This window comes from Corynebacterium mycetoides (assembly GCF_900103625.1).
GTDB classification, from domain to species: Bacteria; Actinomycetota; Actinomycetes; order Mycobacteriales; family Mycobacteriaceae; genus Corynebacterium; species Corynebacterium mycetoides.
Genome location: NZ_LT629700.1, coordinates 1,367,404 through 1,481,730 on the forward strand (window position 1 = coordinate 1,367,404; position 114,327 = coordinate 1,481,730).

Consider the following 114,327-nt stretch of genomic DNA (forward strand, 5'->3'; position numbering starts at 1 on the left):
ACCGCAGCGATGACGTGGTTGAGCGCGACGTGGAGGATCGCGCCATCGCCGCGCGGCCGGTCACCGCAGCCGCGCAGCCGGACCACGACGCCTCCGATGACCCCGAAACCGGCCGCGCCAGTGCGCTGGGTGACGAGTTCGGCCCCCGCTCCTTCGAAGAACCCGTAACGGAGGCCGACGATGACCGCTGAGCTCTTTGACTTCGCCGGCTTGGTCCTGCCCTACGTCTCCTACCTCATTCCGCTGCCCATTTTGCTGCCCGCCATCGCGGCGGCACTCATCTTCCTCACCGGACGCCACCTGGCGACGCAGCGCACGATCGCCTTCATCACCCTGGTCGCGCTCGCCGTCATCGCGGCGACCTTGCTGATCGTCGCCGACATCTACGGCATTCAGACGGTGCAGATCGGCGGCTGGGAAGCGCCTATCGGCATCACGCTCGTCGCGGACCGGCTGGCCACGATCATGCTGCTGGTCTCCGCCATCGTGCTGGTCGCCGTCATGTGGTACGGCATCTCGCAGGGGCTTCGCGACGGCGACGAGGATGACCCCGTGGCCGTCTTCCTGCCCGTGTACATGTTGCTGACCATGGGTGTGAACCTGGCGTTCCTCGCCGGGGACCTGTTCAACCTGTACGTCGGGTTCGAGATCTTCCTTGTCGCCTCCTACGTGTTGCTCACCCTCGGCGCCTCCCCGGCGCGCGTGAGCTCGGGCATCGGCTACGTCATGGTGTCCATGGCGTCGTCCATGATCTTCCTGTTCGCCCTGGCGGCGATCTACGCCTCCGTGGGCACCATCAACATGGCCCACGCCGGCGAGCGCATGGAGGCGCTGCCCGAGGGCACCCGCACGGCCATCTTTGCCACCCTGCTCGTGGCGTTTGCCATCAAGGCGGCCGCTGTCCCCCTCGACGCCTGGCTGCCCGACTCCTACCCCACCGCGGCGTCGCTCGTCACCGCCGTGTTCGCCGGCCTGTTGACCAAGGTCGGCGTCTACGCGATCATCCGCATGCGCTCCACCGTGTTCACCGACGGCTCCCTCGACGGGCTGCTCATGTGGGTGGCGCTGGCCACCATGATCGTCGGCATCATGGGCGCCCTGGCGCAAAACGAAATCAAGCGTCTGCTCTCGTTCACCCTGGTCAGCCACATCGGCTACATGATCTTCGGCGTTGCCCTGGGCACCATGGAAGGCCTCTCCGGGGCCATCTTCTACGCCGTCCACCACGTGCTCGTGCAGACCTCTCTGTTCCTCGTCGTCGGGCTCATCGAGCGCCAGGCCGGCACCTCCCAGCTGCGCCGCCTCGGCTCGCTGCTCTATACCGCGCCCGTGATCGCGCTGCTCTACTTCATCCCCGCCCTCAACCTGGGCGGCATTCCCCCGTTCTCCGGTTTCCTGGGCAAGATCATGCTTTTGGAGGCCGGCGCGGCCGAGGGATCGTGGCTGTCCTGGGTCCTCATCGGTGGCGCAGTGGTCACCTCGCTGCTGACGCTCTACGCCATGATCCTGGTCTGGTCGAAAGGCTTCGTGCGCGACCGCGCCGACGCCCCCGAGGGCCACATCGCCATCGACCGGCCGTCGGCGCTGTCGGACCGCCAGTCCACCGTGGCCATCGAGGAGCGTTCCGACGTCGGCCGCGTCCCGCCCGGCATGCTGCTCTCAACCTCGCTGCTCATTGCCGCGTCCTTGGCCATCACGCTGCTGGCCGGCCCCATGGCGGCCGTGACCGACCGCGCCGCCGAATCCGCCCAGGACCGCTCCATCTACCGGGATGCCGTGCTGCGGCCCGGATACACCGACCCGACCCGCAACCTCGATCAGCCCACGATGCAGGAAGGGAGCGACGCCCTGGACATGCGCACCACCGCCCCGGGTCCAACCTCTGTCCCGCCCGAGGGGGAGAGCACCGCGCCCGTCGCCGAGCCCGCGACGCAGGGCAACCCTGGCGACGGCTCACTTCAGTCGGAAGCGGAAGGAGAATAGGCCATGAAAGGTTTTGCAGCCCGTCTCCGCCCCCTCTTCGTACTGTGGCTCACGGCGATGTGGGTCATCCTCATGGACGAGCTCAGCTGGGGCAACGTGCTCGGCGGCCTCGCGCTCGCCCTGCTCATCGTGCTAGCGCTGCCCCTGCCGAAGGTGCCGCGCGACCACCACCGCGTCCGCTGGAGCAAACTCGCCGTATTCGTGATCGTGTGGTTCGGCGACCTCATCGTCGCCTCCGCCAAGGTCGCGTGGCTCGCGCTGCGGCCCGCCGCCCCGCCGCGCAGCGCCATCCTCAAAGTGCCCATGCGGGTTTCCAACGAGCTCGTGCTCTACCTGGCCACCTGCGCCTACAACCTGCAGCCCGGCGGCTCCGTCACCGACTTGGACATCGCCAACCGTGAATGGACCATCCACGTCCTCAACGCCGAGACCGAAGAGGATATCGCGCGGGAACGCCGCAGCGTGGCAAAGCTAGAGCGCCAAATGATCGACATCTTCGAAAGCAGGGGCTAAGCCATGGACCCGAACCTGTACAACATCTTCCTCGGCATCGCCGCCGCCTTTCTCGTGGCCGGCCTGTTCATCATCGGCTGGCGTATTGTCGTCGGCCCCAACTCGCTCGACCGCGTGCTTGGCAACGACGCCTTCACCGCCTCACTGCAGTGCGTGCTCGCCCTCTACATCTGCTGGACCATCGACACCACCGTGGTCAACGCGATGATTGTCATCGCGCTGCTCGGATTCATCGCCTCGCTGTCCGTGGCCCGCTTCCGCCGAAGGGACGACATCTCATGATCACCGACATCATCTCCCTCATCTTCATCCTCCCCGGCGCATTCATGGTGTTCTCCGCCGCCGTCGGATCCGTGCGTTTTAAATCCACCCTCGCGCGCATCCACGCAATCACCAAACCCCAGACCACCGGCCTGGTGCTCATGGTCGTGGGCACCATCATCCGCGTCATCGGCTCCCCCGACTTCGGTGTCCACGAACGCGGCGACATCGGCATGCTCGTCCTGCTCGTCATCTTCGCGCTCATGACCAACCCCGTCACCGCCCAGCGCCTCGGGCGCGTCTCGCGCCTCGAAGGCCTTTACGGCGGCGAAGACGCCCTCACCGTCAACGAACGCCCCGCCCCGAAGCGCTAAGCGGGATCAGCCCCAGGTCAGGGAGGTCAGCTCGTCGCAGGCCAGATCGACGGCCGGTTTCCAGTCACGGTGGACGTCGAAAAGCCTGCGCTGGCGCTGATACCCCGCGCCGCGTTCGAGGATTTCCAGCACCAGGTTCAACTCCTCCACGCAGCCGAGATCGGCGGCGACGCCCTGGAGGCTGTCGACCAAGTCGACCAGCTCCTCGGTGACCCAGCGCTCGTCCGTCGCGCGGCTGGTAATCACGAGAGCCTCCATGCCGTAGCGCGCGCCACGCCACTTGTTTTCCGCCACATGCCACGGCTGCAGCGTGGGAAATTCTTTGCCCTCGTCGATCATCCGGTCGTAGTGCACCACCAGGCAGTGCGTCAGCGCCGCAATCGCCGCCAGCTCGCGCAGGTTCGACGTCGCGTCCGAGATGCGCACCTCGATGGTGCCCCACTTCGCGGCCGGGCGGACGTCGAAATGCATGCTGCCCGTGTGGTTGATCACCCCCGATGTCTGCTGGTCCCGCATGAACTGCACCCACTCGTCCCACGACTGGAACTGGTACGGCATGCCCGCGGTGGGAAGCTGCTGGTAGAGCATCGTGCGGTTCGAGGCGTACCCCGTGTCCAGGCCGTCCCACCCCGGGCTCGACGCCGAGATGGCCAGCAGGTGCGGGTACTTGGTCATCACCGCGTTGATGATCGGCCACACGCGGTCCTCATGCCGGATGCCGATGTGGCAGTGGATGCCCCACAGCATCATCTGCTGGCCCCAGTACTGGGTGCGGTTGATGATCTCCTTGTAGGTAATTTTCGGGCTCAGCGGCTGCTTGCGGAAATCCGAGAACGGGTGCCCGCCCGACGCCCACAGCCGCAGGTTCTCCTCCTCCGCTACCGCGCGCACCTTCTCGGTGGCGTCGGTGAGGAACCGCACCGCCTCGCCCGCGTTCGTGCATACCGGGGTGACCAGCTCGATGGTGTTTTGCAGGAACTCGCGCTCCAAGTGCAGCTCGGGGTGGCGGGCGGTGACCTCGTCGATCACCTCCGCGGCGCGGGGCACCAGATCACGGGTCTGCGGGTCGACGAGGCAGATCTCCCACTCGACGCCCAGCGTCTGATTCGGGGACCTGGCGAAATCACGGAACGGATCCATGAGGCAATGTTACCCGGCGAGCACCACGGAGATAGCCTCGCGGTTGCCGCGGACCTGGTCGGGCAGCGTCGCACCCTCGGGCACGTCGGTGACCGGCGTGGCAACTCCATCGACCTGGCGTGCCACATCGGCCGCCACCTGCTCCGCCCCGCTTACCGACGGATCGAAGAACACCGTCGTGCGCGGGAAAATACCGTAGCGCTGCTCGGGGAGGTTCATTGACGTCGAATCCGCCGTCCGGTTCTCCACCGTGAACTCCGCAGACAGCCGGTCCGCCGTCGCACCGGCCAGGCCCTGGTTGGGCGAGTTGTTGAACACGTACACCTGCGCGTTCTCCCTCGTCAACGCCGGGCCCTGGTTGGGGGCGGGTGCCGGGTTCTGGGGCTGCGCGGGGTTCTGCGCCGGGTCCTGGGCCTGGTTTTGCGCTGAGTTCTCGCTTTGGTTGGCGCTCGTGTTGTCCGCAGGTGCCGGGCTCTGCTGGCCCTGCTGGCCCTGCTGGCCGTGCTGCTGGTTCTGCCCCTGCGCGGGCGCCGAGCTCGTCGCCGGGCCCGTCACGTTTGCGCTGTCGTTGTCGTTCTGCGTCAGCGCGTACAGGCCCCAGAGCAGCAGAATTGCGGCGACGGCGATGAGGATCATCGCCAAGCCCCGCTTCGGGATACCCCCTGCAGCCGCGGCTGTGCTGCCGGCGGCGTCGTTCTCGTCGTCGCGGCGGTGCGAGCCGCGGTACTCATCGACCTCACCGGCGTAGTCGTCGGGGTTTCCGTTACCAGGATTCACAGTACTCACACCCGTAACACTATTACCCCGGATTCAACTGCGGGCGCTGCGACGCGCCGCCGGCAGGCGGGTACCCTGCAGCATCGCCAGCACCTCCGCAACGAACAATTCGGGCTTTTCTCGCAGCTCTTGCGGACGGTACCGCAGAAAGACGTATCCCATATTGCCCAGCTTTTTCTGCCGGGCGTACTCCTCGCGGATCGTCAGCCCGGGATCGTCGGCGTACTTGACGTCCCCGTCGACCTCGATTGCCAGCCAGTCGTCAACCAGCAGATCCATACGATAGCGCCCGGCCCTTCCCTGCACCACGACGCCCTCGACGCCTTCCTCAATGAGCAACGCGCGCGCGAGCGATTCGTAGGGGGACTCCGATAGCGCGGTAGCGAATTGTATGCAGCGGCGCACCACCCGCACGTTGCCGAAGCTGCCCATCCGCCCCACCTCCCGGTAGAGATCGTCGCGGTCGTACCCGTTCGCCAGCAGCCAATCTGCCGCGATTAGCCCCTCGGCAAAGCCGTGGGTGCGCGCGATCTCGATAAACGTGCGCACCGGAACCGTCGCGCGCGCCCCGAAGACCTCGGTGAACGGACCCGGGGGCCGGCGGCGGCACACCACGGACCTCTCGCGCCGGTACGTCGGGGGCGCCTCCCCGCTGGGCAGCGCCAACTCCACCGGCTCGGGAGTCAGCGACACCACCCACATCCCCAGAACACGCGCCGCCGACCGGCCGGTCAACACCGCTTCATACGCATTGCGGCCCCGCGCAACGGCCTCCACGAAGCGCAGCGCGGGGAAGCCCAGCTCCGCCAGAACGTCGGCGGGGATAGCGATCTGGTTGGTGAGTCTGACCAAGCCACTGGCGGCGGGATCGCGCCTGACATCGTCAAGGGGAAGGGCCCGCAGGTCGACCAGGGTCTCTGCCAGCCGGTCGCGCCAGTCTGGGTGCCCGTAGATATTGTCCATGGCTGATTAGACTGGCCCGGCCCCGGCGTCGTTCCCTCGGGGCCACATGTCACGGTCGGCGAAATCAGGCAAGCAAAACCGCAGGTGGGGCGCCACCCAACTCCCCTACCGTGACATTTGAGATGTCACACCGGGCGCGCCTCGCACGTCAAAAACCCAGGCGGTCACAGTCGAGGATCGCCCGACAGTGACATCTCACCCCGCGGACCGGTCCCGCAGGCGCTGCAGGCGCCGCACCAGCTGGGGTCTCATGGCCAGAGCCTCCGAGGAATCCAGCAAAACGTTGAGCCGCTGGTAGTAGCGGATCGGGCTGAGTCCCAGATCCGACCTGATCGCGTCCTCCTTCGCGCCCACGGACCGGGGAGCGGTGGCTTCGAAGTCGAGGAGAGTGAGGTCGGCATCGCTAAGCATGCCTAATATATTAAGCATGACAATTCGACCCATCGTGATCTACGGCGACCCGGTGTTGCACGAGCCCACGAAACCCGTGGAGCAGCCCGTTGCGGAGCTGAAGGAACTGATCGCGGACATGCACGAGACCATGGACGCCGCCTTCGGCGTGGGGTTGGCGGCCAACCAGGTCGGCGTGCCACTGCGCCTGTTCGTCTACCACTGCCCCGACGGCGACGTGATGCGCCGCGGCACGGTGATCAACCCGGTGCTGGAGACGTCCGAGATTCCCAAGACGATGCCGCGTGACGACGGCGAGGACGACGAAGGCTGCCTCTCAGTGCCCGGCGAGTCGTGGCCGACGGGCCGCGCATCCTGGGCGAAGGTGACCGGCCTGGATGAGAACGGCAACGAGGTCAGCGTCGAGGGCGAGGGCTTTTTCGCGCGCTGCCTGCAGCACGAGGTCGGCCACCTGGACGGTTTCGTGTACACGGACGTGCTCACGGGCCGCTACAAGCGCGAGGCGAAGCGGGTGATCCGTGACAAGGGCTGGAACGTCGCCGGCAACACGTGGCTGCCGGGCACGGACGACGACCCGTTCGGCCACTGATGCCGCGGCTTTTCCGGTCGGACGTGGTCAGCCCGGGTGACCGGGTGGTGGTCCGCCAGCGCGTGGGCGAGCACGCCAGCGACGTCATCGGGCACGTGATTTCGGTGGATCCGCTGGTTATCCGCCCGCAGGAGGTCGGCGGCTTCCCCTCGTTCAAGGACGCGATCACGATCGAGAGCGCCCACATCATCAAGAAGCTCTCGCCGCGCACGGTGCGCAACAGCGACATCCGCGCGGTCGAGGTCGCCGCAGCGAAGGCGTTCCCGGGCCAGGAGCAGCTCCTTGTCGACGGCTGGTTGGCGCGCGCCGGTGTCGAAATCGCGGAACGGTCCAATTCGGCGACCCCGATCGGTTACTCGGCGGGGTTTAACCCGGTGCCGTTGGAGGAGATTTCGGAGTTCTACCGGCAGCGGGGGATGCCGGTGCAGCTGCTGATTCCGGAGCGCATTGGCAAGCCGGCGCTCAAGGTGCTCACCGACGAGTGGGAGCTGGGCGAGGAGATTGTGGTGATGACCCGCCCGCTCGAAGGTGGGGCCGTGTCGCCGAATGTCGAGGTGCTGGACACCCCGGATGACGAGTGGCTGGCGATGTACCGTTTCCGGGGCCAGCCGCTGCCGGCAGAGGCGATCCGCCCGATTGACGGCCGCATCGCCTACGCGCGCCTGCTGCGCGACGGCCGGACGGTGGCGGTGACGCGGGCGACGCTGACGGAGTCGGAGGACGGCCGGCGCTGGCTGGGGTACTCGGCGGTGGAGGTCGCGCCCGAGTTCCGGCGCATGGGGCTCGGCACGGAGCTGGGGGCCTCGCTGCTGGCGTGGGGCGCCACCGAGGGCGCCGATGAGGCCTACCTGCACGTGCGGCAGGACAACGTTGCGGCGCTGGGCCTGTACGACAAGCTGGGTTTCACGGAGCATCACCGGCACCGCTACGCGCGTCTGGGTTAGGGTGTATGACATGCGCATAGCTACGTGGAACGTCAACTCGGTGCGCAGCCGCGCCGAGCGTATCGCCGCTTTCTTGGAGCGCAACGACGTCGATGTGTTAGCTATGCAGGAGACGAAGACGGCGGACGCGAAGTTCCCCTACGCGGTGTTCGATGCGGCCGGCTACGAGGTGGCGCACGTGGGCACCAACCAGTGGAACGGGGTGGCAATCGCTTCGCGCGTCGGCCTAGAAGATGTGCAGACGGCGTTCGACCACCAGCCGGCCTACGAGGGCACGGTGGAGGCCCGCGCGGTGGGCGCGACGTGCGGCGGGGTGGAGGTGTGGTCGCTCTACGTGCCCAACGGCCGCGAGATCGGCCACCCGCACTACGACTACAAGCTGCAGTTCCTCTATTCTTTGCAGCTCGCGGTGGACACGAATGCGCCGCAGCTGTTCGTGGGGGACTTCAACATCGCCCCGCGGGACGAGAACGTGTGGGACATCTCCTGGTTCGAGGGGAAAACGCACGTGACCGAGCCGGAGCGCGCGGCGTTCCAGATGCTTCAAGAGGCGGGGCTGACGGAGATCCGGCACGGCGACGACTACTCGTTTTGGGACTACAAGTCCATGCGTTTCCAGAAGAACCAGGGCATGCTGATTGATTTTCTGCTGGCCACGGAGCCGATCGCCCGCAAGCTGGACCGCGCGTGGGTGGACGTCGACGAGCGCCGCGGCAAGGGCGCTTCCGACCACGCCCCCGTCATCGCCGATTTCGACACGCGGCCCCTGGCGTACGACGAGGTGCGGTAGCGCCGCATGACGCTGAACCTGGATGTGAGCTACTGGCAGCTCGCGGCGATGGTGATTGATTACGCGATCAAGTTCGTCATGATCGGCATCGTCCCGTCCAACCGGCGCCCGTCGTCGGCGAACGCATGGCTGCTGCTCATTCTCCTGCTGCCCATTATCGGCCTGCCCCTGTACCTGCTGATGGGATCAACGTTCTTCTACCGCCGCCGCCACCGCATCCAGGCCCGCGCGCACGCGGAGATCCAAAACGTCCACGTAGACATCCCGGACTTCCCGCCCGAGGCGCGGCTGCCGGAGGATCTGCAGGCCGCCGTGCGGCTCCACCGCCGGCTAACGGGTTTCCCGGCCGTCAACGCAAACGTGCGCCGCCTGTGGGCCGACTATGAGCTTGCCATCCGCCGGATCGCCGAGCTTGTCGACGCCTCCGAGCACTACGTGGACCTCGAAATCTACGCCGTGGCCTGGGATAACACGACGGCGCCGGTGTTCGAGGCCTTAGAGCGCGCTGTGGCGCGCGGGGTCCACGTGCGCCTGCTGTTCGATCACATCGGCTCGCTCAAGTACCCCGGTTTCCGGCGCATGAAGCGCAGGCTGACCGAGGCGGGGATTGACTGGAACCTCATGCTGCCTCTGCAGCCCTGGAAGGGGCGCTTTCGCCGCCCGGACCTGCGCAACCACCGCAAGGTGGTCATCGTCGACGGGCATAGGGCTCTGGTGGGCTCGCTCAACCTCATCGACCGGGGCTACCTCACGCGCGCCCACCGGCGGGCGGGCCGGCAGTGGATTGATGTGATGGTGGAGCTGGAGGGGCCGATCGTCACCTCGCTGGAATCCATGTTCGCCGTGGACTGGTTCACGGAGTCCGGGGAGGCGATCGAGCTCCTGCCGCCGCGCCGCCTCAGCGTGGATTCCCCCGGTGAGCACGTGGTGCAGCTCGTCCCCTCCGGGCCCGGGTACCACACGGAGCCGAACCTGCGGATGTTTAACACCCTGATCAACCAGGCGCACGAGCGCCTCATCCTGTGCTCGCCCTACTTCGTGCCCGAGGCCTCCCTGCTGGAGGCGGTGACCACGGCGTGCTACCGCGGCGTGCGTGTGGACCTGCTCGTGGGCGAGAAAGCGGACCAGTTCATCGTCAACCACGCCCAGTCGTCTTACTACGAGCAGCTGCTGAGCGCCGGGGTGCACATCTGGGAGTTTCCCGCCCCCTACGTCCTGCACACGAAGTTCGCGCTGGCCGATCCGGGCAGTGAGACCACCATTGCCGTGGTCGGCTCATCCAACATGGACATGCGGTCGTTTTCGTTGAACTACGAGAACTCGCTATTCGTCGCGTCGGGGTCGCTCCTGGGCGAGCTCGAGCGCCTCGCGGGCACCTACATGGGTGTCTCTCGCGAACTCACGCTGGAGGAGTGGAACCGCAGGCCGTGGCACCGGCGCTACATCGACAACGTGATGCGGCTGACCTCGGCGCTGCAGTAGCCACGCTGCAGTAGCCACGCCCTAGGCGGCGCGGCGGTGCAGCAGCACCACGCCGACGACCCACACCGCAAGCGCCCACGCCGCGAAGATGCCCAGGGACGCCCCCACCCCGTGGCTCTGCGTCGGGGAGTTAAACATGAAGGCGAACAGGTTGGAAAACGGCATGTACTGCACAATGTCGCGGCCGACGCGGGGGATGAACCCGATGATGGTTTCGGCGACGAACTGCAGCGCGAACATCAAGGTGACGGTGCCCGCAGTGTTGCGCACGATCCAGCCGACGCCCTGGGTGAACATCACCAAAAGAGCGATGCCGGCCGGCAGGGCCCACAGGGCGCGGGTGGTCGCCGGGTTCGTGGTCCAGTTCGCGGGGACGTCGGCGAAGGCGTCGCCAAGCGCAAAGGCGATAACGGCGGCGGCGAACGCGGCCGCGGCGGCGAGCACGGCGTAGAGCACAAGCTTGGCCACCGCGACCCGCCAGCGCTGCGGGGTGAGGCGGAAGTTCGTGGCCGGCAGCCCGAAGCGGTACTCCGTGGTCACCACCATCGCGGCCTGGACGATGACGATGATGGAGGTGATCATGCCCACGGTCATGATCACCGTAATCGGCAGGTACATCGCGCCCGGTGGCCCGGCGAAAATTGCGGCGAAGCCCGCGGCGATGGCGAGGACGAGCCCGGTTGTCCAGTAGAAGGAGGCGGTGGAACGCAGCTTCGTCCACTCCGCACGCAAGAGGTTAAGCACGGTGTTTTCCCTTCGACGTTGCCTGATCCGTTGCCTGATCCGTGGCCCGATCCGTGGCCCGATCCGTGGCCCGATCCGTTGCCTGGTACTGGACGTGGCCCTCGGTGGAGTGGATGTAGGCGTCCTCCAGCGAGGCGCTGCGCTGGGACAGCTCCGCGAGCTGGACACCGGCGTTGAACGCCAGCGCGCCGATCTCGTCGGACGAGCGGCCGTCCACGGTGATGACCGGCCGACCGTCGGCGTCGCGGCCGCGGTCAAAGGGCACCTCGGCCGCCGCCAGCGCGGCCTCCATCGCGGACGTGTCCACCGGGCGGACCACAGTCACCGCCGCTGTGTTGCCCTTGATGAACTCGTGCACCGACGTGTCGGCCACCAGCTTGCCGCGGCCGATCACGATGAGGTGGTCCGCGGTCTGCGCCATCTCCGCCAGCAGGTGCGAGGAGATAAACACGGTGCGCCCCTCGTCCGCTAGCGTGCGCAGCAGCTGGCGCACCCAGCGGATGCCCTCGGGGTCGAGCCCGTTGACCGGCTCGTCCAAAATCAGGTACTCCGGGTCCCCCAGCAGCGCGGACGCGATGCCGAGGCGCTGGCCCATGCCGAGGGAGAACCCGCCGGCGCGCTTGCCCGCCACCTCGGTAAGGCCGACGAGGTCGAGCACCTCGTCCACACGCGCGGCGGGCAGCCCGGACGCCTGGGCCTGCCAGAGCAGCGAGGCGCGGGCGCTGCGGTTGGGGTGCACGCCCTTGGCGTCCAAAAGCGCGCCGACACGGCGCGCGGGTGTGGACAACTGGGCGTAGCGGGAGCCGTCGATAAGCGCCGTGCCCGCCGTGGGGGTGTCGAGGCCAAGGATCATCCGCATGGTCGTCGACTTCCCGGCGCCGTTGGGGCCGAGGAAGCCGGTAACCACGCCGGGTTTGACGGTGAAGGTGATGTCGTCCACCGCGCGCACGGGCCCGTACTGCTTGGTCAGGCCTTTAACTTCAATCATGCGGTTTAGTATGCCCTAGAAGCGTGTCCAGCGAGGCCGCAAAACCCGGGTGCAGCGGCAGCTCGCGGATCTCGCCCACGGGAACCCAGCGCAGCTCCGCCGACTCCTCGTTCGCCACCACCGGGATCGGCGCGCCCGATCGGGTGCGCGCGAGCACCGTCGTGTAGCTCCAGCCGGACTCGAACGGCCCGGCCGTCACCAGCGCGCCGTCCACGGCCACCAGGGACGTGTCAATCGCGCACTCCTCCACCGTCTCGCGCAGCGCCGTCTCCGCCACGGTCTCGTGCGAGTCGCGGGCGCCGCCGGGCAGGCCCCACGTGCCTCCCTGCGCCGTCCACATCGCCCGGTGCTGCAGCAGCACCCGGTCGCCCGCCCGCAAAAAGAGACCGGCCGCGCCGAAGCGCCCCCACAGTTTGCTGCCGCCGGGCCCATCGACCCAGCCGTTGCCGTCACCTTCCATATCCCCCACTTTAGGCACACCTTCCGCCCCGCGGTTGCCCGGCGTGCCAAACGTATGGCGCGGGGGCCTTTTGGCGGGTTATGGTGGAGCAATGCGGCAGGAGCGGAGCGTGATCGACGACGCCTGGGTCGACGGCGCCTCGCTTGACGACGCCTGGGTCGACGAGCTCGAAGCCCTGCCCGAAAACCGATCGACCCGGGTGCTGATGGCCGAAACGTTCACCGGCCCCCTGCGCTGGGTGCGCCGCGTGTTCGATTTCCTCACCACCACCCCGGGCCAAATCGTCACGATGATGCTGGTGCTCACCCTCGCGCTCATCGCGGCCGGGGTGTCCATGAGCCAGACGATGGCCGCGCGCCAGCAGTCGATGGACGTGCTGGTCAACTCCACCGAGCCGATGAGCAACGCCGCGCACACGCTGATCACGTCGCTGTCCCAGGCCGACACCATTGCCACCGGCACCTTCGTGCAGCCGGGCATTTCCACCGAGTACGACTTAAACCGGTTCATGGCGTCGGTGGACACCGCCGTGGTGGCGGCCAACCAGGTGCTCGAGGGCGCTGTGGAATCGGGCGCGCGGGACGAGGACATCCGCCGCCTGGTCCAGCAGATTCAGCGAGACCTCCCCGTCTACGCCGGTCTGATGGAGCGCGCGAAGACCAACCAGCGGATGGGCAACCCGGTGAGCGTGGCCTACATGTCCTCCAGCTCGGACATCATGCGCACGCGCATGCTGGGCAACGCCACGCAGCTGTTCGACCTGACCCGCCAGCAGGTCGCCGATGAGATGGAGCGGCTGTCGCGGCCCCAGTGGGTGCCGCTGTCGGGCCTGGTCGCCGCCCTCATCTTCCTGGCCCTGGCCCAGCTGTGGCTGTGGAGAGTGTTCCGGCGCCGGCTGAACAAGGGGTTCCTCGCCGCCACGGTGATGATGGTGGCGGCGATTGGGTGGGCGGGGGGCGCCAACTACGCGGTGTGGCGGTCCGGCCAGCTGGAGTTTGAAAAGGCCGCCCAGCCGTGGGAGGAGCTGACCACGGCGCGGATCATGGCCCAGGAGACCCGCACGGACGAGATTTTCGCGCTGCTGCGCCGCCAGTCCGTCTCCGCGACGGACAGCACGTTCGACACCACGTACGCCCAGGTCAGCACCGCGCTGGACGCCGCGGAGGCGTCCGAGACCGACACCCGCGTCGTGGAGTCCGCCCGCCAGGCGCTGGACCAGTGGCGCGGGGCGCACGAGGAGCTGGTGGGCACGCTTGCCGACGGCCAGTTCGACCACGCCGTCGAGGTACTCACGGCGCCGAACCCGTCCCCGGGCGTGCCGTCGTCGGCGCGCGCCTACACCCAGCTGGACAGCGCGCTGGCGGACCTTATCGGGCAGTCGCGCCAGAACATGCGCGAATTTATCGGGGTGTCGCTCGACGCCATGAAGGCGGTCGCCGGCGCCGTGCTGGCACTCACGGCGCTGTCCGTGGTGGCGATCTGGCTGGGCATCCGCCGGCGTCTGGGGGAATACCTGTGAGGAAAGCAGCACTCGTCCTTCTCTCCTGCGCGGCGGTGGCCGGCGCGTCGCTGTCGGCGTGCGCTCCCGCCCCCGGGCCCGGCCCGCAGCCGCACACCGCGCAGGCGCCGCGCTACCAAGGCGTGCCGCTGCCCCCCGGAGCCGTCGTGGACAGGCCGGGTGTCGCACCCGAATCCGAGTTCGTCGGCGACGAGGACTGGCCGGGCTCGGTGCGCCCGGACGACGCCCCGCCCGAGCAGCGCGTACCCGAGGTGGTGGCGCGCGGGCGCATCGTCGTCGGCGTCGACCAGTCCCAGTACCTGTTGTCGTACCGCGACGTCACCGCGGGCGACCTGCGAGGATTCGAGGTCGACCTCGCCCGCGAGGTGGCCAGGGACATCTTCGGCGATCCCAACAAAGTGGATTTCCGTTTCATCGGTCCCCAGACACGCGCGCAGGCACTCGAGGACGGCGACGTCGACGTTGTCATCCGCACCATGACGATCACCCCGGAGCGGGTGCAGCGCGTGGACTTCTCCACCCCGTACCTGACCTCCTACGTCCGCCTCCTGACCCCGCTCGACCGGGGAATTTCCGGGGAGGATGACCTGCCGGGCAAGACGCTGTGCGTGGTGGACGGGTCCAACCTTCTGCAGATGGCGCGCGCCATCGCACCCGAGTCCCCCATCTTGCGCACCCGCACGTGGGCCGACTGCCTCATGGCCACCCAGCAATTCCACGCGGACGCCGTGCTCGCCGACGACGCGATCCTCGCCGGCATGGCCGCGCAGGACCCGTACACCACCATCCTGCCGCGCCGCTTCGAGGTGCAGCACTACGCGGTAGGCGTGCCCAGGGACCACGACGGGATGACCATGCAGGTCAACTCCACGATTGAGCGGCTGCGTGACGACGGCACGTGGAACGCGATGTACCAGCGCTGGCTCGCCGGGAGCTTGACCAGCCCGACGCCGCCGGAGCCCCGGTACGCCCGAGAAGGAAGGGAGCAGCAATGAGCGGCCAAGGTGATCCCCGAGACGCCCACAACGCCGCCGACGCCCCGACGGAGGCTGTGGCATACGACCCATTCGCTGACGGAGAGCACGCCACCGAGGCGGTCGCGTTCGACCCTTTCGCCCTCGACGATGACGACGGCGACGGCGACGGCGCCTATCAGGACCTGGACAGCCTGGACGGCTTGGACGATATGGACGATATGGCGCTTTTGCTCAAGGATCTCGACGCGCTGCGGGAAGGATCGCGCAAGGAGGATACGTTGACACGCGCGCGCCGCGAAGCCCTGGACACGTTCCGCGAACTGCGGGGCGCGAAACGCGCCGCGCGCCCGGTGGCCGACGGCATGGTGGAGCTGCCGTGGATCGCGCCGACGGAGGCGAAGGACGCCGTGAAGGACCCCACCTCCGCCGTCGTGCAGAAGGGGCTGCCCGAACCGCAGCTGCACCCCGGCAACGTCGTGGCCGGGCAGTACGAGATCATGGGGGTGATCGCGCACGGCGGCATGGGGTGGATCTACGTTGCGCGGGACCACAACGTGGCGGACAGGGTGGTGGTGCTCAAGGGCCTGCAGTCGACGAAGAACGCCGACGAGACCGCGGCGGCCGCGGCGGAGCGGGAGTTCCTCGCGGAGATCACGCACCCGGGGATCGTGAAGATTTTCAACTTCATCGATGATCCCCGCGTTCCCGGCGGGTTCATCGTCATGGAGTTCGTCGGCGGCCCGAGCCTGCGGCAGCGCCGCAACGAGCAGCCCAATCACCTGCTGCCCGTGGACCTGGCCATCGCCTACATCTTGGAGGTTCTGCCCGCGCTGACCTATCTCCATTCGCGCGGGGTGGTGTACAACGACCTGAAACCGGACAACATCATTGTCGCCGAGGACCAGGTCAAACTCATCGATCTCGGCGCAGTCAGCGGGATCGGCGCCTACGGCTACATTTACGGCACCAAGGGGTACCAGGCGCCCGAAGTCGCCACCGAGGGCCCGTCCATCGCCTCCGACATCTACACCATCGGCCGCACCCTCGCGGCGCTGGTGGTGGACCTGCCGCGCACCGACGGCGTCTACGACCCCGGCGTCCCCTCGCCGTCCGAGGACCCGACGCTGCGCCGCTACCTGTCGCTGTACCGCTTCATCCGGCGCTGCTGCCACACGGATCCGAAGAAGCGTTTCGGCAGCATCGCGGAGCTCGAGGCCCAGCTCTACGGCGTCCTGCGCGAATGCATCGCCATCCGCGACGGCCGCACCTTCCCCGCCCAGCACTCGCTGTTCTCCCCGCAGCGCACCACCTTTGGCACGAAGCACCTGGTGTTTCGCACCGACCAACTCATCGACGGCATCAGCCGCACCGTGGAAATCACCCCCCAGGAGGTCGTCGCCGCGCTCCCCGCCCCGCTGATCGACCGCCACGACGTCGGCGCCGCCATGATCCAGGGCACCTCGTACCAGGAGCCGCAGGAAACCCTGGAGAACCTGCGCCAGGCGATGCAGACGCCGCAGTACGCCGAGTCCTCCGAGATCCCGTTCGGCGTGGTGCGCGCCATGCTGGACCTCGGCTTGACGTACCAGGCGCGCACATGGCTGGAGTCCCTCAAAGACCGCCTCAGCTCCAACTGGCGTTTCCACTGGTACTCGGGTGTGACCAGCACGCTCATCGGTGACTTCCACGCGGCGCAGGCCGACTTTACCCGCGTCCTCGTGGCGGTTCCGGGCGAGGCCGCCCCCAAGCTCGCCATCGCCGCGATCGACGAGCTCATGCTGCAGAGCAAAGGACACCTCACGGGCCATTTGCTTGACGACGCCCTCGCGCGCGCCGCCGCAGGCATCCGCACGAACCTGGGGGAGCTCCCGGATGAGGCGTTCGACCCCTGGCAGGATCGCGGCCTGCTCACGGACGATTGGACCATGGTGTCCGACATCCCGGCGGTGCTGCGCTTTAACGCGCTACGGCTGTACTCCCTGGTGTGGCTCACCAACCCCACGACGGTGTCGTCCGCGTTCGGCCTCGCGCGCCTGCTCATGGCGGAGCGCGAGGTGGAGTTGGCGGTTGCCGCGCTGGACAAGGTGCCGGTGTCCTCGCGCCACCACCGCATGGCGCAGCTGACCACGATTTTGGATCTGGTCTCGGACGAGCTGACGGAGTCCCGCATCCGCCGCGCCGCCCGCAGGTTGGAGCAGATCCCGAACAACGAGCCGCGCTTTTTGCAGATCAAGGTGTACGTCCTGCGCGCGGCGCTGACGTTCCTGCGCGACGCGCGCGTGCCCCGGGCCGCTTCCGATCACGCCCTGTTCGAGTACGAATTCACCACCCGGGACCTCCGGCGCGGGCTCGCGATCACCCTGCGCGAACAGGCGCGCATCGCCCCCTACGCGCGCCACCGCTACGCGCTGGTGGACATGGCGAACAAGGTTCGCCCCACCACCTGGTTCTAGCGGGGTTCTAGCGGGGTTCTAGCGGGGTTCTAGCGGGCCGCCACCTCAGCGGACTTCTGGGCGATGGCGAGCTCCTCGTTGGTGGGAACGACGAGCACGGTCACCGTCGAGTCGTCGGTGGTGATGACGCGGGGGCCGTCGTTAGGGGCCGCGTTGCGCTCGGGGTCGAGCGTGATGCCGTAGGTCTCCAGCCCGGCCAGCGCCGCGGCGCGGGTGGCCGCGTCGTTCTCCCCCACACCCGCGGTGAAGGTGATGGCGTCGACGCGCCCGAGGGTGATCATGTAGGCGCCGATGTAGCGGCGCAGCTGGGTGATGTAGACGTCGAACGCCAGCTTCGCCAGCTCGTCGCCCTTGGAGATCTTCTTGTGCAGGTCGCGGAAGTCATTGACCCCGGACAGGCCCTTGATGCCGGAGGAGCGGTTGAACAGAGTGTCGATCTCGTCGATGCTCATTCCCGCGTGGCGGTACAGGTGGAAGATGATGCCCGGGTCGATGTCGCCGGTGCGGGTGCCCATGACCAGGCCCGCGAGCGGGGTAAGCCCCATCGAGGTGTCGATCGGGGCGCCGGCCTTGACCGCGGAGCAGGACGCGCCGTTGCCCAGGTGCAGGACAATCTGGTTCACCTCCGCGGCGTCGCGCCCCAGGATGCCGGGCACCTGGCCGGAGACGAACTCGTGGGAGGTGCCGTGGAAACCGTAGCGGCGGATCTGGTTCGCCTCGGCCACCTCGCGATTGACGGCGTAAGTGGCGGCGGCCGCCGGCAGATCGCCGAAAAAGCCGGTGTCGAACACCGCGACGTGCGGGATGTCCGGCAGCAGGTCGCGTGCCACCTGGATGCCGTCGATGTTGGCCGGGTTGTGCAGCGGAGCGAGCGGGATGAGGTCGCGGATCTGCTCCACCACCTCGTCGGTGATCAGCGCGGGCCCGGAGAACGTCTGGCCGCCGTGCACGACGCGGTGGCCCACGGCCACCACGTCGAGCTGGGTCGGGCCGGCGTCGAGCGAGTCCAGCATTGCCACCGCCAGCTGCAGCCCGCCGCGGTGGTCGCGGATCGGCTGGTTGGAGGTGTGCTTCTCCCCGCGGTACGTGACGGTGATCTTGCCGCCGCGCTCCCCGATCTTTTCCACGAGCCCGGACACGAAAGCGGTGTCGCCGGCGGTGGAGGACGGGTCGACGATCTGGAACTTGATGGAGGACGAGCCGGAATTGATGACGAGAACGTAGGACATTACTTCGAAGCTCCTGCCTGGATAGCGGTGATGGCGACAGTGTTGACGATGTCGGGCACGGTGGCGCCGCGCGAGAGGTCGTTGACGGGCTTGTTCAGCCCCTGGAGCACTGGGCCGATGGCCAGAGCGTCACCCGTGCGCTGGGCGATCTTGTAGCCTGCGTTGCCCGCCTCGAGGTCGGGGAAGATGTAGACGGTCGCCTCGCCCGCCACGGGGGACTCGGGCGCCTTCTTCTTGCCCACGCCCGGGTCGCACGCCGCATCGAACTGCAACGGCCCGTCCACCACGAGCTCGGGATCCGCCTTCTTCGCCACCTCAACCGCTTCGACCGCGCGGTCGACGTCGGGGCCGGAACCGGAGGTGCCGGTGGAGTACGACAGAATAGCCACCTTCGGGTCGATGCCGAACTGGGCGGCCGTCTTGGCGGACACCGCGGCGATCTCGCCGAGCTGCTGGGCCGTCGGGTTCGGGTTGACGGCGCAGTCCCCGAACGCCCACAGGCGGTCGCGCATGACCATGAGGAAGATGGAGGAGACCACGGACGCGCCCGGGGCGGTCTTGATGATCTGGAAGGACGGCTTAATCGTGTGCGCGGTGGTGTGCGCCGCGCCGGAGACCATGCCGTCCGCAAGCCCCTTGTGCACCATCATGGTGCCGAAGTAGGAAATGTCTTTGACGGTCTCACGGGCGTTGTCAAGCGAGATGCCCTTGCTCTTGCGCAGCTCGGCGAAATCTGCGGCGAACTCCTCGAGCAGCTCGGATTCGAGGTGGTTGAGGATGTTCGCGCGGCCCAAATCAACCCCGAGGCCCGCGGCGCGGCGGTTGATGTCCTCGGGCTCGCCCAGGATGGTGAGGTCCGCGACGTCGTCCTCGAGCAGCTGGCCGGCGGCCTGCAGAATGCGGTCGTCCTCGCCCTCCGGCAGCACGATGTGGGCGCGCTTCTCCTTCGCACGCGAGATGAGCCAGGATTCGAACACCGTCGGGGACATCACCTGTCGGGCCTCCACATCCGCCACTTCCGCCCCCGGGAGCTCCTCGGCGGTGAACACGCCGGCGACGACCGCGCCCAGCTCATCGATCTGCCGCTGCGCGAGCTCGGTGTTCGCCTGCTCGTCGCGCACGATCACGACGGGGACGCCGAGCGCGGAGGCGAGCTCGGCGTCGAAGCGTAGGTCTCCCGTGCCCACCACGAGCGAGGGGCCCTCGGAGAGGAGGCGGGCGTCGTACATTTCCTGCAGGTCGGTGCCGTAGGAATCGAGCCGGACGACGCGCAACCCGCGCTGCGAGGCGAAGCCCTCTACGTCGATGCCGTCGAAATTGCGGTTGGCGAGAGTGATGAGCAGGGATTGCTCCGACATGTGTTCACCTTTCGTAGCCTGGTGTTCATGGGATGTTTTGGTAAGAAACAAACATCCCCCAGTGTACCGACGAAGGTGGTGGCGGTTTGGGGAATTGAACCCCCGCCGCGCTAGAGTTCCGCCACAGCTCGCCCGGCCCGCTCGCGCGCTTCGTCCACGGTGTCCCCCGTCGAGCGCACCAGGGCCATGTCCGGGAGGACTTGCACCCCGGTTTCCTCCACCGCCAGCACCCTGGCCATTGATTCCCGGTCAATCGCGGCAGCCGGGACAAAGCGGGTCGCGCCCGGCGTGACCAGGGTGACGTCGATAGGCAGGCCCGCAACGGCGCGGGCGTGCAGGTCGAACTGGTCCACGCGCTGGGTTGCCCGGGTGATCATCCCGTCCAGGCTGGGGCGCGGGTTGACGTCGGAGAAATACACGTCGTCGCCGGCCACGAACAGCTCGACGGAGTAGACGCCCTGCGCGCCGATCTTGCCGGTGATGCGCGCGGCGATGGAGCGCGCGTTGTCCATGGCGGCCTCGCTCAACGGCGCCGGTTGCCACGCCTCGACCAGGCGGCCGGCCTCGTGGCGGGTGCCGATCGGCTCGCAGAACCACGTCGCCAGCTGGCCGGTCGCCGGGTCGATGGAGCGCGCGGTGATGATGGTGACCTCGTAGTCGAAGTCCACGTAGCGCTCCACCGCCACCGCCCCCTCGGGGTTGACCTCGCGGGCGCTGCGCCACGCCTGGGCCAGGTCCGCAGGAGCGTGGACGACGGTCTGGCCCTTGCCGCCCGAGCTCACCGGGGGTTTGACCACGCAAGGGAAACCGACGGCTTCGGCGCAGCGCGCGAGCTCGTCGGGCGTGCGGGCGAACTCGTACGCCATCGTCGGCAAGCCGAGCTCCTCCGCGGCCGTGCGGCGCACCCCCTCCCGGTCGCGGGTGATGCGGCAGGCGTCGAGCGACGGCACGAGCTGGGTGCCGGTGGCCTCCTGCAACTCTGCGAGCTCGTCCAAGTCGAAGTCGGAGTTCTCGCAGACGACGGTGAGCACGGGACGCAGGTCGTCCGGCAGTTGGTTGGTCAGCGTGCCTACCCAGGCGTCGAACCCGAGGTCGACAAACGCGGTGGCCGTGGACTGCGCGACCGGACCCGTGCCCAGGACGAGAACCTGCTCAGTGCCCTGCTCAGTGCCTCCTTGTGTCACGTGTTGCCCCTAACGCTGCAGGACGTCGTTGCGCACGATGGTCTGGTCGCGCCCGGGACCCACGCCGATGTAGCTGATCGGCGCGCCGGAGAGCTCCTCGAGGCGCAGCACGTAGTCCTTGGCCTTTTGCGGCAGGTCGGCGAACTCGGTGATCCCGGTGATGTCCTCGTCCCACGCCGGCATCGTCTCGTAGATCGGCTCGGCGTGGTGGAACTGGGTTTGCGTGAGCGGCATTTCGTCGAAACGCTGGCCGTCGACGTCGTAGGCCACGCAGATCGGGATTTCCCCGATGCCCGTCAGGACGTCGAGCTTGGTCAGGAAGTAGTCGGTAAAACCGTTGACGCGGGAGGCGTAGCGCGCGATCACGGAGTCGTACCAGCCGCAGCGGCGCTTGCGGCCGGTGTTAACGCCCACCTCGCCGCCGACGGTCTGCAGGTAGTCGCCCCACTTGTCAAACAATTCGGTGGGGAATGGGCCGGCACCCACTCGGGTGGTGTAGGCCTTGATAATGCCGAGCGACGCGGTGATGCGCGTCGGCCCGATACCGGTGCCCACGCACGCGCCGCCGGCGGTGGGGTTGGAGGAGGTGACGAAGGGGTACGTGCCGTGGTCAACGTCGAGCATGGTGGCCTGGCCGCCTTCCATGAGCACGTGCTTGCCCTCGTCGAGGGCCTTGTTCAGCGTGTACTCCGCGTCGATGACCATGGGTTTGAGGCGCTCGGCGTAGCCCATGAAGTAATCCATGATCTCGTCGACGTCGATGGCCCGGCGGTTGTACATCTTCACCAACATCTGGTTTTTCACGTCGAGCGCGGACTCGATCTTCTGCCGCAGGATGGATTCGTCGAAAATGTCCTGCACCCGCAGGCCCACGCGCGCGACCTTGTCGGCGTAGGTGGGCCCGATGCCGCGGCCGGTGGTGCCGATGGCGCGCTTGCCCAGGAAGCGCTCCTGCACTCGGTCGAGCGTCTGGTGGTACGGGGCCACCATGTGGGCGTTGCTGGAGACGCGCAGGCGCGAGGCATCCGCGCCACGGGCGATAAGGCCGTCGATTTCCTCGAACAGCGCCTCGAGGTTGATCACCACGCCGTTGCCGAGGATGGGCACGGCGTTTTCAGAAAGCACACCGGCCGGCAGCAGCTTGAGCTCGTACTTTTCGCCGCCGACAACCACGGTGTGTCCCGCGTTGTTGCCGCCGTTGGGCTTGACCACGTAGTCGACCATGCCGCCGAGAATGTCCGTGGCTTTGCCCTTGCCTTCGTCGCCCCACTGGGCGCCGACGATCACGATGGCGGACATGCTTACTCCTTATACGGGGGAATTACGCGCGTTATTGCCGTTATTGTAGCGTGAGCCCATGCGGCTCATTCATTGCCAGTGTGGAGCGGGCACCGAGCTTATCGACGCCCCTCCGGCGGCGTCCCCGACAGCCTTGACGCTCACGTTGCCCGCCGTTCCCTCCCGCGCAGACTTGCGCCCGCTCGACGAGATTGCGGCGCAGCTGCTCCCGCACGACGACACCCCGTCTCTGGAGGAGATCCAGGCGTCCCCGTCCGTGCCGCACATGGGGCAGCCGCAGTTCGCGCCGCAGCGCCCCCGGGAGCGCATGCGCGTGGTGGTCTCCGGCGGCGACGCGGCCCTGGGCGCGGTGCTCACCCGCATGATGCGGGGGGACTACCTCTGGGCCGAGGTGGCGTATGTGCCGGCGGATCCGACCTCGCCCGCGGCCGTGGCGTGGGGGGCGCCCACGTTCGCGGAAGCCGCCGAGGCCCCGGTTGTGCCCGCGCCGTGCATCCGCAACGACTTCGGCCAGGTGGTCGCCGGGTCCGCCACCGTGTCCCACGCCGATCCTGCTTCCGAGTTCGTCGGCGAGATCGTCGTGGACTCCTCCGTCCTCGTCTTCCGCGACGGGGGCGAGCCCTCGGCCCGGTTCTACGGTTCGTTCGGCGCCAAGCTGGTTCCCACCGCCGCGGCGCCGGGGCTCGCGGCCACCCCGCTGGTCACTCCCCTTGCGTCCCTGGTGTCCGCGGACAGGGTCTCGCGGCTCTCTGCCCCGGCCTTAGAACGACTCAACCGCGCGCCCGGGGGCCGGTGGCTCACCCGGAATACGGCGGTGCCCCCTGCGCTTACGGATGGCTCTCGGGTGCTGACGGGGCGGGCGCTCCAGGTCGGCGGCCGCGACGTGCGGGTGACGGTGGACGGGGTCGCCCGGAAGAGACCCGTGGAGAAGGTGACGTTTTACCGCCACTTGCGCGACATCCAAAGCGTCAAAACCGCGCCCAGCGAAAGAATGTGATTCTTATCACATATGCCATCCCTTAAGCTTTTGAGCAGCGAATCTTTACCGTTCCGATACTCCGGCGCGGAACCGGCTGTCGCCGCAGGGGAGCGTCGCTGCTGGTCAGGACAATAAGCCCCATGATTGTACCGGCACTTCCCGCTTCCCACCTCCAACTTTCGATTGAGGAGCGGGATTGGCCGGCGGCCGGCAACCGGGCCCGGCAAACGTCGCTACATTCGGGATTGTTCAAGCGAACGAATAAACCGCGTCGCCGTCTCGACGGGAATTATCCCCCGGGTTGGCGCCGGAAACAAATTACTTAAGGAGAATAAGACGACATGGCTGACTACAACCGTATTGAGGACCTGGCAAACGCGACCGCATTCGATGTCGATGGCGACAAGGTAGGCGGCGTCAAGGACGTTTACGTTAACGACACCACCGGCCAGCCGGACTTCGTCTCCGTCAACCACGGCCTGTTCGGTGGCGGCGACTCCATCGTCCCGCTGCGTGGCCACACCCTGCGTGACGGCGAGCTGCACCTCGCATTCCCGAAGGAGCGCATCGACAACGCTCCGGATCTTGATGAGGACGGCCACCTCACCAACGAGGACCAGGAGGCGTTCTACCGCCACTACGGTCTCGAGGGCACCCAGGATGTCACCACCTACGAGACCGATGCCCGCCACGCCGCGCCTGTCGCAGATGTGGACCGCCGAGAGGTCGACGTTGACCGCAACGCTGACAACGACACGCTCGTTCGCTCCGAGGAGCAGCTCAACGTGAACAAGGAGCGCGTCGACGCCGGCCAGGTGCGCCTGCGCAAGTACGTGGTCAACGAGACTGAGACCGTCGAGGTCCCGGTTCAGCGCGAGGAAGTCCGCGTCGTCCGCGAGCCCATCACCGACGCCGACCGCACCAACTACGACGGCAACCTCTCCGACGATGAGGCGTCCCTGACCCTGACCGAGGAGCGCGTCAGCGTGAACAAGGAGACCGTCCCGGTGGAGAAGGTGTCCCTGGACAAGGAGACCGTCCAGTCCACCGAGCGTGTGTCCGAGGAGCTCCAGAAGGAGCGCATCGAGACCGACGGCGTCGTCGTTGACGAGACCCGCGACGTTCGTCCGGACGCCCGCCCGGACGCTCGCCCGGACACCGACTTCGGCGCAAACCGCTAAACTCTCCGTCGCCCTCGTGGCAGAGCACATCCCCGGCCCCGGCCGGGGATTTTTTTCACGTCGCGGGCCCGACAGGCGCGGTAGTATACGTCCATGACCGCACCGACCGCACCGACCGCACCCTCCACGCCCAGCCTGCGCCCACTCGACTCGCCGCTGACCGCGCACCTGAACTATGAGAACGGAACGTGGGGCGGGATCACGCCCGATGCCGCCTGGGCCAGCGAGATCCGCCGGCTGAAAGAGCTGCGCCGCGCCGTGATCCTGGCCCACAACTACCAGATCCCCGAGATCCAGGACATCGCCGACTACACCGGGGACTCCCTCGCCCTGTCGCGCATTGCGGCGCGCACCGACGCCGAGGTCATTGTGTTCTGCGGGGTGCACTTCATGGCCGAGAGCGCCAAGATCCTCTCCCCCGACAAGACGGTGCTCATCCCCGACCGCGCCGCCGGATGCTCGCTGGCCGATTCCATCACGGCGGACCAGCTGCGCGCGTGGCGGGCGGAGCACCCGGGGGCCGTCGTCGTCTCCTACGTCAACACCACCGCCGAGGTCAAGGCGCTGACGGACATCTGCTGCACCTCCTCCAACGCCGTCGACGTCGTCGCCTCCATCGACCCGGAGCGCGAGATCCTGTTCTGCCCCGATCAGTTCCTCGGCGCCCACGTCAAGCGCGAGACCGGCAGGGACAACATCCACATCTGGGCCGGCGAGTGCCACGTCCACGCCGGCATCAACGGCGCGAAGCTCGCCGAGCAGGCCGCATCCCAGCCCGAGGCCGACCTCTACATCCACCCCGAGTGCGGGTGCGCCAACTCCGCCATCTACCTCGCGGGCGAAGGTGTCATCGCCCCAGAGCGTGTGCACATGCTCTCCACGGGCGGGATGCTCGACCTCGCCTCGGCCGGCCCGTCGACACGCCGCGTCCTCGTCGCCACCGAGGTCGGGATGCTCCACCAGCTGCGCAAGGCTGCCCCGAACGTGGATTTCCAGCCCGTCAACGAGCGCGCGTCGTGCACCTACATGAAGATGATCACCCCGGCTGCGCTGCTGCGCTGTCTGGCAACAGGGGCGGACGAGGTCGACGTCGCCCCGGGCGTCGCCACGGCCGCCCGCGCCTCCCTCGAAGCGATGATCGCGATCGGACAGCCGGGGGGCGGAGAGTGAACGCGCCCGACTTCGTGCGCCTCGCACGCTTAGCGCTGCTCGAGGATTTAGCCGACGGCCCCGACGTGACCACCGATTCCACCATCTCCGCGGACGACGTCTCCACCGCCCGCCTCGTCTCACGCGAGCCCGGCATCATCGCGGGCCTCGACGCCATCGCCGCCACCTTCACCGCACTGCGCGAGCCCGACATCGCCGCCGTCGCGGGGTGCGCGGCCGCGCCCACAGTCGAGCTTTTGCTTGCCGACGGCTCCGCCAGCGCACCCGGAGACACCCTGGCAACCGTGACCGCGCCCACCCGCGCCCTCCTCGTGGCCGAGCGCACCATGCTCAACATCCTCAGCCACGCCAGCGGCATCGCCACCGCGACGCGCGCCTGGGTCGACGCCGTCGAGGGCACGGGCGCACGTATCCGGGACACCCGCAAGACCCTGCCCGGGCTGCGCGACGTGCAGAAGTACGCCGTGCGCATCGGCGGCGGGACCAACCACCGCATGGGGCTGGGCGACGCCGCGCTGATCAAGGACAACCACATCGCCGTCGCGGGAATCGTCGACGCGCTCGCCGCGGTGCGCGAGCACTCGCCGCGGGTGAGTTGCGAGGTGGAGGTGGACACGCTGGACCAGCTGCAGCTCCTGCTAGACCTGCCCGCACCGCCGGAGCTGGTGCTGCTGGACAACTTCAGCGTCGCCGACACCGCCGAGGCCGTGCGCCGACGCGACGGCCTGCACAGAAGCGGCGGCGCCCGCGTCGAGCTGGAGTCCTCCGGGGGCTTGAGCCTCGACGTGGCCCGCGCCTACGCCCTGGCGGGAGTCGACTACCTCGCGGTCGGCGCCTTGACCCACTCCGTTTCCGCACTCGACATCGGGCTGGACTACTAACTCCCCGCTAGCCGTACATCTCCGGCGGGAACTGCGGGGTATCCGATGTCGGGGCCAGCACCGCCGCCGCGGACTCGCGCGACAGGCCGCACACCTGCAGCAGGTCCACGATGAGCGAGCGCGTCTGCGCGAGGATGACGTACGCGGAGAGCACACCGTCCTCCGGGATGACGTCCATCCCGGCGCGGCTACCGAGAACCCGCAGATCGTTGACGATGCGGGGAATCGCCACCGCCTGGCGCTTGCGCGAGTCGACCTCGTACACGTCGGAGATTTCCAGGCACGCGCTGGCGAGGGCGTCGATAAGCGCAATCTGCTCTGGCGTCACCTTGTCGCCGTCCCCGCAGAGGATGAGGGCGCGGCGGGCTAGGACGCGGGTCGTGCGGATCGCGGTGTCCACGGGCGGAATGACCAGCTCCAGCGAGTGCACGAAGCGGCGCGAACCCCACAAAAACGGCGACAACCGCGCCGACTCCGCACCGGAGGCGATCGCGGACGACATGGAGTCGATGTCGGTCTGGGAGGCGCGGATGGACTCGAGCGCGTCGTCGATAACCGCGGAGTCCCCGGCGCGAAGGCCGTCGGCGACGTCGTCGAGCACCGAGGACATCAGCTCCATCACCTTCGCGATCTCCTGTCGCGCCCTGCCCACCGGGCCCTGCGGGATCAGCGCCAAGGTGAGCAGGGCCACCACCGCGCCCACGAACGCGTCGACGGTGCGGTCAATTCCCGTGACCTCCCCGCCCGGCGGCATGATCGTGGCAATGAGCACCGAGCCGATGGCCACCTGGTTGTTCACCAGCTGGGAGCGGGAGAAGAACGACGCAATGAGCAGCGCCCCACCCACAATCACCGCGATCTGCCATCCGCCCTCCCCGAGGCGGTAGAACAGCAGGTCGCCCACCAGCACGCCGAGCACGCAGCCCAGCGAGATGTCCATCGCCTTGGTGATGCGCTCCCCGCCGGTCATGCCGATGATGATGATCACCGAGATCGGCGCGAAGAACGGCCGCGCGTGGCCGAAGACCGTGGACGCGACCCAGTACGCGAAGCCGGCCGCAATCGCCGTCTGCGCGATCGGCAGGAGGCGCTTGCGCACGCGCGCCAAGCGCGCTTTGAGGGTGAGGTCGACGGCTTGCAGCCTCTCCCGCGTGCTCATCCGCTCCTTCGCCATGAGGTGTACTCTAGCGCGGCGGGCCCGACAGATCCGGCGGGGCGGCGGGCGCGTTACAGCGCCCGCACGGTCTTACTTGGACAGGGACTTACCCACGGAGTGCAGGTCCTCGCACGCCTCGATGACGCGCTCGGACATGGACTGCTCGGCCTTCTTCATGTAGGAGCGCGGGTCGTAGACCTTCTTGTTGCCCACCTCGCCGTCGACCTTCAGCACGCCGTCGTAGTTGGAGAACATGTGGCCGGCGATCGGGCGGGTGAACGCGTACTGGGTGTCGGTGTCCACGTTCATCTTCACCACGCCGTAGGACAGGGCCTCCTCGATCTTCTCCTTCTCGCTGCCGGAGCCGCCGTGGAAGACGAAGTCGAACGGCTTGGAGCCCTCCTCGAGACCGAGCTTCGCAATCGCGGTCTTCTGGCCCATGTCCAGCACATCCGGGCGCAGCTTCACGTTGCCCGGCTTGTACACGCCGTGCACGTTGCCGAAGGTCGCGGCCAGCAGGTAGCGGCCGTGATCGCCGATCGTGAGAGCGTCGATGGTCTTCTCGAAGTCCTCGGCGGTGGTGTAGAGGTTCGCGCCGGCCTTCGCCTCGACGCCGTCCTCCTCGCCGCCGACGACGCCGATCTCCACCTCGAGGATGATGTTCGCCGCGCGGGCCTTCTCCAGCAGCTCCTTGGCAATCTCCAGGTTCTCATCGATCGGGATGGCGGAGCCGTCCCACATGTGCGATTGGAACAGCGGCAGCTCGCCGCGGTCGACGCGCTCCCGGGAGATGGCGATGAGCGGGCGGACGTACTCGTCGAGCACCTCCTTCTGGCAGTGGTCGGTGTGCAGCGCGATGTTGACGTCGTAATGCTTGGCAACCTCGTGCGCGAAGGCGGCCAGCGCGGTGGCGCCGGCAACCTTGTTTTTCACGCCCAAGCCGGAGCCGAACTCCGCGCCGCCGGTGGAGAACTGGATGATGCCGTCGGACTCGGCCTCGGCGAAACCCTTGATGGCGGCGTTGATGGTCTCGGACGAGGTGCAGTTGATGGCCGGGAAGGCGAAGCCGTTCGCCTTCGCCCGGTCGAACATCTCGTTATAGACCTCGGGGGTTGCGATGGGCATGGATTAAACCTCCAGGATGCGTTGAACGTGTTCGACCCCAGTATGCCTGTTTTACCCCGCCCCTGCAGCCGAAATGCGCGCCGCGGCCTCGAGCAGCATCCAGCCGGAGAGCTGGACGGAGAGGTCTCGTTCGTCGATACGCACGAGCCCCACGGCCTCGGTGATCGACGCCGGTCCCAGCCCGTAGTTGTGCGGCAGGCGCGCGTCCTCCGTCCACTCGGAGGCGAAGATGGGCAGGCCGTCCACTTCCAGGCGGTGGTTCCACAGCGACTCCGCCGACGCCATCACCATGCGGGCGGCGACCTTGCGCGTGGCGATGTTCTCGCGGGAATCCTCCGGCAGGCGCAGCGCAACGTCGGCGAGGTAGCGGGCGAGGATGCCCTTGAACAGGCCGCCGTCGCCGTCGCGGGTCTCGTGCGGGGGGCACAGGATCACCCCTTGCGGGGTGCTCAGGTGCAAAGCGATCGCTTTGACCAGCTCGCGGATGTGGGTGATGTAAAACACCGAGGCGTCGGCGCGGTGGGAGTGGTCGAAGGAGTCGATGGGATCGGTGGTACCCAGGCCGACATCGTCGCGCAGGGCGAGGGCGATTTCCAGCGACGCCCCGAGCACGGTGCCCTGGTTGTAGGTGTAGATCTTGTCCACCACCTCGGGGCCGTGCATGCGCATGCGGATGCCGTCGTTGACCAGGCCGGAATCCGCGCTCAGGTTGTCGTAAATCCAGTCCGTCATCGCGCGCGCCTTGTCCAGGCGGCCGGTGCGGGCGAACAGGATCGCGGCGGGCCCGTTCGAGGGGACGTTGTAGAACGTCTCCCCCGCCCTCCACGGCAGTACGCCTGTGACGGGGTCGATGCCGGCGAGGATGTCGAACTCCAAGGCGTCCAAGGCCTTCGTGCGCTCGATACCTTCCAGCTCGAGCGCGCGGTTCCACGCCAGCGCAAGCCAGGACTTGTCGTCGTAGTACTTGTTGCTGGCCACATCCCCCCGGCTGCGGATGCGCATGGCCCGCAGGGAGTCCTGGATGCGCTTGCGGCGCGTCTTGGTGGGGCGCCGCAGGGCGGCGTCGACCTGGCAGTCGATGTAGTGCGCCTGCCACCAGTAGTGCCAGTGCACGAAACTCCGCTCGGGGGAACGCGGCGGCCAGGCGACGACGGCGAGGTTGGTGCCGGGCATGCGCCACAGGCGCGACGCGTGGCGCTCGTTGATGGCCGATTCCGCCAGGTCAGCGCGATGCGACCATTTTTCCGGCAACGCTGTTACCTCGTTTCACTTGTCCTGACCCGTCTATCGATGAATCTACCAGGAGTGTTTCAGGTCGCCGTGCTGCCGAATCCAGGCGTGCATGGCGATGCCCGCGGCCACCCCGGCGTTGATGGAGCGCGTCGAGCCGAACTGGGCGATGGAGCAGGTCATCGCCGCCGCGGCGGCGGTGTCGCGGGTGATTCCCGGGCCCTCCTGGCCGAACACGAGCACGCATTCGCGCGGCAGCTGCGCCCTTTCCAAGGGCACCGAGCCGGGTGTGTTGTCGATGGCCACGACAGCGAGGTCGCGCTCGCCCGCCCACGCCATAAGGTCCGCCACGGTGTCGTGGTGGATGATGTGCTGGTAGCGGTCGGTGACCATCGCCCCGCGCCGGTTCCACCGCCTGCGCCCCACGATGTGGACGGCCTGCGCCAAAAAGGCGTTAGCGGTGCGCACAACGGTGCCGATGTTCATGTCGTTCTCGAAGTTCTCTATCGCCACGTGGAACGGGTGCCGGCGCGAGTCCAGGTCGGCGCGGATCGCCTCAAGCGACCAGTACCGGTAGGCGTCAACCACATTGCGGGTGTCGCCGTGGGCGAGCAGCTCCGGGTCGAAGCGCGGGTCCTGCGGCCACGGCTCCTCCCACGGGCCGACGCCGTGCCGGCCCTCGCCCCACTCGGTCGGCCCTTTAAGCGAGTCCAAGATCTTCGAGGCCGAGCAGGTAGCGGTACTCCAGGCCGGCCTCGTGCAGCGCCTCGGCGGCGCCGGTGGCGCGGTCGACCACAGTGGCGACGGCCACGACGTCGGCGCCCTCGGCCCGGCACGCCTCCACGGCGGTCAGCGGCGAGTTGCCCGTGGTCGTCGTATCTTCGACTACCAGCACGCGCTTGCCGCTAATCGACGGCCCCTCGACCCGCCGCTGCATCCCGTGCTTCTTGGCCTCCTTGCGCACCACGAACGCGTCGATGTCCCGCCCAGCGGCGTGCATCACGGCCGTGGCCACGGGGTCCGCCCCCAGCGTCAGGCCGCCGACGGCGTCGAACTCCAGGTCCGCGGTGAGCTCGCGCAGAAGCTCACCGATCAGCGCCGAGGCACGGTGGTGCAGTGTCGCGCGGCGCAGGTCCACGTAGTAGTCGGCCTCGCGCCCGGAGGAGAGGGTCACCTTGCCGTGCACGACGGCGAGTTCCTTGACCAGCTCGGCCAGTTCGGTCTTTTGTTCGTTCATGTGCTCAACCTTAGTGTTTGGAGTGTTTCGTCTTGCGCCGCTACTGGTCGCCGAAAATGGACGGCGGGGCCTGTTCGCGCCGCACCCTCGTGAGGTCGTGGGGACGCTCGGCCACGGAGCCGTCGGCAATGGCGTCGACCTCGTCCGCACCGATCGCGCGCTTTTGCACGCTGCCGCGCACCGTGCCGGTGACGCGCGTGGGCATCTGCCGCGGCTCCTCCGGGCGCTTCACCGGGGCCTCGGGCTCGGGCGCCTGCTCCCGCTTATCGACGCTTTCCCCGACGCCCTGCTCAATCTCCACGCCACTCATCTCTCGCGTCGGGTACGCGAACTCGAGCGGGCTGGAGGTGCGCGGGGGCAGGACCCGCGCGGCGTCGGCAAGCAATGCGAGCGGCGCGAGCATGGCGTCCCAGTCGTCGGCGGAGGAGTCCCTCGGCGTCTGGGCGAGCACCCACTCCGACTCGCACCACACGGCAGTGACGGCGGCGGGCAGCTGTTCCAACGCGGTGCGCACGCGGATGTCCAGGAACCGCTGGACGGGCCCCGTCTCGGTGCCGAAGACCGTGAACCCCTCGAGGTGCCCGATTTCCACCAGGTCCGGTGAGGAGTCGGCCACGAAACCGTCGCGGCGGAAATCCACCACGACGTCGCTGACCTCGCCCGTGCGCATCGCCATGACAGTGACCTCGCCGATATCCATTACATGGGTGTCGTGGGCGAACGCGGTTCCGGAAGCGATGTCTCTCGGCTGTACGCCCGACGCCGCGGCGCCGCGCTGCCACTCCCCCGCCAACAACTCGTCGGTGCGGGCGAAGTCGAAGCCGTTGGCCTGCGCCCATGCGCGCCGCTCCCGACGGCCGCGGCGGCCGGACCCCGGCAGCTGAAGCCCGGAAGAGCGGTGCGGCGTGCGGGCAGGGGCTGGCTCGGGTTCCGGCTCGGGCTCGGGCTCGGGTTCGGGCGTCGGCTCTGGCTCCGGTTCGGGATCAGGTTCCGGCTCGGGCTCTTGTTCTGGCTCAGGTTCGGGCGCCGGCGCTGGTTCGGGTACCGGCTCGGGTTCCCGATCGGGTATGGGAGCGGTCCGCTCCCGCGAATCGGCGAACCACAGGTAGCCGGCGGCGGCGAGAGCGAGCACAGCGAGGAAAATGAGTACGTAGGCCATCGCTGACGATGTTACTTCGCGGCGGCGCGTTTCAGACGTTGCGGGCCACCGGGTTCCGCGGGTCAGCGCTCCACTGGGACCAGCCCGCGACGTAGTGAGCGGCCACCGGCAGACCCGCGTGCGCCAGCGCCGCGAGCAGCAGGGAGGAATGGTTGCCGGAGCCCGAGTACACGAACACGTCAGCCGGTTCGGTGTTCTGCGTCAGCCCGACAGCCGCGAAGCGGTCCCGCAGCGCGTCGATCTCCAGCACGGTGCGCGACTCCTCGTTGAACAGGTCGAAGGCGGGGATGTTTACCGCGCCGGGGATGTGGCCCGCTTTGAGGTCCATCAGCTCGCGGCGGCCGTGGAAGCGGCTGGTCTCGCGAGCGTCGACAAGCAGGCCCGAGAACTCCCTGACCTGGTCGATTTCCACCATCGGTAGGGCACCCGGCGAGGATTCCAGCGGTGCATGGACGTTGACGTTGCCCGGGCCCGCGACGGTGTCGAAACCCTTGGAATCCCAGGCGCGGAAGCCGCCGTCGACGATAAAGACGTCCTCGATCCCCAGCCAGCGCAGCGTCCACCAGGCACGCCCGGCGAACAGGCCCACGCCGGTGTCGTAAATGTAGACGGGACGGCCCTCCTGCAACCCCCACTGCGCGACGTGAGCGCTGAGCACGTCCACAGGCGGGTGCGGATTACGCCCATAGGCACGACCCGGCATCCCCGCCAGCGCCGTGGCGGGGTCGCAGAACATGGCGGTGGGAATGTGCTCTGACTGGAATTTCGACCACGCCTTGCCCTCCTGCGGCTCCCACAGGGCGGCGAGGATGGTTTGCTTTTGACCAGAGTGGATGCGCTCGTTGAGCTCGTCGGCGGAGACAAAAACCGTCATGGGCCCAAGTGTAGGCAACCGCGGCGGGTTACGCCGTGTAGCCGGGAGCCTGCTCAATGACCCCTTCCGCCTCGAGCCCGTCGAGCCACTCCGCGATACCCTCGCGCGGGGCGTCGGGCCCGATGCTCGCGGCAAGCATCCCGCCGGGCCCGAGCTCGACCCGGCACCCCAGGGCGAGCAAAGTCTCGGCGATATCGTCGTGCGAATACTCTTGTGTCGGCAGAATCCGCACGGTGGACGCGCCGCCGCGCACAATCACCCGGTCCACGTGCTGCTGCCGGTTGACGCTCACGCATTCCACAATGTCGCCCAGCGCAAGGGTGGTGTCCACAAAAGGAACGCTGGCCACAACGAAAGTATGCGGCCCCAGCTGGTGCGCAGCCAAGTGCTCATTTTCAACTCCGGGCACTGCCACGCGGGTAACAATCGTCGTCGTCGGCTGCATGAGGGGCAGTCTAGTGCCTTGCGCGTGCGGTTGCGTTTTGCAGTGACGTGGGAGCGCGCCGTTTCGCTGCCGTGGGATGCGGGCATGGGCACGATACGTAAACGATAATGGCACCATTGTCATCCACAGCTACTAACACCACAGGATTGTCGCTACGCCTTATTTCATGACGTTCGAGGGCAGGCGGGTGACGAACTTGAGGGTGTCAGATGGTTTGTGTGTGAGGGGAATCCCTCAAGGAGATGAACCAGAATGACTACCGTGGCACGACGAAACCCAGAGGACTCCGCAAAGATCAAAGCGATCGAGGAAAAGCTCCTCGCCAATCCTGAGATGGCGAAGCTGATCGACGAGCTCGGCACCTCCACCACGGATGCCAACGATCTCGTCCGGGGCCTGCTCCAGGCCTCGATCAACCGGGGCCTCAACGCCGAGATGGATGCCCACCTCGGCTACCAGCACGGCGACCGGAACAGCAAGGAAGCCGCTGGTCAGAACAATTCCCGTAACGGTTCCTACCCCAAGCGGGTCGATTCGAACTACGGACCGGTCGATGTCGCTGTTCCCCGGGACCGTGACGGATCCTTCCTGCCGACAATGGTGCCCAAAGGATCCCGCCGGCTGACCGACGTCGACGACATGATCATCAGTCTCTATGCCGGTGGCATGACCGTCCGAGACATCCAGCACCACATGGCCACCGCCATGGGCGTGGACATCTCCCATGAAACAATCTCCGCGATCACCGATGCGGTCCTCGAGGAGGTCATGATCTGGCAGAACCGCCAACTTGATGAGTTCTACCCCGTGGTCTTCCTCGATGCGTTACGGATCAAAGTCCGTGACGGGGGCCGGGTGGTCAACAAATCCGCGTACCTGGCTATCGGGGTGGACATGGAGGGGATCAAACACATCCTGGGTATCTGGCTGGCTAAAGAGGAAGGAGCCTCGTTCTGGGCGCAGGTGTGTGCCAACCTCGCTACCCGCGGAGTGCACGATGTGTTCATCGTGTGCTGTGACGGGCTCAAGGGTCTGCCGGAGGCTGTGGAAGCCACCTGGCCGGATTCGATGGTCCAGACCTGTGTCGTCCACCTGATCAGGGCAGCAAACCGGTGGGTGGCCTATGGAGATCGTAAGGCGGTGTCCGCCGAGTTGAAGAAGATCTACACCGCCCCCACCGAGCAAACCGCTCTGGCGGCGTTGACGGAGTTCGAGGCCTCCGAGCTGGGGGAAAAGTATCCGCAGTCAGTCAAGGTGTGGCGCGATGCGTGGGACCGGTTCATCCCGTTCCTGGAGTTCCCACCGATGGCTAGGAAGGTGATCTACACCACGAACTCGATTGAGTCGATGAACAACGAGCTGCGTAAAGCCACCCGGAATCGGGTGCAGTTCACCAACGATGAGTCTGCGATCAAAACCTTGTGGTTGATGATCTGCAACATTGAGGACAAACGGGCCGCCAAGCGTGCTAAGCAGGGCAAACGGGTCGCGGCGACCAGCGGCCGGCTGATCGAGGGCAAGCGGGTGACGAACTGGAAGCAGGCCATCAACCAGATGTCTGTGGCTTACCCTGACCGCTTCGAGCCCTACCTCTAATAATCACGCCCCACACACAAACAACTTGACACGCTCATCTGACACCCTCTGTGCGCCGAGACGCCGAGCTTCTCGCCGATCTCCTCCGCCGCCGCCCACTTCGAGCACCCCTCAAGCTCAACGAGCTCCTCGGCTAACCGCACCGCCTTGTCCTTGAACTCGTCACTGAACTTCCTAGGCATGGTCCAATCCTCCTCTAGAAACGATCGGAACTAAACCCAGGACACTTCACACCCACACCACCACACCCCGACCCCGAAGGCCAAGGCACCACCTTCACCGGAGACCACAACACCATCACAACACTTCACACCACCCTAACCAACCTAACCAACAACACCGAAGAACTCACCGCACTCATCCACCACGGCGACACCAACAACTACGACTTCGATGACTAACCACCACACACCAAGACACCTGGTGGCCGCACACTTCCCCGGGAGCACAGAAACGCGGTGGCGGACTCGTTCGTCCGCCACCGCGTTAAGGTTCGGGCACCGGCTACGCGGCGTCGACGCTCAAGCCCTCGCCGCCTTCGGCAACGTCGACCGCCACCGTGTCGCCGTCGCGCACGTAGCCGGCCAGCAGCTCCTTGGCCAGGCGGTCGCCGATCGCCTGCTGGATCAGCCGGCGCAGCGGGCGCGCGCCGTAGGCCGGGTCATAGCCGCGCTCTGCCAGCCACGCCTTCGCGGCATCGGAGACCTGCAACGTCAGGCGCCTGGAAGCGAGCCGCTCGGCGAGCTGACCCAGCTGGATGTCGACGATGCCGACCAGCTGCTCGGTGCTCAGCGGCTCGAACACCACCACGTCATCGAGACGGTTGATGAACTCCGGCTTGAAATGGTGCCTGACCGCGTCCATGATCTGCTCGCGGGACCCGCCCGCGCCCAGGTTGGACGTGAGGATCACGACCGTGTTGCGGAAGTCCACGGTGCGTCCCTGGCCGTCGGTCAGCCGGCCCTCGTCGAGGACCTGCAGCAACACGTCGAAGACGTCCTGGTGCGCCTTCTCCACCTCGTCGAAAAGCACGAGCGAGTATGGCCTGCGGCGGACGGCCTCGGTGAGCTGGCCGCCGGCGTCGTAGCCGACATACCCCGGAGGGGCACCGACGAGGCGGGCCACGGAGTGCTTCTCGCCGTACTCGGACATGTCGATGCGCACCATCGCCGTCTCGTCGTCGAAGAGGAACTCGGAAAGCGCCTTCGCCAGCTCCGTCTTGCCCACGCCCGTGGGGCCGAGGAAGAGGAACGAACCGATCGGCCGGTTCGGGTCCGCCACCCCGGCGCGGGAGCGGCGCACCGCATCCGACACGGCGGCGACGGCGTCGTGCTGGCCGACGACGCGGGCGCCCAGCACCGACTCCATGTTGAGCAGCTTCTCCGTCTCCCCCTGCATCATCTTGCCGGCCGGGATACCCGTCCAGCTGGAGACCACCTCGGCGATGACGTCGGGGGTGACCTCCTCGGTGAGCATGGTCCGGGAGGAATCGTTGGCCTGCGCCTCCGCCTCGGCCACCTGCTGCTCCAGCTCGGGGATGCGACCGTAGCGCAGCTCGGAGACGCGGGCGTAGTCGCCGTCGCGCTCCGCGATCTCGGACTCGTTGCGCAGGCGCTCCAGCTCCTCCTTCGCGGCCTGGACGCGGTCGATGTCGCTCTTCTCGTTCGCCCATCGCGCCTGCATCTCGCCGAGGGTCTCGCGCTGGTCGGCCAGCTCCTGGCGCAGCGCCACGAGGCGCTCCTGGGAGGCGGCGTCGGACTCCTTGGCCAGGGCGATCTCCTCGATTTCCAGGCGGCGCACGACGCGCTCGAGCTCGTCGATTTCCTGCGGGGAGGAGTCGATCTCCATGCGCAGGCGCGAACCGGCTTCGTCGACAAGGTCAATGGCCTTGTCCGGCAGGAAGCGGTTGGTGATGTAGCGGTTGGAGAGCTCCGCGGCGGCGACCAGGGCGGAATCCTGGATGCGCACGCCGTGGTGGACCTCGTAGCGCTCCTTGAGCCCGCGCAGGATGCCGATGGTGTCTTCCACCGTCGGCTCGCCCACGTACACCTGCTGGAAGCGGCGCTCCAAAGCGGCGTCCTTCTCGATGTACTTGCGGTACTCATCCAGCGTGGTCGCGCCGACGAGGCGCAGCTCGCCGCGGGCCAGCATCGGCTTGATCATGTTGCCCGCGTCCATCGCGCCATCGCCGGAGGCGCCGGCGCCCACAATGGTGTGCAGCTCATCAATGAAGGTAATGATCTCGCCCTCCGAGGAGGTGATCTCATCGAGCACCGCCTTCAGCCGCTCCTCGAACTCACCGCGGAACTTCGCGCCGGCGACCATCGAGCTCAGATCCAGCGAAATCAGGGTCTTGCCCTTGAGCGACTCCGGCACGTCGCCGGCGACGATTCGGCGCGCCAGGCCCTCGACAATCGCCGTCTTGCCCACGCCCGGCTCACCGATGAGCACCGGGTTGTTCTTCGTCCGGCGGCTGAGCACCTGCACCACGCGGCGAATCTCGGCGTCGCGGCCGATCACCGGATCAATCTTGCCCTCGCGGGCGCGCTTGGTCAGGTCGGTCGAGTACTTCTCCAGCGCCTGGAACTGGTCCTCCGGCGACTCCGTGGTGACCTTCTTATTGCCGCGCACGGACGGGAAAGCACCCTTGAGCACCTCGTAGGTGGCGCCGCGCTTCTTTAACAGCTCCGCGGCCTCGTCCGAACCGCGGGCGATTCCGGCAAGTAGCACCTCTGTGGAGACGTACTCGTCCCCCAGCTCACCGGCGAGCTCCTGGGCGGTGTTAATCGCGTTGAGCGCATCCCGGTTGAAGTTCGGGTTGGCCATGTTCTGGCCCTCCGCCTTCGGGTAACCGGCCACGAGCTCCCCGGCTTCCCGGGCTACCGTCACCGGGTCCACGCCGGTGGCCTGCAGCACCGGTGCGGCGATGCCGTCTTCCTGGGTAAGAATCGCCTCGAGCAGGTGCGCGGGGCGGATATCCGGGTTGCCGCGCGCCGAGGCCTTTTGCAGCGCCTGCTGGATGGCCTCCTGCGTCTTGGTGGTGGGGTTGAACGATGCCATGCATCTTCCTTTCGCTAAGTACGTTTTATTGTCTACCTTACACAACGCACGCGGAGTTGAGTCTGTTCCACTCAACGTTTGTCAGATGTCACGGTCGGCGCGGCCGTCTCCGCGAAACCCCAGGTCGCTTCCGCCTCGAAATGCCCCGGCGTGACATCTCGGATGTCACGGTCGGCGCCGGCGGCGGTGCAAAACCCCAGGTCGCAGCGGCCCTAAAATGCTCCGGTGTGACATCTATCCCCAGAAGTCCTAGTCGGCCTTCGTCACCGTCTGTATCCGCGTAGACCCGCCCCCCGGCGCCGGAGCGCCGGTGCCGTACTTCGACGCGGGCACCCACTTCAGCGCGTAGGAGAGGATCAACACCGCGACCGCGATAGCGAAGACGATCCAGCCGAATCCGGTGGTAAATCCCGCGATCACGGCGATGGGCGCAAGAATCGTCATACCGATCTCGAAGGGCGCGAAGCCGACGTAGGCCACGCCGTACTCGTTGAGCGTGCCGGACTTCAGCTTCGGGTCGACCATCTTCAGCAGCGCGATACCGGTGGCCACGGCGGCGGTCGCCCAGCCCCAGCCGAAGATGCCGCGCTCGAGCCAGTACTCGCCGAAGAACTGCGGGCCGGCCCACAGCATCCACGCCACGCAGAACACGGTGCCCAGCACGAACATGAGAATGAGCGCCTGCCAGTAGTCGGCCAGCGCGGCGGGGATGATGGAGGCGATGCCGAAGGCAATCATGTAGTCGGTGGCCGCGCCCGAGATGGAGCCAATCGTGTCGCGGTCCAGATAGTTCGGCCGCTGGAGCACGCGCAGCAGCGTGCGGCCGAGCAGGCCGATGACGAACGCCATGGCGAACAGCGGGATGGACACACTCGGCCACTGGTTAATGATGGCGTCGTTGACCAGGTAAGCGATGAGCACGGTGAACACGACGAACCCGCCGTGGAGGGCGAGCGGCTCGATGGACGACGGGTTCGTGGTGGCCCTGCCGATGGAGGGCCGGTCCACCTCATTTTCGATGTAGCCGGTGCGCAGATCCTCCGGCAGCGCACCCTGCAGCTCCGTGGCCTTGCCTTTGCGGATGCCCCAGTTGGCCACGATCACGCCGCCCACGATGGCCACGAGCGTGCCGACGGTGGCGGATGTGAACCCGAGCGAGGACGCCTCGGCGATGCCGATGCCCTCGAGCGACGAGCCCACCGCGGCCGCGGTGCCGAATCCCCCGACGAAACCGACCGGCAGCATCATGCCGAACCACGGCTCGGTGCCGAACAGCGGCGCGAACAGATACAACCCGAGCAGGATAAACAGGCCCCACTGCCCCATGAACATGGCGGTCGAGTAGGCCCACATGTTGCGCGCCCCGGATGCCACAGACCCGCCGAGGTCCATGGAGTACGCCATGGAGGCGAACACCACCGCGATGAGCAGCGTGGTGTAGGTGCCCACTTGATCGGACCAGTTGATCAGCCCGAGCACCTCGGGGCCGAGAAGCAGGCCGATGAGCCCGGCGGTAATCGGCGCGGGCAGCAGCAGCGCTTGGAGGACTTTGAGCCTGTTGCGCAGCACGTTGCCAACAATGAGGAGGATGGAAATCCATCCGATATCCGTAAGCAGAGAATAAGGGGTGTAGTCCACAGGCGTGACCATAATCGACACCGCGGGGCTTCACTGAATTAGTACTCTGGGGCGCATGGATCGATTCTCCGGCGAGTTGGCCATTCTCCGCGAGGAGCGCGAGCGCGTCCGCGAGCAGCTCTTCGCAGGCATCACGTCGGCTCTCCCGCAGGGGGAGGGCTTGTTCCCTGCAGGCGCCCGCCAGGTTTCGCCCGAGCTTGTCGACGCTATGACGTACGTGTTCCTCGTCTCCCGCGACACCGCGTCCCTGCCGGAGGTGGCCCAGCGCAAGCTGCGCGCGTGGGCGCTGGATTTGCGCCGTTTCGGGTTCCCGCCGACGGCGTACGAGGTTGTTGCCCGCGTTGTCCGCGAGGTTGTGGGGGCGGGGATTGAGGCGCGCTTCGTGCTTGAGGACGCCGCCGCCGTGATGGCGGGAGCGGCCGCGGCCGCCGACGTGGAGGGGGTTCCGGCCGCCGCGGCCGCGCGGGTCTTATCTGTGACAAGCGACGGGGGCGCGATCACGGTCGTGCGTGTGGAGGCGGGCATGCCTGTCAGTTACGCCCCGGGGCAGTACCTTCCGGTGATGCAGGTGGGGCGCCAGGGCGTGTGGCGCAACCTGGCGCCGGCGCTGCCGTCGAACCCGTTCGGGCAGTTGGAGTTCCACGTCCGCGACGAACTCACCCCGGAGGTCGGCGGCTACATCACCATGGGCGCGGCGCGCGGGGACTCGCCGGAGCTGGCCGGGGAGGAGCTCAGCATCACGGCGGTGGGCACCGGCTCCGCCGCGGCGAAGGCGATCGTATTTTCCGCCCTCGAGCTGGATGACCCTCCGCGCACCCGGGTGCACCTCGCGGGCCACTGCCCGCAGCGCGACGTGTTCGAGCGCCTGGCCGCGTCCGTGGCGTGGCTCACCATGGAGGATTCCCCCGCCCTGGCGGGGCGGGTCGTGCTGTGCGGGCCGCACCGGGCGATCGGCGCGTTGGGGCTGCCGGAGGGCGCGGCCACGCGCGCGCTAAGGATCAGCCCCGACGCCCCCGCCGACTGGTCCTACCAGCCCTAACCCGCGGGCCAGGACAGGACATCGAGGGTGGCGCGGGCGTTTTCCACCTCGCGCACGTCGATCTCGGCGTAGACGATGTCCGGTTCGTAGCCGGCCTCCGCGACGCGGCGCCCGTCGGGGGCGACGACCACGGAATGCCCGATGCCGGTGGGCCCGCTCGCCTGCCCGGCGCGGGCGCGCCCGCCGGGGCGCGCCTGGCCCGCGGCGGCGATGAACACCCCGGCGTCCAACGCGCGCGCGACCGTCAGCGCCCGCCACTGCAGCAGTTTGTTGGCCCCGTCTGCCCAGCTGGTGGGCACGACGATGAGATCGGCGCCGAGGCGCGCGAGCGCCTTGAACTGCTCGGGGAAGCGGATGTCGAAACAGGTGGCCAGGCCCACCACCGCGTCTTCGTGGACGAAGGTGACCAGGTCGCGGCCCGGTTTGACCGTGGCGGATTCCTTGTAGGAGGCGACGTCGTAGGTGTGGATCTTGTCGTAGCCCTTGTGCACGCCCCGCCCGGTGATAAGCGCTGTGTTGTACACGCGGTTGAGGTCCCCGTTGGTGTCGGCCGGGCGGAACATGCCGGCGACCACGGTCACCCCGAGCTCGTCGGCCACGTCCCGCAGGCCTACGGAAAACGGCCCGTCGAGGTCTTCGGCTTGCGTGTCCAGCCGTCCTTGGTCGAAGGCCTGGCTGGTGGCCTCCGGAAGCACGATGAGCGTGGCACCGCTCGCCGCCGCCTCGCGGATGCCGTCCGACGCACGGGCCACATTTTCGCCTTTATCAGGCCCGCTGATGATTTGCAAGAGCGCGATCTTCATGGGCACCACAGTATGTGGACAACCCCGGGTTATCCACAGAAAATTCGGCGCCCCTTGCCCCCGGCGCGTGTCTCGGCCATTCTGCGCCCATGAACTCATCTCAGGACTTTATCCAGCTCAGCACCGATACCGCCCCCGCCGCGCGCGGCGCCCTGCCCATTTTCCCGCCGCCACCGCGCGCCCGTCTCCCCCGCGGAGCCACGGCCGCGGCCCTGCGGGGTTTCCAGGACCACGCGCTTTCGCGTGTCGACGCCCACACCAACGCCGCACAAGCCCGCTGCGCATCCATCGCCGCGTTCGTCGAGGCGGTCTGCGCCATAGACGCCGACCTCGGCGCGGCGCTTGAGGGGGTCGGCGATGTATAACCCGCGCCTGGATCCGGAAGAACTACGTGCCGCCTCCGCGGTGCTGTCGCAGGCCGCCGCGGCGAGCCGGACGCGGGCGTCGGCGGTGGACACCACCCCGGAGGTGATCTCGGCCGCGGGCTTCGCGGGGGCAGCGGCGGCCATGGCCTTGGCCGGCTTCCCCGTGTGGAGCAACAAGCTCGTCTCCGCGGCGGCGCTTCTGGAGCACGCGGCGCACATCTTGGCCGGGACGGCGAGCACGCAGGAAAAGCTCGACGAGCTGGCGTACGTCGCGCTCAACCTGAAGCTGGCTGAGGTGGTCTACCAGCTCAACCTCATCGCCTGGCTGCTGGACCTCAACACGGCGCGTGCCCTGCGCGAGTTGGTGGCGGGAAGCCCGGAGCGCGGCGACAGGCTGGCGGACCACCCCGGCGAGACCCTCGAGGCGATCGACGCGCGCCTGATCTCGACCCTGCCCGCCTCCACCGCCGGCGACATCCGTGCCGCCGGCGGCTTGGTGCTGGAGACGGGACCCGGCGGGACCACCGTAATGGTGGGGGATCCCAACAAACTGGCGGACCCGGCGCGGGTGACCACGATGGTCGCCGGCGTTTCCACAGGTCACCCCGACAAGCTGGCGGGCGAGCTGGACAAGGCGCGCCGCATCGCCGCGGCCACCGGCGGGCCGGTTGTGGTGTGGCAGGGCTACGTCCCGCCGCCGAGTGTCATCCACGGCATCGACCCGGCCGCCGCCCGCGCCGGCGGGGTGGAGCTCGCCCAGTTCCAGGCCGCGCTGCACGAGCGCTACCCCGGCGCGCGGCAGTCGATCCTCGCGCACAGTTACGGGACCGTGGTGGCGGCGCGGGCCGCGGAGGACCCGGGGCTCTACGTCGACGATCTCTGGTTGCTGGGCTCTCCCGGGGTCGCTGCCCCGAGCGTCGACAAGCTTGAGCTCTTGGGGGCAGACCCGCAGGTCTTCGTCGCCGACGCCGACCGCGACCCGATCACCGCCACGCGGTTTCGGCACGACGCGGCGCACGGGTACTCGCCGTCCGCCGAGTCCTTCGGCGCCACGGGTGTCGACGGCGTGCGTGGCGGCCACAGCTCGTACTTCACCGACCCCGTGCTGCTCGACGCCTTCGCGCGCGCAGGGGATAAGTGATCCCACGTACTATCGGGCCCATGGCCAACTCTTTTGCTCAGCAACTTGTCACTACCTTGGAAAGCCTCGGCGTGAAGCGCATCTACGGCCTCGTCGGGGACTCGCTCAACCCGCTGTCGGACGCCGTGCGCACCTCCGGCATCGAATGGATCCACGTCCGCAACGAGGAAGCCGCCGCCTTCGCCGCGGGCGCGGACTCGCTGTCCACCGGGGAACTCGCGGTGTGCGGCGCGTCGTGCGGCCCGGGTAACACCCACCTCATCCAGGGCCTGTACGAGGCGCACCGCGACGGCGCCAAGGTCCTCGCGATCGCCTCCCACATCCCCTCCGGCGAGATCGGGTCCGACTTCTTCCAGGCCACCCACCCCGAATACATCTTCCAGGAGTGCTCCGGCTACCGCGAGGTCGTGCACTCCGCGGCACAGGGCGCGCGCGTGCTGCACAACGCCGTGCAGTCCACGTTGTCCGGAAACGGGGTGTCCGTCATGGTCGTGCCGGGCGACGTGTTCGCGGACACCGCCACCGACACGCCGGAGACGACGCTGGGCTCCGCCTACGCCCGCGGCGAGGGCAAGCGCGTCTTCCCCGACCCCACGGAGGCGGCGGCGCTGGTGCAGGCCATCAACGAGGCCGACACCGTGACCATGTTCTGCGGCTACGGCGCCCGCGATGCCCGCGAGGAGGTCTTCGCCCTGGCGGAGAAGATCAAGTCGCCCATCGGGCACTCCTTCCGCGGCAAGATGTTCATCGAGTACGACAACCCCTTTGACGTGGGAATGTCGGGGCTCCTCGGCTATGGCGCCTGCTACGAGGCGTCGCAGCAGGCCGACCTGTTCATCATGGTGGGCACCGATTTCCCGTACACCGACTGGCTCCCCGGCGACAACGTCGCCCAGATCGACATCGACGGCGCCCACATCGGCCGCCGCACCCCGGTCGCCTACCCCGTGGTCGGCGACGTGAAGAGCGTCATCGCCAACATCCTGCCCCACGTGGAGGAAAAGACGGATCGCTCGTTCCTCGACCGGATGCTCGCCCGCCACGCCCAGCTTCTCGAGGACGTGGTGCACACCTACACCGAGCCCGCCCGCGAGTCGCGCACGCCCATCCACCCCGAGCTCGCCGCGTCCGTTCTCGACGAGCTCGCCGCCGACGACGCCTACGTCACCGTCGACACCGGCATGTGCAACGTCTGGTCGTCGCGCTACCTCACCCCCAACGGCTCGCGCCGAGAAATGGCGTCCTACCTGCACGGCACCATGGCCAACGCGTTGCCGATGGCAATCGGCATTCAGGCCGCCAACCCCGGCCGGCAGGTGATCTCCTGGTCCGGCGACGGCGGCCTGAGCATGCTCATGGGCGAGCTGCTGACGGTGAAGCTGCACAACCTGCCCGTGAAGACGATCGTGTTCAACAACTCCTCACTGGGCATGGTCAAGCTCGAGATGATCGTCGAGGGCTTCCCCGATTTCCAGACCGACCACGCCGCCGTCAACTACGCCGCCATCGCCGAGGCGATCGGCATCACGGCCTTCCGCGTCGAGGACCCGGCCGACCTCGAGCGGGCGCTTGCCGACGCCCTTGCGCACGACGGCCCCGCCCTCGTGGACATCGTCACCGACCCCGACGCTCTGTCCCTTCCGCCGGACATCAGCTTCGGCATGCTCAAGGGGTTCACCACCGCGGGCGTGAAGGAGGTTCTCGACGGCGGCATCGGCCGCATGGTGAACCTGGCGCGGCGCAACATCCGGCACCTGGGATCGGTGGCGTCGATTGAACTGAAGTGAGCGGACTGAAGTGAGCCGAGACAAAATAGCATTACTGCCATATGCGGATATTGTTATCGAATCGGAACAGTGTGCTGTGAGAACCGTCGGTACGGTGGGTGGCGGGCCAATCGGTTCACAAATGAAAGGTTCTGAGAAAACATGACTAACCCGCAGAACGCAGGCGATACCGGCCGCGTCGCACGTGTCCGCCAGACCACCACCCGCCGCGCTGCCGGGAACGCTCCGGCAGGCTCCGAGTCCTACGCCTATGAGACTGACGCGACCGTGGCTGACGGCGATCACACCGGCCAGGAAGCCTGGATCGGCACCGACTCCACCGACGTATCCAACGGGAACGTCTCCTGGGGAGCCATCTTCGCAGGTGTCGTCACGTTCCTCGGCATCATGATTCTTCTCGGCGTCGGCGCCGCCGCGATGGGCCTGCAGGGCTTGTCGGCGACCGCGACCGGCATCTTCGCCCTGATCTCCCTGGCTCTCGCGTTCGCCGCAGCCGGCTACGTCTCCGGCGCGCTCGGCGTGCGCGCGGGCCTCTTCCACGGCTTCGCCACATGGGCGACGTCCCTGATCGCCGCCCTGGTTCTCACCGGATGGCTCGGCGCATCCATCATCGGTGGCCTCGGCTCCGCGCTCGGCACCGTGGCCCAGTCCGCCGGCAACGCCGTGAACGTCACCTCCCAGGACGCGCAGGCTGCTCAGAACAACGTTGACCAGCAGGATGCGCAGAACGCCCAGCAGCAGGCTGGCCAGACGGCCGACCAGGTCGCCCAGCAGGCCCAGGAGACCTATAACGAGGTCGCACCGCAGGCGGCAGAAGGCACGTGGTGGACGTTCGCCGGCCTCATCATCGGCGCGCTCATCTCCGCGCTCGCCGGCGCAGCCGGTGCACGCTCCGTGCTCAACCGCGAGGAGCAGCAGGTTGTGCGCCGCGCACGCCGCTGACAGCTAGCAGCGCTCACACTGCGCACGCAGTGATCTGAGAGACGCTCAACGCAAATACCCTGCACCAGCTTTGGCCCGGTGCAGGGTATTCGCTTTTACTCTGGCGAGCTCTCACCCGCTTAGCGCCTGCGGCGCCAAGGCGCCGGATCCCACGCCACCACCGCCGTCGACCGCGGGACGTGGACGAGTTCGCCGCCGCGCCGTGGCGCGGAGTTCACGCTCTTGCGCAGCCGGTCGTTTTCTTCCTGCAACTCCTCAATCTGGCTGGTGAGCTCAATGATGGTCTTGATCCCGGCCAGGTTGACTCCCTCCTCCTGCGAGAGGTGCTGGATGCGCCGCAGGAGCGAAATGTCGCGGCGCGAGTACCGGCGCCCTCCCCCGCTCGTGCGCATCGGGCTGACCAGCCCCATGCGGTCGTAGGTGCGGAGGGTTTGAGCGTGCATGCCTGTCAACTCGGCGGCAACGGAGATGACGAAGTACTCCTCGTTGTCGGTGCGGGAAGACACGTGGGGTTCACCTCCCTAGCTCAATCCGGCCCAGTCCGCGCGGGGGTCGAACCCGGAGTCCTTCTCAGCCTGGGCGTAGGCCCGCAGCGCGGACGTCGCCGCCGCGTCCAGGGAGCTCGGAACAACCACCTGCACGGTAACTAGCAAGTCTCCCGCCGTGCCGGACCTCCTCGGCACGCCACGGCCTTTCACCCTCAGGGTCCTCCCGTCGGGGGTGTTGGCGGGCACCTTGACCTTGACCGGGTTATCCAGCGTGGGCACAGTCACTGTCCCTCCCAGGGCAAGCTCCCCGAACGACACGGGGATGGTGACCTCGAGGTCATCGCCCGAGCGCGTGAACACCGTGTCCGGCTCCACATGGACGGAGACGAACAGGTCGCCGGCGGGCGTGCCGTTGGGTCCGGCCTCACCCTGGCCGGCCAGGCGCACTTTCTGCCCGTCGATGACACCGGCCGGGATGCGCACGGTAATCGACCGCGCGCGCCGCACCGTACCAGTGCCCGAGCAGGTTGGGCACGGGTCCTCAATAATCTCCCCGGTGGCGCCGCAGTACGGGCAGGGCCGCGCCATCCCGAACGCCCCGCTGTTCTCCCGCAGAAAGCCGGAGCCGGAGCAGTGGGGGCACGTCGTCGTCTTTCCGCTAAGCGAGCCCGAGCCGTGGCACGTGGTGCACGGCGCATCGCCCGTGAGCTCGAGCGGGATCGTGGTGCCCTGTACCGCTTCGCGGAAGCTCAACGTTATTTCGGTTTCGACGTCGGCCCCCCGCGACGGCCGAGCATTCCTGCCAGCAGCGCCGCCGCGGTTAAAGATGCCACCGAAGATATCACTAAAGCCGCTGTCTCCAGCCTGTCCGCCAGGTGCGGCGGATCCGAAAATGTCTCCGAGGTCGAAGTCCTGCGTCGACGTGGAGCGAAACCCTCCCGGGAATCCCGAGCCTCCTGCCCCTCCGAAACGGCCGAATCCGCCGCCGGAGTTCACCATCGATTTGAGCTCGTCGTATTCCTTGCGCTTCGCCTCGTCGCCGATCACGTCGTATGCTTCGGCGACCCGCTTGAACTTTTCCTCGGCCGCCTTGTTGTCGGGGTTGTTGTCCGGGTGATTCTCGCGCGCGAGCTTGCGGTACGCCTTCTTAATGTCGGCTGCACTCGCGGTGGAGCTCACCCCGAGGTCGCCGTAGTAGTCCTTGTTCACCCACTCCTGCTGCATCGCCATGATTCACCCTCCTTTCGGTATGTGTCATTGTCTTTGTAGTGCCTGTGGTGATTTCGTGGAAAGTCTTTTGCTTAAGTTTTATGTGAGTCTAAGTACGTAAAAACGAAGGCCGGGGCGGAAACAGCGCCTGCGCGTATCTCCGGTCCCGGCTTCACCATGGTGGCTTTATGGTGGCTTTAGGCGTCGGCCCCGTCGGCCCCGTGAGCGGAGTCGGCCTGCGGATCGCCGATGAGCACCATCGCGTTGCGCACGAGGCGCCCGCTTACCCGGTAGCCCTTGCGCAGCACCGTTCCCACGACCTTGTTGTCACCCTGGGAGAGGTCCTGCACAGCCTCGTGGATCTCCGGGTCGAAGGCGTCGCCTTCCGCGCCGAATGCTTCCACGTTCTGCCCGTCGAGCACCGCGCGAAACTTGTCCGAGAATGCCTTCAGGGGGCCCTCGTTCAGGTCGCCGTGCTGGGCGGCGAGGTCCAGATCGTCGAGCAGCGGGATCATCTCCGTGAGAACGCGGGCTTTCGCCTGCTCCGCGATCTGAGTGCGTTCGCGCTCTGTGCGGCGGCGGTAGTTCGCGTACTCCGCGGACAGGCGCTGCAGGTCTTCCGTGCGCTCGGCAAGCTGCAGCTCCGCCTCCGAAACCACCCCGTCGCCGTCGGCGTCGGGGCTGATCTCGGATGCGGGCGTATCGGTGGCCAGCACGTCTTCGATCTCGGCGTCGGAGAAGTCTCCGATGGGCTCGTCGTCGGCGTCCAGGGCGGCGGTCTCCGCCGCCTCCTCCGCCAGGGCTTCGGCCTGGTCGGGAGAGACGTACTGCTCGTCGGTGTTCTCCGGCGCGCCCGGGTCGTCCGGCATAGAAGAGTTGGTCGGGTTCGTCATCTCATCCGTCCTTACTTGTTGTCGGAGTTGGCGGTGCCGGCCTCGCCGGCGGTGTCATCGTCCTCAACCACCTCGGCGTCGACCACGTTGTCGTCTGCCGGGACGTCGGCCTGCGTCGCGCCGGTGTTGGCCTCGGCCTCGTAGAGCACCTTGCCCAGCTCCTGGGACTCGGTGGTGAGCTTCTCCACGGAGGACTTGATGGCCTCGAGGTCGTCGCCCTTGAGCGCTTCGTCGACCGCGTCCGCGGCGGCGCCGACGCGGGTCTTGAGGTCCTCGGGCAGCTTGTCGGAGTTCTCGTCCATGAACTTGCGGGTCTGGTACGCCATGGTCTCCGCGTTGTTGAGGGTCTCCTGCTCCTCGCGGCGCTTGCGGTCCTCGTCGGCGTGCGCCTCGGCGTCCTTGATCATCCGGTCGATGTCCTCCTGGGACAGCTTGGAGCCATCCTGGATGGTGATGGTGTTCTCCTTGCCGGTGCCCTTGTCCTTGGCGGACACGGAGACGATGCCGTTGGCATCGATGTCGAAGGTGACCTCGATCTGCGGCACGCCGCGCGGGGCGGGCGCGATGCCGCCGAGCTCGAAGGAGCCGAGCAGTGTGTTGGCGGACGCGATCTCGCGCTCGCCCTGGAAGACCTGGATCTGCACCGACGGCTGGTTGTCCTCAGCGGTGGTGAAGGTCTCGGAGCGCTTCGTCGGGATCGTGGTGTTGCGCTCGATGAGCTTTGTCATCACGCCGCCCTTGGTCTCGATGCCGAGCGAGAGCGGGGTGACGTCGAGAAGCAGCACGTCCTTGACGTCGCCACGCAGCACGCCGGCCTGGAGCGCGGCGCCGACGGCGACGACCTCGTCCGGGTTCACGCCCTTGTTGGCGTCCTTGCCCGAGAGCTCCTTGACCAGCTCGGAGACGGCCGGCATACGGGTCGAGCCGCCGACCAGGACAACCTGGTCGATGTCGCCGACGGACATTCCGGCGTCCTTGATCACCTGGTTGAACGGCGCCTTGGTGCGGTCCAGGAGGTCGGAGGTGATCTTCTGGAACTCGGTGCGGGTCAGGGTCTCGTCGAGGAACAGCGGGTTCTTGTCCGCGTCCACCGTGATGTACGGCAGGTTGATGGAGGTCTGCTGCTGGGAGGACAACTCGATCTTCGCCTTCTCCGCGGCCTCACGCAGGCGCTGCAGCGCCATCTTGTCCTTGGTCAGGTCGATGCCGTTCTGCGCCTTGAACTTGTCCACCAGCCAATCGACGATGCGCTGGTCCCAGTCATCGCCGCCGAGCTCGTTGTCGCCGGCGGTGGCGAGCACCTCGACCACGCCGTCGCCGATCTCGAGGAGGGAGACGTCGAAGGTGCCGCCGCCGAGGTCGAACACCAGGATGGTCTGCTCCTTGTCGGCCTTCTCTAGGCCGTACGCGAGAGCCGCCGCGGTGGGCTCGTTGACAATGCGCAGCACGTTCAGGCCCGCGATCTGGCCGGCCTCCTTGGTTGCCTGGCGCTGGGCGTCCTCGAAGTACGCGGGGACGGTGATCACGGCGTCGACGACCTCGTCACCGAGGTAGGCTTCAGCGTCGCGCTTCAGCTTCATCAGGATGCGGGCGGAAATCTCCTGCGGGGTGTACTTCTTGTCGTCGATGTCCACAGTCCAGTCCTCGCCCATGTGGCGCTTGACGGAGCGGATGGTGCGGTCGACGTTGGTCACCGCCTGGTTCTTCGCGGACTGGCCGACGAGCACCTCGCCGTTCTTGGCGAATGCGACGACCGACGGGGTCGTGCGCGAGCCCTCCGAGTTGGCGATAACGACAGGGTCGCCGCCTTCGAGGACAGCAACCACCGAGTTCGTGGTACCAAGGTCAATGCCTACTGCACGTGCCATGTGTGAAACTCCTTTAACGCTGTTGTTTGTCTGTGTTGTTTGTTCAAGTTGAATGCATCCGACTCAACTTCTGCCACCCCACTATACACGCCGGGACGCCGCCTTGAGCCGTTCACACTCAACTTACACAACTCGCCTGTGGCCAAAGTTGTTCCACACAATCCATGCTTCATTCTTTTCGCCTGCTTATCGACGCCAAAACGCACGCCCCGGACATCGTCGAGGCGTGCTGGTGCGGCGGAATCAGAACAGGCCGGTCGGGTTGTTGGAGTAGCTCACCAGTAGGGCCTTCGTTTGCTGGTAGTGAGCCAGCATCATGAGGTGGTTTTCGCGCCCGATGCCGGACTGCTTGTAGCCGCCGAAGGCCGCGTGCGCCGGGTAGCTGTGGTACTGGTTCACCCACACGCGACCGGCCTGGATGGCCCGACCCGCGCGGTAGGCGGTGGTGCCGTTGCGCGACCACACGCCGGCGCCGAGGCCGTAGATCGTGTCGTTGGCGATGGAGATCGCTTCGTCGAAATCCTTGAACGTGGCCACGGACAGCACAGGGCCGAAGATCTCCTCCTGGAAAATCCTCATGTCGTTGGTGCCCTTGAACACGGTCGGTTCGATGTAGAAGCCGCCGTCGAGGCCGTCGATGCGGTTCACGCCGCCGCCGGTGAGCACCTCCGCGCCTTCCTTCGGGCCGATATCGAGGTAGCCGGTGATCTTGTCCATCTGCTCGCGCGAGGCCTGCGCGCCCATCTGCACAGTGGTATCGAGCGGGTTGCCGGTGGTGATTTGCTTGACACGCTGCACGCCCAGCTCGAGGAACTCCTCTGCGATGGACTCGTGCACCAGCGCGCGCGACGGGCAGGTGCACACCTCGCCCTGGTTGAGCGCGAACATGGCGAAGCCTTCGACGGCCTTGGCCCGGAACTCGTCGTCGGCATCCATGATGTCGGCGAAATACAGGGCGGGAGACTTGCCGCCGAGTTCGAGGGTAACCGGGATGATTTTGTCCGCGGCGGCCTTGTTGATGATCTTGCCCACCTCAGTCGAGCCGGTGAAGGCGATCTTGGCGATGCGGTCCGACCCGGACAGCGCCGCGCCTGCCTCGTCTCCGTACCCGTTGACGATGTTGATCACGCCGGCCGGGATGAGGTCGCCGATGATGTCCATCAGGTAGAGGATGGAGGCAGGCGTCTGCTCCGCCGGCTTCATCACCACCACGTTGCCGGCCGCCAACGCGGGCGCGAGTTTCCACGCCGCCATCAGCAGCGGGAAGTTCCAGGGGATGATTTGGCCCACCACGCCGAGTGGCTCGTTGAAGTGGTACGCCACCATGTCCTCGTCGATCTGCGACAGGCGCCCCTCCTGAGCGCGAATCGCCCCGGCGAAATAGCGGAAGTGGTCGATGGCCAGGGGAATGTCGGCCGCAAGGGTCTCGCGCACGGCCTTCCCGTTCTCCCACGTCTCAGCCACGGCGATGTCTTCGAGGCGCTCCTCCATGCGGTCGGCAATTTTGAGGAGCAAGCCCGCCCGCTCCGCGGGAGAGGTGCGGCCGAACGCGTCCGCGGCTTTGTGGGCGGCGTCGAGCGCTTTCTCGATGTCCGCAGCCTTGCCCCGGGCAACCTCACAAAAAACCTCGCCGGTGACGGGCGTGACGTTCTCGAAGTACTCGCCGTCGGCAGGGGCGACCCACTCGCCGCCGATGTAGTTGTCGTAGCGCTTCCTGAATGTGACGGAGGAGCCGTCGGTTCCGGGGTTGGGGTAGACAGTCACTAAGATTCCTTTCCTAGGGAAAACAACGTGGTGTGACAGAGGTTACACATCTGCGGCATCAGGCGACTGGTTTTCTGCAAAAAAGTCCGAACTGCGAGGTCAACCGCGCGATGTCGTCAATGAACCCGAGACCCACGGTGAAATCACCCCGGAAAACGCGAGCTGCTCGCGCGACGGTGGTGGCGCCATGTCGGGGAATGTCCCTCCGTAAACGTTCTGCACAGCCGTCCCGCCCATCTGGCAAGATAAGTCAATGTGAGCAAAGACAACGGACGCACCGAACGGCCCGGCACCGAGCGGGGCCGGGCCTCGGGCAATCAGGACGACAGGGACAGCAGGGATTTCGTGGGCGCCCTCGACACGACGGTCGAGGAGCCGACGATGTTCCCCACTCCGGCGGACGCCGCCCAGGAACTCTCGGGCGCGCCCGTCGACAAGGGCGACATCATCGCCTCCGACGGTCGAACAGCCGCCGCGTGGGCTCTGCGTTTCATCATTCTCGTCGCTGCCACCGCACTACTGCTCTACCTGCTGCGCTACGTGTGGTTCGGGGTCTTGCCGGTGCTGCTCGCCCTGATTGTGTGCACGGTGCTGTGGCCGCCCGTGCGTTTCCTGCGCAGCAAAGGTTTTCCCGCCGCGCTCGCCGTCCTCCTGGTCATCGTCGGCGCTTTCGCCATCTTCGGCGCCATCATCGCGGCCATGGCACCGATAGTCCGCGATCAGGGCGGACAGCTTGTGACCCAGGCGCAGGCGGGCATCAACCAGATCATCGCGTGGGCCGAAGAGAACCTCACGTTCGTCGAAGGTGATCAAATCCAGCAGGGCATTTCGCAGGCGGCGGACTTTGTGCGCAGCCAGGCGTCGAATATCGCCTCCGGCGTCTTCACCGGCCTGGGCGCGGTAGCGAGTATCGGAACCACCTTGGTTCTCACGCTGATTCTGACCTTCTTCTTCCTCAAGGACGGAGACTCCTTCCTCCCCTTCCTGCGCAAGTACATGGGCGTGAAGACAGGCTGGCACCTGACGGAAGTGCTCATGCGATCCTGGAACACTCTCGCCGGATTCATCCGCACCCAGGCCCTCGTGTCAGCCGTGGACGCGTTCTTCATCGGCGTCGGCTTGATCATCCTCGGTGTTCCGCTGTGGCCGGTTCTTGCTGTGATCACGTTCTTCGCAGGCTTCATCCCGATCATCGGCGCCTTCACCGCTGGCGCGCTCGCTGTGATCGTCGCTCTGGTCTCCAACGGGCTGACCAACGCCATCCTCGTCCTCATCCTCGTCGTCGCGGTTCAGCAGATAGAGGGCAACATCTTGCAGCCTGTCTTGCAGTCGCGCGCGATGGGCCTGCACGCGGCAGTCGTCCTCCTCGCAGTCGCCCTCGGGGGAACCCTGTTCGGCATCGTCGGCGCTTTCCTGGCGGTGCCTGTTGCCGCGGTTGCCGCCGTCTTCCTCGGTTACTGGGCGGAAATGGTCTCGCTGCGCGCCGGTGAGATCACAGCCGATGACATCAAGATCGCGACTCAGCAAAGCCAGACCTTGGACTCCAAGGAGGCGTTCGTGGCTGTACGCGAGCGGATGCGCGCGATCGGACGCAGCAGGGAAGGACAGTCACCCACACCGGTGAGCCAGAAGAGAGGTTCAACCCGCGTGCCCTCCTCTCAGGAAGCTCCCCCCCACCGCTACGACCGAGAGGTCCCCGGACGCACCCGCGCGATCGAAGACGACGCGAAGGACGCGTAGCGTTCCTGCCCGGTGGCCTGCACTTTCTGCAGACCACCGGGTTTTTCTCTACCGTGGATCGTGTAGTTACAACAATCAACACTGTGGAAGGAGATCGCCACAATGGCTGACCTCGCAGGAAAGAAAATCGCTATTATCTCCACCGACCGGTTCGAGGATTCGGAGCTGACCTCCCCGAAGGAGGCCGTGGAAGCGGCCGGCGCCACCACGGACGTGATTTCCACGGAGTCCGGGGAAATCGAGGGCAAGAACGGCACGAAGGTCCCGGTTAGCCTCACCACCGCCGAGGCGAAGGCCGAGGATTACGACGCCCTTATCCTGCCGGGCGGCACCGGCAACGCCGACACCATCCGCACCGACGATGAGGCCGTGCGGTTGGTCAAGGAGTTCCGTGACGCGGATAAGCCGGTCGGTGTTATCTGCCACGGCGGATGGATTCTCACCGAGGCAGACGTCATTAAGAACGTTAAGCTCACCTCCTACAAGTCCCTCAAGACGGACCTGAGCAACGCCGGCGCCAATTGGGTGGACGAGGAAGTCGTCGTTGACGGCGGCTTCATCTCCTCGCGCACCCCGGAGGATCTGCCTGCCTTCAACAAGGCGATCGTGACGGAGTTCGCGAAGTAGCACTACCGCGCCAGTTCTACAGAAGCTCCCCCCGGTTTCATACCGGGGGGAGCTTTTTTCGTCGCTTAGCGCGGCGTCGTGGCTAGAACGAGGAACCGAGGGTGGTCGTGGAGCTGCCCACCAGACCACTGCCCACGGTGCTGGACGCCTCGGCGAGGCGAGCGCTGGAGCCTTCCGCGATGCCGCCGTGTTCATGCGGGTCAACGACATCGCCCCGCGCGTAGCTCGGCAGCTCGGGCTCGGAGAGGTAGCGAGGCTCGCCCAGTGCCGCCAAGTACTCCGGTGCCGCGTGAAGCACCGAAACCAGGTTGAGCAGGTTGGTATGCGGAGCGAGGAGGCGCCCGCAGTCCGCCGGCGCGATACGCGCCGGGTTCGCCGGGCCATCGTTGTTCAAGGCGTCGAACGCCAGCTGGTAGGCGGTGTTGTTGAGCAGCAGGGTGATGTGGCCCGCGTACTGGTTGGGGCAGACGTCCTGGACCGGAATGTTCGTGCCGCCGAGGATGGAACTGGCCAAGTGAGCCGGCTGGATGCCCGGATCGGTTTTGCTGAAGATGCTGGTGGCATCGATGTTCTCCGGCAGGGGAGCTGCGTTGAGCGCCTGCAGGAACTTCGAACGCGGGTGCATCTGCCAGGCGATGACGGGACAAGTAACCACCACTTCGCACACCGGCTCAATCAACGTCGTGCCGCGCACGGCGCCGGCGAGTGAGATGAAATCGTCCACCAGGGCCGCGGCGCTGGCGTCGTAACGCATGGCCCACATCGCGGCGGGCGTGCCCGCGCTATGCCCGATGACGCTGACGTCTCGTCCGAGGCGTGCCTGGGCGAGCTTGATGCCCTGGGCGACGTACAGCGCGGTCTGAGTGAGGTCACCCCGGCCACTGTGCGGAGGCTGCACCCAGCACACGTCGAAGCCCTGCTCGGTGAGCTGCGGGATGAAGTTGGAACCGAACGTTTGGAAGATGTCGGCGGCGACCCCGGAGACGAGCACGACGGTCTTCGTTGCGGCGGGATCCGCCGTGGGCTCGGCGCAGCCGAACGCGGAGTTAAGCTCCTCAACCGGTGGGACATAGTCGCCCATGGCGTAGGCGTCCAATCCGTGCGCCGTCGACGAACCGACGAGGAGAGAGCTTCCGTTTGGCACTTCCTGCGCTCCGGCGGGGGCCACCACCCCGCCGAGGGCCACCACCACGGCGCCTATAGCGGCGAGAATCCACTTAAATCTGAACACTATAAATGCTCCATCTAGCTTGCTCGCCGCAAAAACATTGCGGCGAGGTATCGAAAAAGATAACAATTGACTAATAGATGGTGCTCCACATGTTGTTACATCACCGAAATCGCCCCAGCTCCGTCACCTGTTCCGCGGTGCCGCCGGTACAGGGCACTTCTTGTTACGCCCGGCGCGTGGTTTACCCTTGCTCTGTGACGCAACCGAGCACTCTTCCCCGCCTGTCTTTCCTCGACAGGTTTCTCCCCGTGTGGATCCTGCTGGCCATGGGCGCCGGCCTGGCCATCGGCCGATTCATCCCCGCCGTCCCCGGCGCCCTCGGCGCGATGGAGGTCGGGGGAATTTCCCTGCCCATCGCACTCGGTCTGCTGGTAATGATGTACCCGCCGCTGGCCAAAGTCCGCTACGACAAAGCCGGCGCGATCGCCTCCGACACACGGTTAATGGCGGTGTCTCTCACCCTGAACTGGGTCGTCGGCCCGGCCGTGATGTTCACCCTGGCGTGGATCTTCCTGCCGGATCAGCCCGAGTTGCGCACCGGCCTCATCATCGTCGGCCTGGCGCGCTGCATCGCGATGGTCCTAGTGTGGTCGGATCTCGCCTGCGCCGACCGCGAGGCCACCGCAGTGCTCGTGGCCATCAACTCCGTGTTCCAGGTCCTCATGTTCGGAATCCTGGGGTGGTTCTACCTGCAGGTCCTCCCCTCCTGGCTGGGGCTTGACACCGCATCCGCGCAGTTTTCCCTGACCGCCATCGTCGGCTCCGTCGCCGTCTTCTTGGGCGTCCCGCTTGCCGCCGGGGCGCTCTCCCGCATCATCGGCGAGGCGACGCGCGGCCGGGCGTGGTACGAAAACACGTTCCTGCCCGCGGTGTCGCCGCTGGCGCTCATCGGACTGCTCTACACCATCGTCCTGCTGTTCTCGCTGCAGGGAGACAAGATCGTCGCCCAGCCGTGGACGGTCGCGCGAGTCGGCGTGCCCCTGCTGCTCTACTTCATCGGCATGTTCGCCATCGCGCTCGCCGCGTCCAAGGCAACCGGGATGGGCTACGCCCAGTCGGCCTCGGTGAGCTTCACCGCGGCGGGCAACAACTTCGAGCTCGCCATCGCCGTGTCCATCGGCACCTTCGGCGCGACCTCCGCCGAGGCCCTGGCGGGCACGATCGGACCGCTGATCGAGATCCCGGTTCTCGTCGGACTCGTATATTTCATGGTGTGGGCCGGCACGAAACTCTTCCCCTCCGACCCCACTCTTCCCCCGCGCTGAAAGGAAACCCGCGATGACCCACACCCCGTCCGTCCTCTTCGTCTGCGTCAGCAACGGCGGAAAATCCCAGATGGCCGCGGCACTCGCGCGCAAGCGCGCGGGCGACCGCCTCGAGGTGCACTCCGCAGGCACCGCCCCGGGCACGACGCTCAACGCCGAATCCGTCGAGGCCATCGCCGAGGCGGGCGCCGACATGTCCGGCGGCCGCCCCACCGCCGTCGACCCCGAGCTGCTGCGCCGGGTGGACCGCACCATCATCCTCGGCACCGACGCCCAGCTCGAGCTGCCCGCCGACGCCCGCGGCACCCTCGAACGCTGGGAGACCGACGAGCCTTCGCTGCGCGGCATCGGGGGCATGGAGCGCATGCGACTGCTTCGCGACGACATCGACGCCCGGGTCGCCACGCTCGTAGATGAGCTGACCCAGAAGTAACTACCGCTTCAGGGCGGCCCTGACCAACCGCGCCGCGAAGCGCGGCAGGTCGTCGCTCACGGCCGCCAGCTCGCGCGGGTCCTCCGGCAGGCCGAGGATCCGAGCGCCCTGCAGCGCCTTCGCGTCAAACACCGGCGCCAGCTCCGGCCACACCCCCTGCGCCTCGCGCGCGAACATGCGCGCGCACGCTGGGCCCACCCCGTCGAAAAGCTGCAGTGACGACGGCGCGCCGGCGCGCAGAGCGCGCAGGTCCCCGTCGTAGTCCCGCATCAGTTGCTCGCTCATGGCTTTCAGGCGCGCGGTCGTGGAGACGTCGTAACGCGCATAGCCCGCCCGGCCGAAAACCTGGATGAAGGTGGAGCTCGGCGTGTCCACCATGGCGCGCGGGGAGGTCAAGCCCGCGGCAAACAACCCGCGCGCGGCGGCCACGGCGACGGACGAGGTGATCGGCTTCGCCTGCAGCATGCACAGGGTGAGCAGCTGGAACAACGGGCCGGCGGCGTTGTCGAGCTCGATGCCCGCCTCCTCGGCGAAAGTCAGTGTCACGTCATCTTCCATATCAGCCGGTTATAGTCGCGTACATGAACAAGCACCACTTTGCACTCAAGGTCACCGGCGGCAAACTCGTCGTGGCCGACATCACCGACGACGGCGACACAATCACCGCCGCCACCATCTCGGGGGACTTCTTCCTCGAGCCGGAGGAAGCGTACGACGCCATCAACAACGCGCTGGTCGGTGCGAGCGTCAGCGACGTCACCGACATCCTCGAGGAGCGCGTGGAACGGGCACTCGCCGACATCGACGGGGTCGACCTCCACGGGTTCTCCCCGCGCGACGTTGCGGTGGTCACGCGCCGCGCGCTTGTCGACGCCAAGGACATCACCGATTACGAATGGACTGTAATCCACTCCCCCGTGCTGCCCACCCCGCTGAACGTGGCGCTCGACGAGTACCTGCTCGAGGAGGTCCGCGCCGGCCGCAAGGGCCCCATGCTGCGGTTTTGGGAGTGGGAGGACAGGGCCGTGGTGTTCGGCTCGTACCAGTCCTACCGCAACGAACTCGACCCGGAGGGGGTGCAGCGCCACGGCATCGTCCCGGTGCGGCGCATCTCCGGCGGCGGGGCGATGTTTATGGAGGGCGGCAACTGCGTGACGTACTCGCTCTACATGCCCGACGACATTGTGCGGGGGCTCAGTTACGTCGATTCGTACCAGTACCTCGACGCGTGGGTCCTCGCCGGGTTGAAGCAGCTCGGCGTCAACGCGTGGTACGTGCCCATCAACGACATCACCTCCGACGGCGGCAAGATCGGCGGCGCCGCGCAGAAGCGCGTCCCGGGCGCCGTGTTGCACCACACCACGATGAGCTACGACATCGACGCCGACAAGATGGCGGAGGTGCTGCGCCCGGCCAAGGTCAAGCTGGCCGACAGGGGGGTGCGGTCCGCCAAGAAGCGCGTCGACCCGCTGCGCCGGCAGACCGGCGTCTCGCGCTCGGAGGTGATCGAGACGCTGATCTCCACGTTCATGTCCCGCTACCCCGCCACGCGCGGCGAGCTTACCGACGCCGACCTCGCCGCGGGCCAGGAGCTGGTGGACGCGAAGTTCTCCAGCGATGAGTGGACCCGACGCATCTCGTAGGGAAAACGCCGGGTACAACCCCCAAAGACCCCCCGAAGACCCCCCGAAGACCTTAGCGGGATCGAGCGTGGTTTTCCGCGCCTTCTGCCGCGCCGAGGTCTTCTTTCAGCTGCTCCCTTTCTGACGCGGCACGCGAGTTGGCCCGGGCTTTGACGGCGCCGCGGTAGCACAGCACCGCGCCGATCGCGATCACGAGCACGCGCACGACCCACAGGTTGTCGTCCAGGCCGATGGCCTTGAGCACCGTCGGCAAGTTGAGCGCCACGATGAGCGTGCCCACGAACCCGCCGAGGAGGATCGGGTTGAGGCGGGTGACCAGCCACGCCGCGAGCGGGGCCGCGATGACGCCGCCGATGAGGAGTGCGACAACCGCGGCGAGGTTGGCCACCAGATCCTGCCACATACTGATGAGGAAGCCCGCCGTGGCCGCGAAGGTGACAAAGAACTCCGCCGTGTTGACGGTGCCCACAATGCGGCGCGGCTCGGAGCGCCCTGCCGCCAGCAGCGTGGAGGTGGTAACAGGGCCCCACCCGCCGCCGCCGGTGGCGTCGACGAACCCGCCGAACAAGCCGAGCCCGCCCAGGAAACCGCGGGAGTGGGGCTTTGAGGTCGACCTGCGCTGCGTCAGCCCGCGGGAGAAACGCAGCATCAGGTTCGCGCCGATGAGCGCGAGAATCAGCGCCATGATCGGCTTGGCCACCTCGGTGGACAGGTTGGACAACACGGTGGCGCCCGCAAAGGCGCCGATGGAGCCCGGGATGCCGATGGCGGCAACGACCTTCCAGTCGACGTTGCCGAATCGCCAGTGCGAGAGGCCGGAGACGAAAGTGGTGCCCAGCTCAGCGGTGTGCACGACGGCCGAGGCCTGCGCCGGCCCGAGGCCGGCGAGCATAACCAAAATGGTGGTGGAGGTGACGCCGAACCCCATGCCGAGGCCGCCGTCGACAAGCTGGGCCGCCAGCCCAGCCACAGCGATGAGAATCAGCGTAGTGAGGTTGTTCATGTTAGGTCTCGTGCCTTCCGGTGTTTCGGTGCAGGGCCTCGCGGTAGCGCGAGGCGACGATGTCCGACAGATCTGTGGTCAGAGGTGCCGAGTGGGTAAAGGTCGCGCCCGTCGCGTCCTGGATGTGGCCCAGGGCGCCGGTGACGCGGTCGAGCAGGAGTCCGTCCGTGACGAACAGCGGCAGCAGGTGCATTCGCTCCCGCGACCGCGCGGCCGCTGTGATGCCGCTGTTGCCGATCAGATCGCCGGTGCCCGTGGCGGGGACCACCGTGACCTCGTGTCCGCTGACGCGCGCGAGCTCCTCCCCCAGCGCCACGGTGGCCGCGGCGGCGGCTGCGTTGGAGGTGCCCACGGGGTAAAGGATGACGGGTGCGCCGGAGGGGGCGTCGAGAAGCAGGCGGTGGGCGAGCACGTCCACCACGTCCGCGCCCTGGCCGAGGCCGTCGGCGAGCACGAGGTCGAGCCCCGTGGCCTCGCGCGCCGCCGCGAACGCCGCGGGGACGTCCTTGGTTGCGTGGAAGGCGCGGGTAAAAAGCAGCGGCACGACGACCGCGCTGGTGTACCCGGCGTCGGCAGCGGCGCGGGCCGCCCCGGTCAGATCCGGGGACGTGAACTCGAGGTGTGCATCAACCGCGTCCACCCCGAGGGAGATCGCCGCCGCCGCCGTTAAGCGTTCGACCCCGCGCTGGGCGCAGTCGTGCCGCGAACCGTGCGACAGCGTGATCAGGGCGTGCACCGGATCTACCTCAGCCGGGTTCCCACGAGACCCGCGGCGAGGGTGGAGCCGCTTGCCTGGTCGACGAGCAGGAAGTTGCCCATGGCGCCGCGCGCGGCGTACTCCTGGACGGGCAGCTCGCGCGCGACCTGGATGGTCACGTGCGCGATGTCGTTGAGGCCGAAGGACTCGGCCTGGTCGATGTCATTCGCGCTCGAATCGATGTCAATGAGCTTGTCGACGCCCACCACACGCCCCCTCTCCAGGGCCGTGCCGTAGCGGACCTTGACGGCCTGGCCAGCACCGACAGACTTGTCCGTCAGGCCCACCACGGTGGCGCGGAACTCGCGCACCGGCTCCGGGGTGGTGCCGGCGGAGATGAGGTCGCCGCGCACGAGGTCGATCTCGTCCGCCAACCGCAGCGCGACGGAATCCCCCGCGCGGGCGGAATCCAGCTCCCCGTCGGCGGTGTCGATGTGGGTCACCGTCGTGGTGCGCCCGCCCGCCGTGACGGTGTCGCCGACGCGGATCTCGCCGGCGTTGACCCGGCCCGCGTAGGCGCGGTAGTCGCTAGCGTGCTCGCGCAGCACGTACTGGATGTTGAAGCGGAAGTCCAGCTCGAGGGCGCGTCCCGAGTTCACCGGGATCTCCTCCAGCAGCTCCAGCACGGTCGGGCCGGTGTACCAGTCCATGTGGGTGGAGCGCTCGACCACGTTGTCGCCCTTGAGGGCGGAAATGGGCACGACGTGCGGGTCCTCGATCCCCAGCTCGGCGGCCTTTGCCTCGAACGTGTCGCGGATCGCGGTGAAGGTCTCTTCCGAGTAGTCGACCAGGTCGATCTTGTTCACGCCGAGGATCACGGTTTTCACGCCCAGCAGCGCGGCGACGGTGAGGTGGCGCACTGTCTGCTCGACGACGCCGTTGCGGGCGTCGACCAGCAGCACCACCACCTGGGAGGTGGACATCCCGGTGACCGTGTTGCGGGTGTACTGCACGTGGCCCGGGGTGTCGGCCAGTATGAAGGTGCGCTTGTCGGTGGCGAAGTAGCGGTAGGCCACGTCGATGGTGATGCCCTGCTCGCGCTCGGCGCGCAGGCCGTCGACAAGCAAGGAAAGGTCGAGGCCGTCGAAACCACGGTCGGCGGAGGTGCGCTCGACGGAGGCGAGCTGGTCCGCCAGCACGCTCTTGGTGTCGTGCAGGAGGCGGCCCACGAAGGTGGACTTGCCGTCATCGACGGAGCCGGCGGTGCACAGGCGCAGCGTCTGGCGCTGGGAGAGGATGTCAGTGACAGGAGCGCTCATCAGAAGTAGCCCTCTTTCTTGCGGTCTTCCATGGAGGACTCGCTGAGTCGGTCGTCTGCGCGGGTCGCGCCACGCTCGGTGAGTGTGGAGTTGGCGATCTCCGCCAGGACGGCGTCGATCGTCGTCGCGTCGGAGTCGACGGCGCCGGTGCACGACATGTCGCCCACCGTGCGGTAGCGCACCTGGCGCACCTCGAGCGTTTCGCCCTCGCGCGGCCCGCCCCACTCACCGGCCGTCAGCCACATGCCGTCGCGGTTGAACACCTCGCGCTCGTGCGCGAAGTAGATCTCCGGCAGGCGGATGCCGCGGGCGCCGATGTACTCCCACACGTCGGCCTCCGTCCAGTTGGAGATGGGGAACACGCGCACATTCTCGCCGGGCAGCTTCTCGCCGTTGTAGAGGTCCCACAGCTCGGGGCGCTGGCGGCGCGGATCCCAGCCACCGAAGGTGTCGCGGATGGAAAAGACGCGCTCCTTGGCGCGGGCGCGCTCTTCGTCGCGGCGCGCGCCGCCGAGCACGGCGTCGTAGCCCACCTCGGCGATGGTCTCCACCAGCGGCACCGTCTGCAACGGGTTGCGGGTGCCGTCGGGGCGCTCCACGAGGTCGCCGCGGTCGATCCAGTCCTGGACCTCGGCCACCCGCAGGCGCACGCCGTACTCGGCCACGATCTCGTCGCGGAACTGGATCACCTCCGGGAAGTTGTGCCCGGTGTCCACGTGCAACAGCTCGATCGGCATCGCGGCCGGCGCGAACGCGCGGCGCGCCAGCTCGAGGACCACGCAGGAGTCCTTGCCGCCGGAAAACAGAAGCCCGACCTTGTCAAACTGTCCCGCCACCTCGCGCAGGATATGGATGGACTCGTTCTCCAAGTCCTTGAGGTGGGGCGAAATGCCGCCCGCCGCATTCGTCGTCGTGTTATTCATAGCAACAGTCATCTTTAGCCCTTATTCGTGGAGTCCGCATTCTGTCTTGGCGCTAAACGCCCAGCGGCCCGCCCGCGGGTCGTCGCCCTCCGCAACCGGCAGCGTGCAAGTGGCGCACCCGATGGAGGGGTAACCCTGCCTGGTCAGCGGGTGGATGATGAGGTTGTTGCGCTCCTCGAAGGCGTCGGTGTCCTCCAGCGTCCACGTCACCAGCGGCGAAATCTTCAACCGGCCCGTCGCGTCGAGCGAGAGGGCGGGCGCCTTCGCGCGGGTCGGGCCGTCGGCACGCCGCAGGCCGGTGACCCAGCCCACGTACGGGCTCATGTGCACCGCCAGCGGCTCCACCTTGCGCATGCGGCAGCACGCCGTCGGGTTGGAGCGGTACAGGTTCGGCCCGTAGGTCGCGTCCTGCTGCTCGCGCGACAGGATTGCCTTCGCGCGCACCAGCTTGTGGGAGGGGTAGCGGCGCTCCACCTGGTCGGCCACCTCGAGGGTCTCCGGGAAGTGGTACTCGGTGTCCAGGAAGAGGAAGTCCGCGTCGGGCAGGTGCTTTTCCGCCAGCTCCGCCAGCACCGTGTTCTCCATCGACAGGGTGACCACGAGCGGACCCGGGGCGTACTCATGGGCCCAGCCGAGGATGACGTCGGCGGGGGCGTTGTAAAGCTCGCGGGCATGCTTGTCGACGAGCTCTTCATTGCGCGCCCGGATCTCCGGATCCAGCGGCGCCGTCTCGCGGGGTCCTTCAGGGCTGACCTCGGGATCCGCGAAATTGCCGGAGGGGCCTGTAAGCAGGTTAATCATCGTTTCTCACCTTTCGTACGTTCCCTTCAGTGTGGCTGACTTCGCGCAGCACCGCATCATGACCGTGTCTGCGCAGCGATTCCTGCAGGGCGTCTTCGGTGGATTTAGCTGGCGCCGCCGCGACGACCGGATCGTCCTGACCAAAGAACTTCACCTCGAAAACACGCAGGCACTCCCCGCACTTCCAGGCGAAGTCCGTCTCCTCGTTGGGGTAGAGCTCCTCGCCCGCGCAGTAGGGGCAGTACGTGGGGAAGTTCCGGTTCGGATTCGGCGCGCGGCGCAGGCTCACCGGAGGGCCTCCTCGTCGGCGCGCTGCAGCCAGTCGCGGAAGATCTCGCCCTCTTCGCGCTGGTCGACATAGTTCTGCACCACGCGGGTGACGTAGTCCGTCAGCTCGGAGGAGAGCACCTTGTGGCCCCGCAGCTTGCGGCCGAAGTTCGCCCCGTCGCCGATGGTGCCGCCCAGGTGGACCTGGAAGCCCTCCACCTTCTCGCCCTCGGAGTTGACCACCATCTGGCCCTTCAGGCCGATATCGGAGATGTGGTGGCGGGCGCACGCGTTCGGGCAGCCGTTGAGCGAGATGGACACGGGCGAGTCGAGGTCTCCGAAGCGCTCCTCCAGCTCGTCGGCAAGCTCGATGGCCCGGGACTTGGTGGTCACGTGCGCGAGCTTGCAGTACTCCAGGCCGGTGCAGGAGAGCAGGCCGCGGCGGAACTCGCTGGGCTTGGAGTACAGGCCCATGTTCCCCAGGTCCGCGGTGAGCTGTACCACGTCCTCCTCGCGCACGTCCAAGAACAGCAGCTCCTTGAAGGGGGTGAAGCGCAGGCTGGTGAGCCCGTAGGACTCGGCAAGCTCGGCGGCGGCGATGAGCTGTTCGCCGGACATGTGGCCGAGCGTGGGCTTGACGCCGATGTAGAAGTTGCCGTCCTTCTGCTCGTGCACGCCGATGTGGTCGCGGTCGACGAGGTTGCTGGGCGCCTTCGGGCCGTCGGGAAGTTTGTATCCCAGGTATTCCTTTTCCAGGATCTCGCGGAACTTCTGCACGCCCCACTCGGCGACGAGGAACTTCAGGCGCGCGCGGTTGCGCAGCCGGCGGTAGCCGTAGTCGCGGAAGATGCGCACGACGTTGGCCCACACCTCAGGCACCTGCTCGAGGGTGACAAACGCGCCGAGGGACTGCGCGAGCATCGGGTTGGTTGACAGCCCGCCGCCCACGAAGCACTCGAAGCCGGGGCCGAGCTCGGGGTGCTCGACGCCGATGAAGGCGAGGTCGTTGATCTCGTGGACGACGTCCTGGCGCGCGTTGCCGGAGATGGCGGTCTTGAACTTGCGCGGCAGGTTCTGGAACTCGTCGTCGGTGACGATCTCATGGATGCGGCGGATCGCCGGCGTGGCGTCGATGATCTCGTCCTTGGCGATGCCGGCCACGGGGGACCCCAGCACCACGCGCGGCACGTCGCCGCAGGCGTCCCAGGTGTTGAGCCCGACGCTTTCGAGCCTGTCCCAGATCGCGGGGACGTCCTCGATGGCCACCCAGTGCAGCTGGATGTTCTGCCGGTCCGTCAAGTCCACGGTGGAGCGCGCCCAGTCGCGCGAGATTTCGCCGACGACCTTGGCCTGCTCCGTGGTGCACTGTCCGCCGTCGAAGCGGATGCGCATCATGAAGTACTCGTCCTGGAGCACCGAGTTGTCTTGGCCCGTGAATTCGCCGCCGAGGTTCTGCTTGCGCTGGGTGTACATGCCCAGCCACTTGAAGCGCGGCGCGAGGTCCTCGGGCGGGATGGACGCGAAGCCCTGCTTGGAGTAGATGTCAATGACGCGCTGCTTGACGGCCATCACCGGCTCGAGTTGCTTGAGCTCCTCGTCGTGGTTGAGCGGGGCGGTGCCGTCGATAAGCCATTGGCCCTCGGGCTTTTTCGACCGGGCCTTGACTTCGCGCGTCTTGGCGGTAGCGGATGTCATAACACTCCTTCGGTATAGACCGTGCGGTCTATTTTTCTGCCGAATTTCGGCTATTCGCACGCAGTCTGCCGTACAACTTTGTCTATGGCAATAGCGGGCGTATCGACGGGGCGTTTATCCAGGCTTTATAGCCCTGAATGAAAATTCAGGCGGCGGGATTCTGAATGTATTTGCGCCGGGAAACTTGACACCGGGCCTGCGTTGGGTAGATTTTCAGACCAAGCGGTCTATGGGCTACCATGGATGAATATAAAAACCGTACCCGAAAGGATCTCCCCCTTATGAGTCTGCGCGTCGCCGTCATCGGCGCCGGCCCAGCCGGTATCTACGCCTCCGACCTGCTCATCCGCAACGAAGACCTCGACATCTCCGTCGACCTCTTCGAGCAGATGCCCGCACCCTTCGGGCTGATCCGCTACGGCGTGGCGCCGGACCACCCGCGCATCAAGGGCATCGTCAAATCCCTCCACAACGTGCTGGACAAGCCGCACCTGCGCCTGCTGGGCAACATCGAGGTGGGCAAGGACATCACTATCGATGAGCTGCGCGACTACTACGACGCCATCGTCATCTCCACCGGCGCCGTCCGCGACCGCGAGCTGCTCATCCCCGGCGGCGACAAGTCCATCGGCGCCGGCTGGTTCGTCGGCTTCTACGACGGCAACCCCCGCTTCAACCGCGACTGGGACCTCTCCGCGCGCGAAGTAGCCGTCATCGGCGTGGGCAACGTCGCCCTCGACGTCTCCCGCATCCTGGCCAAGACGGGCGACGAGCTGCTGGTCACGGAGATCCCCGACAACGTCTACAACTCGCTGAAGGACAACAAGGCCGAGGTCGTGCACATGTTCGGCCGCCGCGGCCCCGCGCAGGCGAAGTTCACGCCGAAGGAGCTGCGCGAGCTCGACGACTCCGAGACCATCCAGGTCCTCGTCGACCCGGAGGACATCGACTACGACCAGCTCTCCGAGGAGCTACGCCGCGCCGATAAGTCCATCGACCTCAACTGCCAGGTGCTCGAGCAGTACGCGATGCGCGAGCCGGACGACGCCCCGCACAAGATCCACATCCACTTCTTCGAGGAGCCGGTGGAGGTGCTTACCGACGGCGACGCGATCGTCGGCGTGCGCACCGAGCGCCAGGAGCTCGACGGCGAGGGCGGTATCCGCGGCACCGGGAAGTTCACCGACTGGCCCGTCCAGCAGGTCTACCACGCCATCGGCTACCGCTCCGAGCCCGTCGACGGGGTGCCCTTCGACTTTGACCGCAACGTCATCCCCAACGACGGCGGACACGTGCTGGGCGAGACCGGGCTGGAGGACTCCCTCTACGTCACCGGCTGGATCAAGCGCGGGCCCATCGGGCTGATCGGCAACACCAAGTCGGACGCGAAGGAAACCACGGACATGCTGTTCGAGGACGCCGCCGCCGGCAAGCTCTCCGCCCCGAAGTTCACCGACCCGGACGCCATCATCGAACTGCTTCAGCAGCGGGGCATTACCTACACCACCTGGGACGGCTGGTACCGCCTCGACGGCGAGGAGCGCAGGCTGGGCGAGAACGACGCGCTGCTGCCGCGCGAGCGCAAGAAGATTGTCGAGTGGGAGGACATGGTCGCGCACGCGCGCGCCGTGCCGCAGGTGCCGTAGCGCCCGAGCTGTTGCGTGAGCTGGTGTACGTGAAGACCTCAGCGCGTTGTGGACGCATTTTTCGCCCCGAAAACGCGCTGAGGTCTTCCGCGTGCGGGGATCTGGCGACACCTGCCTAAGTTGGGTTAGACTTCGAGGCTTCCAACATCATTATTAGGAAGGCCCCGCGTGGACCTCATCAAGATTCTCGCCCGCGGCTCGAAGCCGTACGCGGCGCATATAACCCTCGTGGTGGTGCTCCAGCTCATCACCACGTTGGCCACCCTGTACCTGCCCGACCTCAACGCCAAGATCATCGACAACGGCGTCGCCCGGGCCGACGTCGGCTACATCTGGCGCGTCGGCGGCGTCATGCTCGTCGTCGCGCTCGTCCAGGTGGCCGCGGCCGTCGTCGCCGTCTACTTCGCCTCCCGCACGGCGATGGGCGTGGGGCGCGACGTGCGCCGGGACGTGTTCCGCCACGTCAGCTCGTTCTCCGCGGAGGACATGGGCCACTTCGGCACCCCGACGCTGATCACCCGCGGCACCAACGACGTGCAGCAGGTGCAGATGGTGTACCTGCTGTTTCTCAACTTCATGGTGGCGGCCCCGATCATGGCCGTCGGCGGCATCATCATGGCCGTGCGCCAGGATCCGGGGATGAGCTGGCTCGTGGTGGCCGCCGTCGGAGCCCTGGCGGTTGTCGTGGGCGTGCTGATTTCCCTGCTCATGCCGCTGTTCCGGGTGATGCAGGACAAGCTAGACAACGTCAACGGCGTGCTGCGCGAGCAGATCACGGGCATCAGGGTTGTGCGCGCGTTCGGCCGCGAGGAGCACGAAGCGCAGCGCTTCACCGACGCCAACGCCGACATTACCCGCGTCTCGCTCAACATCGGCCGGATCTTTGTCCTGCTGTTCCCGGTGATCATGATCATTCTCAACGTCGCCACCGCGGCGGTGCTGTGGTTCGGCGGGCACAGGGTCGATTCCGGGGAGGTCGAGGTCGGCGCGCTGACCGCGTTCATGCAGTACCTTATGCAGATCCTCATGGCCGTCATGATGGGCACGTTCATGGCAATGATGCTGCCGCGCGCCGTCATCTGCGCGCGCCGCATCAACGAGCTGCTTGCGCGCACGCCGTCCATCGAGGAACCCGCGAACCCGATCCGTCCGCAGGCGGCTGAGGGCGTTGTCCGGCTGGACAACGTCTCCTACACCTACCCCGGCGCGGAGGAGCCGGTGCTCAAGAACGTCTCGCTTGAGGCGGTGCCGGGCACGACGACCGCGATCATCGGCGCGACGGGCTCGGGCAAGACCACGTTGCTCTCGCTCATCCCCAAACTGCACGCCTCCACCTCGGGCAGGGTGCTTCTCGACGGCGTCGACGTGGCCGACATGGAACGCGCCGACATCGTGGAGCGCGTCAGCATGGTGCCGCAGAAGCCGTACCTGTTCTCCGGCACCGTCGAATCGAATCTGCGCATGGCCAAATCCGACGCCACCGCCGAGGAGATGTGGGACGCGCTGCGCACCGCCCAGGCTCACTTCGTCGACGACCTGGACATGCCGATTTCCCAGGGTGGCACGAACGTCTCGGGCGGGCAGCGCCAGCGCCTGTCCATCGCCCGGATGCTGCTGAGCCGGCCCAAGGTCTACCTTTTCGACGACTCGTTTTCCGCCCTCGACGCCATCACGGACGTCAAGGTGCGCGAGGCGATGCGCAGCTACACCGCCGAGGCGACGACGATCATCGTCGCGCAGCGCGTGGCGTCAATCGAAAACGCCGACCAGATTCTCGTTATGGAGGCCGGGGAGATCGTCGCCCGCGGCACCCACGAAAGTTTGCTGGACAGCTCCCCCACGTACCGCGAAATCGTTGAATCCCAAAGGACGGTGGACGCCTGATGTCTACGACACACGAATCCCGCTTGTCCGACGAGGAGCTCGCCGCGCTCGAAGAGCAGGTAGGCGGGGACTCGTTTTCCGGACACGCGCCGCGCCAGGCGAAGCAGTTCTGGCCCAGCGCGAAGCGGCTCATTGGCCTGCTCCTGCCGCATCGCCTCAAGCTCGCCGCGGTGGTGGCGATGAATGTCGTCTCTGTTGTGCTGGCCGTCTACGCGCCGCGTGTGCTCGGCCACGCGATGGACGTGATCTTCTCCGGGGTCGTCTCCCGCCAGATGCCCGAGGGCGCCAGCAAGCAGCAGGTGATCGACGGCCTGCGCGCCTCCGGCGAGAACCGCTTCGCCGACATGGCCGAGGCGATGGAACTGCGCCCCGGTTTCGGGATCGACTTCGAGCGGCTGGCACAGCTGATCGCCGTGGTCATCGCGCTCTACGCGGTCTCCTCGCTGCTCATGTGGGCGCAGGGTGCGATTTTGAACCGCCTCACCATGGCCACGGTCTTTGACCTGCGCCAGAGTATCGAGCGCAAGATCAACCGGCTGCCGCTGAACTACTTCGACTCCCGTCAGCGCGGGGATTTGCTCTCGCGCACGACGAACGACGTGGACAACGTGCAGCAGGCGCTCCAGCAGGCGATGTCGCAGATGCTCAACGCCATCATGATGCTGCTGGGCATTATCGTGATGATGTTCTGGATCTCCTGGCAGCTCGCCCTGCTGGCCCTTCTGGCGATCCCGTTGACGGGCCTGGTCATCGGGCTGATTGGAACCCGCTCGCAGAAGCAGTTCGCGGCGCAGTGGAAGTCCACCGGCGAGCTCAACGGGCATGTCGAGGAATCCTTCTCCGGCCACGAGCTGGCGCTGATTTTCGGCCGCACCGACGAGCTGAGCCGCACCTTCGACGAACGCAACGCCGCGTTGTATGACTCCGCGGCGCGCGCCCAGTTCCTGGCCAACTCGATGCACCCGATCATGCAGTTCATCTCGTATCTGTCCTACGTGGCTATCGCCGTATTCGGCGGGCTGCGCGTGGCCGCCGGACAGATGACGCTGGGCGACGCCACGGCGTTCATCCAGTACTCGCGCCAGTTCAACCAGCCCCTCGGGGAGATCGCGGGCATGGCGCAGATGGTGCAGTCCGGCGTGGCGTCTGCGGAGCGTATCTTCGAGTTCCTCGACGCGGAGGAGGAAACCCCCGACACCGGGGGTGCGACGGAGCGGGGCTGGCGCGCACGCGGCCTGGTCGAGTTCGACCACGTCGATTTTTCATACTCCCCCGACACCCCGCTGATTCAGGACCTCTCCTTGCGTGTGGAGCCAGGCGAGACCGCCGCCATCGTCGGCCCGACGGGCGCGGGCAAGACCACGCTGGTCAATCTCATCATGCGCTTCTACGACATCGACGCGGGCAGCATCCGTATCGACGGCGTGGACACGCGCGAGATGACACGCGAGCACCTGCGCTCCAACATCGGCATGGTGCTCCAAGACGCGGTGCTGTTCAAGGGCACGATCATGGAAAACATCCGCTACGGCCGTTTGGACGCCACCGACGAGGAGGTCATCGCGGCGGCGCGGGCGACATACGTGGACAGGTTCGTCCACGCGCTGCCCGAGGGGTATGACACCGTTGTGGACCAGGACTCCGGGTCCATCTCCGCCGGCGAGCGGCAGCTGATCACCATTGCTCGGGCGTTTCTGTCGCGGCCGGCGATCCTGATTCTGGACGAGGCGACCTCCAGCGTGGACACCCGCACCGAGGTGCTCGTGCAGGAGGCGATGAACGCGCTGCGCTCCCAGCGCACGTCGTTTGTCATCGCGCACCGCTTGTCCACCATCCGCAACGCGGACCTGATCATCGTCATGGAGAACGGCCGGATTGCGGAGCAGGGCTCGCACGACGACCTGCTCGCGGCGCGCGGCGCTTACTGGCGGTTGAACCAGTCCCAGTTCGCCGAGGAAGGCTAGAATCAACCCCGTGAGCACCCCCTACGGCAGGTACCGGTTGAGCGACGCGGAGCGCAACGACGCCATGAGCGCGCTCAGCACCGCACTCGGCGAGGGCCGCCTGACCATGGACGAGTTCGACCGGCGCTGCACCATGATCGCCCAGGCCGAGTTCCAGGGAGATCTCGAGCCTGTGTTCACCGATATCCCGCAGCACCCGGTGCTGCGCGCCACGCCCACCACCGCGGTCGAGGTCTACAGCGCCGACGAGATCGTCGCCGCGCGCCGCGACGGCCAGAAGACCCGCGCGGGGGTGTTCTGGCTGGGCACCCTCGGCTCCGTCGCGGGCACCGCCATCGTTGCCTCCGCCACGGGCGGCAGCGGGCTCGCCGCACTGATCCTGCTGCTCATACCCACCCTGTTCATCCTGCTCTACGTGATGAAGGTGGGCCCCGAATCCTGGTACACCCCCAGCCTGCGCCAGCTCGAGCGCAAGCGCCGGCAGCTGGTGCGCATGCGGCAGCTGGAGATCGAGTCCGCGAACGCGCACGAGGAAGCGTTGCGACGCGCCCAGCGCAAGGCCCAGGTAAGCCAGCTGACGGACGACGCTCTCGATGTCGCGCAGCGGACGGTCAAACGTTTCAAGGGCAAGTAGTATTGACCCATGAGCAAGAAGCAGGCACACGACGAGAACTCCTACCCCGCTAACGACGTTGTCGAGGACGTTGTCGAGGAAGCGGTGACGGGGGCGTCGGCAAGCGGAAAGCCGTTGAAGAAGCACCGCCACTTTGACGAGGCGGAGAAGCTGAAGAACGTGTTTTACGACATTCGCGGGCCGGTGAGCACCACCGCGGAGGAGATGGAGCGCGACGGGCACACCATCCTCAAGCTGAACACGGGCAACCCGGCGCTCTTCGGCTTCGACGCGCCGGACGTGATCATGCGCGACATGATCGCCGCGCTGCCCACCTCGCAGGGCTACACCACGTCGAAAGGCATCGTGCCGGCGCGCCGCGCAATTGTCACCCGCTACGAGGTGATCGAGGACTTCCCCGAGTTCGACATCGACGACGTCTTCCTCGGCAACGGCGTTTCAGAGCTGATCAGCATGGTCACCCAGGCCCTGCTTAACGACGGCGACGAGATCCTCGTCCCCGCCCCCGATTACCCGCTGTGGACGGCCGCCTCGACGTTGGCCGGCGGTAAAGTCGTGCACTACCTGTGCGACGAGGAGGACGGGTGGAACCCCTCGCTCGAGGACATCCGCTCGAAGGTGACCGAACGCACCAAGGCGATCGTGGTGATCAACCCGAACAACCCGACGGGCGCGGTCTACTCCCGCGAGATCCTGGAGGGCATCGCCGACATCGCCCGCGAGCACGAGCTCATGGTGCTTGCCGACGAGATCTACGACCGCATCCTCTACGACGACGCCAAGCACATCTCCATGGCGGAGGTCGCCCCCGACCTGATCACGGTGACCTTCAACGGTCTGTCCAAGGCGTACCGCGTGGCCGGTTACCGCGCCGGGTGGATGGTGATCACCGGACCGCGGCGGCGCGCCACCGGGTTCATCGAGGGCCTGAACCTGCTCGCCGGCACACGCCTGTGCGCCAACGCCCCCGGCCAGCACGCCATCCAGGTCGCGCTCGGCGGGCGGCAGTCGATCTACCAGCTCACCGGCAAGGGCGGGCGCCTGCTGGAGCAGCGCGACGCCGCCGTGCGCAAGCTGCGCGAGATCCCAGGTGTCAGCGTTGTCGAGCCGAAGGGTGCGCTGTACTGCTTCCCCAAGATCGACACCGAGATGTACCACATCCACGACGACGAGCGGTTCATGCTGGACTTGCTCAAAACCGAGAAGATCCTCATGGTGCAGGGCACCGGGTTTAACTACCCCACCCCGGACCACTTCCGCGTGGTCACCCTGCCGTGGGCGTCCCAGCTGGAAAACGCCATCGAGCGGCTGGGCAACTTCCTCAGCGACTACCACCAGCACTGAGGTTCACGCGGGGTGTAGCGGCGTTTAGCCGGGTTTAGCGGGGGGCGTTGAACTTGCGCAGCAGCGCGAGGAAGTCGTCCTTCTCGCGCTGCGTCCAGCCCTCGAGTTGCGCCTCCGTGAGGCGGATCCACGTGTCGTCGGCCTGCTCGAGTGCGCGCGCGCCGGCGCTGGTGAGCGCCAGGTCGTTGATGCGGTGGTTCCCGTCGCGTTTGCGTTTATCCACGTAGCCGCGTGTGTGCAGCGTAGCGAGCTGCCGGCTGATGGTGGATTTGTCCGATTGCAGGTGCTCGGCGATGTCGCCCGAGGTGATGCCGGGGTTGTCCCTGATGGTGGACAGGACGAGCGACTCGTTGAAGGTCAGGTCGAGCTGGCGCGTGATCCGCGCGCCACGCACGCGTTTGAGCAGCACGCGCAGTTCCTGGGTTGTGTCTACCGCCGTTTTTCGGGCCCTTGAGTTTCTTCCGCTGCGATCGTGTTCTACCATGACAGTTGCATTATACAACTATCCCCGAAAGCGCCATGTCCTCCACCGTCACTACAGATCCTGCCGCCACGTCCCCGCTGCGCCACACCCTCGAGCACGCGGGCCTGCCCGCCCTGATGGCCTTCATCATGCTCCTGCTCTACCTTGGCGGGTTCCACCACCCCGCACCCCACGACCTCGACCTGGCGATCGTGTCCGAGGACACCCATGCCGCGGCCTCGCTCGAGGAAAAGCTCGCCGCCTCGCTTGGCGACGGCGCGCACCTCCGCACCGTGCCCACCCCCGACGAAGCAGAGCAGCTGCTTCGTACCCGCGAAATCGAGGCCGCGTTCATCCCCGTCAGCGACTCCGCAACGCTGATGACCGCCTCCGGCGCGTCCGCCACCACGGCCGAATCCGTCAAGGGAATCTTCCAGCGCGTCGCCCAGGCCGAGGCTGTCCCGCTCGCCGTGGTCGACGTCGTCCCCGTCGCGGCCAACGACCCCATTGGGCAGAACAACTTCTTCTTCCTTGTTGCGCTCTCGGTGGGGTCCTACGCGATGTCGATCGCGATTTCGGCCGCCGGCAGCGGCCTCTCGTTCCGCCGGCGCGTCGCGGTGGCCGCCGGAGCCGCCGTGGTTGTCGCAACCGTCTTCGCCATCGCCGCCTACGCGCTGTTCGGGCTCTTCCGCGGCACCTTCGCACCCTCCTGGGCCCTGTCTGTGGTCTACTCCATCGCGGTGCTCTTCGTCGGCGTGGGGCTCCATCCCCTACTCGGGCGCTTTAGCACGCTCGTGTACGCCACCATGTTCGTCGGGCTGAACTTCACCTCCTCCGGCGGGGTGTTCGGGCCGGAGATGCAAAACGCGTTCTTCCGCACGTTCCACGAGTTCTGGATCGGCGCCGGGTTCATCGAGGCCACCCGCACCATCGAGTACTTCCCCGGCATGTCGCTCGCCCATCCCCTCGGCATCCTGGCGGCGTGGCTGCTCGTCGGCGCGGCGTGCCTGGCCATCGGGTCCGCAGTAGACCGCAAGAACGCCGAGCACCCCGTCTACTACTCGGAAAAGGACGTCGAGGAGATCGAAGAGCTCGAGGAAAACGTGGCGCCGGCTTAGCGAGCTGCCGCTTCGGAACGGGACAAAGGGCCGGCTAGCTGTATCCAAGAGGTCGCGACGGACAGCTGAGGCACGAAATGGGGGCAGAGTACTTCGCGGATGGTGGCGTGGGCTGCGAGAGTGAGTGCCCATCCCCGCTAGCGCGGGGAGCACGGACGAGCGATCTTCCGGCGTCGAGGGAACCTTCTGCACCGGGTCTCAGTCTGATCGGGTGATGGACGCTGCCAGCAGAAAGGACACATGTTCCATGAGCACATACGAAGTGACAACCGGGCAACTTGCGAGCCTAGTAAACCGCCTTGAGCCTGGGCATTGGGAGGTTATCGCCCGCTGTATCCGCCTGGATCTCCTCGCGGGATAAGCCCACCTCTACGAAGAAAATGTGGCCGATGCCCCCGCATGGACCCACTCCATCCTTTGGGAGAGTAAAGCCTCCGGGGAAATCACTGCGCTCATGCCTAAGCCCCGAGGGGCACGCTCTTTCGATCACTGCTTCCAAGAGGTTAAGGCCGCCACGCGGCTGTTGATGGCACAAGCATTCGGGCTCCCGTACAACCCGGAGATTTACGATGACAGCTCTCTATCTGTCGAAGAAACCAGCGCTCTAAAAGCATTTCTGAAATCAGATGACGCCGATGCGGCACTGCAGGAGGTAATCGAGTATGCCGTCGCACTTCGACAACGGAACGACGCCAACGCCGCTCTAGCGCTCATCCGGCACGAAACCGGGGAAGCACATGCCGAGCTTCCCGCTCCCCCCTTACCGGAGCTCCTTATCGCCTTGATTCCGCAGGTGCAGTTTGATGGCTCCTAACGGCGCTTCGCTAGCGGATCTTCTCACCACCCTTGCCACCGACAGGACGGTAGACGGCGTGGCAGGAGGGGCTCATCCCCGCTAGCGCGGGGAGCACATGAGCGTCGAGACCGTGGGAGAGGTCTCTCCCGGCTCATCCCCGCTAGCGCGGGGAGCACGACTTGACCTGTCTCAGCTCGGCGTTTTCGCGGGGCTCATCCCCGCTAGCGCGGGGAGCACTGAGATCCGTCGAGTGGTATTCTTCCTCGCATGGGCTCATCCCCGCTAGCGCGGGGAGCACGACCCCGAAGCGGCCTCCCGCGCCCGGGACGACGGCTCATCCCCGCTAGCGCGGGGAGCACTGGAGTTTGCCCCTCACGGTACGGTTTGCACAGGGCTCATCCCCGCTAGCGCGGGGAGCACGCCCCACCGATGACCTCCAGCCCAGCGACAAACGGCTCATCCCCGCTAGCGCGGGGAGCACGTAACCCCCCTGTACGGCCTGTACCATGCGGGGGGCTCATCCCCGCTAGCGCGGGGAGCACAACTCAATCGTCCGCACATCCTGCGCCGGTTCCGGCTCATCCCCGCTAGCGCGGGGAGCACCCTGCAGATGACATCACCGTAGGCGGGGTCGAGGGCTCATCCCCGCTAGCGCGGGGAGCACTAAGCAGTGTCGGGCGGAGCAGCAGGCCGCCCGGGCTCATCCCCGCTAGCGCGGGGAGCACCAGTACCTCGACTCGCTGGTGGCCCGTCAGAACGGCTCATCCCCGCTAGCGCGGGGAGCACGTGGTTGGCGGCGGCGAGGAGGGCCAAGCCAAGGGCTCATCCCCGCTAGCGCGGGGAGCACCCGGGAGGCGGAAACCGCCACCGCACACGTCGCGGCTCATCCCCGCTAGCGCGGGGAGCACGTCCCGGTCGTGGCGTTCGGTTGCCTCGTGGAGGGCTCATCCCCGCTAGCGCGGGGAGCACGCCGCGACCATGATCTGGTCGCGGGTGGACTTGGGCTCATCCCCGCTAGCGCGGGGAGCACCCCTCTACGAGCTTGGAGCGCGCCCCCACAAACGGCTCATCCCCGCTAGCGCGGGGAGCACGCCGCGACCATGATCTGGTCGCGGGTGGACTTGGGCTCATCCCCGCTAGCGCGGGGAGCACGTATTTCAGCGCGACCACGCGCTCGGCAATGTGGGCTCATCCCCGCTAGCGCGGGGAGCACTCAATGTAAACATCACCAAAGCTGTTGACGGTCGGGCTCATCCCCGCTAGCGCGGGGAGCACACGCCACGGATATGGCGAATAACGCGGTTAGGCGGCTCATCCCCGCTAGCGCGGGGAGCACGACGATGAACGTCTCGCTTTTCAGGTGTCGACGGGCTCATCCCCGCTAGCGCGGGGAGCACTTCGCCGTGGACTTGAGGGTGGCACCAACCTTGGGCTCATCCCCGCTAGCGCGGGGAGCACATGATTGAATCCACTAACTACCGCGTGGGAGACGGCTCATCCCCGCTAGCGCGGGGAGCACTACTCCGGCTGCTACGTCCACATGGCCATCCAGGGCTCATCCCCGCTAGCGCGGGGAGCACTACACACGATTTTCAGTTCCGCAACTTTTTCTTGGGCTCATCCCCGCTAGCGCGGGGAGCACGCCACACACCACCCCACAAAGGACCACCCCATGGGCTCATCCCCGCTAGCGCGGGGAGCACGATTCTTTAACCCCGACCCCGACAGGGAACGGCGGCTCATCCCCGCTAGCGCGGGGAGCACTGAAGTCGTTCGGGGACATCATCCACGGCCCAAGGCTCATCCCCGCTAGCGCGGGGAGCACGGCCTGTTCGCTGAGGGGCGGGCGCGCGGGTCGGGCTCATCCCCGCTAGCGCGGGGAGCACGCACACCGCCGCACCTTCCACCCGGGCTGCAAAGGCTCATCCCCGCTAGCGCGGGGAGCACGAGCGCGTTTCTGCTCGTCGGTCAGCTTCACACGGCTCATCCCCGCTAGCGCGGGGAGCACTTCCTGGGTCGACTTCAGGACACGATAATTCGCGGCTCATCCCCGCTAGCGCGGGGAGCACCCCGGTCTAAGGAGGGGTTATGGCTGAGGTGACGGCTCATCCCCGCTAGCGCGGGGAGCACCTGTGTGGTTGGGTGATGAGGTTCGGCGTGTTGGGCTCATCCCCGCTAGCGCGGGGAGCACCGCGCCGTGCCAATGGCGTGCAGGATGTCGGCCGGCTCATCCCCGCTAGCGCGGGGAGCACGATGTTCCTCCACTTTCGTACTTGACGTAACTGGGCTCATCCCCGCTAGCGCGGGGAGCACTGGAGAAAAATCCCCATGATGTCGGCATTATCCGGCTCATCCCCGCTAGCGCGGGGAGCACACACCTGCGCTATTTGGCTGGAGTTCCGGCGCGGGCTCATCCCCGCTAGCGCGGGGAGCACTGCTAGCCCGCGTTTAAGGCCCCTAGCGCGCCGGGCTCATCCCCGCTAGCGCGGGGAGCACGGTATCCCCCCAGGGGGTAACGTCACAGTGACGGGCTCATCCCCGCTAGCGCGGGGAGCACCTCTAGCGCGCCGTCTAAGCGCCTAAAGGGGTGGGCTCATCCCCGCTAGCGCGGGGAGCACGCAGTTGGGGCAGTTGTCGATTTGGGTTCGGCGGGCTCATCCCCGCTAGCGCGGGGAGCACCCGAGGATCTGGCTGTTGCTTGGTTCCAGGACGGGCTCATCCCCGCTAGCGCGGGGAGCACACGATCGCCTTCGGGGCACGCAGGCCAAGCATGGGCTCATCCCCGCTAGCGCGGGGAGCACTGTTGGTGGTTGTTTGGGGGCGTTCCGGGCAGGGGCTCATCCCCGCTAGCGCGGGGAGCACTGGCGTTGGCTCATCTGTCCCGCCACTACGGGGGGCTCATCCCCGCTAGCGCGGGGAGCACGGGGGACTGACTTTTTGTTGAGCCAGGTGTGGGGGCTCATCCCCGCTAGCGCGGGGAGCACTCGTCAGGAATATCCAGCCGGGGTTTCCCAACCGGCTCATCCCCGCTAGCGCGGGGAGCACGTAGGTTACCCACGTTCATGTTTTTGTCTTACCGGCTCATCCCCGCTAGCGCGGGGAGCCCGCGCTTATGCCTTGCGTGCTTTCGCGCGTTAGGGGCTCATCCCCGCTAGCGCGGGGAGCACGTTCGTGGCCTCATATGCCCCGCCGCGCCCGTGGGCTCATCCCCGCTAGCGCGGGGAGCACGCCAAGCAGGGGGCAAGTCCCCAACCGGAACTGGGCTCATCCCCGCTAGCGCGGGGAGCACTCACCGTCGAAGATCGGGTTCTGGTTCGCCATGGGCTCATCCCCGCTAGCGCGGGGAGCACCATTGTGTGTCCTTGTCGATGACGTCGAGGATGGGCTCATCCCCGCTAGCGCGGGGAGCACGCAGGTCTTTGGCGCAATTGTGCCAACTGTTCGGGCTCATCCCCGCTAGCGCGGGGAGCACCGGGTACATGCAACCTAAGCGCAACCACGTCGGGGCTCATCCCCGCTAGCGCGGGGAGCACCTTCCTGATCGCGTGCTCTTGCTTCTGCCCAGAGGCTCATCCCCGCTAGCGCGGGGAGCACCGGACACGCTCGGTCGACCAGTTGTTCGCGGCGGGCTCATCCCCGCTAGCGCGGGGAGCACGATGCGCAGCTCGCCTCCCAGCGTGCCAGCGGGGGCTCATCCCCGCTAGCGCGGGGAGCACACGTTATACCGTCACGGTATCGGCCCGGTCAAGGGCTCATCCCCGCTAGCGCGGGGAGCACCAGTCGCTTATGCTGTTTTCGACGCTTACCGGGGGCTCATCCCCGCTAGCGCGGGGAGCACGAGTTGTCTCGTGCTCGTGCGGAGACTGCGCGGGGCTCATCCCCGCTAGCGCGGGGAGCACTAGGTTGCTGGTGGGCGGTCACGGGGTTATTTGGGCTCATCCCCGCTAGCGCGGGGAGCACTCCGCTATCAGCGCGCATAGTGCTTTGTGACAAGGCTCATCCCCGCTAGCGCGGGGAGCACGGCGTGGATTAGCAGGTCAAGCAGGCTCATGGCGGCTCATCCCCGCTAGCGCGGGGAGCACTGCCATGTTTCACCCGTGGCGCGTTGCAGGCTGGGCTCATCCCCGCTAGCGCGGGGAGCACCGTTCGATAACCTGACAGATGACGACAGCCGGGGGCTCATCCCCGCTAGCGCGGGGAGCACAGCTGCGGAAGCGTACCGAAGTCCACATCGAAGGGCTCATCCCCGCTAGCGCGGGGAGCACGATCGCAGCCTCGACGGGTGATGCGTCGGGGAAGGCTCATCCCCGCTAGCGCGGGGAGCACATGTTCATGAGTTCAACAAGTTCCGTGTGACAGGGCTCATCCCCGCTAGCGCGGGGAGCACGGTTCTGCTGACGTTGTAGAGCGCCTGGCTGAGGGCTCATCCCCGCTAGCGCGGGGAGCACGCCCACCTCCTTTTAGCTCAGCTCTGCGATTAGGGCTCATCCCCGCTAGCGCGGGGAGCACGTGAATCTGATTATGCGTGAGGTTGATGCGCGGGGCTCATCCCCGCTAGCGCGGGGAGCACCTTCCGTACGCACCGAGTGCGTAAACCCTTTTCGGCTCATCCCCGCTAGCGCGGGGAGCACCGCGTGATGTTGTTCTTGGTGGTGGTCGTGGTGGGCTCATCCCCGCTAGCGCGGGGAGCACGGGGTTGTAGTTGGCTGGCTAGTTGTACCAGTGGGCTCATCCCCGCTAGCGCGGGGAGCACTCTGGCGGAGGAAGCCCGGCAGAGGGCGATGAGGGCTCATCCCCGCTAGCGCGGGGAGCACCGTCGGGTAAGGACGCTCCGGAGACGGTGCATGGGCTCATCCCCGCTAGCGCGGGGAGCACCAGTGCGGTGCTCATCGGCCTCGGCACGGGCAGGGCTCATCCCCGCTAGCGCGGGGAGCACGACGGTGGCTTTGTCGGCGCCGTCGTGGACGGGGGCTCATCCCCGCTAGCGCGGGGAGCACTTTGACGGTTCCGGGGGGTGCGAGTTTTTCGAGGGCTCATCCCCGCTAGCGCGGGGAGCACGGAGGCTTGGCGGGCATTGAATGCGGCCTGGCGGGCTCATCCCCGCTAGCGCGGGGAGCACTCAGCCGACGCCACCGCCGACAGCTCCGACGACGGCTCATCCCCGCTAGCGCGGGGAGCACTTCGCTTGGATACGCCACGCCCCCGCCATGTTGGGCTCATCCCCGCTAGCGCGGAGAGCACTGTATGAAGTGCGGATATTCGAGCCACATGCCGAGTATAGATTCAACTTGAGTGCTTCAGAACTTGGGCCTGTAGTTGCGTTGCCGTCGCGCGTTGCTCCATCCAGTCCGGCGCTCATTTCTGGCGCTGTGGCTCTTGCGGACCATGAGAGTTAGCCCATCAAAATCCTCCGGCGACCAGTCGTGCCGATGTGTCTTGAATTCCATACCTTGTTCGTTGTCGGCGGAATAAACTAGGAGAGCCCTCCCGTCTTTCACAAGCTCGGTGGTCCGTGCCCAGAGCAAATCTCTTACGCGGGCTGAGGGGCGCCCGACGAACACTCCGGGGGCTACCTCCGCCACCCATTTCGTCAGGTCACCACGTAGCCCTGCTGGACACGCGGTGACCACTAGAACCATCATGAGTCTTCCGCCCAGTTCACTCCTGCCGCGATCGTCTCCAACTCGCTCCACAACAGCAGCTCTACGTCGCTGGTTAGGTCAGAATCATCGATGTCCATCAGGTATTTCAAATCCGCCACAATGCGAGACATGAGCCGCTTCTCTACGATTTTGTCGCGCACGTGACGGCGTACCTCTACGGAGGGAATCCCTGTTCCGGAAGCGACCGCATCGAAAGCGGCTGGAATGGCGATCTCGGCTTTGTACAGGTCTGCAATGTCGTAAACGAAGGAACGATCCGTTCCGTTGTGAACAACCCCAAGTGCAGGTACGAACCCCATTCCGACAATTACAGCGTGGGCAACCCCGTAGAGGGCGGCCGAGGCTGCGGTCAATGCCTGGTTGATTGGATCTGCGGCGTCGAAGTCGTCGGGGTTATAAGCGCGCCGGTTCCAATACACCCCTGTCCGCTCGGACTCGGCAGCGTAAATCCGCTTCATTCTCGCCCCTTCTCTGCCCCGGAGCTGGGCCATGGTCAGTGTCGAAACATCCTCATCGGGAAACCGAAGTCCGTACATCTTCCTCGCGCAATCCAAGCGGCGCCTCTGGTTTGTGACAATCTCGGCTTGTGCTTCAGCCATTCGCGATGACTTCGCCGGCGGCCTTCCCCCTGCATAAAACCGCACACCTCTCTCCCCTACCCAGCAAACGGAGGTGCCTGCGTCGCCAAGCAGCGCCATTGCCGCGTAGGTGATGCGCGTGCCGGGCCCCAGCAGGAGAACGGCAATGTTGGTGGCCGGCGCATGGGCAATGCCCCGCTGGTCACTGATTGTCAACGCATTATCGCTGCGGTTGACAACGCACCGCTCTGCATAAAGGAAGCTGATCCTGTCACCCATTCGCGAAAGAGCCTTTCGCGTAACTGGCACTTCTTGCGGTGTAGACACTACGGCACCGCGTTAGTCAGGGTCAGCAAGCCACATCCGTAACCTCTCGCCCGGCCGATCCCGTTTAGGAGGGTCTCCCGGAGCGCATCCGGATCGGTGACCTCGAGAGTGCCCTGGAACCGTGCCTTCGCGATACGCACAGGGCGCCCTCTAGACCCGTTTTCCTTGGAGCGGAAGAATCTGTCGGTGCTGCGCTCGAGAATGCGAGGTACGTCCTCGACTCTCCAGTTTTCAGGCAAGCGGTCGAGCGGCGAGATGAAGAAGCCAGCCCCTTCCGCCTTTGAATAGAGCCACTTCAACTGGTTTGCTTCCGAAACGTGCGCTTTCACCTTGCCACGCTGCCCGCGCGTGAATTCAGAATAAGTAGGGTTGGCTACCAACTCGAAGCGACGCCGTTGTCCCTTCATCAGAGAATCCAGGAAGCGACCGTAGTCAGCCGTCTCGCCGGGACGTGTGTCCCATCCAGCCTGTTCCACGATATGACGCGCGGTTGGCTTTACTGGCCCCACGATGTAGAGAACATTCTCATGGTCATGCTGGTCGACTCTCCACAAAACCCTGCCCACGGTTTCATCGACGTCTGGGGGAAAGGCGGCTCGCACCGCGGCGTGCATGGCTTGCGGGTCCGACAGAAGCTTCGCTCCACCACGTGTCCGCGGGTTAATGAAGACTCTCGTAAGCGTGCTCATGCCGACACCACCGCGCTAAAGAAGCCGTCCCCGCCTTCACTCCCGAGATCGTTTTCGAACTCGACGTAACTCGACAGAACAACATTTCGCCAACCGTACTTCCGATGCTCTGGGTCGAACGAAATCGGCACATCTTGACGTGCTAACGCACCGGGCTCACCGGGCAAAGCGTCGCGGTAAATGGGGAGGTGGACTCGCCGTTCCCTCTGGCGCTTGTGGCTTTTCGTCGCATGCCACGTCCGGTGCTCACGCAGAGCATCTTCGGCGGACGCTTCCACGATGCCCAGCACAAGATCAGGTGGGACCGGGCATGAGCGTCGCCCCATGAACAGCGGATATACGGGCTCGTTGAGTGCCTCCGCTAGCCCTTCGACGAGTTCACGTCGCGGTGATTCGACCGCGGCGACGAACGCGGCGTCCGACAAAAAGTACCGCGTCACCAGCGAAGCAGAAGCACGCGGATCGCGCTGCCACGGCTGCGCGGTTTGGTAGTCACGCAAGAGACTCCCGGACTGGTCGACCCTGACCGCGAGCGTGAGTTCGGCCAGGTCCTCGATAGGATCCGTCCGGCGTCGTCCCTGAGCCGCGGCCAACAAACCCACAATCCCTGATTTCGTAGGCGTCGCAGATGTCGCACGGGTCTTAAACCGGGACTCATCCCCCCACGCCTGCATTGGGCCTTTCAAGAGAAGGAGAAGTGAAAAAGTCACGCTGTCTCTCCCTGTGCTGCCGCGACTGCAGCCCGGGTGCGCTCGATCAGTTCATCGAACGACACGTAATCGGCGATGTCATCGAACGGCTCGTTCAGGTTGTTCAGACCGCTGACAAATGCCGCTAGAGGCTTGAAGCCGTAGACCTTCTCCACTTGCTCTGCTTCGTTCGCCAGCGCCTCTGCTCCCGCGAGACGTCGCCCCGAGGCGTTGCTCGTTTCAATGGGCTCCTCAAACGCGTTGACGAAACTGACTGGGCGAGTATCGCGAACCGCGACGTAGATGAGCTCAGGCAAAGTCTGGTTGGCGAAGGTGTTGACCTTTCCTGTGGGGAGAGCCTTGGCGAATGCGTCGATGAAATGACCAGCAGCATTGCGAGCCGCCTCCGCGGATCCCAGATTCTCAGTCAGCCCATCAACGTTGATGGTGGCATACCTATACATCGTGGAGGACATCATTTGAACGGTGCCAATCATTCCAGCACCCGTCTCCTGTCCCTCGGCCGCCAGATCATCCACTGCCGTGAAGTAATCAAACTCAGGGCTCGAGGCGTGAATGCCCAGGGCGTGCGCAACCTGCACGGCCGCGTCAACATTGAATGCGGCATCGTCAGCCACCATGCGACCAAACATGGCGATATCCGCGGAGTGCTCCCCGTTCAGAACACTTTGAGCTTCCGACTTGGAGATCTTGTCCCCGTTCTTGCTCACCAGCAGCTCCGCAGCCTTTTCGACCTGATGCGGGCTGAGGAACAACAAATAGCCCGTGCGGGGGTAGGGCGATGCATCGGTCGCTTCCTCCGCCCCCTGTGACTTCTTCGGTTTCGCGACCTCGGTTTTGATTTTTGCAGCGCCGAAGAGATCTTGCACACGCGAAATGGACGTCTCCACGTCCCACCCCGCCATCTGCTGCGTCGCCTTGGCAATCTTCTCAGGAAGCCGGGTCGAACGTGCACCGATCATTTCAGGGTCCACATTGTCGTGGAAGTAGCTGCGGATGGCCCTCTTCCACGACTGGGAGGAAACCCGCTGACGCGGAACGCCACCAAAAATGGCGGATTTCGGAGCGCCGGTGTCGTCTCGGTTGATCAAGGACGGGGGGATGGTCTGGAGGGCGTGGACGTCAATGATGAGGGACATGTTCAGATCTCCTTTGCTGTTGTGTCGGCGTGTTGCTTGAATGAGACTCCGCGAGAGAAATCTCTCCCCCAACGGAGCAAGACGCCATTCTTCTGGGTGGGGTTGATCAGCGATCGAAGGTCTTGGGCGAGCGCCCCGTAATCGAAGGCGAGACCTTTGCTCTTCAAAAGATCGACGAGTGACCGGAGGTGCGTTGCTCGCGCTTCGGGCGTCGCCGCGAGCTGCATCGCATCGAACCGGGGTTTTACAGAGTTAGATTCACTCAGGGCCACAAGGCGACCGCACGCCCACGCGAAGCTTTGCTCCGTGGTGTGGACAGGGTTGCGCGCGCTTTGCATATGGCGAGCGAAGAGGGCCATTGCCTGATATGCCGCCCACTCCGAAGGAGAGACCTGGTTCCCTTTTCCAAGCTCGCCTTCGGACAGGCCTGGGTTCAGCAGGAGCAGAGTTTCCTGGACACCTACCGGGTTATCAGACGCAGACAACGATGCGTTGCGGCGGAGCTGTGCAAGAGCAGCCTTCGCCTCGGAACTGCCTCGGTCGTCTCTGAGGCCGAGATAGCTTGACTGCAAGTAGTCAGCTGTTGCTCCTACGGCAACGCGCAGCCGGGGACCGTCGGAACCGGCTCCGTATTGAGTCGTCATGTGCTACTACCCTTTCTTCGAGGTTTCGGGCTGGGGGTGGGCGAGGGGAAGATCCTTGCGCAGCCGTCGGGTTAGCGCATCCCGCAATCCTCCGGCGCTGAGAATAAACCCGCTTTCCCCCTCATTACGTGGGGGAACCATCCTGCCGGCAAGCGCTTTCGGTCCGGCGCCCGCGACCAATTCATCCGCTTCCGAAACCGCGGTCAATGCAACGAACCGCTGCCACTGCTCCGCTGATTCGTCGATGTCGTCCACATCGAAGTTTTTCAGCCACTCGTAGAAGCGCGGCTCGAGTAGGGCAAGAAATCGATCCGCAGCATCGGCGGCGAATTCATAATCCCCACCGGCGGCTACTAGGAGTTGCCCCGCGAACCACCCGATACTTACAGCCGCGTTCGTGGCGGCGGATGCGGCAGCGCGGGCTACGACCCTCGCCTGAGTGGCCAGGTCATTGTCCTCGAGCATGATCGCCGGGAGCGCCACGTCTGCACCAAGCGTGGCGCCGACGGACGACGCCTGCGGACCATACCCCATGGACACGATCGTCAGGTTGAGAACGTCCTCTCCGATAGCACCCCGGGAAAGCGATCCCACATGCTCCAACGTCTGGGGTCTTTTTGGTGCACGGTTCTTTGCATCGAAACCAGGGTCGGATTCAATTGCCACGAGCGGGTCTAGTGATCTCCACATTGTCCTTTTCAGGTCATAAGGCCGCGGATAGTAGGCTTCAACTCCCTTCTTGGACTGGTTCTGGCTGAACCTGTACGGGGTCATGGGGTCGTGGAAAATATTTTTCCCCGCGTCTGGAATTGCGTCTCCGTTGGTTACCATCACTTCCGTGATCCGCTCCCCGTCTGAGTAGAGACGAATACGGCGGCTCTGCCACGTGGCCATGTCGATTGCCCCGCGCGGAATCGGGTCCTTTCGCTGGGCGGCGGTGTCCGGTTCCCGCTCCCACACGGGAAGGTCGTCTTTCGAGTTTCCCCCATCTTCGAGGGATCCGAGAACGACTCCGGGAGTTGTATTGAACAGCAGAGTTTCCAGCAGCGAATCCCGTCGTATGACGGTGCCGCCCGTCATACCAGTCCACCCCGTACCGATCGGGTATCCTTTTCCTCCCTTGACCCGCTCATCGCCCACGGCCCCGGGCTTAATCCCGGAGTAGTCGTAGGCGTGGGTGTGGATCAGCCAGCGAGCAGCCTCCGCGAACGAGAGCGAAGCTCGCCCCGAACCCGTGCGCATGGTGAAGTAGTCATGCTCCGCTTCCGGCACAATTCTTGATATGGGCAGCCGGGTGTCCTTACCCGTTTGCAGATCAGCGACCTGCATGAAGGGCTGCTGGGGGTCCAAGAGATTGAAACGGTGTTCCCACTTCTCCAAATACGCCAGGACAACGGAGTCCCGGAAGTTCTCCGCGTACCCTTTGCGCTGCTGCGTAAACCAGTCTTCCCAGTCAAACGCATCTAACTCTTTCCGCGTCTGAAGCTGGGATGCCAACTGGAGATAGTGAGCCCGCCAGAAAACAGCGAGCAGAACCCGGAGAACGGCGTAATCCTGGGTCGGTGAGTCGCCGACTATGTCCGCCGCGCGGGCTGACCCGTCGAAAAGCTGCCTCATGCCCACGTTGTGTTGCGTACCGCTTTGATCATGGATGATGATCCATGGTTCATCCAGCAAATTGAATGCAGGTGAGTTCATTTGTCTAGCCTCCTTTCATTACTCATGTTGTGATTTTCCTTACCGCGGCTCGGGCGGTGACCTGAGCCTAATAAGCGGGACGGACATTTCAGCCTCGTTCCTCGTCAATGATTTCGATTCCGAGCTCGTTTGAGTAGCGGATACTAAAGCGCCCCAGCTCTACGACACCGTCTCGGGTCAGCGGGAGGGCGAGTTGACCTTTAAGAAGGTGGCTGTCCATCCACGAAAGTGGCGTACGTCTTTCAAGAGTTGAAATGACAGCTTCGAAATCTCGTTCAAACCTGGTGATCCTCGCAGGAAGCCTGACGGTGCTCGACGCGAGATGCCGCGCAGTGCGGTAGTCCAACGGTGATTCGGGCGAAAGGAGTGATTGGTCTACTCCCCAAGGCACGTAACCGTCATCAAACTCCACGATGGGAATAACTTCGACTGTTGGTTCCGCATCGCGGACCTGCGCGTTGCCCATCTCCTCACGGTCTAGGGAGAAAAGGGTGTGGTCCGGGACGTCGAAAAGCAGATGGTAGTGCTTCGTCGCCTCGGGCACGGGCGTCATGTACGTTTGCGCCCGCAGATGCGCACGCGCGGTAGCTTTATCGCTTTCTTCGCTCGCTTCTTTCCATTCCTCCGACCACTCATCGGGCACGCCCGGGTCGGCGGAGTATACCGTTGCAACGAGCTTTGGGATGTCATCGGGTCGCCGGAAAATCCGCGGCAAATGGGCGACACTCGCCAGGAGAATCCTGCGCCCGTAAATGGCCTCGGCGCCACTATCGAACTCGGGCACGGGGTCCAGACTGACAATCCCGCGCACAATTACCTGCGGCGCGCGAAGCATCTCGGGCCTGTCGGAGTCCGGCCGCTGGTGCCGGTGGAGTCGTCCAATACGCTGGATGAGCAAGTCGATCGGCGCAACATCGGTGATCAGTACGTCAGCATCAATGTCGAGACTTTGCTCTGCTACTTGGGTGGCAACGATTACGCGGCGCTCGGGTCGACCGCTCCCGCGGTGGGATGTAGGGCCCAGCGCGTCGCGCAGCACGTCCTCTCGCTGTGAGCGCTGCCAGGCGATGAATCCGGCATGGTGCAATTCCACCTCTCCCGGATAAACCGATTCGAAGAGCTGGTAGGTCTCCTGCGCTCGAGCGATTGTGTTGCAAATGATGAGAGCGCAGCCACCGTCATTGAGCAGGCTTCCGACGAGTTCACGCAATTCCTCCTCGCCGTCACCAATCACGGATACTGTCGCGGTCAGGTTGGTCGGGCTCGCTTCCACCGGTATTGCGCGCACGGATGTGCTGTCCGCGATCGTTATGAGTGGATACGACTCCTGGGCATCATCTGGGATGTCAGCCTCCGTGTACGCACGCACCAGCGCGCGGCGACGCTCCGGTGGCAGCGTCGCCGACATCACAACAACGTGAGCTCCGTAGTAGGACAACCAGCGAATCGCCCTCATGAGATAGTCCGAGGTATACGTGTCGAATGCGTGGACCTCGTCGAAAATCACAACCTTCCCCGCCAACGCGACGTGGCGCAGCATTAAATAGCGCTGTTTGAGTGCCATCATGAGCACCTGGTCGACCGTGCCCACAACGATGTTGGAAAGCAGTCCGCGGCGCCGTCCGCTCATCCACGAGCTGGCGATGACCCGTCCCGCGTTCGCGTCATGCCGGGATTGCGCGTGCTCGACGTCGTCCGTTCCCACCCCGTAGAACCGCAGCGCGCGGAACCTGTCGGAGAGCTGATTCTTCGAGTGCGCCAGGTACATTGATGAGATGTCGGATCCGGTCGCTGAGCGCTTGGCCCATTCCAACACACGATCAAGCAAGCCATTCGCTGTTGCCATCGTGGGTGCCGCAAAGTAAATCCCCTGCGAGTAACCCCCAAGCATCTCTGCGGCAGCGAGCGCGGCCTCAGTCTTGCCTACGCCCGTTTCGGCTTCCAGGATAATCAAGCCTGGACGGTCCATTGCTCCCGCCTCGCGCGCCATTGCTTCTTGAACGGGCCTTGGTTGGAATCCGAAGGACGATGCAAACAATTCCGCAACGTCGCCGCCTGAACGCTCTAAACCCTTCGGGTTCCACGGCTTAGTCAGATCGGTCGCACTCATTCCCTCGCGAACTCGCTGTTCTTGAGAGCCGCTGATGACCATGGGGAAAGCGTCCTGGTTCGAGGCAATCCAGTCGGCCATCACCACGAGCCCGGTCAGGACATGGAGCGCGGCGACCTTCGGCCTTCGGACAACCCCTAATACGTTATGAACCTCTGTCAGCTCCGCCATGGAATCGAGTAATTCTGCATGGACGCGCTTCCACTCCGGCTTGTAGCGCCTCAGTGCGCTGGAGCCGCTTTTGTCCTCCCCGCTGGAAGCGATTCCATGATGCGCATCCGCCACCGCACGAAATCTTTCCTCGTAACCGTGAGCCGCCAGCCAGTTTCCCAGCAGGATTCCCGACGCCACCCCATGGGGGAACTTGTCCATCCCACGCTCTGCCGAGTTCATCTCCAGCGGTAGACCCGCATCCGACAGTGCGTACACTAGATGCGACCGCTCTTGGCCGAGAATCTGCAGCTGGAAGCTCAGTATGGCTTTCCCAATGTCATGGGTTCCAGCAAGCCACAGGTACAAACGACGCACATCATTCTCGGAGACGCTGAGTTGATCGGACAACCACCGCTTGGTCGCTTCCGACAACCAGATGTCAAAAACCGCTGCGGCCGCGCAGGCTGAATCAATAAGATGCTGCGGGAGGCTGAGACTTCCGGTCTCGTCCCCCGACTTAGCCCACATCGCCTGCGCTTGCGGTGAACGCGCCGAAACCCATCCGTCCGCAGAACGCGCGAATTCAACCGTTGAGTGTGGTAGCTCCATGGGGGACTCCATCCTTCTGACGGAAAAAGTATCTGTCCCCTCCAGAGTAGCTGTAGATGGTAGGCCCTTCAACCTCTTAAGTGTTCACTTTTTATAGAGACCGGCGAGTTTGGCTCACGCTGGCAATCGATTAGGGTCAGCTTGAACCCCAAAGCGGGGATGAGCCCACTTATGAGGTGGAACTACCCACTTCCCTGCGCTGGCAGGGAAACCCACGGCCATGCTGGTTCCCCGCGCGGGGTTCACCTACACGCTTCGACCCAGGGCGCGCACGGTCCACCCGGCGGCTTGCCAGGCGGGGACATCCAGGACGTTGCGGCCGTCGATAAGCAGGCGGCGCTGCACCAACTCGCCGGCCTCCGCCGGGTCGAGGTCGCGGAACTGCTGCCACTCGGTGGCGAGGATGACCAACTCGGCGTCGGCCAAAGCGTCGTCAAGCGAGCTCGCGTAATCCAACGTCGGGAACACGCGGCGCGCATTCTCCATCGCCTCCGGGTCGAACACCCGCACCGCCGCACCCGCCAACGACAGCTGACCCGCCACGGCCAACGCCGGCGAATCGCGCACATCATCCGAATTCGGCTTAAACGCCGCACCCAGAACCGTCACGCGGCGGCCGATGAGCGAGCCGAGCTCCTCACGCGCCAGATCCACCACACGCTGGCGGCGGCGCATGTTAATCGCGTCGACCTCACGCAGGAAGGTGAGGGCCTGATCCGCGCCCAGCTCGCCGGCGCGGGCCATAAACGCACGGATGTCCTTAGGCAAACAACCACCACCGAAACCCAAACCGGCACCCAAGAACTTGCGGCCAATGCGGTCGTCGTAACCAATCGCATCAGCCAGCTGCGTGACATCGGCACCCACAATCTCGCACACCTCGCTCACCGCGTTGATAAACGAGATCTTCGTGGCCAAAAACGCGTTCGCCGACACCTTCACCAGCTCAGCGGTCTGCAAATCCGTCAGCACAAACGGCGTACCCGACGCCAGCGGGGTCGCGTACACCTCGCGGGCGACCTCCTCGGCCTGGGTGTCGCCGGCGCGGGTGCCCAGCACAATACGATCCGGCTCAATCGTGTCCTTGACCGCGTACCCCTCCCGCAAAAACTCCGGGTTCCAGGCGATCTCCACCGACGCGCCCTCCTGCACCAGCGCATCGGCGCGCTCCTGCAGCGCCGCCGCCGTGCCCACCGGCACCGTGGACTTGCCGAAGATGACGTGGCGGCCGCTCAGCTTGGGCACCAAATCATCAATCACGGCCTCCACGTACCGGGTGTCAGCCGCATACGAGCCGCGCTGCTGCGGGGTACCCACACCAATAAAGTGCAGGTTGGCAAACTCGGCCGCACGGGCGTAATCGGTGGTGAAATCCAACCGGCCCGCCTCGATGTTGCGCTCCAAGACCTCCGGCAAACCCGGCTCAAAAAACGGAACCTTGCCCGCCTTGAGCTGGTTGATCTTGCCCTCGTCCACATCCACGCCAAGCACCTCATGGCCAAGCTCTGCCATGCAGGCGGCGTGAGTCGCGCCGAGATATCCCGTACCAATCACCGTCATACGCATGGCGGCGATTCTAGTCCCGGAAGTTCAAGTACGCCTTGGAAGGCGTGGGGCCCCGCTGGCCCTGGTACTTCGAACCCAGCGTGCCCGTGCCGTACGGCATCTGCGCCGGGGAGGACATGCGGAACAGCGCCAGCTGGCCCACCTTCATGCCCGGCCACAGCGTGATGGGCAGGTTGGCCACGTTGGACAGCTCGAGGGTGATGTGGCCGGAAAAGCCCGGGTCGATGAACCCGGCGGTGGAGTGCGTGAGCAAACCCAGGCGGCCCAGGGAGGACTTGCCCTCGAGCCGGCCGGCGAGGTCGGCAGGCAAGGTGAACATCTCCAAGGTGGAGGCGAGCACGAACTCACCAGGATGCAGCACGAACGCGTCACCGTCCGCAACCTCGACCGGAGTTGTCAGGTCGGGCATCTCCTGCTTCGGGTCGATGTGCGTGTAGCGCGAGTTGTTGAACACGCGGAAGAACTTGTCCATGCGGACATCGATCGACGACGGCTGCACCAGTCCGGGGTCATACGGCTCAATGGCGAGTTTTCCCGATTCCACGGCGGCGCGAATGTCTTGATCCGAAAGAAGCACGCCATAAAGTCTACTGGGTGGGCGGTTTGTAGTTCCCCTGCCCTACGGTGCTATTGTGAGCTGAGCTGCCGGCGTAGTTTAGTGGTAGAACATCAGCTTCCCAAGCTGAGAGTGCGAGTTCGATTCTCGTCGCCGGCTCAAATTGTTCCCGCTCATGCGGTGCACGGTGTCACGGGCTTTGTGGACATGCTGAACGCGCTGCTCGCTCCTCCCGTGCAGGGCCCGCGCAGGATTCTCCAGCGCGGGTGGTACTCTACGGCGCTCGCCAGACGCTCCGGGTCATGGTTGTACGCGTCGAATGTCCCGTTGGGCGCACGAAATGTCACGCACTGATCCGTAACGGCGATGGCGGTGACGGGGATCCAGTCGGCCTCCGGGCCATTTGCCGCGCGCAGGGCGGGAATCCAGTGCGGTCTGTGGCCGTCTGCGAAAAGCGTGCACTCGGAGGCGTCGACACGCCTGCGGGCGACGGCGGGCTCGGGTAGCAGCATGACGTCGCCGTTCACACGCACCGCGTTGCGCGAGGGCGAGTACTCGAAGCCGGCCACCAGCGCAGACGAGAACCGCATGACAGCGTCGACGGAGCCGAATTGGCTGACCAGCGTTTCCTTCGCGGTGGAAAAGGTGAGCGTGGCGGCGTTGATGTTGTCGATCTGCGCTTGCGCCCAATCGTCGGGAAGGTCCGCGGGCAGGAACGCGGACATGTCGGGGTGATCAAAACTCATGGAAAACTCCTTGGAATCGCACTTCCGGCGCGCGGTTGCGGCGCCGGCCGATCTTCTCCCGGAAGCACCGTGCGCGAGTCTGCGCGGTTGCTAGTCGACGAGCCGGGAGGCCTCACGTCGAACTTCTTGATCGCGTCACTGAGATTAATAGACAGCTTTGTCTAGCGCAAGTCGGCGGATAGACTGACCCCATGAGATTCACGCACGCGGCGCTTCTGGGGATGTACGCCACAGGCGCCTACTTGGGGGTGAAACGCCGCCCGGAACTCCCCTTCAACGACCCGGACTTCGTGCCCGTCCACTCCACCCCGGTGCTCTACGTGCACGGATTCACGAGCGCGACAAACACGTTTACCGTCAACGCCCTGCACCTGCGCAGCCACGGCTACTGGGTGTGGGGTTTTGACTACGGCATGGAGGAGCGCGCCAGCCTCGCCGCCATCATCCCCGTCCTCCACGGTTTCGGCGACATCAACGCCCTGGTCCAGGAGCTGGCGGGAAACGTGGAGAAGGTCAAGGAGGCGACGGGATCGGACAAGGTCGACATCGTCGCGCACTCGCAGGGCGGTTTGCTGACAAAGCTCTACATCGCCGGCGGCGGGGCGGAAAACGTCCGGCGCGTGGTGGCCATCGGCGCGAACTTCCACGGCACCGATCTCGGTGGCTGGGCCGAGCGCGTCGTCCCCTTCATCCGCCGCCGGCCCGGTATCGCCGAGGCCGTGGCCAGCACGAGCGCCCTGCAGCAGCTGGTGAATTCACCGTTTTTCGACACCATCCGCGACATCCCGGACACCGACCCGCGGGTGGTCTACACCTCCATTTACACCCCCGCCGACAGGGTGGTCACGCCCAATTCGGCCTCCTACCTGGAAAGCGTCGACGGCGCCGATGTGGTCAACGTCAATTTGGAGGAGGCCTACCCCGGCTTCGCTCCCGTCATCCACTCGCTGCTGCCGCGCGACCCGAACGTCGCTGAGCTGACCCGCTGGGGCTTGGAGCGCGGCCCGAGCTAGCGCGCGCAGCGGAACCCGATGTGGGTGGTCGCGGAATCCTCCGACTGGCCCTGGCGCGCCGGTGGCCGGTAGCGGTGGCAGTATTCCGGCGCACACAGGTGCGAGCCGCCCTTGACCACCCGGCGCGGGAACGTCTCCCCGGGGGCCGTCGCCGCGGCGCGCGCGGCCTGCCGGGCGGACTCGGGCGCGCAGCAGGAGGCGGACGCCTCGGCGACCGCGCGCTGGGGACCCACCGCGTATAGCGTCGACGTCCACTCCCACATGTTGCCGATGAGGTCGGCGAACCCCCACGGGTTGCGCCCGAACGAGCCTACGGGCGAGGTGCTCCCCCACCCCCGGTTGTCGTAGGGGAACCGGCCCTGCCAGGTGTTGGCGCGGATCACCCCGCCCGGCGCGTACTCGTCGCCCCACGCGTAGACGGTCTCGGGGCGCCCGGCGCGCTCGGCCCGCTGGTGGACCTCCCGCTGGACACGGAGCTGCGGGAGAAGAAGATGCGTGAGGCCGGCGCGGAGTTCGGCGCCCCCCGACTTCTCCCGGCGCACCTTTCTCCGCGCGGTCGTGGACGGACGCTACAAGCTCGTGCGCTGGTTTTCCCCCACCGAGTACGGCACCCCGGCCAGCGTCGAAGAGCTCTACGCCACCTCTGACGTCTCCCTGCACGACCTCGTCTCCGACCCGCACGAGCTGGACAACCTGGGCAACAAGGACCATCCGCGGTACGACGAAGCCCTGGTCGCGCGGCTTCTGGTAAAGCTCAACGCGCTGATTGAGCGGGAGCTGGGCTCGGACGACAACCCGATGGACCTGGATATGCTCGGCACCCGCGACGTCACCTACGGGGCGGAGGGCTAGACGCTACTCGCAGCGCACGATCGGCTGCGGGTCGTACACCGTGGTCGAGGTGTTGCGGCTGAGCTCCCGGCCGCTTAAGTCGCGCACGACGCGCGTGTCCGAGGTGGTAAAGCCCTGCGAGCCGCTCGAGGGGACGCAGTTGCCGCCGGTCACCGTCACCGGCTTGGGCGAGGTGTAGTTCCAGCGCCCGCCGTTGATGGACTCCACCTCCACGGTTTTCACACCCATGAGGCTCACCGTCACCTCCCCGCCGCCGACGGTGGAGGTGATCTTGACCGGGTAGGGCGAATCGTTGCGGAACTGCAGGTCGATGGCGCCCTCGAACACGGTGGCCTCGCGGCCCGTGGGGTAGCGCGAGATGTAGTAGGAGTGCGGGGTGGACGCCACGTCCGTCATACCCGCAAAGTAGGCCGCGTTGTACAGCGTGGTGGCGAACTGCGAAATACCGCCGCCCACCGCGTTGCCGGGCCGGCCGTTCTCGATGATGCCGGACGAGACGTATCCCTGCGCGGTGCCGCGGGGGCCGGTGTACCCGTTGAGGGAGAAGGTCTCGCCGGGGTTGACGATCGCCCCCTCCACTTCCTTGGCCGCGAGAGCGATGTTCGTTCCCGACGCCGCGCTGTACCCGCTGGTGGTGAAGGAACCCACGACCTCGTTGAACGTGGCGCTCTGCGCTTCGTCGGTGGTGAAGTCGGCCGGGCGGTTCTTGTACGCCGCCTCCCAGGTGCGCTCCTTGTCGCCGAGCACGCGCTCGTCGAAGCCCGCCATGGCGCCCTCCCAGTCGATGATGGAGCCGTCGACGGACGGTTCCACCCCGCCGCCCGGAAGCACCCGGGCGTTTTGCATCTTGCGCTCCGTTTCCGCCAGCTGCTCACCGAGAATCCCCTGCGCCGCCTCCGCGTTGACCTGCGGCGCGATTCCGCCGTCGACGTTGGGGAACTGGACCACCTCGCCCAGGCGGTCCTGCGCGATCACGCCGTCGACGCCGTCGCGCCCGCGCAGCGTGAGCGGGCCGCTGAGGGCGCGCTTGACCGGGCCGTTGAGGGCGTCGTCAATGACCTCACTGCTCACGGCCGGCTCCACCTCCACCGCGTCGACCTCGACACCCGACGGGTCGAGCCACCCCGTGGTGACGCGCTCGAACAGCTGCTCGCCGTCGACCTCCTGGCCCGAGACAGGTTCGGTCACCGTGGCCTCGCCCGATTCGATGGCGATTGCTCCGTCCTGCGGGTCGCGGTGCAGCTCAGCGGCCACGCGCTCGAGCTCGGGGTCTAACGCGGCGCGGTCGACCGTCGGCACGATATCGACTTCTCGGGTTCGGAACAGGCCCGCCAGCCGGGTCAGAGGGTTGAGGGACTCCTCTCCGGCGCTGCGCACCGTGGCGTCCCAGTCGATGCCGAGGCCGGAGCTCGCGGGCACGAGCTGGGCACTGGCCTGCGCCGCGCTCACCGTCACGGGCGCCGTGGCGACGTCGCCCAGCTGGGTTTCCAGCGCGGACACCGCTTCTTCGTGGCTCATGCCCCCGATCTCCACGCCACCCACGGTGGTCCCGCGCGGCACGGATCCGCGGTTCATCGCGATATCCGCGATATAGATCGCGAGGAGAACCGCGAGGACACCGACGACGGCGCCGAGGACGATTTTGCGCGCGCTCACGCCCCGCCGTCCCCGGCTCCTGGTTGCCTTTACCGTAGTCACCCGAACAAGATTACCCTGAGACGGCTTAGAGCCCGACATCAATTAACTGCTGCTGGACGCGGGTGGCGGCGGCGTCGACACGCTCGGGCGCAATCGCGCCCTGCTGGACGGCGGCGGTGACGGTGTCGATGATGTAGCCGACGTCCTCCCCGGAGGACCACAACGCCTGATCGGCCCCCGCGGCGATCGCGTCGCGCACCGCGTCCGCGGTCGGGCGGTAATCCGTCAGGCCCCGCATGCCCGACAAGTCGTCGGTGACAACCACGCCTTCAAACGGCGCGCCACCCGGGTAATCTCCCTCGCGCAGAATGCGGTAGGCCTCCGGGTTCAGCGAACTGGGCACGCCGTCCGGGCCGAGTCCGGGCACAATCATATGGCCCATCATCACCGAGGCCTTCGGGCGCTGCGGCAGCAGAACCGCGTAGGGCTTCAGATCGAACGCCTCCACCTCCCACAGCGGGGGCGTCGTAGCCAGCGCGGTGTGGGTGTCGCCCGAGGCGCGGCCGTGGCCGGGGAAATGCTTGAAGGTTGGGGTGACGCCGGCGTCGATAAGCCCCTGCGAGAACAACCCGCCGATGCGCGCCACCTCGTTCGGATCGGCGCCGAAAGAGCGGTCGCCGACGACGGGGAGGCCGGCGACATCGACGTCGAGAAGCGGGGCGTAATCCACGTTCACCCCGTGCGCCCGCAACGAGCGGCCGATGTCGTAGCCGGAACCCTGGACCACCGCGTCGGGCTGGCCGGCGAGCGCGCGCGGCGGCATCCACGTGCCGAAGATCTGCTGGTGGCGCTGCACGCGCCCGCCCTCGAAATCCACCGCGACGGAAAACGGACGGGCGTATTCCTCGCGCAGGGCGTTGATGCTGCGCCCCGGCTCCACGAGCAGCCCGGGGTCGGCCCACGACGGGATGAACAGCCCGCCCACGCCCTGGTCCAGCGCCGCGCGGGCCTGGTTGTAGTCGGACACGCCGACGACCATGAGCGAGGCGACCTTCGCGCGCAGGTCATGCGGCACGCGGTCCTCCGGCCCCGGGGGAGGCGGGGGCGTGGTCGTGGTTGTTGTTGTGGAGGTGACGGTGGAGGTGACTGTGGCGGTGGACTCGACGGTTGCCTGAAAGGTGCCGCCGGAGCAGGCGGTGAGCGCCGCGCAGGCTGCGACGGCTGCGGCGGCGGAGATGGCTGCAACGGCTGTGGCGCACCTTGAGCGGGCCATCCGCACCCCTTTCCGTCTCTTTCAACCTCCTTCGACGCGGCTTACTCTACTCCGCACCCTCGTTTCCGCCGCGCCGCCTGCTAAGCTGTGCGCCATGACACGCCCGCTAGACTCCGCGCCTCGCCGCGCCGTGACACCCGTGCTGGCCAGCGCCGTCATGGGGATTGTGCTGGGCATTGTCGGCGTGATCGGCATCGCCGCGTTCTCCGGGCAGAGCACGGTGCCAGCCGGCAACGCGGTCACCGCCGACGAGGCCGTCCTCGGCGGGCCGGAGTACGGCTCCCGCCAGTAGGCGCGCCAGGTGTTCACGCACCCGGCGGTCAAGCACCCGCTCGCCGCCCACGTCCTCGGCTGGGTCGCGCTCACCCTCATCTCGTTTGCCCAGCCGCCGGGGCGCGTTGCCGCCGACACCAAGTTCAACCTCACCCAGGACTCGGCGGGCTTCCTCGCCGCCGCCACCCGCGCCTGGACGGACCAGTTCACCCTCGGGCAGATCCAGAACCAGGCGTACGGCTACCTCTTCCCGCAGGGGCCGTTCTTCCTGCTCCCGCTGCCCGACTGGGTGGTGCAGCGGATGTGGTGGGCGCTTCTTGTGTGCATCGCCTACTCGGGCACCCTGAAACTGGCCCGCCACATGGGCATCCCCGGGGTTGTGCCGGCGGTGTTGTACGCGCTCTCGCCGCGCATCCTCACGACGCTGACCGCCATTTCCTCGGAGGCGTGGCCGGTGGCGCTGGTGCCGTGGACGCTGATCCCCCTGGTCAATCGCCGCCCGCAGGTTGCACCCGCGCTGGTCGCGGTGGCGATGATGGGCGCGGTCAACGCCGCGGCCACCATCGCCGCGTGCCTGCCGGCATTCGTCCTGCTCGCGTGGCGACGCCGTTGGCCGCAGGCCGCGCTGTACGGCCTGGGCTGCCTCGCGGTCAGCGCGTGGTGGCTCGGCCCGCTGCTGGTGCTTGGCCGCTACTCGCCGCCGTTTACGGAGTTCATCGAGTCCGCGTATGTCACCACCCACTGGCTCAACCCGGCCGAGATTCTGCGCGGCACCACCAGCTGGGCACCGTTCGTGGACACCGAGCGCACGGCCGGGTTCCTGCTGGTCTCGGAGCCGGTGTTCATTCTGGCCACCATGGCCGTCGCGGCCGTGGGACTGGCCGGCCTGGCCCGCGCGGACATGCCGTGGCGCGGCTACCTCGTGCTCCTGCTCTCCTGCGGTTTCCTCCTGCTGGGTGCCGCCCATTTTTTGCCCTCGCTTTTCGACGGCCCCCTGGCCCCGTTCCGCAACCTCCACAAGTTCGACCCCCTCGTGCGCCTGCCGCTGGTGCTCGGCGTCGGCTGGGCGCTCACGCGCCTGCGCGCCCCCGCGCTGGTGGCGGTGTCGCTGGCTGCGGCGGTGGCGGTGGCGCCCGCGTGGTCGCTGAGGCTCCTGCCCACCGGCACGTGGACTGAGGTGTCGCCAGACTGGATCGCGGCCGGGAAGTGGCTCGACGAGCACGCCGCGGGCACCCGCACCATCGTGGTCCCCCCGGCGTCGTTTGCCCGGCAGACGTGGGGGTGGACGCGCGATGAGCCGATCCAGGCGGTGACCTCCGCCCCGTTCGCGGTGCGCGACGCCGTGCCGCTGATAGACCCGGAGGCGATCCGCGGTCTCGACGGCCAGATGCAGGCCCTCGACGAGGAGGCGCTGCGCTCCATCGGCGTCGGCGCGGTGGTCGTGCGCCGGGACCTGGACAGCGGCGCCGAGGCCGACTGGCCGGGCGAGCCGACGGTCTCCTTCGGCGACGTGGACATCCACCTGCTCGAGCCGTATCGCGGCATGATGATCACCGCCGACGAGCCCGTGCGTGTCGACGGCGGCGGGGAGGTCCTGACCCTGTTGTGGCAGCGCTACGGCTACTTCCCGGCGCGGCTGGTGGACTCGGGCGCGCAGATTGTCACCGACACCCCCGCGTTGGCCGCCCGCAACTACGGCACGCTTGACTCCCCCGTTTCCGCGCACCTGGCGCACCCGGGCGAGGGCTCGGACGTGCGCAACCGCCTGCCCGACTACCCCTCGGCGGGCTCGCGCGTCGGCGTGACCATGTCGGGGGGCGAGGCCTGGGCGTCCAGCTCCGCCGCCGATGCCACGGCCTTCGGCGGCGCCGACCCCTCGCGCTCCCTGACCTCCGCCTTCGACGGGCTGGACAGCACCGCCTGGTGGCCCGCCCCCGGCGACGCCGGCTGGATCGCCTCCACCGTCGACGGCGGGCGCGTCTCGCTTACCGCGACCGACTCCACAGTGGTGCGCGTGGTCTCCGGCGACACCGCGCGCGACGTCTCGCTCGTGGCGGACCAGCCGCGCAGCGTGAGCGTGCCGGGCGACACGGTGCGCATCGATCTCACGGAGCCCGTCGGCATTTCCGAGCTGGACACCGGAGTGACGCGCGTCGTCGAGGTTCCTGGCACCGCCGACACCTACTTCTTCCAGCGCATCTTCCCCAGCACCGACGTGCTGCAGCGCCGCTTCACCACCGCCGCCCCCGCCGAGTGGCAGCTCTCCTCGCCCGCCACCATCGACGGCGAAGAGGCCGACGGCACCGTCTTCTTAGACGCCGGCACGCACGAGATCCTCACCGACGCCGACACAGTCACCCTGACCCGATCAGGCGTCACCACCGCCGGGTGGGCGCCGTTCGACGGGGAGGTGCGCACCAGCGACCGGGACCAGCTCATCCTCACCGGCCGCGGCTTCAACGACGGCCTGCGCGCCCGCGTCGGCGATGTGCCGCTTGAGCCCGAGCGTATCGACGCCGGCATGCAGGCCTTCCGCGTCCCACCCGGCACCAGCGGCCCGTTGACCATGACTTTCGCCGGCGACGCCCCCTACCGGTGGAGCCTGCTGCTCGGCGCCGTGCTCTCGCTGCTGACCGTGGCCGGGTGCCTGTGGGTGCGGTGGCGCCGCGTGTCGCGCTACGAGCCGGATAGTCGGGCGACGCCTACGTCCCCTCTAGTCGCGGCGCTGGGCGTGGGACTTGCCCCCGGCGCGCTGGCTGTGGCGTTGGCGTGGGCCGCGCGGCGGTGGACGCTCATCCCGTCGTGGCTGCTGAGCTCCAGCGCCGCCGGGTTCATGGGGTTGTGGCTGGCGCGGGCCCCGTGGCCGACACCCGGTTACGCCGGGTCGTCCATGCTCGTGCTCGTCGCCGGGTGCCTGGCCGTGGCGGCGCTGGCGTTCCCGGATAAGTGAGGGGTGGTGCTGGTGCTGGTGTGCTGACGTCTAACAGCTAGATCTCAGCGAAACAGGGACTGCAAAACCCCAGGTCGCGAGGAGCTAAAACTGCCCCGACGCCGCTGACGTCTAGTAGCTAGACCTCAGCGCGGGGGGCGGCGCGGGGGGCGCGGCTCGGCCACAGCACAGCGCCCGGGGCGCGCGATGCGCCGGTTGATCCAGCGCGCCCCGGGGACCTCGACAAGCTCGTACGACACATACGCAACGGCGACGCTGAACAAGACAGTAAACGCAAGTACGACTGCGAAGTGCCCGCTGAACGTCGGCACGCCGAGGACCGGGAAAGCAAGTGCCAGCACCCACACGTGCCACAAAAAGATGGAGTAGGACCAGCGCCCGAGAGCGCGCACGGCCGGGGAGGCCAGAACGCTGGAATCGCGCGGAGAGAGCACGTAGGGCGCGACGATCAGCGCGGCGAACAGCGCCCCGAGGATCACGCGGGCGTTGAACTCCGCCGGGGTGGGATGGGTAAGCCCCGCCGGCCCCACCACGCCCGCGAACCACGCCACGGGCAGCGAGAGCAGCGCGAACGGCCAGCGCGGGCCGCGGTACCCCACGCCGAGGCGCTCCAGCTCCGCCAAGATGAGGCCCACCGCGAACCACAGCACGTACGACGGGGGCCAGATCTGCATGTTCACTACCGAGACGCCCTCGATTGCCCAGGGCCACAGCAGGGAGGCGGGGATGAGGATGGAGAGGAGAAGCGTTCGGGTGTGCGTCGATAAGCGAAGATACAGCGGGAGGACGAGGTAGAACGCGACCTCCACGCACAGCGACCAGATGTGAGTCAGGCCCGCGACGAGACCGTCGGGCACGTAAATCTGCAGCATGAGCACCTGCGCGAGCGCCTGGGGCCAGGACATGTGGGCGAGCTCCGGCAGGGTGGCCAGCACGACCGCGACGCAGGCCAGGTACGCCGGGGCGATGCGCGCGAGGCGTCGCCGGTAGTAACCCGGGCGCTGGCCGCCGCGGGCCAGCAGGAAGGCGGACAGGGCGTAGAACACGGCGACGAAGTAGTCGAAACGCTCCAGCACCGGGTGGTACGTCGCGGTCTGGAAGGCGACGTGCGTGGTCAGGATGCCGAGGGCCGCGACGGCGCGCAGACCCTCGAGCTCGGGAAGTAGAGTGTTAGCGATATGGACAGTCTAGGAGTCGGGCTAGAACTCAGGCGAACGCTGGTGAGGTGCCTCGCGGTGCTCGCCGTGTGCTTCGCGCTGAACCTGATCTCCCCCGTGGTCATCGCGGCGCAGCGCACCATCGCGCCGGGTGAGACCCGGCTGACCACCTTCGACGGGCCCGCGGAACTGTCCGTTGAGACAACCACGTCGAAGGGTGCGAAGTCCGGCACCGTCGAGATCGACGCGAACATCGTGCTAGACGGTGCCGCGCGCACCGACTCGTATACCGCCGCGGCCGCCTCCTCGATGCCGGTCCCGGGGCGCGGCGGGGTGACCTACTACTTCCCCTACCGGCCGGAGCGCCGCACCTACCCCTACTCCGACCCGTTCGCGCCGCAGACACTTACTGCACCGGCGGCGCTGGACTACGTCGGCCCCGGCAGCGTTGGGGGGCTGGACACCTATAAATACCGGGCACGGATCGCAACGCCGGACTACGCCGCGGAGCGGATCATCGACCTGCAGACCAGCACCGGTGTGGTACTCGACGAGACTTGGTCCGTGGAACGCGGGCCCGCCACGGGACTGTTCCGCATGTCGGAAGCGTCGCGCGCCGAGGCCCGCGCACACGCCGCCGGGCAGGTGCGGGTGCTGCACGTCCTGCAGGTCCTGGCGTGGGTGACGCGGTTCATCGCCGTGGTTGCGCTGGCCTGGGCGGCGGTGGCGGTTGCGCGCCGGTAAGCTCCTCGGCGCCTGGGCCGCCGTGATTATTGTGGCGGTGACCTGGCCGTTTATGGTCCCGGGCCACTCGTTCGCCCTGCGTGACATGGTGGTTCTGCCGGACATGGCGCTGACACACGCCTCCCTGGGTTTCGGCGATTTGCCGGCGCGCAACGTCCCCCAGGACGCCGTGCTGGCGCTCACGCCGTTCCCGGTCACGCTGGTGCGGATCATCGTCGTCGCCGCCGCATGCGCCGCCGCCTACGCCGGCTACCGGGTGGGCACCTCCCCCTTCGGCCGGGCCGCCGCGATGACGCTGGCGGTGTGGAACCCGTTCGTGGTCGAGCGCCTCCTGCAGGGCCAGTGGTCGCTGGCTGTCGCGGCGTGGCTGATGCCGTTTATCGCGGTGAGCGGCTCGGTCGTCGCGATGTGGGTGGCGTCGCTGACACCCACCGGCGCGCTGGCGGCCGCCAGCTTATCCACCCGGCCGCGCCACGTCATCGCGGCCGTCCTCTTCTGTTCCCCGTGGGTGGGCGCCAGTGTCCTGTCACTGAGCGCGGGCACCGCCACCGCGGAGTCGGCGGCCGCCTTCGCGCCGCGCGCGCAGCAGTGGGTGGGCACCCTCGGCGCGCTGCTCGGGTTGGGCGGCATCTGGAACGCGGACGCAGTGCCGCCGTCGCGCTCCGCAGGCTTTGCCGTCTTCGGCGTGGCGCTGTTCGTGCTGTTGGCGCTGGGCTGGCGCGCCGTGCCGCGGAGCCTGCTCGCCCTCGCGTCCGTGGGTTTCGCCGTCGCGCTCGCATCGTGGCTCGGCCTGGTCGGCATAGTCATCGAGTGGCTGCCCGGCGCGGGCTTGCTTCGCGACGGCCAGAAGTGGGTGATCCTCTCCATCCCCGCCTACGTCTACGCCGCCGGCGCGCTACGCCCGCGCGTCGCCGCCGCCGCACTCGCCTGCGCCCTCCTGCAGGTGCCGGACGCGCCCGCCGCGCTCGCCCCATTGCGCCCGGTGACGGTTGCTCCGCCGCTTATCGACGCCCGCGGGCGCGACGTCTTCTTCCTCGACCGGCCCACGCTGCTCACCCGCGGCGACGGGGTGCCGGTGGTCGACCCTGCCACCAAGGTGATGAACGTGGTCGAGTCCGGCGCGCTGCGTATCGACGGCCGCGTGGTCGACGCCCCATCGCCCCGCTGGTCGCGGGCGCAGGCCATAGCCGGCGACGCAGGCGGCGCGGGTAGTACCGACGCGCTGGCCGCGCTCGGCATCGGCGTGGTGGTCTACCCGGACGGCCGGGTCGTCGAGACCGGCGCGCCGGCGCGGCAGTTGCCTCCGGCGGGGCTGGCGCTGTTCGCGCTGTGGTGGGCCGCGCCCCTTCTCGCCGTGGCGGCACCGGCCGGCCCGGCCACCGGTACGGCGCGGGTAAACGGTCCCCGCAAGCAGCCCTAGTTAACGCGTCGTTTACCCTCACGCGGCCGCCGCGCGACCAGGCACAATGCGCATGTGGTATAGATCACATTTGCAGCCACTGAAGCGACGTTAGCGCGTTTACCTGTGTCTTTACGACGTTTGATTGGGAAATACCCACTACTGGACGGAGCCAAGTGACCAGATAGTTGACACGGACACTGTGTATGCCTAAAGTTAACTCTAGTTTAACAAAAGGTTACACGGAAACGTGTATCCCGATCAGAACCGAAAGGGTGACAACAATGACCAACGCATTAACCAACAAGGTGATCTCACGTGTCCGTGAGGATCTCGCCGCAACGTACGGAGCCGCATTCTCGGACGACGCATTCGCGTCCCTCCTGAAGCAGCACCTCGCCGAGGCCACGATCACCGACTTCGTTCCCGTGCTCGTCGAAGCAGAGTACAACAACTTGATGTCCACCGGGCACGCCCGCCACGACCGCCACTACAGCGCCGCAGCCTAAGTGCCGCAGCGGCCTAGAACAAAACAACACCTAACACGTACAGGAGAATGACAATGGCTAACAACATCGACTTCAGCATCATCCGAGAGCGCGCGCTGCGCAACATCCGCGAAGACCTCGTCACCGCGTGGGGGAAGATCTACCCCGCGGAGAAGATCGAGCGGACCTTCGACTCCGTCAAGGCGCAGCACAAGAGCAACGCGGTGGTGGACGACTTCGTGCCCGTCCTCGTCGAGGCGGAAATGAAGGAACGGCTCCGCAATGCGGAGCTCAAGCAGACACGCTAGCTCCGCGTCACAGCGAGTAACACTTCCTCGAATCGGCGGCCAGTCTCCTCCCAGGAGAACTGAGCCGCCCATTCGCGCGCGCGGGCACCCATCCGGTCGCGCACGGGGGCGTCGGCAAGCAAACGCGCGATGACCTCGCGGAACTCGCGCTCGCTTCCCACGAGCCGGCCCGTAGTGCCGTCGCGCACGGAGTCACCCAGCCCGCCGGCCTCCACGTACCCGACGGTGGGCACGCCGTGCTGCGCGGCCTCGATAACGGCGATGCCCCAGCCCTCCTTCACGCTCGGCAGCAGGTGCAGCGCCGCCCGGGAGAGCACGGCGTGCTTGTACTCCTCGTTGACGTGCCCGTGGAACACCACGCGATCCCCCAGGTCAGCGGCGTAGGCGCGCAGCTCGTCCTCCCACCAGCCGGAGCCCAAGACATCCAGCACGACGCCGTCGAGCTCGCGCACCGCGTCAATCGCGTGCTCGATGCGCTTGTGCGGCACCAGGCGCGACAGGGTAACTAGATGCACCTTGCCGTCGTCGGGGATGGTGGGCACTAGCGGCGGGAGCGGATCCACCCCGTTGTGCACCACCGCGATGTCGGCGGCGCGGACCCCCAGCTCGACGAGGTCGGCGCGCGAGGCGTCGGAGACAGTGACGTACTGCGCTCCGCTGTAGACGCGCGGGGCGACGCGGCGCTCCAAAAACGCCCCGAGACGCCCGATAATCGGCCCCGCCACCGGCCACTGCCGCAGGTGACTGTGGTGCGTCAGCAGCACCGTGTCCGCCCGCGTGTACGCGCGCGCGAAGAACGGGACGCCGTTTTGCGTGTCCACAACCACGTCGGGGCGGTGCCGCCACACCGCCAGCGGCGCGAGCAGGTAGACGCTGTACTTGCCGCCGGCGCGCTCGATGCGCAGCCCGTTCTTCATCGACCTGCGCGGAGCGTCCGTGTGCGAGGACGTGCGTAGAACCACGTCGTGTCCCCGCGCGGCGAGGTATTCCCCCACCCGCTCGATATAGCGCTCCGAGCCGCCGCCGAGCGGGTGGGTACTATCGCGCCAGCACAGCAGCACTATCTTCATAGGTGTGTACCGTACCCGCCGCCTCGCCACCCTCCCGCGTTCAGTGCGGCTTCTGCGCTCGTTCACCTACGAGCAATTCCGGCCGGCGATCTTCTACGGCGGGCTCGCCCGTGACACCGCCCAGCTTGTCGACGCCCTGTGCGCCGACCTCACCGGCGCACCCCTGTCCGGCAAGACGGTCCTGGATGTCGGGGGCGGGCCGGGATATTTCGCCTCCGAGTTCGCCCGGCGCGGCGCGTGGTACGTGGGCCTGGAGCCCAGCGTCTCAGAAATGTCCGCGGCCGGCCTGAGCGGTTACGGGGCCGTGCGTGGCGACGGCGCGGCGCTCCCGTTCGCCGACGCCGCCTTCGACGTGGTCTATTCCTCCAACGTCGCCGAGCACATCCCGAACTGGCGCGACATGGGCGAGGAGATGATCCGGGTCTGCGCGCCCGGCGGGCTCGTGGTGCTCAGTTACACCGTCTGGCTCGGACCCTTCGGGGGCCACGAGACCGGCGTGTGGGAGCACTACGTGGGCGGGGAGTTCGCCCGGCGCAGGTACGCGCAACACCACGGCAGGCAGCCGAAAAACGTCTGGGGCGAGTCGCTGTTCGCCGTCTCCGCAGCGGACGGGCTGCGCTGGGCGCGGTCCACCGGGCTGCCCGGCGTGGCGTTTCCCCGCTACCACCCCCGCTGGGCGTGGTGGGTGGCGCGGGTTCCCGTGCTGCGGGAGTTCGCCACCTCCAACCTCGCGTTGGTGCTGCGCAAGCCCGCCGGGTGACGCGCTAGCGCGCCTCGGTCACGCGCTGCTCGAGCTTGTCCAGCTCTGCGAAGATTTCCTGCGGGACGCGCTTGCCCAGCCCCTCCAGGTATCCGCGGGAGTCCTCGATGTCCTCGGCCCACAGGGCCGGGTCGGCGTAGAGCGCTTCGGCGACATCCTCGGCCGGGGTGTCGAGGCCGCTCAGGTCGAGGTCCTCGACGCGCGCGGTGTACCCCACGACGGTCTCCTCGGCGCCGACCCTGCCCTCGATGCGGTCGATGATCCACTTGAGCACCCGCGAGTTCTCGCCGAACCCGGGCCACAGGAAGCGGCCGTCGTCGCCGCGGCGGAACCAGTTGACCAGGAAGATCTCCGGCATCCGGTCCCCGCCCTTGCGGCCCATGTCAATCCAGTGCTGGAAGTAGTCGCCCACGGCGTAGCCCATGAACGGCAGCATCGCCATCGGGTCGTGGCGCAGGGCGCCCACCTTGGCCTCGGAGGACGCCGCGGTCTGGCCCGAGGAGAGCATTGCGCCCATCATGGTGCCGTGCTCCCAGTCGTGCGCCTGGGTGACAATCGGGACGGTGTCGGGGCGGCGGCCGCCGAAGAGGATGGCGTCGATCTTCACACCTGCCGGGTCGTTGAACTCGGGTGCGGCGGTCGGGCACTGCTCGATAGGCACGCAGTAGCGGGAGTTCGGGTGGGCGGCGTCGTGGTGGGACTGCGGGGTCCAGTCGTGCCCGCGCCAGTCGATCAGGTGCTCTGGCGCCTCACCGTCCATGCCCTCCCACCAGATGTCCCCGTCGTCGGTGAGCGCGACGTTGGTGAACAGGGTGTTGCCCGGCTCCATCGTGCGCATCGCGATCGGGTTGGAGGCGTAGTTGGTGCCCGGCGCCACGCCGAAGAAACCGTTCTCCGGGTTGACGGCGTAGAGGCCGTCCTCCTTGAGGTGCATCCAGGCGATGTCGTCGCCGACGACCTCGGCGCTCCACCCCTCAAGCGTCGGGGTGATCATTGCCAGGTTGGTCTTGCCGCAGGCGGAGGGGAAGGCGCCCGCGATGTGGTAGCTCTTGCCCTCGGGCGAGATGAGTTTGAGGATGAGCATGTGCTCCGCCATCCACCCCTCCTCCTTGGCCATGACGGACGCAATGCGCAGGGCATAGCACTTCTTGGCCAGGATCGCGTTTCCGCCGTAGCCCGAGCCGAAGGACCAGATTTCCTTGGTCTCCGGGAACTGGGAGATGTACTTGCTGTCGTTGCACGGCCACGCGACGTCCTCCTCGCCCTCGGCAAGCGGCGCGCCGACGGAGTGCAGGCAGTGGACGAAGTTGTCTCCCTCGATCTTGTCCAAGGCCTCCTGCCCCATCCGGGTCATGATGCGCATGGACATAACGACGTACGCGGAGTCCGTCAGCTGGACGCCGAGCTTCGGGTCGGGGTCCGTAATCGGGCCCATGCAGAAGGGGACGACGTACATGGTGCGACCCTTCATGGACCCGGAGAAGTGCTCGAGCATCTCCTCCTTGAGCGCGGCGGGCTTCATCCAGTTGTTGGTCGGGCCGGCGTCCGCCTCCTCCTCGGTGGCGATGAACGTGCGCGACTCCACGCGAGCGACGTCCGAGGGGTTCGACCTGGCGAGGTAGGAGTTGGGACGCTTTTCTTCGTTGAGCTTGATCAACGTTCCCTTGTCCACCAGCTCGGCGGCGAGCCTGTCCCACTCCTCCTGGGAGCCGTCAACGAAGACCACGCTGTCAGGTTGGAATAGATCGACTGCCTCATTAACCCAGGCGATGAGGTGTTCGTTGTCGGTCGGCGCTTCCTGCGCCATCCCCTTGATTGCGGTGGTCATGTACTCTCCTGCGCTTCCTGTGCCTACTGCCGTTCTCATCAGCTGGTTATCCCCAGATGTATCCCACGGGGGACATTCCTGTAGAAGAACAGCCTATCGAAAACCCGTCTTTGCTGGCATAACACCGATGCCCGGACGCCGTTTTCCGGTTATTACCAGTGACCGATCACACCCAAAATGCTGCCGTCTCCGCCCGAGTCCCACCCCCGCATAGGGGTGACGAGTGCCCACATCGGGCCCGCTAATGGGCCCATACCCTGCGCAAATGTCGGCACCGGCGGAGTCAAAAATGTATACCCGGGCCTCTTAACCGCTTTCACCCCCGTATAGGGGCGATGCGCCCAGCCCGTCACCCTCGGTCCGAACCCCCACCCACAAACTTGCGTTTGCGCACGTCATGTGGACAATTAACGTGATGAATAATTCTGATTTCCCTACAACTGAACGCCCCGGCACGGGCGAACTCCCCCACGGCCGCCCGCCACAGACCGAGTTCGACACCGGTCTCGACTACCCGCGCCTGGGGTCGGTGACCTTCCGCCGCGGCACGCTCACCGACAACCAGGAGGTGCTTTTTGAGGAGCACTGGCCGCGCCTCGGCCGCGTGCTCGACGACACCCCCGTGGACATCGACTCGTGGTTCGGCCGCTCCGGGCACCCGACCATCGTAGAAATCGGGTCCGGCACGGGCACCTCCACCGCGGCGATGGCACCGTGTGAGGCCGACACCAACATCATCGCGGTCGAACTGTACAAGCCCGGGCTGGCCAAGCTGCTCGGCGCCGTGGTGCGCGGGGATATCTCGAACATCCGCATGATCCGGGGCGACGGAGTGGAAGTGCTGGCCCGGATGTTCGGCGAGGAGTCCCTCGACGGAGTACGCATCTTCTTCCCCGACCCGTGGCCGAAGGCGCGCCACCACAAGCGCCGCATCATCCAATCCGGCACGCTCAATCTCATCGCGTCCAGGCTCAAACCGGGCGGGGTTGTGCATGTGGCCACCGACCACGCCGGTTACGCTGAATGGATCGACGAGCTGGTCGAGGTGGAACCGATGCTTGAGTACAAGGGCTGGCCGTGGCCGCAAGCGCCCGTGCTCACGGACCGCCAGGTAATCACTAAATTCGAGGGCAAGGGTCTGGATAAGGACCACATCATCCGCGAGTACCTCTGGACGAAGAAGTAGGGATTCACATCATGAACGACCTCCACGAGATGACCCACCCCTACAACCCGGGGGCGGCCGCCGGGCCCGACAGTTTCCTCCTCGTCTGGGACGCGCCGAACCTGGACATGGGCCTCGGCGCAATTTTGGGCGGGCGCCCCACGGCCGCGTACCGCCCGCGTTTCGACGCCATCGGGCGCTGGCTCATCGGCCAGGCCGTGGACGCCTCCACCGAGCAGGGCAGGCGGATAGAGCCCGAGGCAACCGTGTTCACCAACATCGCCCCCCAGGGCGCCGACGTCGTGCGCCCCTGGGTCGAGGCGCTGCGCAACGTGGGCTTCGCCGTCTTTGCCAAGCCGAAGACGGACGACGACTCCGACGTGGACCAGGACATGATCGCCCACATCGAGCGCCGCCGCGACGAGGGCGTGCTGCGCGGGCTCGTCGTCGCCTCCGCCGACGGCCAGAACTTCCTGGAGACCATCGGGGAGTTGACCGCCGAGGGCGTGCCCGTCACCGTCATCGGCTTCCACGAGCACGCCTCCTGGGCGGTGACCGACCCGGCCATCACCTTCGTGGATCTCGAGGACATCCCCGGGGTGTTCCGCGAGCCGCTGCCCCGCATCAACCTCGACCAGCTGCCGGACGAAGGCGCCTGGCTGCAGCCCTTCCGCCCCCTGTCAGCGCTGCTGCACAACTCCCGCGGCGCTGCCGCGGTCCAGGCGTAAGGGGCGCGCGTGTTTTATAACTGGGGCCGTTTCGCGTACCGCCACCGGCGCATCATCCCGGTGGTTCTCGTGGCGATCATCGTGGCCATGCAGGTCTTCTTCGGCTCGAAACTCGGCGAGCGCCTCTCCCAGGAGGGGTGGGAGGATCCCGGCGCGGACTCCACCACCGCCGCCGCGATCGAGCAGGAGACGTTCGGCCGGGACAATTCCGGCGACGTCATTGTGCTTGTCACCTCACCCTCCGGGGTCGCCGAGGGTGAGGTCTTCGACGCCGCGAACCGGCAGATCTCGGCGCTAAAGGAGCAGTTTCCGGAACAGATCGACCACATCAACAGCTACTTCTCCTCCCCCAACCCGCAGCAGATCTCGCCCGACGGCACCAAGGCGTTCGCCGCCATCGGCCTGCGCGGCGACGGGGAACAGACGCTGAAGGACTTCCGCACCATCGAGCCCGCCCTCGACGCCATCGAGCTGCCCGGCGACGCGCAGGTGCAGATCGCGGGGGCGACCGCCGTCGCCGACGCCCTCGACGAGGGGATGGCCAACGACATCGCGCGCGCCGAGAAGATCGGGCTCATCTTCGTCGCCCTCATCCTGCTGTGGGTCTTCGGCGGGGTGGTTGCCGCCGCGATGCCCCTTATCGTCGGCGTGCTCTCCATCGTGGGTTCGCTGTCGCTGCTCGCCATCCTCGCCCAGTTCCAGCAGGTCAACGTGTTCTCGCAGTCGGTGATCACCCTGCTCGGCCTCGGCCTGGCCATCGACTACGGCCTGTTCATGGTCTCCCGGTTCCGCGAGGAGCTGGACAAGGGCGCGGACGTGGAGGAGGCCGTCGCCGTCACCGCCGCGACCGCCGGCAAGACCGTGTTCTTCTCCGCGCTCATGGTGGGCGTGGCGCTCTCCGGCCTGCTCATGTTCCCGCAGGCCTTCCTCAAATCCGTCGCCTACGGCGCCATCGCCGCCGTGATCTTGGCCGCCGTCATCTCCGTGGCCGTCCTGCCCGCCCTGTTCGGCCTGCTCGGGCGCAGGATCGACATGTGGGCGGTGCGCAGGACCTCGCGCACCGGCCGCCGCATCGAAGACACCGTCTGGTACCGCGTCCCTACCTGGGCGATGCGGCACGCCAAACCCGTCGTCGCCGGCACGGCCGCCGCGCTGATTCTGCTCAGCGTCCCCATGGTGGGCATCACCTTCGGTGGCATCAACGAGTCCTACCTGCCGCCGAGCCAGGAAACCCGCCAGGCGCAGGACGACTTCAACGCCACCTTCCCCGCGTTCCGCACCGACCCGGTCAAGCTCGTCGTCGTGGGCGCGGATAACAACCAGCTTGTCGACGTCGTCATGCAGGCGCGCCAGGTCACCGGCCTCGCGTCCCCCCTCGCCCCGTCGCGTCCGACGAAGGATGGCACAACAGTGCTGTCCGCGCCGCTGGAGGACCGCAACGGCGGGGAGGGCGTCGTCACGCAATTGCGCGATATCGAGGCGCCCGAGGGGGTCGAGCTCTACGTCTCGGGCACCCCCGCCATGGAGGTCGAGTCGATTGAGGCGCTCTTGGCGCGCCTGCCGTGGATGGCGCTGTACATGGTGGCGGCGACGTTCATCTTGATGGCGCTGCTGTTCGGCTCCATGATCCTGCCGGCGAAGGCGGTGATCATGAACATCCTGGGTATCGGCGCCACGCTTGGGTTCCTCACCCTCGTGTTCGTCGACGGCGTCGGCTCCGGCCTGCTCAACTTCACCCCCGGCCCGCTGATGAGCCCGGTGCTCGTGCTCATCATCGCCATCCTCTACGGGTTGTCCACCGACTACGAGGTCTTCCTCGTCTCCCGCATGGTGGAAGCCCGGCACAACGGCGCGTCCACCGACGGGTCCATTGCGTACGGCACGGCGCGCACCGGCGGGATCATCACCGCCGCAGCCGCCATCATGATCGTGGTGGCCGCGGCGTTCGCCATGAGCGAGATCGTGATGATGAAGTACATCGCCTTCGGCATGATCTTCTCCCTCGCGCTCGACGCCACCGTCATCCGCCTCCTGCTCGTCCCAGCCGTCATGCACCTGCTGCGCGAGGACAACTGGTGGGCTCCCCGCTGGGTCAAGCGCGCCTACGCCGCCATTGGCGAGCACTCCGAGCGCGGCCCGGCCGGCCCCGGCGCACTCGCCGCAGCCCCCGCGCAGCGAGCGTTGCCGCCGTCGTCCGCCGCAGGTGCGGGCTCGACGGCCCTGCGCACCGGCGACGTCGCGGTGGCGGATACCGTGGTGGACACCCAGCCCGTGCGCGGCGGCGTCTCCGTGGAGGACAACGCCGAGCTCATCCCCTTCCACGAGCTGATGCGGCGCCTGTCGGAGGAGTCCGGCCCCGACGGAACAGACGGCGTGGGCCGCTAGCTCCGTGAGGGACGTCTACTGGCGCTGGCTGCGGTGGCTCGCGCCCTTGGCTGGGCTCGCTCTCATCGCGTTCGTGTTCCGCGACGAGCTGGATTTCCTGGGCGAGTCGTGGGAGGTGCTGCGCAACGCGTCCCCGGCCCCCGTCGCGGCCGCCGTAGCGTGCTCGTTCGCGTCCATCATCGCGATGTCCGCGGTGATGCTGCTGCTCATCAACGTCGAAGGCCGCGTCGCTACCCTGCCCCGCACCAGTGCAATCACGCTCGCCTCCAACGCCTGGTCCGTCTCCATCCCGGGCGGTCCGGCGCTCTCAGCGTGGCTGACGTTTCGCGTACAGCGCTCGTGGGGCGCGTCGGCGGGGGTGTGCGGGTGGTTTTTCGTGCTGTCCGGGGCCATTTCCACCGTGTGGCTGGTGGTGATCGGCATCGCGGCCGTCATGTTCCTGGGCGCCGAACTGTCCATTTCAGCTCTGGCCGTCTCCCTCGCGTTGGCCGTCGTCACCACGGCGTTCCTCTACTGGGCCACCCGCCACCCGGCGGCTCTCACGCGCTGGGCGCGCCACGTTCCGCCGCGGGTGCGCGACAGGCTCGTCGGCGTGATCGAGGAGGTCGCGCGCATCCGCATCTCGGGCACGCGGTTCCTCGCCGCCGCCGCGCTGTCCCTGCTCAACCGGCTCTTCGACCTCGCCATCATGTACTTTGCCGTCTGGGCTGTCGGCGGTTCCGCGCCCACCGCCGTCGCCGGGCTAAACGAGACGACCGTGGCGGGGGTGACACTGGCGTTCGTGATGACCAAGCTGGCGGGCTCCGCGCAGGTCACGCCCGGCGGAGTGGGGACGGTGGAAGCCGTCGCCGCGGCCTCCCTCGTCGCGGGGGGCATGACGCTTGTCGACGCCACCGCGGCCGCCCTCATCTACCGCTGTGTGTCCTTCGTCCTGGTCGCCGCCGCGGGGTGGATCGTCTACGCCGCGGCCTACGCGGGGCGGGGCTACATGCTGGGCAAACCCGCCCACGCTGCGTAGGCTGTACCGCATGTTGAAGAAAAGCTACGCCGTCGCGGCCGACTTCGCAGCCGTGGCCGCTTTCGCGCTCCTGGCCCGCGCCGCCCACAGGTCCGAGGAGATGAAGTTCACCTTCGCCGGCTGGCTGGA

At 66.7% G+C, this 114,327-nt stretch carries 102 protein-coding genes, 1 tRNA gene, 1 pseudogene, 1 CRISPR repeat array and 1 riboswitch (2 of these 106 cut by a window edge); of the genes and pseudogenes, 49 read left to right on the forward strand and 55 right to left on the reverse strand.

Annotation, left to right across the window (positions count from 1 at the left end; all coding sequences use genetic code 11):
- The 5 genes in view from BLS40_RS06555 to BLS40_RS06575 are tightly spaced (at most 3 nt apart) and all read left to right on the forward strand, a layout consistent with a single transcriptional unit that may run on beyond the window.
- A protein-coding gene (locus BLS40_RS06555) for a Na(+)/H(+) antiporter subunit C (protein ID WP_092150312.1) crosses the window boundary here: on the forward strand, window positions 1–191 show its end. 304 nt of this gene lie to the left of the window's left edge; only the last 191 of its 495 coding nucleotides appear in the window; its start codon lies off the left edge, out of view; the stop codon is at window positions 189–191.
- Window positions 181–1,983: a Na+/H+ antiporter subunit D gene (locus BLS40_RS06560; protein WP_092150315.1), complete on the forward strand. Its 1,803-nt coding sequence runs from the start codon at window positions 181–183 to the stop codon at window positions 1,981–1,983. The genes BLS40_RS06555 and BLS40_RS06560 overlap by 11 nt, the downstream gene beginning before the upstream one ends.
- A 3-nt stretch (window positions 1,984–1,986) precedes the next feature.
- Window positions 1,987–2,496, forward strand: coding sequence for a Na+/H+ antiporter subunit E (locus BLS40_RS06565; RefSeq protein ID WP_092150318.1), 510 nt, complete (start codon window positions 1,987–1,989; stop codon window positions 2,494–2,496).
- A 3-nt stretch (window positions 2,497–2,499) separates the two neighbouring features.
- Window positions 2,500–2,778, forward strand: coding sequence for a monovalent cation/H+ antiporter complex subunit F (locus tag BLS40_RS06570; RefSeq protein ID WP_092150321.1), 279 nt, complete (start codon window positions 2,500–2,502; stop codon window positions 2,776–2,778).
- Window positions 2,775–3,131, forward strand: coding sequence for a monovalent cation/H(+) antiporter subunit G (locus BLS40_RS06575; RefSeq protein WP_006840540.1), 357 nt, complete (start codon window positions 2,775–2,777; stop codon window positions 3,129–3,131). Before BLS40_RS06570 ends, BLS40_RS06575 begins: the two co-directional genes overlap by 4 nt.
- A 6-nt stretch (window positions 3,132–3,137) precedes the next feature.
- On the opposite strand, the gene BLS40_RS06580 is transcribed toward BLS40_RS06575, so the two are convergent.
- From BLS40_RS06580 to BLS40_RS06595, 4 genes are all read right to left on the reverse strand, one after another.
- Window positions 3,138–4,271 (reverse strand): glutamate--cysteine ligase, encoded by a 1,134-nt coding sequence (locus tag BLS40_RS06580; protein ID WP_092150324.1) that lies wholly within the window; start codon window positions 4,269–4,271, stop codon window positions 3,138–3,140.
- 9 nt (window positions 4,272–4,280) lie between these two features.
- Window positions 4,281–5,057, reverse strand: a complete 777-nt coding sequence (locus BLS40_RS06585; protein ID WP_157672451.1) for a LytR C-terminal domain-containing protein — start codon at window positions 5,055–5,057, stop codon at window positions 4,281–4,283.
- A gap of 24 nt (window positions 5,058–5,081) precedes the next feature.
- On the reverse strand, window positions 5,082–5,900 hold the full coding sequence (locus BLS40_RS06590) for a hypothetical protein (RefSeq protein WP_157672452.1): 819 nt from the start codon (window positions 5,898–5,900) through the stop codon (window positions 5,082–5,084).
- A 306-nt stretch (window positions 5,901–6,206) separates the two neighbouring features.
- Window positions 6,207–6,422: a DUF3263 domain-containing protein gene (locus BLS40_RS06595; RefSeq protein ID WP_231908404.1), complete on the reverse strand. Its 216-nt coding sequence runs from the start codon at window positions 6,420–6,422 to the stop codon at window positions 6,207–6,209.
- A 16-nt stretch (window positions 6,423–6,438) separates the two neighbouring features.
- On the opposite strand from BLS40_RS06595, the gene BLS40_RS06600 reads away from it, so the two are divergent.
- The 4 genes from BLS40_RS06600 to cls are packed head-to-tail and all read left to right on the forward strand — an operon-like array spanning window position 6,439 to window position 10,227.
- Window positions 6,439–7,011 carry a peptide deformylase gene (locus BLS40_RS06600; protein WP_092150336.1) on the forward strand — a complete coding sequence of 191 codons (573 nt, stop codon included), beginning with the start codon at window positions 6,439–6,441 and terminating at the stop codon, window positions 7,009–7,011.
- A complete protein-coding gene (locus BLS40_RS06605) occupies window positions 7,011–7,955 on the forward strand; it encodes an N-acetylglutamate synthase, CG3035 family (protein ID WP_092150339.1) in 945 nt (314 codons plus the stop codon). The genes BLS40_RS06600 and BLS40_RS06605 overlap by 1 nt, the downstream gene beginning before the upstream one ends.
- Window positions 7,956–7,965: 10 nt before the next feature.
- Window positions 7,966–8,745, forward strand: a complete 780-nt coding sequence (locus BLS40_RS06610; protein WP_092152212.1) for an exodeoxyribonuclease III — start codon at window positions 7,966–7,968, stop codon at window positions 8,743–8,745.
- Window positions 8,746–8,751: 6 nt separating this feature from the next.
- Window positions 8,752–10,227 (forward strand): cardiolipin synthase, encoded by a 1,476-nt coding sequence (gene cls / locus BLS40_RS06615; RefSeq protein ID WP_092150342.1) that lies wholly within the window; start codon window positions 8,752–8,754, stop codon window positions 10,225–10,227.
- A gap of 21 nt (window positions 10,228–10,248) precedes the next feature.
- On the opposite strand, the gene BLS40_RS06620 is transcribed toward cls, so the two are convergent.
- Genes BLS40_RS06620 through BLS40_RS06630 form a run of 3 tightly spaced genes read right to left on the reverse strand, consistent with a single transcriptional unit; the run spans window position 10,249 to window position 12,419 of the window.
- Window positions 10,249–10,971: a hypothetical protein gene (locus tag BLS40_RS06620; RefSeq protein ID WP_092150345.1), complete on the reverse strand. Its 723-nt coding sequence runs from the start codon at window positions 10,969–10,971 to the stop codon at window positions 10,249–10,251.
- Window positions 10,964–11,959, reverse strand: a complete 996-nt coding sequence (locus tag BLS40_RS06625; protein ID WP_092150348.1) for an ABC transporter ATP-binding protein — start codon at window positions 11,957–11,959, stop codon at window positions 10,964–10,966. The genes BLS40_RS06620 and BLS40_RS06625 overlap by 8 nt, the downstream gene beginning before the upstream one ends.
- A complete protein-coding gene (locus BLS40_RS06630) occupies window positions 11,952–12,419 on the reverse strand; it encodes an NUDIX domain-containing protein (protein ID WP_092150351.1) in 468 nt (155 codons plus the stop codon). Before BLS40_RS06630 ends, BLS40_RS06625 begins: the two co-directional genes overlap by 8 nt.
- A gap of 91 nt (window positions 12,420–12,510) precedes the next feature.
- Here BLS40_RS06630 and BLS40_RS06635 point away from each other — a divergent pair, with 91 nt between their 5' ends.
- From BLS40_RS06635 to BLS40_RS06645, 3 genes are read left to right on the forward strand one after another with little or no spacing between them, the layout of a single operon-like run.
- On the forward strand, window positions 12,511–13,938 hold the full coding sequence (locus BLS40_RS06635) for a hypothetical protein (RefSeq protein WP_092150354.1): 1,428 nt from the start codon (window positions 12,511–12,513) through the stop codon (window positions 13,936–13,938).
- A complete protein-coding gene (locus BLS40_RS06640) occupies window positions 13,935–14,933 on the forward strand; it encodes a glutamate ABC transporter substrate-binding protein (RefSeq protein ID WP_092150357.1) in 999 nt (332 codons plus the stop codon). Before BLS40_RS06635 ends, BLS40_RS06640 begins: the two co-directional genes overlap by 4 nt.
- Window positions 14,930–17,368, forward strand: a complete 2,439-nt coding sequence (locus BLS40_RS06645) for a serine/threonine protein kinase (RefSeq protein WP_092150360.1) — start codon at window positions 14,930–14,932, stop codon at window positions 17,366–17,368. Before BLS40_RS06640 ends, BLS40_RS06645 begins: the two co-directional genes overlap by 4 nt.
- Window positions 17,369–17,397: 29 nt before the next feature.
- Here the strand turns inward: BLS40_RS06645 and BLS40_RS06650 are convergent, their stop codons facing one another.
- From BLS40_RS06650 to BLS40_RS06665, 4 genes are all read right to left on the reverse strand, one after another.
- Complete coding sequence (locus BLS40_RS06650; RefSeq protein ID WP_092150363.1) at window positions 17,398–18,597, reverse strand: acetate kinase; 1,200 nt, start codon at window positions 18,595–18,597, stop codon at window positions 17,398–17,400.
- A complete protein-coding gene (gene pta / locus BLS40_RS06655) occupies window positions 18,597–19,955 on the reverse strand; it encodes a phosphate acetyltransferase (RefSeq protein ID WP_092150366.1) in 1,359 nt (452 codons plus the stop codon). Before pta ends, BLS40_RS06650 begins: the two co-directional genes overlap by 1 nt.
- 110 nt (window positions 19,956–20,065) lie before the next feature.
- A complete protein-coding gene (locus BLS40_RS06660) occupies window positions 20,066–21,139 on the reverse strand; it encodes an ATP-grasp domain-containing protein (RefSeq protein WP_092150368.1) in 1,074 nt (357 codons plus the stop codon).
- A 9-nt stretch (window positions 21,140–21,148) separates the two neighbouring features.
- Entirely contained in the window at window positions 21,149–22,438 is a 1,290-nt protein-coding gene (locus BLS40_RS06665; RefSeq protein ID WP_092150371.1) for an adenylosuccinate synthase, read from the reverse strand.
- A 58-nt stretch (window positions 22,439–22,496) separates the two neighbouring features.
- Here BLS40_RS06665 and BLS40_RS06670 point away from each other — a divergent pair, with 58 nt between their 5' ends.
- The 4 genes from BLS40_RS06670 (at window position 22,497) to nadC (ending at window position 26,649) form a co-directional block, all read left to right on the forward strand.
- A complete protein-coding gene (locus BLS40_RS06670; RefSeq protein ID WP_092150374.1) occupies window positions 22,497–23,435 on the forward strand; it encodes a hypothetical protein in 939 nt (312 codons plus the stop codon).
- A gap of 323 nt (window positions 23,436–23,758) precedes the next feature.
- A complete protein-coding gene (locus tag BLS40_RS06675) occupies window positions 23,759–24,598 on the forward strand; it encodes a DUF2382 domain-containing protein (RefSeq protein WP_092150377.1) in 840 nt (279 codons plus the stop codon).
- Between the two features lie 93 nt (window positions 24,599–24,691).
- Window positions 24,692–25,768: a quinolinate synthase NadA gene (gene nadA / locus BLS40_RS06680; RefSeq protein ID WP_092150380.1), complete on the forward strand. Its 1,077-nt coding sequence runs from the start codon at window positions 24,692–24,694 to the stop codon at window positions 25,766–25,768.
- Window positions 25,765–26,649 (forward strand): carboxylating nicotinate-nucleotide diphosphorylase, encoded by an 885-nt coding sequence (gene nadC, locus BLS40_RS06685; protein ID WP_092150383.1) that lies wholly within the window; start codon window positions 25,765–25,767, stop codon window positions 26,647–26,649. Before nadA ends, nadC begins: the two co-directional genes overlap by 4 nt.
- A gap of 7 nt (window positions 26,650–26,656) precedes the next feature.
- Here the strand turns inward: nadC and BLS40_RS06690 are convergent, their stop codons facing one another.
- The 8 genes from BLS40_RS06690 to BLS40_RS11380 form a co-directional block, all read right to left on the reverse strand.
- A complete protein-coding gene (locus BLS40_RS06690; protein ID WP_092150386.1) occupies window positions 26,657–27,823 on the reverse strand; it encodes an FUSC family protein in 1,167 nt (388 codons plus the stop codon).
- A gap of 72 nt (window positions 27,824–27,895) precedes the next feature.
- On the reverse strand, window positions 27,896–28,930 hold the full coding sequence (gene fbaA, locus BLS40_RS06695; protein ID WP_092150389.1) for a class II fructose-bisphosphate aldolase: 1,035 nt from the start codon (window positions 28,928–28,930) through the stop codon (window positions 27,896–27,898).
- Between the two features lie 51 nt (window positions 28,931–28,981).
- Entirely contained in the window at window positions 28,982–30,181 is a 1,200-nt protein-coding gene (locus BLS40_RS06700) for a glycoside hydrolase family 76 protein (RefSeq protein ID WP_092150392.1), read from the reverse strand.
- A gap of 45 nt (window positions 30,182–30,226) precedes the next feature.
- The gene (locus BLS40_RS06705) at window positions 30,227–30,874 is read right to left on the reverse strand and encodes a TrmH family RNA methyltransferase (protein WP_092150395.1); all 648 of its coding nucleotides are present in this window, start codon (window positions 30,872–30,874) and stop codon (window positions 30,227–30,229) included.
- Window positions 30,861–31,397, reverse strand: coding sequence for an orotate phosphoribosyltransferase (gene pyrE / locus BLS40_RS06710; RefSeq protein ID WP_092150398.1), 537 nt, complete (start codon window positions 31,395–31,397; stop codon window positions 30,861–30,863). Before pyrE ends, BLS40_RS06705 begins: the two co-directional genes overlap by 14 nt.
- 40 nt (window positions 31,398–31,437) lie before the next feature.
- Window positions 31,438–32,556, reverse strand: coding sequence for a type III secretion system chaperone family protein (locus tag BLS40_RS10970; RefSeq protein WP_157672453.1), 1,119 nt, complete (start codon window positions 32,554–32,556; stop codon window positions 31,438–31,440).
- A gap of 31 nt (window positions 32,557–32,587) precedes the next feature.
- On the reverse strand, window positions 32,588–33,430 hold the full coding sequence (locus BLS40_RS06725; RefSeq protein WP_092150404.1) for a sulfurtransferase: 843 nt from the start codon (window positions 33,428–33,430) through the stop codon (window positions 32,588–32,590).
- Window positions 33,431–33,458: 28 nt separating this feature from the next.
- Window positions 33,459–33,998 carry a DUF4265 domain-containing protein gene (locus BLS40_RS11380; RefSeq protein ID WP_407922400.1) on the reverse strand — a complete coding sequence of 180 codons (540 nt, stop codon included), beginning with the start codon at window positions 33,996–33,998 and terminating at the stop codon, window positions 33,459–33,461.
- Window positions 33,999–34,127: 129 nt separating this feature from the next.
- Here BLS40_RS11380 and BLS40_RS06735 point away from each other — a divergent pair, with 129 nt between their 5' ends.
- Window positions 34,128–35,471, forward strand: a complete 1,344-nt coding sequence (locus BLS40_RS06735) for an IS256 family transposase (RefSeq protein ID WP_092150410.1) — start codon at window positions 34,128–34,130, stop codon at window positions 35,469–35,471.
- Window positions 35,472–35,521: 50 nt separating this feature from the next.
- Here BLS40_RS06735 and BLS40_RS06740 read toward each other — a convergent pair.
- From BLS40_RS06740 to BLS40_RS06750, 3 genes and pseudogenes are all read right to left on the reverse strand, one after another.
- Window positions 35,522–35,653, reverse strand: a pseudogene (locus BLS40_RS06740) (IS3-like element IS3501 family transposase); the annotation flags it as partial.
- A gap of 322 nt (window positions 35,654–35,975) precedes the next feature.
- The gene (gene clpB, locus BLS40_RS06745; protein ID WP_092150416.1) at window positions 35,976–38,531 is read right to left on the reverse strand and encodes an ATP-dependent chaperone ClpB; all 2,556 of its coding nucleotides are present in this window, start codon (window positions 38,529–38,531) and stop codon (window positions 35,976–35,978) included.
- Between the two features lie 249 nt (window positions 38,532–38,780).
- The gene (locus BLS40_RS06750; RefSeq protein ID WP_092152213.1) at window positions 38,781–40,169 is read right to left on the reverse strand and encodes a sodium/glutamate symporter; all 1,389 of its coding nucleotides are present in this window, start codon (window positions 40,167–40,169) and stop codon (window positions 38,781–38,783) included.
- Window positions 40,170–40,224: 55 nt separating this feature from the next.
- Here BLS40_RS06750 and BLS40_RS06755 point away from each other — a divergent pair, with 55 nt between their 5' ends.
- Window positions 40,225–41,208 carry a ferredoxin reductase domain-containing protein gene (locus tag BLS40_RS06755; protein WP_092150418.1) on the forward strand — a complete coding sequence of 328 codons (984 nt, stop codon included), beginning with the start codon at window positions 40,225–40,227 and terminating at the stop codon, window positions 41,206–41,208.
- On the opposite strand, the gene BLS40_RS06760 is transcribed toward BLS40_RS06755, so the two are convergent.
- The gene (locus BLS40_RS06760) at window positions 41,205–42,011 is read right to left on the reverse strand and encodes a carbon-nitrogen hydrolase family protein (RefSeq protein ID WP_092150421.1); all 807 of its coding nucleotides are present in this window, start codon (window positions 42,009–42,011) and stop codon (window positions 41,205–41,207) included. The genes BLS40_RS06755 and BLS40_RS06760 overlap by 4 nt on opposite strands.
- Window positions 42,012–42,100: 89 nt before the next feature.
- Here BLS40_RS06760 and BLS40_RS06765 point away from each other — a divergent pair, with 89 nt between their 5' ends.
- From BLS40_RS06765 to BLS40_RS06780, 4 genes are all read left to right on the forward strand, one after another.
- Entirely contained in the window at window positions 42,101–42,376 is a 276-nt protein-coding gene (locus BLS40_RS06765; RefSeq protein ID WP_092150424.1) for a hypothetical protein, read from the forward strand.
- Window positions 42,369–43,517, forward strand: a complete 1,149-nt coding sequence (locus BLS40_RS06770; RefSeq protein WP_092150427.1) for an alpha/beta hydrolase — start codon at window positions 42,369–42,371, stop codon at window positions 43,515–43,517. The genes BLS40_RS06765 and BLS40_RS06770 overlap by 8 nt, the downstream gene beginning before the upstream one ends.
- 20 nt (window positions 43,518–43,537) lie before the next feature.
- A complete protein-coding gene (locus tag BLS40_RS06775; protein WP_092150430.1) occupies window positions 43,538–45,304 on the forward strand; it encodes a pyruvate dehydrogenase in 1,767 nt (588 codons plus the stop codon).
- Between the two features lie 141 nt (window positions 45,305–45,445).
- The gene (locus BLS40_RS06780; protein WP_092150433.1) at window positions 45,446–46,246 is read left to right on the forward strand and encodes a hypothetical protein; all 801 of its coding nucleotides are present in this window, start codon (window positions 45,446–45,448) and stop codon (window positions 46,244–46,246) included.
- A 119-nt stretch (window positions 46,247–46,365) separates the two neighbouring features.
- Here the strand turns inward: BLS40_RS06780 and BLS40_RS06785 are convergent, their stop codons facing one another.
- The 5 genes from BLS40_RS06785 to exaC all read right to left on the reverse strand — a co-directional run bounded on the left by BLS40_RS06785 (window position 46,366) and on the right by exaC (window position 52,468).
- Window positions 46,366–46,689: a heat shock protein transcriptional repressor HspR gene (locus BLS40_RS06785; protein ID WP_231908551.1), complete on the reverse strand. Its 324-nt coding sequence runs from the start codon at window positions 46,687–46,689 to the stop codon at window positions 46,366–46,368.
- 78 nt (window positions 46,690–46,767) lie between these two features.
- Window positions 46,768–47,964 (reverse strand): molecular chaperone DnaJ, encoded by a 1,197-nt coding sequence (gene dnaJ / locus BLS40_RS06790; RefSeq protein WP_092150439.1) that lies wholly within the window; start codon window positions 47,962–47,964, stop codon window positions 46,768–46,770.
- A 176-nt stretch (window positions 47,965–48,140) separates the two neighbouring features.
- Window positions 48,141–48,836, reverse strand: coding sequence for a nucleotide exchange factor GrpE (gene grpE / locus BLS40_RS06795; protein WP_092150442.1), 696 nt, complete (start codon window positions 48,834–48,836; stop codon window positions 48,141–48,143).
- 11 nt (window positions 48,837–48,847) lie between these two features.
- Window positions 48,848–50,704 (reverse strand): molecular chaperone DnaK, encoded by a 1,857-nt coding sequence (gene dnaK, locus BLS40_RS06800; protein WP_092150445.1) that lies wholly within the window; start codon window positions 50,702–50,704, stop codon window positions 48,848–48,850.
- Window positions 50,705–50,947: 243 nt separating this feature from the next.
- Window positions 50,948–52,468 carry an acetaldehyde dehydrogenase ExaC gene (gene exaC, locus BLS40_RS06805; protein ID WP_092150448.1) on the reverse strand — a complete coding sequence of 507 codons (1,521 nt, stop codon included), beginning with the start codon at window positions 52,466–52,468 and terminating at the stop codon, window positions 50,948–50,950.
- A 381-nt stretch (window positions 52,469–52,849) separates the two neighbouring features.
- Here exaC and BLS40_RS06810 point away from each other — a divergent pair, with 381 nt between their 5' ends.
- Window positions 52,850–54,208 carry an AI-2E family transporter gene (locus BLS40_RS06810; protein WP_092152214.1) on the forward strand — a complete coding sequence of 453 codons (1,359 nt, stop codon included), beginning with the start codon at window positions 52,850–52,852 and terminating at the stop codon, window positions 54,206–54,208.
- A gap of 102 nt (window positions 54,209–54,310) precedes the next feature.
- Window positions 54,311–54,835, forward strand: coding sequence for a type 1 glutamine amidotransferase domain-containing protein (locus tag BLS40_RS06815; protein WP_092150451.1), 525 nt, complete (start codon window positions 54,311–54,313; stop codon window positions 54,833–54,835).
- An 82-nt stretch (window positions 54,836–54,917) separates the two neighbouring features.
- Here BLS40_RS06815 and BLS40_RS06820 read toward each other — a convergent pair whose 3' ends face one another.
- Entirely contained in the window at window positions 54,918–56,066 is a 1,149-nt protein-coding gene (locus BLS40_RS06820) for an alpha/beta hydrolase family protein (RefSeq protein ID WP_231908407.1), read from the reverse strand.
- Window positions 56,067–56,260: 194 nt separating this feature from the next.
- Here BLS40_RS06820 and arsB point away from each other — a divergent pair, with 194 nt between their 5' ends.
- Both arsB and BLS40_RS06830 read left to right on the forward strand, forming a co-directional pair.
- Window positions 56,261–57,331: an ACR3 family arsenite efflux transporter gene (gene arsB / locus BLS40_RS06825; RefSeq protein ID WP_407922401.1), complete on the forward strand. Its 1,071-nt coding sequence runs from the start codon at window positions 56,261–56,263 to the stop codon at window positions 57,329–57,331.
- A 13-nt stretch (window positions 57,332–57,344) separates the two neighbouring features.
- Window positions 57,345–57,764 carry an arsenate-mycothiol transferase ArsC gene (locus BLS40_RS06830; protein WP_092150454.1) on the forward strand — a complete coding sequence of 140 codons (420 nt, stop codon included), beginning with the start codon at window positions 57,345–57,347 and terminating at the stop codon, window positions 57,762–57,764.
- On the opposite strand, the gene BLS40_RS06835 is transcribed toward BLS40_RS06830, so the two are convergent.
- A complete protein-coding gene (locus BLS40_RS06835) occupies window positions 57,765–58,310 on the reverse strand; it encodes an endonuclease (RefSeq protein WP_231908408.1) in 546 nt (181 codons plus the stop codon).
- Window positions 58,311–58,345: 35 nt separating this feature from the next.
- Here BLS40_RS06835 and BLS40_RS06840 point away from each other — a divergent pair, with 35 nt between their 5' ends.
- Window positions 58,346–59,407 (forward strand): lipoate--protein ligase family protein, encoded by a 1,062-nt coding sequence (locus BLS40_RS06840; protein WP_092150459.1) that lies wholly within the window; start codon window positions 58,346–58,348, stop codon window positions 59,405–59,407.
- A gap of 52 nt (window positions 59,408–59,459) precedes the next feature.
- Here BLS40_RS06840 and BLS40_RS06845 read toward each other — a convergent pair whose 3' ends face one another.
- From BLS40_RS06845 to BLS40_RS06875, 7 genes are read right to left on the reverse strand one after another with little or no spacing between them, the layout of a single operon-like run.
- A complete protein-coding gene (locus tag BLS40_RS06845) occupies window positions 59,460–60,410 on the reverse strand; it encodes a sulfite exporter TauE/SafE family protein (RefSeq protein WP_092150462.1) in 951 nt (316 codons plus the stop codon).
- A gap of 1 nt (window position 60,411) precedes the next feature.
- A complete protein-coding gene (locus BLS40_RS06850) occupies window positions 60,412–61,146 on the reverse strand; it encodes a sirohydrochlorin chelatase (protein WP_092150465.1) in 735 nt (244 codons plus the stop codon).
- 5 nt (window positions 61,147–61,151) lie between these two features.
- Window positions 61,152–62,426, reverse strand: coding sequence for a sulfate adenylyltransferase subunit 1 (locus tag BLS40_RS06855; RefSeq protein WP_092150468.1), 1,275 nt, complete (start codon window positions 62,424–62,426; stop codon window positions 61,152–61,154).
- A complete protein-coding gene (gene cysD, locus BLS40_RS06860; RefSeq protein ID WP_092150471.1) occupies window positions 62,426–63,349 on the reverse strand; it encodes a sulfate adenylyltransferase subunit CysD in 924 nt (307 codons plus the stop codon). Before cysD ends, BLS40_RS06855 begins: the two co-directional genes overlap by 1 nt.
- A 21-nt stretch (window positions 63,350–63,370) precedes the next feature.
- Window positions 63,371–64,150, reverse strand: coding sequence for a phosphoadenylyl-sulfate reductase (locus BLS40_RS06865; RefSeq protein ID WP_092150474.1), 780 nt, complete (start codon window positions 64,148–64,150; stop codon window positions 63,371–63,373).
- Window positions 64,143–64,439 carry a hypothetical protein gene (locus tag BLS40_RS06870; RefSeq protein ID WP_092150477.1) on the reverse strand — a complete coding sequence of 99 codons (297 nt, stop codon included), beginning with the start codon at window positions 64,437–64,439 and terminating at the stop codon, window positions 64,143–64,145. Before BLS40_RS06870 ends, BLS40_RS06865 begins: the two co-directional genes overlap by 8 nt.
- Entirely contained in the window at window positions 64,436–66,112 is a 1,677-nt protein-coding gene (locus BLS40_RS06875) for a nitrite/sulfite reductase (RefSeq protein WP_092150479.1), read from the reverse strand. The genes BLS40_RS06870 and BLS40_RS06875 overlap by 4 nt, the downstream gene beginning before the upstream one ends.
- A 281-nt stretch (window positions 66,113–66,393) precedes the next feature.
- Between BLS40_RS06875 and BLS40_RS06880 the strand changes: the two genes are divergently transcribed.
- The 5 genes from BLS40_RS06880 to BLS40_RS06900 all read left to right on the forward strand — a co-directional run bounded on the left by BLS40_RS06880 (window position 66,394) and on the right by BLS40_RS06900 (window position 73,584).
- Window positions 66,394–67,758, forward strand: a complete 1,365-nt coding sequence (locus BLS40_RS06880; protein WP_092150482.1) for an FAD-dependent oxidoreductase — start codon at window positions 66,394–66,396, stop codon at window positions 67,756–67,758.
- Between the two features lie 168 nt (window positions 67,759–67,926).
- Complete coding sequence (locus BLS40_RS06885) at window positions 67,927–69,642, forward strand: ABC transporter ATP-binding protein (RefSeq protein ID WP_092150485.1); 1,716 nt, start codon at window positions 67,927–67,929, stop codon at window positions 69,640–69,642.
- On the forward strand, window positions 69,642–71,606 hold the full coding sequence (locus BLS40_RS06890) for an ABC transporter ATP-binding protein (protein WP_092150488.1): 1,965 nt from the start codon (window positions 69,642–69,644) through the stop codon (window positions 71,604–71,606). Before BLS40_RS06885 ends, BLS40_RS06890 begins: the two co-directional genes overlap by 1 nt.
- Before the next feature lie 10 nt (window positions 71,607–71,616).
- Window positions 71,617–72,240, forward strand: a complete 624-nt coding sequence (locus BLS40_RS06895) for a DUF1707 SHOCT-like domain-containing protein (protein ID WP_092150491.1) — start codon at window positions 71,617–71,619, stop codon at window positions 72,238–72,240.
- 9 nt (window positions 72,241–72,249) lie between these two features.
- The gene (locus BLS40_RS06900) at window positions 72,250–73,584 is read left to right on the forward strand and encodes a pyridoxal phosphate-dependent aminotransferase (RefSeq protein ID WP_231908409.1); all 1,335 of its coding nucleotides are present in this window, start codon (window positions 72,250–72,252) and stop codon (window positions 73,582–73,584) included.
- Between the two features lie 34 nt (window positions 73,585–73,618).
- On the opposite strand, the gene BLS40_RS06905 is transcribed toward BLS40_RS06900, so the two are convergent.
- A complete protein-coding gene (locus BLS40_RS06905) occupies window positions 73,619–73,993 on the reverse strand; it encodes a MarR family winged helix-turn-helix transcriptional regulator (protein ID WP_157672454.1) in 375 nt (124 codons plus the stop codon).
- Between the two features lie 110 nt (window positions 73,994–74,103).
- On the opposite strand from BLS40_RS06905, the gene BLS40_RS06910 reads away from it, so the two are divergent.
- Window positions 74,104–75,165 carry an ABC-2 transporter permease gene (locus BLS40_RS06910; protein ID WP_092150497.1) on the forward strand — a complete coding sequence of 354 codons (1,062 nt, stop codon included), beginning with the start codon at window positions 74,104–74,106 and terminating at the stop codon, window positions 75,163–75,165.
- A gap of 526 nt (window positions 75,166–75,691) precedes the next feature.
- Window positions 75,692–75,979 (forward strand): hypothetical protein, encoded by a 288-nt coding sequence (locus BLS40_RS06915; RefSeq protein ID WP_157672455.1) that lies wholly within the window; start codon window positions 75,692–75,694, stop codon window positions 75,977–75,979.
- Window positions 75,980–76,048: 69 nt separating this feature from the next.
- Window positions 76,049–81,202: a CRISPR direct-repeat array (repeat unit 28 nt; unit sequence GGCTCATCCCCGCTAGCGCGGGGAGCAC).
- Window positions 81,203–81,258: 56 nt separating this feature from the next.
- On the opposite strand, the gene cas2e is transcribed toward BLS40_RS06915, so the two are convergent.
- From cas2e to dcd, 10 genes are all read right to left on the reverse strand, one after another.
- Window positions 81,259–81,603 carry a type I-E CRISPR-associated endoribonuclease Cas2e gene (cas2e, locus tag BLS40_RS06920; protein ID WP_092150503.1) on the reverse strand — a complete coding sequence of 115 codons (345 nt, stop codon included), beginning with the start codon at window positions 81,601–81,603 and terminating at the stop codon, window positions 81,259–81,261.
- Window positions 81,600–82,529, reverse strand: a complete 930-nt coding sequence (cas1e, locus tag BLS40_RS06925; protein WP_092150506.1) for a type I-E CRISPR-associated endonuclease Cas1e — start codon at window positions 82,527–82,529, stop codon at window positions 81,600–81,602. The genes cas2e and cas1e overlap by 4 nt, the downstream gene beginning before the upstream one ends.
- The gene (gene cas6e, locus BLS40_RS06930; protein ID WP_092150509.1) at window positions 82,529–83,218 is read right to left on the reverse strand and encodes a type I-E CRISPR-associated protein Cas6/Cse3/CasE; all 690 of its coding nucleotides are present in this window, start codon (window positions 83,216–83,218) and stop codon (window positions 82,529–82,531) included. Before cas6e ends, cas1e begins: the two co-directional genes overlap by 1 nt.
- Window positions 83,215–83,928, reverse strand: a complete 714-nt coding sequence (gene cas5e / locus BLS40_RS06935) for a type I-E CRISPR-associated protein Cas5/CasD (RefSeq protein ID WP_092150512.1) — start codon at window positions 83,926–83,928, stop codon at window positions 83,215–83,217. The genes cas6e and cas5e overlap by 4 nt, the downstream gene beginning before the upstream one ends.
- Window positions 83,925–85,067 (reverse strand): type I-E CRISPR-associated protein Cas7/Cse4/CasC, encoded by a 1,143-nt coding sequence (cas7e, locus tag BLS40_RS06940; protein WP_092150515.1) that lies wholly within the window; start codon window positions 85,065–85,067, stop codon window positions 83,925–83,927. The genes cas5e and cas7e overlap by 4 nt, the downstream gene beginning before the upstream one ends.
- Window positions 85,068–85,069: 2 nt before the next feature.
- Window positions 85,070–85,711 (reverse strand): type I-E CRISPR-associated protein Cse2/CasB, encoded by a 642-nt coding sequence (gene casB / locus BLS40_RS06945; protein ID WP_092150518.1) that lies wholly within the window; start codon window positions 85,709–85,711, stop codon window positions 85,070–85,072.
- A 6-nt stretch (window positions 85,712–85,717) separates the two neighbouring features.
- On the reverse strand, window positions 85,718–87,409 hold the full coding sequence (gene casA, locus BLS40_RS06950; protein ID WP_092150521.1) for a type I-E CRISPR-associated protein Cse1/CasA: 1,692 nt from the start codon (window positions 87,407–87,409) through the stop codon (window positions 85,718–85,720).
- A gap of 88 nt (window positions 87,410–87,497) precedes the next feature.
- Window positions 87,498–90,281, reverse strand: a complete 2,784-nt coding sequence (locus tag BLS40_RS06955; protein ID WP_092150524.1) for a CRISPR-associated helicase/endonuclease Cas3 — start codon at window positions 90,279–90,281, stop codon at window positions 87,498–87,500.
- Between the two features lie 246 nt (window positions 90,282–90,527).
- Window positions 90,528–91,847, reverse strand: a complete 1,320-nt coding sequence (locus BLS40_RS06960; RefSeq protein WP_092150527.1) for a UDP-glucose dehydrogenase family protein — start codon at window positions 91,845–91,847, stop codon at window positions 90,528–90,530.
- A 10-nt stretch (window positions 91,848–91,857) separates the two neighbouring features.
- The gene (gene dcd / locus BLS40_RS06965; RefSeq protein WP_092150530.1) at window positions 91,858–92,424 is read right to left on the reverse strand and encodes a dCTP deaminase; all 567 of its coding nucleotides are present in this window, start codon (window positions 92,422–92,424) and stop codon (window positions 91,858–91,860) included.
- A gap of 67 nt (window positions 92,425–92,491) precedes the next feature.
- Here dcd and BLS40_RS06970 point away from each other — a divergent pair.
- Window positions 92,492–92,562: transfer RNA gene (locus tag BLS40_RS06970), tRNA-Gly, on the forward strand.
- 14 nt (window positions 92,563–92,576) lie between these two features.
- On the opposite strand, the gene BLS40_RS06975 is transcribed toward BLS40_RS06970, so the two are convergent.
- Complete coding sequence (locus tag BLS40_RS06975; protein WP_092150533.1) at window positions 92,577–93,149, reverse strand: hypothetical protein; 573 nt, start codon at window positions 93,147–93,149, stop codon at window positions 92,577–92,579.
- Between the two features lie 13 nt (window positions 93,150–93,162).
- Window positions 93,163–93,281, reverse strand: a riboswitch (SAM riboswitch).
- A gap of 59 nt (window positions 93,282–93,340) precedes the next feature.
- On the opposite strand from BLS40_RS06975, the gene BLS40_RS06980 reads away from it, so the two are divergent.
- Window positions 93,341–94,162: an alpha/beta fold hydrolase gene (locus BLS40_RS06980; protein WP_092150536.1), complete on the forward strand. Its 822-nt coding sequence runs from the start codon at window positions 93,341–93,343 to the stop codon at window positions 94,160–94,162.
- On the opposite strand, the gene BLS40_RS06985 is transcribed toward BLS40_RS06980, so the two are convergent.
- Window positions 94,159–94,704, reverse strand: coding sequence for an SUMF1/EgtB/PvdO family nonheme iron enzyme (locus BLS40_RS06985; RefSeq protein ID WP_092150539.1), 546 nt, complete (start codon window positions 94,702–94,704; stop codon window positions 94,159–94,161). The two genes, BLS40_RS06980 and BLS40_RS06985, sit on opposite strands and share 4 nt — an antisense overlap.
- Before the next feature lie 16 nt (window positions 94,705–94,720).
- On the opposite strand from BLS40_RS06985, the gene BLS40_RS06990 reads away from it, so the two are divergent.
- Window positions 94,721–95,014: a hypothetical protein gene (locus tag BLS40_RS06990; protein ID WP_092150542.1), complete on the forward strand. Its 294-nt coding sequence runs from the start codon at window positions 94,721–94,723 to the stop codon at window positions 95,012–95,014.
- A gap of 3 nt (window positions 95,015–95,017) precedes the next feature.
- On the opposite strand, the gene BLS40_RS06995 is transcribed toward BLS40_RS06990, so the two are convergent.
- Window positions 95,018–96,751, reverse strand: a complete 1,734-nt coding sequence (locus tag BLS40_RS06995) for a VanW family protein (protein ID WP_092150545.1) — start codon at window positions 96,749–96,751, stop codon at window positions 95,018–95,020.
- A complete protein-coding gene (locus tag BLS40_RS07000; protein WP_092150548.1) occupies window positions 96,738–97,925 on the reverse strand; it encodes a glycoside hydrolase family 3 N-terminal domain-containing protein in 1,188 nt (395 codons plus the stop codon). The genes BLS40_RS06995 and BLS40_RS07000 overlap by 14 nt, the downstream gene beginning before the upstream one ends.
- A gap of 94 nt (window positions 97,926–98,019) precedes the next feature.
- On the opposite strand from BLS40_RS07000, the gene BLS40_RS07005 reads away from it, so the two are divergent.
- Both BLS40_RS07005 and BLS40_RS07010 read left to right on the forward strand, forming a co-directional pair.
- Entirely contained in the window at window positions 98,020–98,217 is a 198-nt protein-coding gene (locus tag BLS40_RS07005) for a DUF2613 domain-containing protein (protein ID WP_092150551.1), read from the forward strand.
- A gap of 9 nt (window positions 98,218–98,226) precedes the next feature.
- Window positions 98,227–101,148 (forward strand): alpha-(1->3)-arabinofuranosyltransferase domain-containing protein, encoded by a 2,922-nt coding sequence (locus BLS40_RS07010; protein WP_092150554.1) that lies wholly within the window; start codon window positions 98,227–98,229, stop codon window positions 101,146–101,148.
- 125 nt (window positions 101,149–101,273) lie between these two features.
- Here BLS40_RS07010 and BLS40_RS07015 read toward each other — a convergent pair whose 3' ends face one another.
- The gene (locus BLS40_RS07015; RefSeq protein WP_172808050.1) at window positions 101,274–102,326 is read right to left on the reverse strand and encodes an acyltransferase family protein; all 1,053 of its coding nucleotides are present in this window, start codon (window positions 102,324–102,326) and stop codon (window positions 101,274–101,276) included.
- Here BLS40_RS07015 and BLS40_RS07020 point away from each other — a divergent pair, their 5' ends adjacent.
- From BLS40_RS07020 to BLS40_RS07035, 4 genes are all read left to right on the forward strand, one after another.
- Window positions 102,327–103,049, forward strand: coding sequence for a porin PorA family protein (locus BLS40_RS07020; protein ID WP_157672456.1), 723 nt, complete (start codon window positions 102,327–102,329; stop codon window positions 103,047–103,049).
- Entirely contained in the window at window positions 103,036–104,469 is a 1,434-nt protein-coding gene (locus tag BLS40_RS07025) for a hypothetical protein (RefSeq protein WP_092150563.1), read from the forward strand. Before BLS40_RS07020 ends, BLS40_RS07025 begins: the two co-directional genes overlap by 14 nt.
- Before the next feature lie 263 nt (window positions 104,470–104,732).
- The gene (locus tag BLS40_RS07030; RefSeq protein ID WP_092150567.1) at window positions 104,733–104,957 is read left to right on the forward strand and encodes a three-helix bundle dimerization domain-containing protein; all 225 of its coding nucleotides are present in this window, start codon (window positions 104,733–104,735) and stop codon (window positions 104,955–104,957) included.
- A 53-nt stretch (window positions 104,958–105,010) separates the two neighbouring features.
- Complete coding sequence (locus tag BLS40_RS07035; protein WP_231908410.1) at window positions 105,011–105,244, forward strand: three-helix bundle dimerization domain-containing protein; 234 nt, start codon at window positions 105,011–105,013, stop codon at window positions 105,242–105,244.
- Here BLS40_RS07035 and BLS40_RS07040 read toward each other — a convergent pair.
- The gene (locus BLS40_RS07040; RefSeq protein WP_092150573.1) at window positions 105,241–106,314 is read right to left on the reverse strand and encodes a glycosyltransferase family 4 protein; all 1,074 of its coding nucleotides are present in this window, start codon (window positions 106,312–106,314) and stop codon (window positions 105,241–105,243) included. The two genes, BLS40_RS07035 and BLS40_RS07040, sit on opposite strands and share 4 nt — an antisense overlap.
- A gap of 4 nt (window positions 106,315–106,318) precedes the next feature.
- On the opposite strand from BLS40_RS07040, the gene BLS40_RS07045 reads away from it, so the two are divergent.
- Window positions 106,319–107,074: a class I SAM-dependent methyltransferase gene (locus BLS40_RS07045; RefSeq protein ID WP_092150576.1), complete on the forward strand. Its 756-nt coding sequence runs from the start codon at window positions 106,319–106,321 to the stop codon at window positions 107,072–107,074.
- 4 nt (window positions 107,075–107,078) lie between these two features.
- On the opposite strand, the gene BLS40_RS07050 is transcribed toward BLS40_RS07045, so the two are convergent.
- Entirely contained in the window at window positions 107,079–108,902 is a 1,824-nt protein-coding gene (locus tag BLS40_RS07050; protein ID WP_092150579.1) for a phosphoenolpyruvate carboxykinase (GTP), read from the reverse strand.
- A 415-nt stretch (window positions 108,903–109,317) separates the two neighbouring features.
- Here BLS40_RS07050 and trmB point away from each other — a divergent pair, with 415 nt between their 5' ends.
- The 5 genes in view from trmB to BLS40_RS07075 are tightly spaced (at most 11 nt apart) and all read left to right on the forward strand, a layout consistent with a single transcriptional unit that may run on beyond the window.
- Entirely contained in the window at window positions 109,318–110,088 is a 771-nt protein-coding gene (trmB, locus tag BLS40_RS07055) for a tRNA (guanosine(46)-N7)-methyltransferase TrmB (RefSeq protein ID WP_092150582.1), read from the forward strand.
- Between the two features lie 11 nt (window positions 110,089–110,099).
- Window positions 110,100–110,795 (forward strand): NYN domain-containing protein, encoded by a 696-nt coding sequence (locus tag BLS40_RS07060; RefSeq protein WP_092150585.1) that lies wholly within the window; start codon window positions 110,100–110,102, stop codon window positions 110,793–110,795.
- A gap of 9 nt (window positions 110,796–110,804) precedes the next feature.
- Window positions 110,805–113,180, forward strand: a complete 2,376-nt coding sequence (locus BLS40_RS07065) for an MMPL family transporter (RefSeq protein ID WP_092150588.1) — start codon at window positions 110,805–110,807, stop codon at window positions 113,178–113,180.
- A gap of 4 nt (window positions 113,181–113,184) precedes the next feature.
- Window positions 113,185–114,198: a lysylphosphatidylglycerol synthase transmembrane domain-containing protein gene (locus BLS40_RS07070; protein ID WP_092150591.1), complete on the forward strand. Its 1,014-nt coding sequence runs from the start codon at window positions 113,185–113,187 to the stop codon at window positions 114,196–114,198.
- Window positions 114,199–114,208: 10 nt separating this feature from the next.
- Window positions 114,209–114,327, forward strand: the start of a protein-coding gene (locus tag BLS40_RS07075) for a DUF3054 domain-containing protein (protein WP_172808009.1). It continues 223 nt past the right edge of the window; the window shows 119 of its 342 coding nt (coding positions 1–119); its start codon is at window positions 114,209–114,211; its stop codon lies beyond the right edge, outside the window.

What these genes read in the sequence shown, in the direction of transcription:
- BLS40_RS06865 (WP_092150474.1), bottom strand. Translation starts at nt 64,150, where the DNA reads ATGATTAACCTGCTTACAGGCCCCTCCGGCAATTTCGCGGATCCCGAG.
- BLS40_RS06735 (WP_092150410.1), top strand. Translation starts at nt 34,128, where the DNA reads ATGACTACCGTGGCACGACGAAACCCAGAGGACTCCGCAAAGATCAAA.
- BLS40_RS06830 (WP_092150454.1), top strand. Translation starts at nt 57,345, where the DNA reads ATGACCCACACCCCGTCCGTCCTCTTCGTCTGCGTCAGCAACGGCGGA.
- BLS40_RS06845 (WP_092150462.1), bottom strand. Translation starts at nt 60,410, where the DNA reads ATGAACAACCTCACTACGCTGATTCTCATCGCTGTGGCTGGGCTGGCG.
- BLS40_RS06975 (WP_092150533.1), bottom strand. Translation starts at nt 93,149, where the DNA reads ATGAGTTTTGATCACCCCGACATGTCCGCGTTCCTGCCCGCGGACCTT.
- BLS40_RS06755 (WP_092150418.1), top strand. Translation starts at nt 40,225, where the DNA reads ATGGATCGATTCTCCGGCGAGTTGGCCATTCTCCGCGAGGAGCGCGAG.
- BLS40_RS06570 (WP_092150321.1), top strand. Translation starts at nt 2,500, where the DNA reads ATGGACCCGAACCTGTACAACATCTTCCTCGGCATCGCCGCCGCCTTT.
- BLS40_RS06880 (WP_092150482.1), top strand. Translation starts at nt 66,394, where the DNA reads ATGAGTCTGCGCGTCGCCGTCATCGGCGCCGGCCCAGCCGGTATCTAC.
- grpE (WP_092150442.1), bottom strand. Translation starts at nt 48,836, where the DNA reads ATGACGAACCCGACCAACTCTTCTATGCCGGACGACCCGGGCGCGCCG.
- BLS40_RS07035 (WP_231908410.1), top strand. Translation starts at nt 105,011, where the DNA reads ATGGCTAACAACATCGACTTCAGCATCATCCGAGAGCGCGCGCTGCGC.
- pyrE (WP_092150398.1), bottom strand. Translation starts at nt 31,397, where the DNA reads ATGAACGAACAAAAGACCGAACTGGCCGAGCTGGTCAAGGAACTCGCC.
- BLS40_RS06565 (WP_092150318.1), top strand. Translation starts at nt 1,987, where the DNA reads ATGAAAGGTTTTGCAGCCCGTCTCCGCCCCCTCTTCGTACTGTGGCTC.
- BLS40_RS10970 (WP_157672453.1), bottom strand. Translation starts at nt 32,556, where the DNA reads ATGGCCTACGTACTCATTTTCCTCGCTGTGCTCGCTCTCGCCGCCGCC.
- BLS40_RS06875 (WP_092150479.1), bottom strand. Translation starts at nt 66,112, where the DNA reads ATGACATCCGCTACCGCCAAGACGCGCGAAGTCAAGGCCCGGTCGAAA.
- BLS40_RS07000 (WP_092150548.1), bottom strand. Translation starts at nt 97,925, where the DNA reads ATGGCCCGCTCAAGGTGCGCCACAGCCGTTGCAGCCATCTCCGCCGCC.
- BLS40_RS06765 (WP_092150424.1), top strand. Translation starts at nt 42,101, where the DNA reads ATGAACTCATCTCAGGACTTTATCCAGCTCAGCACCGATACCGCCCCC.
- BLS40_RS06610 (WP_092152212.1), top strand. Translation starts at nt 7,966, where the DNA reads ATGCGCATAGCTACGTGGAACGTCAACTCGGTGCGCAGCCGCGCCGAG.
- casA (WP_092150521.1), bottom strand. Translation starts at nt 87,409, where the DNA reads ATGAACTCACCTGCATTCAATTTGCTGGATGAACCATGGATCATCATC.
- BLS40_RS06675 (WP_092150377.1), top strand. Translation starts at nt 23,759, where the DNA reads ATGGCTGACTACAACCGTATTGAGGACCTGGCAAACGCGACCGCATTC.
- BLS40_RS06775 (WP_092150430.1), top strand. Translation starts at nt 43,538, where the DNA reads ATGGCCAACTCTTTTGCTCAGCAACTTGTCACTACCTTGGAAAGCCTC.
- BLS40_RS06955 (WP_092150524.1), bottom strand. Translation starts at nt 90,281, where the DNA reads ATGGAGCTACCACACTCAACGGTTGAATTCGCGCGTTCTGCGGACGGA.
- BLS40_RS06645 (WP_092150360.1), top strand. Translation starts at nt 14,930, where the DNA reads ATGAGCGGCCAAGGTGATCCCCGAGACGCCCACAACGCCGCCGACGCC.
- BLS40_RS11380 (WP_407922400.1), bottom strand. Translation starts at nt 33,998, where the DNA reads ATGACAATGGTGCCATTATCGTTTACGTATCGTGCCCATGCCCGCATC.
- cls (WP_092150342.1), top strand. Translation starts at nt 8,752, where the DNA reads ATGACGCTGAACCTGGATGTGAGCTACTGGCAGCTCGCGGCGATGGTG.
- BLS40_RS06890 (WP_092150488.1), top strand. Translation starts at nt 69,642, where the DNA reads ATGTCTACGACACACGAATCCCGCTTGTCCGACGAGGAGCTCGCCGCG.
- BLS40_RS06900 (WP_231908409.1), top strand. Translation starts at nt 72,250, where the DNA reads ATGAGCAAGAAGCAGGCACACGACGAGAACTCCTACCCCGCTAACGAC.
- BLS40_RS07005 (WP_092150551.1), top strand. Translation starts at nt 98,020, where the DNA reads ATGACACGCCCGCTAGACTCCGCGCCTCGCCGCGCCGTGACACCCGTG.
- BLS40_RS06980 (WP_092150536.1), top strand. Translation starts at nt 93,341, where the DNA reads ATGAGATTCACGCACGCGGCGCTTCTGGGGATGTACGCCACAGGCGCC.
- BLS40_RS06780 (WP_092150433.1), top strand. Translation starts at nt 45,446, where the DNA reads ATGACTAACCCGCAGAACGCAGGCGATACCGGCCGCGTCGCACGTGTC.
- clpB (WP_092150416.1), bottom strand. Translation starts at nt 38,531, where the DNA reads ATGGCATCGTTCAACCCCACCACCAAGACGCAGGAGGCCATCCAGCAG.
- dnaJ (WP_092150439.1), bottom strand. Translation starts at nt 47,964, where the DNA reads ATGGCGATGCAGCAGGAGTGGGTGAACAAGGACTACTACGGCGACCTC.
- BLS40_RS07050 (WP_092150579.1), bottom strand. Translation starts at nt 108,902, where the DNA reads ATGACCACCGCAATCAAGGGGATGGCGCAGGAAGCGCCGACCGACAAC.
- BLS40_RS06575 (WP_006840540.1), top strand. Translation starts at nt 2,775, where the DNA reads ATGATCACCGACATCATCTCCCTCATCTTCATCCTCCCCGGCGCATTC.
- trmB (WP_092150582.1), top strand. Translation starts at nt 109,318, where the DNA reads ATGAATAATTCTGATTTCCCTACAACTGAACGCCCCGGCACGGGCGAA.
- BLS40_RS06760 (WP_092150421.1), bottom strand. Translation starts at nt 42,011, where the DNA reads ATGAAGATCGCGCTCTTGCAAATCATCAGCGGGCCTGATAAAGGCGAA.
- casB (WP_092150518.1), bottom strand. Translation starts at nt 85,711, where the DNA reads ATGACGACTCAATACGGAGCCGGTTCCGACGGTCCCCGGCTGCGCGTT.
- BLS40_RS06665 (WP_092150371.1), bottom strand. Translation starts at nt 22,438, where the DNA reads ATGTCCGCCATCGTGATCGTCGGCGCCCAGTGGGGCGACGAAGGCAAG.
- BLS40_RS07060 (WP_092150585.1), top strand. Translation starts at nt 110,100, where the DNA reads ATGAACGACCTCCACGAGATGACCCACCCCTACAACCCGGGGGCGGCC.
- BLS40_RS06670 (WP_092150374.1), top strand. Translation starts at nt 22,497, where the DNA reads ATGCGGCTCATTCATTGCCAGTGTGGAGCGGGCACCGAGCTTATCGAC.
- BLS40_RS06910 (WP_092150497.1), top strand. Translation starts at nt 74,104, where the DNA reads ATGTCCTCCACCGTCACTACAGATCCTGCCGCCACGTCCCCGCTGCGC.
- cas7e (WP_092150515.1), bottom strand. Translation starts at nt 85,067, where the DNA reads ATGTCCCTCATCATTGACGTCCACGCCCTCCAGACCATCCCCCCGTCC.
- nadA (WP_092150380.1), top strand. Translation starts at nt 24,692, where the DNA reads ATGACCGCACCGACCGCACCGACCGCACCCTCCACGCCCAGCCTGCGC.
- BLS40_RS06960 (WP_092150527.1), bottom strand. Translation starts at nt 91,847, where the DNA reads ATGCGTATGACGGTGATTGGTACGGGATATCTCGGCGCGACTCACGCC.
- BLS40_RS06690 (WP_092150386.1), bottom strand. Translation starts at nt 27,823, where the DNA reads ATGGCGAAGGAGCGGATGAGCACGCGGGAGAGGCTGCAAGCCGTCGAC.
- BLS40_RS06580 (WP_092150324.1), bottom strand. Translation starts at nt 4,271, where the DNA reads ATGGATCCGTTCCGTGATTTCGCCAGGTCCCCGAATCAGACGCTGGGC.
- cas6e (WP_092150509.1), bottom strand. Translation starts at nt 83,218, where the DNA reads ATGAGCACGCTTACGAGAGTCTTCATTAACCCGCGGACACGTGGTGGA.
- pta (WP_092150366.1), bottom strand. Translation starts at nt 19,955, where the DNA reads ATGTCGGAGCAATCCCTGCTCATCACTCTCGCCAACCGCAATTTCGAC.
- BLS40_RS06635 (WP_092150354.1), top strand. Translation starts at nt 12,511, where the DNA reads ATGCGGCAGGAGCGGAGCGTGATCGACGACGCCTGGGTCGACGGCGCC.
- BLS40_RS06625 (WP_092150348.1), bottom strand. Translation starts at nt 11,959, where the DNA reads ATGATTGAAGTTAAAGGCCTGACCAAGCAGTACGGGCCCGTGCGCGCG.
- BLS40_RS06595 (WP_231908404.1), bottom strand. Translation starts at nt 6,422, where the DNA reads ATGCTTAGCGATGCCGACCTCACTCTCCTCGACTTCGAAGCCACCGCT.
- BLS40_RS06995 (WP_092150545.1), bottom strand. Translation starts at nt 96,751, where the DNA reads ATGTCGGGCTCTAAGCCGTCTCAGGGTAATCTTGTTCGGGTGACTACG.
- BLS40_RS06605 (WP_092150339.1), top strand. Translation starts at nt 7,011, where the DNA reads ATGCCGCGGCTTTTCCGGTCGGACGTGGTCAGCCCGGGTGACCGGGTG.
- BLS40_RS06725 (WP_092150404.1), bottom strand. Translation starts at nt 33,430, where the DNA reads ATGACGGTTTTTGTCTCCGCCGACGAGCTCAACGAGCGCATCCACTCT.
- BLS40_RS06815 (WP_092150451.1), top strand. Translation starts at nt 54,311, where the DNA reads ATGGCTGACCTCGCAGGAAAGAAAATCGCTATTATCTCCACCGACCGG.
- BLS40_RS06600 (WP_092150336.1), top strand. Translation starts at nt 6,439, where the DNA reads ATGACAATTCGACCCATCGTGATCTACGGCGACCCGGTGTTGCACGAG.
- BLS40_RS06810 (WP_092152214.1), top strand. Translation starts at nt 52,850, where the DNA reads ATGTTCCCCACTCCGGCGGACGCCGCCCAGGAACTCTCGGGCGCGCCC.
- BLS40_RS07040 (WP_092150573.1), bottom strand. Translation starts at nt 106,314, where the DNA reads ATGAAGATAGTGCTGCTGTGCTGGCGCGATAGTACCCACCCGCTCGGC.
- BLS40_RS06560 (WP_092150315.1), top strand. Translation starts at nt 181, where the DNA reads ATGACCGCTGAGCTCTTTGACTTCGCCGGCTTGGTCCTGCCCTACGTC.
- BLS40_RS06770 (WP_092150427.1), top strand. Translation starts at nt 42,369, where the DNA reads ATGTATAACCCGCGCCTGGATCCGGAAGAACTACGTGCCGCCTCCGCG.
- BLS40_RS06915 (WP_157672455.1), top strand. Translation starts at nt 75,692, where the DNA reads ATGGCACAAGCATTCGGGCTCCCGTACAACCCGGAGATTTACGATGAC.
- BLS40_RS06855 (WP_092150468.1), bottom strand. Translation starts at nt 62,426, where the DNA reads ATGAGCGCTCCTGTCACTGACATCCTCTCCCAGCGCCAGACGCTGCGC.
- BLS40_RS06630 (WP_092150351.1), bottom strand. Translation starts at nt 12,419, where the DNA reads ATGGAAGGTGACGGCAACGGCTGGGTCGATGGGCCCGGCGGCAGCAAA.
- fbaA (WP_092150389.1), bottom strand. Translation starts at nt 28,930, where the DNA reads ATGCCCATCGCAACCCCCGAGGTCTATAACGAGATGTTCGACCGGGCG.
- BLS40_RS06785 (WP_231908551.1), bottom strand. Translation starts at nt 46,689, where the DNA reads ATGCACGCTCAAACCCTCCGCACCTACGACCGCATGGGGCTGGTCAGC.
- cysD (WP_092150471.1), bottom strand. Translation starts at nt 63,349, where the DNA reads ATGAATAACACGACGACGAATGCGGCGGGCGGCATTTCGCCCCACCTC.
- BLS40_RS06650 (WP_092150363.1), bottom strand. Translation starts at nt 18,597, where the DNA reads ATGTCCTACGTTCTCGTCATCAATTCCGGCTCGTCCTCCATCAAGTTC.
- BLS40_RS07030 (WP_092150567.1), top strand. Translation starts at nt 104,733, where the DNA reads ATGACCAACGCATTAACCAACAAGGTGATCTCACGTGTCCGTGAGGAT.
- BLS40_RS07020 (WP_157672456.1), top strand. Translation starts at nt 102,327, where the DNA reads ATGGACAGTCTAGGAGTCGGGCTAGAACTCAGGCGAACGCTGGTGAGG.
- dnaK (WP_092150445.1), bottom strand. Translation starts at nt 50,704, where the DNA reads ATGGCACGTGCAGTAGGCATTGACCTTGGTACCACGAACTCGGTGGTT.
- BLS40_RS06840 (WP_092150459.1), top strand. Translation starts at nt 58,346, where the DNA reads ATGAACAAGCACCACTTTGCACTCAAGGTCACCGGCGGCAAACTCGTC.
- cas2e (WP_092150503.1), bottom strand. Translation starts at nt 81,603, where the DNA reads ATGATGGTTCTAGTGGTCACCGCGTGTCCAGCAGGGCTACGTGGTGAC.